This is a genomic window from Streptomyces sp. PTL18, from assembly GCF_059510295.1.
Genome location: NZ_JCAJZO010000020.1, coordinates 1 through 113,882 on the forward strand (window position 1 = coordinate 1; position 113,882 = coordinate 113,882).

The 113,882-nt window shown below is 71.8% G+C and carries 96 protein-coding genes and 3 pseudogenes (1 of these 99 running past the window's edge); 40 read left to right on the forward strand and 59 right to left on the reverse strand.

Features of this window, described 5'->3' with window-relative positions; genetic code table 11:
- The 8 genes and pseudogenes from AC5WS8_RS29065 to AC5WS8_RS29100 all read left to right on the forward strand — a co-directional run.
- A partial coding sequence (locus tag AC5WS8_RS29065) for a hypothetical protein (protein WP_496106470.1) occupies positions 1 to 1,157 on the forward strand: 1,157 nt, incomplete at its 5' end.
- A gap of 370 nt (positions 1,158 to 1,527) precedes the next feature.
- A pseudogene (locus tag AC5WS8_RS29070) lies at positions 1,528 to 1,725 on the forward strand (hypothetical protein); the annotation flags it as partial.
- Between the two features lie 25 nt (positions 1,726 to 1,750).
- A pseudogene (locus tag AC5WS8_RS29075) lies at positions 1,751 to 2,032 on the forward strand (phosphorothioated DNA-binding restriction endonuclease family protein); the annotation flags it as partial.
- Between the two features lie 120 nt (positions 2,033 to 2,152).
- Positions 2,153 to 3,808 carry a TIGR02677 family protein gene (locus AC5WS8_RS29080; RefSeq protein WP_496106471.1) on the forward strand — a complete coding sequence of 552 codons (1,656 nt, stop codon included), beginning with the start codon at positions 2,153 to 2,155 and terminating at the stop codon, positions 3,806 to 3,808.
- On the forward strand, positions 3,805 to 5,130 hold the full coding sequence (locus tag AC5WS8_RS29085) for a TIGR02678 family protein (protein WP_496106472.1): 1,326 nt from the start codon (positions 3,805 to 3,807) through the stop codon (positions 5,128 to 5,130). The genes AC5WS8_RS29080 and AC5WS8_RS29085 overlap by 4 nt, the downstream gene beginning before the upstream one ends.
- Positions 5,127 to 9,365: a TIGR02680 family protein gene (locus AC5WS8_RS29090; protein ID WP_496106473.1), complete on the forward strand. Its 4,239-nt coding sequence runs from the start codon at positions 5,127 to 5,129 to the stop codon at positions 9,363 to 9,365. Before AC5WS8_RS29085 ends, AC5WS8_RS29090 begins: the two co-directional genes overlap by 4 nt.
- Positions 9,362 to 10,636 (forward strand): TIGR02679 family protein, encoded by a 1,275-nt coding sequence (locus AC5WS8_RS29095; RefSeq protein ID WP_496106474.1) that lies wholly within the window; start codon positions 9,362 to 9,364, stop codon positions 10,634 to 10,636. The genes AC5WS8_RS29090 and AC5WS8_RS29095 overlap by 4 nt, the downstream gene beginning before the upstream one ends.
- Positions 10,637 to 10,647: 11 nt before the next feature.
- Positions 10,648 to 10,884, forward strand: coding sequence for a hypothetical protein (locus tag AC5WS8_RS29100; protein WP_496106475.1), 237 nt, complete (start codon positions 10,648 to 10,650; stop codon positions 10,882 to 10,884).
- Between the two features lie 284 nt (positions 10,885 to 11,168).
- Here the strand turns inward: AC5WS8_RS29100 and AC5WS8_RS29105 are convergent, their stop codons facing one another.
- The 4 genes from AC5WS8_RS29105 to AC5WS8_RS29120 all read right to left on the reverse strand — a co-directional run bounded on the left by AC5WS8_RS29105 (position 11,169) and on the right by AC5WS8_RS29120 (position 13,760).
- Positions 11,169 to 11,345 (reverse strand): hypothetical protein, encoded by a 177-nt coding sequence (locus AC5WS8_RS29105; RefSeq protein ID WP_496106476.1) that lies wholly within the window; start codon positions 11,343 to 11,345, stop codon positions 11,169 to 11,171.
- A 224-nt stretch (positions 11,346 to 11,569) separates the two neighbouring features.
- On the reverse strand, positions 11,570 to 12,235 hold the full coding sequence (locus AC5WS8_RS29110; RefSeq protein ID WP_496106477.1) for a phosphatase PAP2 family protein: 666 nt from the start codon (positions 12,233 to 12,235) through the stop codon (positions 11,570 to 11,572).
- A 169-nt stretch (positions 12,236 to 12,404) separates the two neighbouring features.
- Positions 12,405 to 13,346 (reverse strand): M56 family metallopeptidase, encoded by a 942-nt coding sequence (locus AC5WS8_RS29115; protein ID WP_496106478.1) that lies wholly within the window; start codon positions 13,344 to 13,346, stop codon positions 12,405 to 12,407.
- 12 nt (positions 13,347 to 13,358) lie between these two features.
- Positions 13,359 to 13,760: a BlaI/MecI/CopY family transcriptional regulator gene (locus AC5WS8_RS29120; protein WP_496106479.1), complete on the reverse strand. Its 402-nt coding sequence runs from the start codon at positions 13,758 to 13,760 to the stop codon at positions 13,359 to 13,361.
- Between the two features lie 310 nt (positions 13,761 to 14,070).
- Between AC5WS8_RS29120 and AC5WS8_RS29125 the strand changes: the two genes are divergently transcribed.
- From AC5WS8_RS29125 to AC5WS8_RS29140, 4 genes are all read left to right on the forward strand, one after another.
- Positions 14,071 to 15,357, forward strand: a complete 1,287-nt coding sequence (locus AC5WS8_RS29125; RefSeq protein ID WP_496106480.1) for an FAD-dependent oxidoreductase — start codon at positions 14,071 to 14,073, stop codon at positions 15,355 to 15,357.
- A gap of 251 nt (positions 15,358 to 15,608) precedes the next feature.
- Positions 15,609 to 15,761, forward strand: coding sequence for a hypothetical protein (locus tag AC5WS8_RS29130; protein WP_496106481.1), 153 nt, complete (start codon positions 15,609 to 15,611; stop codon positions 15,759 to 15,761).
- Positions 15,762 to 15,834: 73 nt separating this feature from the next.
- Positions 15,835 to 17,694: an ABC transporter ATP-binding protein gene (locus tag AC5WS8_RS29135; protein ID WP_496106482.1), complete on the forward strand. Its 1,860-nt coding sequence runs from the start codon at positions 15,835 to 15,837 to the stop codon at positions 17,692 to 17,694.
- Positions 17,691 to 18,662, forward strand: coding sequence for a serine/threonine-protein kinase (locus AC5WS8_RS29140; protein WP_496106483.1), 972 nt, complete (start codon positions 17,691 to 17,693; stop codon positions 18,660 to 18,662). The genes AC5WS8_RS29135 and AC5WS8_RS29140 overlap by 4 nt, the downstream gene beginning before the upstream one ends.
- Positions 18,663 to 18,686: 24 nt before the next feature.
- On the opposite strand, the gene AC5WS8_RS29145 is transcribed toward AC5WS8_RS29140, so the two are convergent.
- The 3 genes from AC5WS8_RS29145 to AC5WS8_RS29155 form a co-directional block, all read right to left on the reverse strand.
- On the reverse strand, positions 18,687 to 19,598 hold the full coding sequence (locus tag AC5WS8_RS29145; protein ID WP_496106484.1) for a zf-HC2 domain-containing protein: 912 nt from the start codon (positions 19,596 to 19,598) through the stop codon (positions 18,687 to 18,689).
- Complete coding sequence (locus tag AC5WS8_RS29150; RefSeq protein ID WP_496106578.1) at positions 19,588 to 20,175, reverse strand: RNA polymerase sigma factor; 588 nt, start codon at positions 20,173 to 20,175, stop codon at positions 19,588 to 19,590. The genes AC5WS8_RS29145 and AC5WS8_RS29150 overlap by 11 nt, the downstream gene beginning before the upstream one ends.
- A gap of 96 nt (positions 20,176 to 20,271) precedes the next feature.
- Entirely contained in the window at positions 20,272 to 21,009 is a 738-nt protein-coding gene (locus AC5WS8_RS29155; RefSeq protein WP_496106485.1) for a helix-turn-helix transcriptional regulator, read from the reverse strand.
- Positions 21,010 to 21,131: 122 nt separating this feature from the next.
- Here AC5WS8_RS29155 and AC5WS8_RS29160 point away from each other — a divergent pair, with 122 nt between their 5' ends.
- Positions 21,132 to 23,285 (forward strand): SpoIIE family protein phosphatase, encoded by a 2,154-nt coding sequence (locus AC5WS8_RS29160; protein WP_496106486.1) that lies wholly within the window; start codon positions 21,132 to 21,134, stop codon positions 23,283 to 23,285.
- Between the two features lie 241 nt (positions 23,286 to 23,526).
- Here the strand turns inward: AC5WS8_RS29160 and AC5WS8_RS29165 are convergent, their stop codons facing one another.
- Entirely contained in the window at positions 23,527 to 24,474 is a 948-nt protein-coding gene (locus AC5WS8_RS29165; RefSeq protein ID WP_496106487.1) for an MIP/aquaporin family protein, read from the reverse strand.
- A 247-nt stretch (positions 24,475 to 24,721) separates the two neighbouring features.
- On the opposite strand from AC5WS8_RS29165, the gene AC5WS8_RS29170 reads away from it, so the two are divergent.
- From AC5WS8_RS29170 to AC5WS8_RS29180, 3 genes are all read left to right on the forward strand, one after another.
- Positions 24,722 to 26,677, forward strand: coding sequence for an NAD-binding protein (locus AC5WS8_RS29170; protein WP_496106579.1), 1,956 nt, complete (start codon positions 24,722 to 24,724; stop codon positions 26,675 to 26,677).
- A 170-nt stretch (positions 26,678 to 26,847) separates the two neighbouring features.
- Positions 26,848 to 28,698, forward strand: a complete 1,851-nt coding sequence (locus tag AC5WS8_RS29175) for a S9 family peptidase (protein WP_496106488.1) — start codon at positions 26,848 to 26,850, stop codon at positions 28,696 to 28,698.
- A 50-nt stretch (positions 28,699 to 28,748) separates the two neighbouring features.
- Entirely contained in the window at positions 28,749 to 29,639 is an 891-nt protein-coding gene (locus tag AC5WS8_RS29180; protein ID WP_496106489.1) for an SURF1 family protein, read from the forward strand.
- An 18-nt stretch (positions 29,640 to 29,657) separates the two neighbouring features.
- Here the strand turns inward: AC5WS8_RS29180 and AC5WS8_RS29185 are convergent, their stop codons facing one another.
- The 7 genes from AC5WS8_RS29185 to AC5WS8_RS29215 form a co-directional block, all read right to left on the reverse strand.
- On the reverse strand, positions 29,658 to 30,944 hold the full coding sequence (locus AC5WS8_RS29185; protein ID WP_496106490.1) for a hypothetical protein: 1,287 nt from the start codon (positions 30,942 to 30,944) through the stop codon (positions 29,658 to 29,660).
- Positions 30,941 to 31,537 (reverse strand): SigE family RNA polymerase sigma factor, encoded by a 597-nt coding sequence (locus AC5WS8_RS29190; RefSeq protein ID WP_496106491.1) that lies wholly within the window; start codon positions 31,535 to 31,537, stop codon positions 30,941 to 30,943. The genes AC5WS8_RS29185 and AC5WS8_RS29190 overlap by 4 nt, the downstream gene beginning before the upstream one ends.
- Positions 31,538 to 31,974: 437 nt before the next feature.
- Positions 31,975 to 33,054, reverse strand: coding sequence for an aspartate-semialdehyde dehydrogenase (locus AC5WS8_RS29195; RefSeq protein ID WP_496106492.1), 1,080 nt, complete (start codon positions 33,052 to 33,054; stop codon positions 31,975 to 31,977).
- Positions 33,051 to 34,328, reverse strand: coding sequence for an aspartate kinase (locus AC5WS8_RS29200; protein WP_496106493.1), 1,278 nt, complete (start codon positions 34,326 to 34,328; stop codon positions 33,051 to 33,053). The genes AC5WS8_RS29195 and AC5WS8_RS29200 overlap by 4 nt, the downstream gene beginning before the upstream one ends.
- 315 nt (positions 34,329 to 34,643) lie before the next feature.
- Positions 34,644 to 35,303, reverse strand: a complete 660-nt coding sequence (locus tag AC5WS8_RS29205) for a DUF5063 domain-containing protein (RefSeq protein ID WP_496106494.1) — start codon at positions 35,301 to 35,303, stop codon at positions 34,644 to 34,646.
- Positions 35,296 to 35,895 carry a recombination mediator RecR gene (gene recR, locus AC5WS8_RS29210; protein ID WP_310763199.1) on the reverse strand — a complete coding sequence of 200 codons (600 nt, stop codon included), beginning with the start codon at positions 35,893 to 35,895 and terminating at the stop codon, positions 35,296 to 35,298. The genes AC5WS8_RS29205 and recR overlap by 8 nt, the downstream gene beginning before the upstream one ends.
- 139 nt (positions 35,896 to 36,034) lie before the next feature.
- Positions 36,035 to 36,373 carry a YbaB/EbfC family nucleoid-associated protein gene (locus tag AC5WS8_RS29215; RefSeq protein WP_496106495.1) on the reverse strand — a complete coding sequence of 113 codons (339 nt, stop codon included), beginning with the start codon at positions 36,371 to 36,373 and terminating at the stop codon, positions 36,035 to 36,037.
- A gap of 368 nt (positions 36,374 to 36,741) precedes the next feature.
- On the opposite strand from AC5WS8_RS29215, the gene AC5WS8_RS29220 reads away from it, so the two are divergent.
- Positions 36,742 to 37,506, forward strand: coding sequence for an SLATT domain-containing protein (locus tag AC5WS8_RS29220; RefSeq protein ID WP_496106496.1), 765 nt, complete (start codon positions 36,742 to 36,744; stop codon positions 37,504 to 37,506).
- Positions 37,507 to 37,630: 124 nt separating this feature from the next.
- On the opposite strand, the gene AC5WS8_RS29225 is transcribed toward AC5WS8_RS29220, so the two are convergent.
- A complete protein-coding gene (locus AC5WS8_RS29225; RefSeq protein WP_496106497.1) occupies positions 37,631 to 39,478 on the reverse strand; it encodes a serine/threonine-protein kinase in 1,848 nt (615 codons plus the stop codon).
- Between the two features lie 199 nt (positions 39,479 to 39,677).
- On the opposite strand from AC5WS8_RS29225, the gene AC5WS8_RS29230 reads away from it, so the two are divergent.
- From AC5WS8_RS29230 to AC5WS8_RS29250, 5 genes are all read left to right on the forward strand, one after another.
- Positions 39,678 to 41,033, forward strand: coding sequence for an aspartate aminotransferase family protein (locus tag AC5WS8_RS29230; RefSeq protein WP_496106498.1), 1,356 nt, complete (start codon positions 39,678 to 39,680; stop codon positions 41,031 to 41,033).
- A gap of 106 nt (positions 41,034 to 41,139) precedes the next feature.
- Positions 41,140 to 41,895, forward strand: coding sequence for a GntR family transcriptional regulator (locus tag AC5WS8_RS29235; RefSeq protein ID WP_496106499.1), 756 nt, complete (start codon positions 41,140 to 41,142; stop codon positions 41,893 to 41,895).
- A 32-nt stretch (positions 41,896 to 41,927) separates the two neighbouring features.
- Positions 41,928 to 44,369 (forward strand): dolichyl-phosphate beta-glucosyltransferase, encoded by a 2,442-nt coding sequence (locus AC5WS8_RS29240; RefSeq protein WP_496106500.1) that lies wholly within the window; start codon positions 41,928 to 41,930, stop codon positions 44,367 to 44,369.
- A 67-nt stretch (positions 44,370 to 44,436) separates the two neighbouring features.
- Entirely contained in the window at positions 44,437 to 45,087 is a 651-nt protein-coding gene (locus AC5WS8_RS29245) for a putative DNA-mimic protein (protein WP_496106501.1), read from the forward strand.
- Between the two features lie 4 nt (positions 45,088 to 45,091).
- Positions 45,092 to 45,325, forward strand: a complete 234-nt coding sequence (locus tag AC5WS8_RS29250; protein WP_496106502.1) for a hypothetical protein — start codon at positions 45,092 to 45,094, stop codon at positions 45,323 to 45,325.
- 10 nt (positions 45,326 to 45,335) lie between these two features.
- On the opposite strand, the gene AC5WS8_RS29255 is transcribed toward AC5WS8_RS29250, so the two are convergent.
- The 3 genes from AC5WS8_RS29255 to AC5WS8_RS29265 all read right to left on the reverse strand — a co-directional run bounded on the left by AC5WS8_RS29255 (position 45,336) and on the right by AC5WS8_RS29265 (position 49,042).
- Positions 45,336 to 45,764 (reverse strand): ester cyclase, encoded by a 429-nt coding sequence (locus AC5WS8_RS29255; protein ID WP_496106503.1) that lies wholly within the window; start codon positions 45,762 to 45,764, stop codon positions 45,336 to 45,338.
- A 29-nt stretch (positions 45,765 to 45,793) separates the two neighbouring features.
- Positions 45,794 to 47,611 carry a bifunctional metallophosphatase/5'-nucleotidase gene (locus AC5WS8_RS29260; RefSeq protein ID WP_496106504.1) on the reverse strand — a complete coding sequence of 606 codons (1,818 nt, stop codon included), beginning with the start codon at positions 47,609 to 47,611 and terminating at the stop codon, positions 45,794 to 45,796.
- A 147-nt stretch (positions 47,612 to 47,758) separates the two neighbouring features.
- On the reverse strand, positions 47,759 to 49,042 hold the full coding sequence (locus AC5WS8_RS29265; protein WP_496106505.1) for an adenylosuccinate synthase: 1,284 nt from the start codon (positions 49,040 to 49,042) through the stop codon (positions 47,759 to 47,761).
- A 195-nt stretch (positions 49,043 to 49,237) separates the two neighbouring features.
- On the opposite strand from AC5WS8_RS29265, the gene AC5WS8_RS29270 reads away from it, so the two are divergent.
- Positions 49,238 to 50,110 carry a diacylglycerol kinase family protein gene (locus AC5WS8_RS29270; protein ID WP_496106506.1) on the forward strand — a complete coding sequence of 291 codons (873 nt, stop codon included), beginning with the start codon at positions 49,238 to 49,240 and terminating at the stop codon, positions 50,108 to 50,110.
- A 24-nt stretch (positions 50,111 to 50,134) separates the two neighbouring features.
- On the opposite strand, the gene AC5WS8_RS29275 is transcribed toward AC5WS8_RS29270, so the two are convergent.
- From AC5WS8_RS29275 to AC5WS8_RS29360, 18 genes are all read right to left on the reverse strand, one after another.
- On the reverse strand, positions 50,135 to 51,358 hold the full coding sequence (locus AC5WS8_RS29275) for a cytochrome P450 (protein ID WP_496106507.1): 1,224 nt from the start codon (positions 51,356 to 51,358) through the stop codon (positions 50,135 to 50,137).
- A gap of 59 nt (positions 51,359 to 51,417) precedes the next feature.
- The gene (locus AC5WS8_RS29280; RefSeq protein WP_496106508.1) at positions 51,418 to 52,083 is read right to left on the reverse strand and encodes a response regulator; all 666 of its coding nucleotides are present in this window, start codon (positions 52,081 to 52,083) and stop codon (positions 51,418 to 51,420) included.
- Complete coding sequence (locus tag AC5WS8_RS29285) at positions 52,080 to 53,435, reverse strand: sensor histidine kinase (RefSeq protein WP_496106509.1); 1,356 nt, start codon at positions 53,433 to 53,435, stop codon at positions 52,080 to 52,082. Before AC5WS8_RS29285 ends, AC5WS8_RS29280 begins: the two co-directional genes overlap by 4 nt.
- Positions 53,436 to 53,554: 119 nt before the next feature.
- Positions 53,555 to 54,229, reverse strand: a complete 675-nt coding sequence (locus tag AC5WS8_RS29290; RefSeq protein WP_496106510.1) for a response regulator — start codon at positions 54,227 to 54,229, stop codon at positions 53,555 to 53,557.
- Positions 54,226 to 55,704: a sensor histidine kinase gene (locus AC5WS8_RS29295; RefSeq protein WP_496106511.1), complete on the reverse strand. Its 1,479-nt coding sequence runs from the start codon at positions 55,702 to 55,704 to the stop codon at positions 54,226 to 54,228. Before AC5WS8_RS29295 ends, AC5WS8_RS29290 begins: the two co-directional genes overlap by 4 nt.
- A 10-nt stretch (positions 55,705 to 55,714) precedes the next feature.
- On the reverse strand, positions 55,715 to 56,929 hold the full coding sequence (locus tag AC5WS8_RS29300) for an acyltransferase family protein (RefSeq protein WP_496106512.1): 1,215 nt from the start codon (positions 56,927 to 56,929) through the stop codon (positions 55,715 to 55,717).
- Positions 56,922 to 57,956 carry an alpha/beta hydrolase gene (locus AC5WS8_RS29305; protein ID WP_496106513.1) on the reverse strand — a complete coding sequence of 345 codons (1,035 nt, stop codon included), beginning with the start codon at positions 57,954 to 57,956 and terminating at the stop codon, positions 56,922 to 56,924. Before AC5WS8_RS29305 ends, AC5WS8_RS29300 begins: the two co-directional genes overlap by 8 nt.
- Before the next feature lie 303 nt (positions 57,957 to 58,259).
- Positions 58,260 to 59,192 carry an alpha/beta hydrolase gene (locus AC5WS8_RS29310; RefSeq protein WP_496106514.1) on the reverse strand — a complete coding sequence of 311 codons (933 nt, stop codon included), beginning with the start codon at positions 59,190 to 59,192 and terminating at the stop codon, positions 58,260 to 58,262.
- Positions 59,193 to 59,396: 204 nt separating this feature from the next.
- Complete coding sequence (gene kynU / locus AC5WS8_RS29315; protein WP_496106515.1) at positions 59,397 to 60,653, reverse strand: kynureninase; 1,257 nt, start codon at positions 60,651 to 60,653, stop codon at positions 59,397 to 59,399.
- Complete coding sequence (locus AC5WS8_RS29320) at positions 60,646 to 61,503, reverse strand: tryptophan 2,3-dioxygenase family protein (protein WP_496106516.1); 858 nt, start codon at positions 61,501 to 61,503, stop codon at positions 60,646 to 60,648. Before AC5WS8_RS29320 ends, kynU begins: the two co-directional genes overlap by 8 nt.
- A gap of 147 nt (positions 61,504 to 61,650) precedes the next feature.
- On the reverse strand, positions 61,651 to 62,064 hold the full coding sequence (locus AC5WS8_RS29325; RefSeq protein WP_496106517.1) for a DUF3151 domain-containing protein: 414 nt from the start codon (positions 62,062 to 62,064) through the stop codon (positions 61,651 to 61,653).
- A gap of 480 nt (positions 62,065 to 62,544) precedes the next feature.
- Entirely contained in the window at positions 62,545 to 64,050 is a 1,506-nt protein-coding gene (locus AC5WS8_RS29330) for an MFS transporter (protein ID WP_496106518.1), read from the reverse strand.
- Positions 64,051 to 64,274: 224 nt separating this feature from the next.
- Positions 64,275 to 65,297, reverse strand: a complete 1,023-nt coding sequence (gene fbaA, locus AC5WS8_RS29335; RefSeq protein WP_496106519.1) for a class II fructose-bisphosphate aldolase — start codon at positions 65,295 to 65,297, stop codon at positions 64,275 to 64,277.
- 140 nt (positions 65,298 to 65,437) lie between these two features.
- On the reverse strand, positions 65,438 to 65,986 hold the full coding sequence (gene pyrE / locus AC5WS8_RS29340) for an orotate phosphoribosyltransferase (RefSeq protein ID WP_496106520.1): 549 nt from the start codon (positions 65,984 to 65,986) through the stop codon (positions 65,438 to 65,440).
- Between the two features lie 10 nt (positions 65,987 to 65,996).
- A complete protein-coding gene (locus AC5WS8_RS29345; protein WP_496106521.1) occupies positions 65,997 to 66,785 on the reverse strand; it encodes an aldose epimerase family protein in 789 nt (262 codons plus the stop codon).
- Between the two features lie 62 nt (positions 66,786 to 66,847).
- Positions 66,848 to 67,765 (reverse strand): SRPBCC family protein, encoded by a 918-nt coding sequence (locus tag AC5WS8_RS29350; protein WP_496106522.1) that lies wholly within the window; start codon positions 67,763 to 67,765, stop codon positions 66,848 to 66,850.
- Positions 67,766 to 67,949: 184 nt separating this feature from the next.
- Positions 67,950 to 69,575 carry a polyamine aminopropyltransferase gene (locus tag AC5WS8_RS29355; RefSeq protein ID WP_496106523.1) on the reverse strand — a complete coding sequence of 542 codons (1,626 nt, stop codon included), beginning with the start codon at positions 69,573 to 69,575 and terminating at the stop codon, positions 67,950 to 67,952.
- 223 nt (positions 69,576 to 69,798) lie between these two features.
- On the reverse strand, positions 69,799 to 70,356 hold the full coding sequence (locus tag AC5WS8_RS29360; RefSeq protein ID WP_496106524.1) for a DUF2617 family protein: 558 nt from the start codon (positions 70,354 to 70,356) through the stop codon (positions 69,799 to 69,801).
- A gap of 1,208 nt (positions 70,357 to 71,564) precedes the next feature.
- Between AC5WS8_RS29360 and AC5WS8_RS29365 the strand changes: the two genes are divergently transcribed.
- A complete protein-coding gene (locus tag AC5WS8_RS29365) occupies positions 71,565 to 72,077 on the forward strand; it encodes a hypothetical protein (protein ID WP_496106525.1) in 513 nt (170 codons plus the stop codon).
- Positions 72,078 to 72,177: 100 nt separating this feature from the next.
- Here the strand turns inward: AC5WS8_RS29365 and AC5WS8_RS29370 are convergent, their stop codons facing one another.
- Entirely contained in the window at positions 72,178 to 72,945 is a 768-nt protein-coding gene (locus AC5WS8_RS29370) for a hypothetical protein (RefSeq protein WP_496106526.1), read from the reverse strand.
- A 233-nt stretch (positions 72,946 to 73,178) separates the two neighbouring features.
- Between AC5WS8_RS29370 and AC5WS8_RS29375 the strand changes: the two genes are divergently transcribed.
- The 3 genes from AC5WS8_RS29375 to AC5WS8_RS29385 all read left to right on the forward strand — a co-directional run bounded on the left by AC5WS8_RS29375 (position 73,179) and on the right by AC5WS8_RS29385 (position 75,048).
- Positions 73,179 to 74,372, forward strand: coding sequence for a pyridoxal phosphate-dependent aminotransferase (locus tag AC5WS8_RS29375; protein ID WP_496106527.1), 1,194 nt, complete (start codon positions 73,179 to 73,181; stop codon positions 74,370 to 74,372).
- Between the two features lie 150 nt (positions 74,373 to 74,522).
- Positions 74,523 to 74,780 (forward strand): type II toxin-antitoxin system Phd/YefM family antitoxin, encoded by a 258-nt coding sequence (locus AC5WS8_RS29380; RefSeq protein WP_403595863.1) that lies wholly within the window; start codon positions 74,523 to 74,525, stop codon positions 74,778 to 74,780.
- A 7-nt stretch (positions 74,781 to 74,787) separates the two neighbouring features.
- Positions 74,788 to 75,048: a Txe/YoeB family addiction module toxin gene (locus tag AC5WS8_RS29385; RefSeq protein ID WP_496106528.1), complete on the forward strand. Its 261-nt coding sequence runs from the start codon at positions 74,788 to 74,790 to the stop codon at positions 75,046 to 75,048.
- A 77-nt stretch (positions 75,049 to 75,125) separates the two neighbouring features.
- Here AC5WS8_RS29385 and AC5WS8_RS29390 read toward each other — a convergent pair whose 3' ends face one another.
- Positions 75,126 to 77,285, reverse strand: a complete 2,160-nt coding sequence (locus tag AC5WS8_RS29390) for an IS1096 element passenger TnpR family protein (RefSeq protein WP_496106529.1) — start codon at positions 77,283 to 77,285, stop codon at positions 75,126 to 75,128.
- A gap of 294 nt (positions 77,286 to 77,579) precedes the next feature.
- Here AC5WS8_RS29390 and AC5WS8_RS29395 point away from each other — a divergent pair, with 294 nt between their 5' ends.
- From AC5WS8_RS29395 to AC5WS8_RS29405, 3 genes and pseudogenes are all read left to right on the forward strand, one after another.
- Positions 77,580 to 80,423 (forward strand): SCO1167/SCO6262 family helicase, encoded by a 2,844-nt coding sequence (locus tag AC5WS8_RS29395; protein WP_496106580.1) that lies wholly within the window; start codon positions 77,580 to 77,582, stop codon positions 80,421 to 80,423.
- Positions 80,420 to 81,733, forward strand: coding sequence for an SWIM zinc finger family protein (locus AC5WS8_RS29400; protein WP_496106530.1), 1,314 nt, complete (start codon positions 80,420 to 80,422; stop codon positions 81,731 to 81,733). The genes AC5WS8_RS29395 and AC5WS8_RS29400 overlap by 4 nt, the downstream gene beginning before the upstream one ends.
- Before the next feature lie 33 nt (positions 81,734 to 81,766).
- A pseudogene (locus AC5WS8_RS29405) lies at positions 81,767 to 81,937 on the forward strand (aminotransferase); the annotation flags it as partial.
- A 190-nt stretch (positions 81,938 to 82,127) separates the two neighbouring features.
- On the opposite strand, the gene AC5WS8_RS29410 reads toward AC5WS8_RS29405, so the two are convergent.
- Both AC5WS8_RS29410 and AC5WS8_RS29415 read right to left on the reverse strand, forming a co-directional pair.
- A complete protein-coding gene (locus tag AC5WS8_RS29410; RefSeq protein WP_496106531.1) occupies positions 82,128 to 82,268 on the reverse strand; it encodes a DUF397 domain-containing protein in 141 nt (46 codons plus the stop codon).
- Positions 82,222 to 83,139, reverse strand: coding sequence for a helix-turn-helix domain-containing protein (locus AC5WS8_RS29415; protein ID WP_496106581.1), 918 nt, complete (start codon positions 83,137 to 83,139; stop codon positions 82,222 to 82,224). The genes AC5WS8_RS29410 and AC5WS8_RS29415 overlap by 47 nt, the downstream gene beginning before the upstream one ends.
- A gap of 177 nt (positions 83,140 to 83,316) precedes the next feature.
- Between AC5WS8_RS29415 and AC5WS8_RS29420 the strand changes: the two genes are divergently transcribed.
- On the forward strand, positions 83,317 to 83,835 hold the full coding sequence (locus tag AC5WS8_RS29420) for an ATP-binding protein (protein WP_496106532.1): 519 nt from the start codon (positions 83,317 to 83,319) through the stop codon (positions 83,833 to 83,835).
- Between the two features lie 86 nt (positions 83,836 to 83,921).
- On the opposite strand, the gene AC5WS8_RS29425 is transcribed toward AC5WS8_RS29420, so the two are convergent.
- On the reverse strand, positions 83,922 to 84,281 hold the full coding sequence (locus AC5WS8_RS29425) for a hypothetical protein (RefSeq protein ID WP_496106533.1): 360 nt from the start codon (positions 84,279 to 84,281) through the stop codon (positions 83,922 to 83,924).
- 175 nt (positions 84,282 to 84,456) lie between these two features.
- Here AC5WS8_RS29425 and AC5WS8_RS29430 point away from each other — a divergent pair, with 175 nt between their 5' ends.
- Positions 84,457 to 85,659 carry a mannosyltransferase family protein gene (locus AC5WS8_RS29430; protein WP_496106534.1) on the forward strand — a complete coding sequence of 401 codons (1,203 nt, stop codon included), beginning with the start codon at positions 84,457 to 84,459 and terminating at the stop codon, positions 85,657 to 85,659.
- Positions 85,660 to 85,673: 14 nt separating this feature from the next.
- On the opposite strand, the gene AC5WS8_RS29435 is transcribed toward AC5WS8_RS29430, so the two are convergent.
- Positions 85,674 to 86,198, reverse strand: coding sequence for a YbjN domain-containing protein (locus AC5WS8_RS29435; RefSeq protein WP_200422242.1), 525 nt, complete (start codon positions 86,196 to 86,198; stop codon positions 85,674 to 85,676).
- Between the two features lie 144 nt (positions 86,199 to 86,342).
- Positions 86,343 to 88,940: an ATP-dependent chaperone ClpB gene (gene clpB / locus AC5WS8_RS29440; protein WP_496106535.1), complete on the reverse strand. Its 2,598-nt coding sequence runs from the start codon at positions 88,938 to 88,940 to the stop codon at positions 86,343 to 86,345.
- 132 nt (positions 88,941 to 89,072) lie between these two features.
- Here clpB and AC5WS8_RS29445 point away from each other — a divergent pair, with 132 nt between their 5' ends.
- Positions 89,073 to 89,486: a pyridoxamine 5'-phosphate oxidase family protein gene (locus tag AC5WS8_RS29445; RefSeq protein WP_496106536.1), complete on the forward strand. Its 414-nt coding sequence runs from the start codon at positions 89,073 to 89,075 to the stop codon at positions 89,484 to 89,486.
- Between the two features lie 205 nt (positions 89,487 to 89,691).
- Here the strand turns inward: AC5WS8_RS29445 and AC5WS8_RS29450 are convergent, their stop codons facing one another.
- Both AC5WS8_RS29450 and AC5WS8_RS29455 read right to left on the reverse strand, forming a co-directional pair.
- Positions 89,692 to 90,027 (reverse strand): Rieske (2Fe-2S) protein, encoded by a 336-nt coding sequence (locus tag AC5WS8_RS29450; protein ID WP_200422238.1) that lies wholly within the window; start codon positions 90,025 to 90,027, stop codon positions 89,692 to 89,694.
- Positions 90,028 to 90,031: 4 nt separating this feature from the next.
- Complete coding sequence (locus AC5WS8_RS29455) at positions 90,032 to 90,232, reverse strand: hypothetical protein (protein WP_496106537.1); 201 nt, start codon at positions 90,230 to 90,232, stop codon at positions 90,032 to 90,034.
- Between the two features lie 170 nt (positions 90,233 to 90,402).
- On the opposite strand from AC5WS8_RS29455, the gene AC5WS8_RS29460 reads away from it, so the two are divergent.
- Positions 90,403 to 91,347 (forward strand): helix-turn-helix transcriptional regulator, encoded by a 945-nt coding sequence (locus AC5WS8_RS29460; RefSeq protein WP_496106538.1) that lies wholly within the window; start codon positions 90,403 to 90,405, stop codon positions 91,345 to 91,347.
- An 83-nt stretch (positions 91,348 to 91,430) separates the two neighbouring features.
- On the opposite strand, the gene AC5WS8_RS29465 is transcribed toward AC5WS8_RS29460, so the two are convergent.
- The 8 genes from AC5WS8_RS29465 to AC5WS8_RS29500 form a co-directional block, all read right to left on the reverse strand.
- Positions 91,431 to 92,468: a helix-turn-helix transcriptional regulator gene (locus tag AC5WS8_RS29465; RefSeq protein WP_496106539.1), complete on the reverse strand. Its 1,038-nt coding sequence runs from the start codon at positions 92,466 to 92,468 to the stop codon at positions 91,431 to 91,433.
- Between the two features lie 365 nt (positions 92,469 to 92,833).
- Entirely contained in the window at positions 92,834 to 93,940 is a 1,107-nt protein-coding gene (locus tag AC5WS8_RS29470; RefSeq protein WP_496106540.1) for a sugar ABC transporter substrate-binding protein, read from the reverse strand.
- Between the two features lie 645 nt (positions 93,941 to 94,585).
- The gene (locus AC5WS8_RS29475) at positions 94,586 to 95,035 is read right to left on the reverse strand and encodes a heat shock protein transcriptional repressor HspR (protein ID WP_471442596.1); all 450 of its coding nucleotides are present in this window, start codon (positions 95,033 to 95,035) and stop codon (positions 94,586 to 94,588) included.
- A gap of 4 nt (positions 95,036 to 95,039) precedes the next feature.
- The gene (dnaJ, locus tag AC5WS8_RS29480; RefSeq protein WP_496106541.1) at positions 95,040 to 96,206 is read right to left on the reverse strand and encodes a molecular chaperone DnaJ; all 1,167 of its coding nucleotides are present in this window, start codon (positions 96,204 to 96,206) and stop codon (positions 95,040 to 95,042) included.
- Between the two features lie 39 nt (positions 96,207 to 96,245).
- Positions 96,246 to 96,905: a nucleotide exchange factor GrpE gene (gene grpE / locus AC5WS8_RS29485; RefSeq protein ID WP_496106542.1), complete on the reverse strand. Its 660-nt coding sequence runs from the start codon at positions 96,903 to 96,905 to the stop codon at positions 96,246 to 96,248.
- Positions 96,902 to 98,749, reverse strand: a complete 1,848-nt coding sequence (dnaK, locus tag AC5WS8_RS29490) for a molecular chaperone DnaK (protein WP_496106543.1) — start codon at positions 98,747 to 98,749, stop codon at positions 96,902 to 96,904. The genes grpE and dnaK overlap by 4 nt, the downstream gene beginning before the upstream one ends.
- A 383-nt stretch (positions 98,750 to 99,132) precedes the next feature.
- Positions 99,133 to 99,720 carry an arsenate reductase/protein-tyrosine-phosphatase family protein gene (locus tag AC5WS8_RS29495; RefSeq protein ID WP_496106544.1) on the reverse strand — a complete coding sequence of 196 codons (588 nt, stop codon included), beginning with the start codon at positions 99,718 to 99,720 and terminating at the stop codon, positions 99,133 to 99,135.
- Positions 99,717 to 101,213, reverse strand: coding sequence for a tyrosine-protein kinase domain-containing protein (locus AC5WS8_RS29500; RefSeq protein WP_496106545.1), 1,497 nt, complete (start codon positions 101,211 to 101,213; stop codon positions 99,717 to 99,719). The genes AC5WS8_RS29495 and AC5WS8_RS29500 overlap by 4 nt, the downstream gene beginning before the upstream one ends.
- Positions 101,214 to 101,550: 337 nt before the next feature.
- Between AC5WS8_RS29500 and AC5WS8_RS29505 the strand changes: the two genes are divergently transcribed.
- The 6 genes from AC5WS8_RS29505 (at position 101,551) to AC5WS8_RS29530 (ending at position 108,962) form a co-directional block, all read left to right on the forward strand.
- On the forward strand, positions 101,551 to 102,174 hold the full coding sequence (locus tag AC5WS8_RS29505) for an LAVTG motif-containing sortase-dependent surface protein (protein ID WP_496106546.1): 624 nt from the start codon (positions 101,551 to 101,553) through the stop codon (positions 102,172 to 102,174).
- A complete protein-coding gene (locus tag AC5WS8_RS29510; protein ID WP_496106547.1) occupies positions 102,171 to 103,298 on the forward strand; it encodes a glutaminyl-peptide cyclotransferase in 1,128 nt (375 codons plus the stop codon). The genes AC5WS8_RS29505 and AC5WS8_RS29510 overlap by 4 nt, the downstream gene beginning before the upstream one ends.
- 166 nt (positions 103,299 to 103,464) lie before the next feature.
- Entirely contained in the window at positions 103,465 to 105,738 is a 2,274-nt protein-coding gene (locus AC5WS8_RS29515) for a (Fe-S)-binding protein (protein ID WP_496106548.1), read from the forward strand.
- A gap of 227 nt (positions 105,739 to 105,965) precedes the next feature.
- Positions 105,966 to 107,126 (forward strand): glycosyltransferase family 4 protein, encoded by a 1,161-nt coding sequence (locus tag AC5WS8_RS29520; RefSeq protein ID WP_496106549.1) that lies wholly within the window; start codon positions 105,966 to 105,968, stop codon positions 107,124 to 107,126.
- Between the two features lie 477 nt (positions 107,127 to 107,603).
- On the forward strand, positions 107,604 to 108,356 hold the full coding sequence (locus AC5WS8_RS29525; protein ID WP_496106550.1) for an FkbM family methyltransferase: 753 nt from the start codon (positions 107,604 to 107,606) through the stop codon (positions 108,354 to 108,356).
- A gap of 51 nt (positions 108,357 to 108,407) precedes the next feature.
- Positions 108,408 to 108,962, forward strand: coding sequence for an acyltransferase (locus AC5WS8_RS29530; RefSeq protein ID WP_496106551.1), 555 nt, complete (start codon positions 108,408 to 108,410; stop codon positions 108,960 to 108,962).
- Here AC5WS8_RS29530 and AC5WS8_RS29535 read toward each other — a convergent pair.
- The 5 genes from AC5WS8_RS29535 to AC5WS8_RS29555 form a co-directional block, all read right to left on the reverse strand.
- Positions 108,940 to 110,082, reverse strand: a complete 1,143-nt coding sequence (locus AC5WS8_RS29535) for a glycosyltransferase (protein WP_496106552.1) — start codon at positions 110,080 to 110,082, stop codon at positions 108,940 to 108,942. The genes AC5WS8_RS29530 and AC5WS8_RS29535 overlap by 23 nt on opposite strands.
- Positions 110,082 to 111,695 carry a GNAT family N-acetyltransferase gene (locus tag AC5WS8_RS29540; RefSeq protein WP_496106553.1) on the reverse strand — a complete coding sequence of 538 codons (1,614 nt, stop codon included), beginning with the start codon at positions 111,693 to 111,695 and terminating at the stop codon, positions 110,082 to 110,084. Before AC5WS8_RS29540 ends, AC5WS8_RS29535 begins: the two co-directional genes overlap by 1 nt.
- 217 nt (positions 111,696 to 111,912) lie before the next feature.
- Positions 111,913 to 112,611 carry a WbqC family protein gene (locus AC5WS8_RS29545; protein ID WP_496106554.1) on the reverse strand — a complete coding sequence of 233 codons (699 nt, stop codon included), beginning with the start codon at positions 112,609 to 112,611 and terminating at the stop codon, positions 111,913 to 111,915.
- Positions 112,608 to 113,258: a PIG-L deacetylase family protein gene (locus AC5WS8_RS29550; protein WP_496106555.1), complete on the reverse strand. Its 651-nt coding sequence runs from the start codon at positions 113,256 to 113,258 to the stop codon at positions 112,608 to 112,610. Before AC5WS8_RS29550 ends, AC5WS8_RS29545 begins: the two co-directional genes overlap by 4 nt.
- Positions 113,259 to 113,732: 474 nt before the next feature.
- A protein-coding gene (locus tag AC5WS8_RS29555) for a hypothetical protein (protein WP_496106556.1) crosses the window boundary here: on the reverse strand, positions 113,733 to 113,882 show its 3' portion. It continues 1,164 nt past the right edge of the window; only the last 150 of its 1,314 coding nucleotides appear in the window; its start codon lies off the right edge, out of view; the stop codon is at positions 113,733 to 113,735.

Consider the following 113,882-nt stretch of genomic DNA (forward strand, 5'->3'; position numbering starts at 1 on the left):
GGTACAGCAAAAGCAACCGGCAGACGATTCTGCGGTACATCAAACGTGCCCGCACTTACAAGGAGCCCGACTTGCGCGCACGCTACGCCGCCGCAGCCCTGACCGCCGCCCTCGTAACGGCAACCGGGGTCACCGCCTGCAGCGCCTTCAACCAGCTGTCGGCCGGCCAGAAGGTGGGCCAGGCATTCGACAAGCTGAATGGCAGCAAGGAGGTCACCATCGACTTCCAGCTCAAGGCGAACGCCGACCAGCTCCTCGCCCTCGACGCCGCCGACCCCAGCAGCGACTCCAAGCTGACCAGAGACCAGGCGGAGCAGATATCCGGCCTGGGCGTCACCGTGTCGATGCGGTCCAAGAAGCCGCTGAAGGATGCCCTCAAGGCCGGCAACACCTCCACCGGCAAGCTGGACCCGAGCCTGGACATGGACCTCGCCGTGCACAACGGCGCCCACACCAGCCTTGCCGAGTACCGCTCTGTTGCGGGCAAGGCGTACATGAAGCTCAACCTCACCGAGCTCGTCAAACTCGGCGGCGACAAGAAGAGCATCGACGAGGTCAAGCAGATGCAGTCCATCACGGACTCCATCCCGAGGTACCTGGAGCCGTTCAAGCGCCTCCTCCAGGGCAACTGGGTCTCCATCGACCCGGCCAAGTTCGCCAAGTTCTCCCAGCAGATGGGCGGCAACGCCAAGCCCAGCCCGATGCCGTCCCTGAACCCCGCCCAGCAGCAGAAGATCAAGGACAGCCTGTCCGAGATCTTCACGAAGGACGCAACCTTCTCAGACAAGGGCACCAACAACGGCATCGACACCGTCGAGATCAAGACGAACGCCCGTAACCTCATCTCGGACATCCAGAAGCAGGTCTTCCCCCTCCTCAAGGACGTTCCTGGCATCGACGGCAAGCTGCCCACCACGGCACCCACCGGTGTGCCGACCACCCCAGCGACCATCACCGTCAAGCTGAACAAGGACGTCGGCACCCTGAACACCATCGCGGTCGACCTGGGCCAGTTCGACACCCACAGCAAGGGGCAGCACCTTCCCATCGCCCTGACGTTCAAGGACAAGGCCGTCAACACGACCGCGCCCGCCGGCGCAATCGAGTTCGACCCGGATTCCCTCAAGGACCTGATGGGATCCTCTCTCGGTAACTGATCCCAGCAGCACGAACGCGAAGGCCCGGGCCGCGCACGCGTCACGGGCCTTCTTCGCTCTCAAAAGCCATCCCGCCGCCCTGCCGGCCGAGTTGCGCCGCGCCGATCTGGTGCGGGAAGACTGTTGGGCGTCAGATCTTGCGCGACTGGTCAGAGGTCGTTTTATCTCGGTGTTTTATCCTGGAATCCGGTGTTTGGTCTGTGGTGTCGGGTCGCGCCAGGAGAGGGCGTTCTCGCCGGTGACAGCTTGGCGTTCAACCTCGCGGGTCACTCGTCCTGCTGACCTGCGGTTCTTCACGGGACAGCGGAGACGGCCGTTCTCCACGCTTCGAGATGTCGAGTCACAAAGCACGAGAGAACGGCCGCTGCCCATGAGTCTGCCCGTCGGTGTGCCCGGAATCGAGGCGTTGGGTCTGTTGTCCCGCTTTCGGGTCGAGTTCTACGAGTGTCTCTACTAGCGGGCGGACGCGCTCTTCGAGCTCACCGACGCAGTGCTGTGCGCGGACGGGCCGGTGAAAACGCTGGTCGAGCTCTCCTTGGCGGTCGAGCACCGGCGCGGACACGTCGCAGACGAGTTGCCGTACAGCGCGGTGGTACAGCGCGGTGGAGTCGGATCTGAAGCAACTGCTGGTGGAGTACGGTCCGCCGCGCGGGACCACGCCCGCCTATCCCTTCCGCCATCTGGTCAGCGACGGGGTGTGGGAAGTACGGACCGAGCACGGTGTCGGTAGCCCAGGCACCGGGGTGCGGGAACTACGGGCCAGCCGGGCCACTGGGCGGCCGGCGCCGGACCTTCAGGTGGCGCTCCGGCGGGAACCGTCGCTGTTGGGCCGCATGGCCAGGGTGCTGCTGGATCTGCACTTCCCAGCGACTATCGCGAGAGGGAGCGGCCGAAGCGGGTTTGTGGAGGGGAGTAGAGCCCTGGCCGGGCCGGAGCCGGGGCATTTCTCGGCCACCCACCGGTGCCGGGCGAACGCGCCGCGTAACCTCGCAGGCATGGAACCACCCGTATCCGGGGCAGCGCGGGACGCCGTACGGCAGGCTCAGGGCGCGCAGGACGCCGACAGCGAGGCGCGGCGCCGGCTGGACGCGTACACCTACCTCAGCGCGCCCGAGCGGCTGGAGCACCTGGCCGTCATGCGGGTCTTCTGCGGGACCCTGCTGGCGGACCTGGCCGTACCGGACGTCCTGGCAAAGCTGCGCCAGGCCGGGGGCCCTGCCGCCGGGCTCGACGCCGACACCCTCACCGTCCGGCTGGAGCAGCTGGTGCGGTGGGGCAACCTGCTGCGCAGCAGCCACACGGTGAAGGCGTCCAGCATCAGCGAGTACCAGCGGTCCCGCGCGCGCTACCAGTTGTCGAAGCTGGGCGAGCGCATCCAGCGGGACGCCGACGGGGTGCTGGCCGAGGCGGACGCCGCCCGGGAGGTGAGCAACGAGCTGCTCGCCCTGGTCGAGCGCGGGCTCAGGGAGCTGGCCGAGCTCGTGACCGCGCCCGGCGGCATCGAACCGCAGGACGGGCTGGAGCGGGTCAGCACGCTGTTCGTGCAGTTCACCGAGTTCGCGGACTCCATCCGGGACTTCTACGCCTACCTCGGCCAGGTGCTGGCCCGGTACGACCTGGACAGCGCCGAATACCAGGGCTTCAAGGAGCTGCTCCTCGACTACGTCGAGGCCATTACGGAGGACGTGGCGTTTCGTGCACCACGGATCTCTACGACGCTGGACACGCTGTGGCCGCACGTTCCCGGTCTGCTCGCCCGGCTGGACGCCCACGCGCAGGGCCTCACCGGGCTGTCACCGCAGGGCGAGGGCCGCCTGGAGACGCGGGTGCTGCGCAGCCGGGGGCGCGAGTTCGCGGACTGGGAGGGCCTGCGCGGCTGGTTCAGCGACGCCGACGGGCAGGGCAGCCAGGTCGATCAGCTGCGGGACGCCACCCTGCGCGCGTTGCAGTCGCTGCTCGCCAACGCCAAGCGGATGCTGCGGTCGGCCACCGGGGAGATGTCCCGGCGCAAGGACCTGCTGCGGCTGGCCCGGTGGTTCGAGGAAGCGGCGCCGCAGGACGCGCATGACATCGCCGTCGCCGCCTTCGGGCTGTACGGCGCCCGCCATCTGGGCATACCCCCGGCCACCGACGAGGTGGTGCCCGCCTACACGAGCTGGTGGACCGGGCCGGTGGTCGAGGTGCCGATGGCCCTGCGGGAAAGGGGCAGCCGCGCCCAGCGGGGCCGGACGTCCGCGGTGGAGGACCACTCCTCGCAGAAGCAGCGGCTGCGGGAGGCCGCCCGTGAGCGGGCCGCGGCCAGGGCAGCGGCGGCGGACGAACTACGCAGCGCCTCGGGCCGGTTCGCCGAGGTGCGGCTCACCTCCGCAGCGCTCGGTCTGCTTCTCGAGCTGCTGGCCACCGCACTCGGGAACGCGCAGCTCCGGCGTCGTGCCGGCACGGACGGGAAGGGCGCGACGGAATTCGACCTCGACCAGGCGCACAGCGAGGACGCCGAGCTGGGGATCCGGCTCACCGTGCGACGCACGGCGGGCGCCCGGTGCGTCTTGCACTCGGTCGACGGCGACCTGCTGCTGGACGACCTTGAGCTGGACGTCGGCCGTATCCCCTCCGACGTGGCCGACAGCGATGCGGAGGTGAGCGTGTCATGACCCTCCCCTCGACACACGACGTCGCCCTGGCCGCCGAGCGCCGCAGCGCCGCCCGGCTGCTGCTCGCCCATCCGCTGGTCACCTCGGACGGCCCGCACGCCGACCTCTTCCCGCTGATCCGCAGGCATGCCGACTGGCTGGGCAAGCGGTTCCAGCAGGTGCTCGGCTACCGCCTGCTGGTCGACAGCTCCTACGCCCGGCTCTTCAAGGCGGGGCTGGGAGCAGGTGCGGGCCACCGGCTGGAGCGCTCCACCGGCACCCCCTTCACCCCGCACACGTACGCCTGCCTCGCGCTGGCCCTGTCCGTGCTGGTGACCGCACCCGAACAACTGCTGCTGTCACAGCTGGTGGCCGACATCAGGGCCGCCGCGGCCGACGCGGAGATCGAGCTGGAGGAGACAGGTAGGGCGGCCGGGAAACGGACCTTGGTAGCGGCTCTGCGCCTGCTGGTCGAGTGGGGCGTCCTCATCGAGACCGAGGGCCGTGTGGCCGCGCTCGCACAGGATGCGGGCGGAGAGGCCCTGATCACAGTGGACCGCGAGCTGGCCCGCGTCGTCGTCGCCGGCCCGCTCGCCCAGGCCCGTGACGGGGCCGACCTGGTCCGGCGGGCAGCGGACCCGGGATTCGGCGGACCCCGCACCTATGTGCGTCGGATGCTCGTCGAGACACCCGTCGTCCACCTGGACGAGCTGACCGACGCCGAACGCGACTGGTTGCGCACCCGGCAGCGCCGCGAAGCGCAGGCGTTCTCCGAACTTCTGGGCCTGGAGATGGAGATCCGCGCCGAGGGGGTGGCGCTGGTGGACCCCGAGGACGAACTGACGGATCTGCACCTGCCCGGCACCGGGACGGTCGCGCAGGCCGCGCTGCTGCTGGTGGAACGGCTCGTGGAGCGGCTTCGGCCGCAGGAGCCCGGACACCCGGCGACCGGAGGGACGCTCGTCATCGGCGTGGCTGTCCCGGACGGCCTGGTGGACGAACTGCTGGCCGGTCTGGTCGCCGAGTACGGACAGCGCAGCAACTGGCAGCGCGGCTACCTGGAGGACATCCCGGCCTTGCGGGAGGCCGTGCTGGACCTGCTGGCCCGCATGCGGCTGATGGCCCGGACCGGCCGGCTGCGTGCCGAAGGAGACGGACTGCCTGAGGGGTACGCCGACGAGGCACCGGAGGGGCGCACCGTGACCGATGTTCGCGGAGCACGTCCCGGCGGTGACGGCTGGGTGCTGCCGGCCGCGGCGGCACGCTACGCCACCCACGTGACCGTGCGCCCGGCCTCCGCAGCCAGAAAGGGCGCTGACGTCCAGGAGGAGTTGCCGCTGTGACCACCGATGCGCGTGGCCTCATTCCCCTGCCGCGTTCCGGCACCGAGACGACCGCCGGCACGCGCTTCCGGCTGCACCGCGCGGGTATCCAGAACGTCTGGCAGTACGACGAGCAGGAGTTCGCCTTCGGCGACGGACGAATGCTGCTGCGTGGCAAGAACGGCGCGGGCAAGTCCAAGGCCCTGGAAATGCTGCTCCCGTATCTGCTGGACGGCGACTCACGGGCACTGGACGCGACGGGCACCGGCCGGACCACACTCGCGTGGCTGATGCTGGACGGGTTCGAGCAGACCAACCGTCTGGGCTACCTGTGGGTGGAGTTCCGGGGCACGACCGACGGCGGCGGCCAATGCCACCTCACACTCGGCGCCGCCATCCGCGCCTCGAAGTCGACGCAGAAGGCGCTGCCGACGTTCTTCGTCACCCCGCTGCGCGTCGGTGAGGACCTGCACCTGGTCGAGGGCGGAAGGCCCCTGCCGGTCGACCGGCTCAAGGAGATCGTCGGCTCCGACAACGTGACCGACCGGGCGGTCGTCCACCGCTCGCGGGTGGCCCGGGAACTGTTCGGCATCACCGATGCAACCCGCTACCGCAACCTCACCCAGCTCCTCCACCGGCTGCGGCGGCCCACGGTCGGGGACCGCATCGAGCACGGAGGACTGGCCTCCCTGCTGAGCGAGACCCTGCCGGGACTCGACGAGGACGTCGTCGAGAAGGTCGCGCGCAACCTCCACGACCTCGACGCCGTACGCGACGAACTCGGCCGCCTGGAGCGCACCGATACGGCGCTGCGCACCTTCCTCACCGGTTACCGCGGCTACCTGTCCGGTGTCCTGCGCACCTCGGCGCAGGCGGTGGGCCGGGAGCTGGAGGTCCTCGCGCAGCGACGCCGGGCGGCCGGAGACGCCGCACAGCGGACCGGCGAGCTGAGGACGCAGGAGGAGGAGTCGGAAGCCCGGCTGGAAACCCTGCGTGAAGAGGAAGAAGCCGCCCGGACCGACCTCGCCGCCCTGCACGCAGGCCACGCCTACCGCAGCCTGCGTGAACTGTCGGAACGCCGCAGCACGGTCGAGGCGCTGCACACCGCCGCCGTGGCCGCCTTCACCGCCCTCAGCAACGCACACGGCGCGGAGGAGGGCGCGGCCGAGCGCCTGGCCGACGGTGTCGACCACCTCGGGAGCCGGCTCGCCGAACTGGGCACCGATCACCGGGAACTGCTGACGCAGGCGGAGAAGGCCGGGCTTCCCCCCGGCCATCTCGGCGAGGCAGTCGCTCTGCCCCGTACGGTCCGCTCGCAGGCCGGCGAGACGGAGCTGACCGCTCCGGACGGGGAGACGCACATCGTGCAGCGCCGGTCGGCCGTCCGCGTGGACACGGCGGCGGTGCAGGAAGGACTGCTGCGCTGGCAGGGGCAGCTGGAGGACGCCGAGACGGTCGTGAAGAACCGGACCCGGATGGTCCAGGAGGTGGCGCGCCTCACCGCGCAGGCCGAGAAGGCCCGAAGCCGGGCGGAGCAGGCCGACACCGAGCGGGAACGGCTGGAGGGCGAGGCGGAAGAGGCCGCCGGCCGTCTCGACGCCGGCCGCGAGAAGGTCGCCGAGGAGAGCGGTGCCTACGCCCGCCGGGTCGCCGAGTGGGACACACGCACGCGGACCGCCGTCGGGTCCGACTGCCCGCCGCTGGACGCCGTCCACGCAGCGGTCGCCTGCGAGAGCTCCGCAGATGCCCCGTTCGCGGACCGCACGCTGCCGCCCGACATCGACAGCCAGGCGTGGCGGGCCGCCCAGGCCGCACTGGAGCCGTACGGCGACGAACTCACCGGGCGCCGGGACAGCCTGGCGCTCGCCGTCGGCCGACTCGGCGAGGAACTCGACCGCCTGGCGAGCGAGAAGCGGGACTGGGAGCGACGTACCGACCCCGAGCCGCCGGTCCCCTACCACCGCGCCGCCGACAGAACACCCGGCACCGGGGCGCCCTTCTACCGGCTGGTGGACTTCACGGATGATCTGAGCCCCGCGCATCGAGCCGGTCTGGAAGCGGCGCTGGAGGCCGGCGGCATCCTGGACGCGTGGGTCGGCGCGGACGGCGCCCTTGTCGATCCCGGCACTCGTGACACTCTGCTGCGCCCGGGGCCCCCACTGCCGGATGGACCGACCCTGGCCTCGGCCCTGCGCCCAGCACCGCAGCCGGGGTGCGGGGTCACGTCTGAGCAGGTGGAACGCCTGCTGGCCGCCATCGCGCTCGCACCGGCCGAGGAAACGACCGCTCATGACGCGGTGCACTACGACGGAAGCTGGCGTCTGGGCATCCTCAGCGGCCGGCACCACAAGAGTGACGCCGAGTACGTGGGAGCCGCCGTACGCGCCGAGACCCGGCGGCGCATCCTGGCCGAGCTGGAGGAGCGGCTCACGCGGACAAAGCAGCGGCTGGCCGACGCCCGTCACGAACTCACCGAGGCCGATGCCCGGCGCCGGACCCTCAGGCTCGCGGAACAGGGCTTCCCCCGGGCACGAGATCTCGCCGACGCCTGGAGCAGAGCCGAGTCGAACGAGAGGACACTGCGTGACCTGACCGCCAAGGCGACCCGCGCGACACGGCAGGCCGAGGAGGCCCGCGCTCTCGCCGTAGCCGCACGCACCGAGGCGGACGCCACCGCCACCGCCCATGACCTGCCCAGCGTCCCCGCCGAGCTGGAACGCGTGCGCACCGCGCTGGCTGCCCTTCTCACCGGCATCGGGCATCTTCGCCGGGCGAGCGGCAGCACGGGCGAGCGGCTCGGCGTCCATCACGCCGATGCCGAACGGTACGAACGCGCCCGGACAGACCGCCTGAACGCGGAGGAGAACTACCGGCTCCGCCTCACCGGGCTGCGCAGCGCGCAACAGGACCTGCGCACCCGCGAGGAGGCCATCGGGGCGACCGAAGAGGAGATCCTCACCCGCGAGCAGGAATCCAGGCGACGCATCGCGCACGCCGTCCAGGCCCTTCCGGCGGCACAGCGGGCCCGCGACGAACTCCACGACCGGCGCGTGCGCGCAGAAGAGGAGGAGAAGCGCCTGCGCGAGGACCTGGCCGCCCAGGAGACGGCGGTCATCGCAACCGGCAGCACCCTTCGCGGCGCACTCGGCCGGCCGGAGGTGGTGCGCGGCGCCGGGCTGGACCGATCCTCACTGCCCGAGGATGTGGCGGACGATCCCGGCTCGGACGTCCGCAGCCGTCTGCGAGCACTGCGGACACTGGCCGACGCCGTGGGACAGGCCCTCGGCCGCCCGAAGGGCGAGGTGTCGGACAGCACCCTGCTCAACCGGCACACCGACCTGCGCGACCAACTGGCAGGCGGCTACGACGCGCAACTGGAGGAACGCGACGGGATCAAGGTGTGCCGCCTGATCGACGACCACGGTTCCCACGACGTCGCGGCCGTGGGCGAGCGGATCGCCGTCCAGGCCGCAGAGGCCCGGGGACGGCTCACCGAGCGCGAACGTGAGGTGTTCCAGCGGTTTCTGACCGGCGAGCTCGGCGACCACCTCTCGGCCCAGGTCATCACCGCGGCGAACCTGGTCGCGGCTCTCAATGACACCCTACGGACCGTGCGCACCTCCCACGGTCTCGGTGTCGAGCTGCTGTGGAAGCTGGACGAGGACGTCGACGCGGACGTGCGGGCGGCTGTCGAGCTGGTGCGCAGTCCTTCGAGCCTGCGCACGCGTGAGCAGACCGAGCAGCTCCGCGAGGTGCTGCAACGCCGAATCGAGGATGCCCGGCGGGCCGACCCCTCAGCCGGTTACGCCGCCCATCTGCGGACGGCGCTGGACTACCGCGACTGGTTCCGCTTCCACACCTTCGTGGTCGAGGACGCCGCTCCGGGACGGCGGCGGAAACTGACCGGCCGCACCGGGCTCAGCCAGGGCGAGCAGCGGGTGCTCTCCTACCTCGTGCTCTTCGCCGCGGCCGCCGCCCACTTCACCAGCCTCGCCGAGTCGGCACCCCACGCCCCGCGGCTGATCCTGCTCGACGACGCCTTCGCCAAGGTCGACGAACCCACCCACGGGCGGCTGGGGCGGATCCTCGTCGATCTCGACCTCGACTTCGTCCTCACCAGCGAACGGCTCATGGGCAACTGGCCAGAAGTGCCGTCCCTGCACATCTACGAGTGCCTCCGCGATCCCCATGTGCGCGGGGTGGCCACCCTGCACTACACCTGGAACGGCCGGCACCGGCGTCTGGTGTCCGTATGAGCAAGCTGCCCACGGCGACAAGGGACTGGCTGGCCGGTCCCGGGCTCACCCGGCTCTGGGAAGCGGTACGCAAGCGCCTGGAAAGCAACGGCGTGCAGGCCACCGGTTCCCTCCGGCTGACCTCAGTGAGCGCCCGGGAACGCAACGACCTGTCGCTTCTGCTGGGCAAACCCGTCACGGGTGCTGCCGTGACTGTGCGCCTCGATGCCCTCGACACGCGGCTGCGCGCCTCGGCGGCCGGACTCGGGCTCAGGGACGTCTTGGAGGAACTCGGGCCTTCGCTCACCGACCGCCGTGCCGTACGCGCGGGTGTCGCGGCACGGCGCGAGCACATCTGGTCGTCGCTCGCCTCGGCGCTGGGCGCCTCTCCGCTCGCCGGCCAGGAGTGGACCGGCCGGTGGTACGACCTGCTGCGCCGTACCGGCGTACCGGCAGGAGTGACATCCGAAACGGCGGTACGCACGCTTCAGCAGGCTGTCCAGGTCCTCTCCGTACTGCTCGGCCCGGGGCGGGGTGGCACCCGAGGCCGGGGAGAACTCGCCGCCATGGCGACCGGGTCCGCGCACGGTCTGGACGACGGCACCTGGCTCGCGCGCCTCGTCCAACGCGGCATCGCTCTCGCCCACGGCACCGAGTTTCCCAGCGACGCAGCCGGCCGGCGCGCACTGTGGCGTCTGGTGTCCGTCACGCCGGACGAGGTCTCCGGCACAGTGCTGACCTACGGGCTGCGGCCCGTCGGCGGGGGCTGGCGGGAGCAGGCCCTGCGGGAGCGGGCCGACCGTCACGCCGAAGCTCACCTCACGCCGCGCGATCTGCACGACCTGCAGGTGCGCCTACCTGCCGGAGCAGTGGTTCACATCTGTGAGAATCCGCGCGTGGTGGAAGCTGCGGCGGACGCGGCCTGCGTCCGGCCCGTGGTATGCACGTCCGGCAGCGCGGCCACGGTGGTCCTCACACTCCTCGACGCCCTCGCCGCCACCGGCTGCCGTTTCGCGTACCACGGCGACTTCGACTGGCCGGGCATCGCTCTGGCCAACCGGATCATCCGCCGTTACGAAGCTCAGCCATGGCGCATGGGCGCCGAGGACTACGAGCACCTGGCCGCTCGCAGCCGGACCGAGGGAATCCCTCAGCTGCCGCTCGACGGCCAGCCCGTCAGCGCGGCCTGGGACCCGGGCCTCGCCCCTGCGATGACCGCTCTTGGGGTCGCGCTCCATGAAGAGGTCACCCTCGATCTGTTGGTGGCCGACCTGTCACGCCAACCTCCATGAAGGGGTCTGTGATGGAAGACCAGGTCTGGCAGTTGCGTCGAGGTCATGAGGTCATCGGCGTCCTCACACTCGAAGCCGTCGATATGTTCTGGACCGACTGCCGGTTCGAGCCCTCAGATGGTTGGCCGTCCCTCAAACCGTTCATTGACGCGTCTCGGGCTGCATGGGAGCGGAAGGACCAGGACGCGGCCATCGAGGCTGACGAGGCGATCTACGCGCTTGGCCTCGAATTGGTGCCCGCTGACTGACACCAGCGGCTGACACCGACAAGCACGAACAGCAGCGGTCGGCGCCGAACCTCAGTGGACGATTGACCGAGCCGCAGGGGCCGTTGGTCGACGTCGACGGACCCCGTGATCGACCTGATAAGGACGAGCACAGACCTCGAAGCCCCGGTCTCGGACGGGCGTCGCCCTCGCTGTCGGCCGATGCCCGTCGCCCCTGACGTCGCCAGCGTGATGTGCGGAGTCGGTGGTCCTGGTCGGCGAAGGCCCCCGTCACGGCTGACGGGGGCCTGGAAGTTCCGCGGTAGTCAGTGCGTCAGGCGGTGTGCCCGACGGGGCCACGGCATCACGTCCCTCAGGCGCCGCCACCACCGCACTACCACCGGCGTGTCCGCCGTGTAGTCGACGCTCGGCACGTGCTGCCAGTCCGACAGCGGGGCGAGCGGTGTTCCTTCGGGGGAGTACTTGCGGGGCACGTCGGGCATGGCTCCTCCTAGGGTCGGTACGGGTGGAGTCCGTCCCCACCCGGACTGTCGTGAACGGCGTCGGCTCCGTCGGCGACCACACCCTCACGGTGCTCCTCCGGCGCATCGGCTCCGCGCACCTTCAGGAGTCCTCGGGCCGGCAGGGTCGGACGTCCTCCACCCCGACGCGTACGGGAAGATGCACAACCGTCCGGGCCGAGCACATGCCCGCCCCCGGCGGGGGACTACCTCACCAGCTCCTGCTGACGGCAGGGGGACGAGACGTGGCGGGAGGTCAGGACGGGTCGGAGCGCGCCCCCGCTGCGCAGGCGCCCGATCAGAGGGCGGGCCAGGCGGGCCACCAGCAGGCTGGTGGCGAGAGCGACGGGCGTGGCGATGACCAGGGAGCCGAGGACGTCGTGCGGGTAGTGGTCACCGACGTAGACCCGGGTGAAGCCCTCCCACAGGGTGAACACGGCGGCCAGGGCGGCAAGCCGGCGGTCCAGCAGGAGCAGAGCGGCCGTCGCTGCGACGGCGACAGTGGTGTGGCCGCTGGGGAAGGCGTAGTCGCCGGGCGCCGGGCAGGCGGAGACGAAGTAGTCGTGGGGCAGCGAGCGGCACGGACGCACCTCACCGACCAGCTTCTTGACGACCTCGGCGACGGCGAAGGCGACCACGACGCTGACGGGGGTGGCGATGGCCAGCGACATGGCGGCATCGTCGCGGCGGCGCGCCCGCCACCAGCCCAGCAGCATGAGGATCGCGAAGACGCCCAGGCCGAGGTTGGTGGCCAGGGCCACCGGCGCATTCAGCCACCTGGTGTCGCGGGCGAAGTCGGTGACGGAGGTGAACAGCGATCCGTCGATGCGGGAGCCGTCGAAGGCGAGCAGCACGGTGCTGCGAGAGGACATCAGGCGTGGTCTTTCAGGCAGGTGAAGAATGCGGAAACAACGGAGGTGCGAAAGATGAACGCACCCTAACATCTACATGCGTGTAAATCCTCGTCCGGTGTCGCTGCCTTGACCCGACCTTGACGAGCGCGGCCGCCGTCTGCCGTCTGCCGCGGGAGGCGGGCCGTCGTCAGACGCCGATCGTCTCCATCAGCAGGTGGAAGTCGTGGGCGGCCTCCGCGCTGGACCAGGCCGCGGCGAGCAGGACCACGGCCGTGGCACCGGCGAGCGCGAAGTGGGGGCCGAGCGGCGGGGCGAGCAGCGCGGCCACCCGGCGCGGCACGGGCCCGGCGGCGGCCAGCGGGCCGCGGCGGCGACCGCCGATGCCGAGGACGGCATCCGCGAGGCGGGAACGGGCCGGGGCGTGGCGGGCGGCGAGGGCGGCCTTGCCGACGGCACGGGCGACACGGGCGCGGTCGCCGGTGGCGGCGGCCGCACTCTCGTCCGCCCAGCGCTCGGTGGTGTAGGCGACTGCAGTGGCGAGCGGGCGCAGCAGCGGGTTGGCGGCGGCGCAGAACTGGGTGAGGGCGACGAACGCGTAGTGGTGACCGGCCAGATGGGCACGCTCGTGAGCGAGGAGGATGTCGTGCTCGTCCTTGTCCAGAGTGCGCAGCATGCCGGTGGAGACCACGACGCGACCGGGCAGTCCGGGCAGCGCGAACGCGTCGGGCGCCGGATCGTCCACGACCACCACCCCGTCCCGTGTGGGCATGCAGGCCGCGTCCAGCGCGGCGGCGGCCAGCGACCGCGCGCGGCGTGTGAGCATGAGGGCCGCGGCGACCGTGGCCGCACCGAACAGCAGCCCGGCCGACAGGGCGACGGACAGCTCGGTGGGGTCCTCGCGCCGCGCGGCCCGCACCGACCAGTGACCGAGGACGGCGAGCTGCGGAATGCGCACCAGCCCGGTGACCGCCAGCAAGGCCAGCGAGACCGTGCTCGCCGCGGCCAGGACCGACGAGGAAGCGGTGAGCAGCCAGGTCGCCAGGCGCGGCTCGCAGCGCTCCGGCAGCTGCCGGGCGCCCAGCGGGGCGAGCAGCGGAAGCAGCAGCGGCAGGTAGACGAGGACGCGCATCCGGGCCCCGCCTCAGCGGCCGGTGTCGGGGTCGGGGCCGAGCATCTGGCGCAGCAGCTCCGCGTCCGCGTCGGAGAGACCATCGGCGAAGCGGGCCAGCACCGCCTCCCGGTCGGGCCGCTCCTCCAGGACCGTACGCATCCGGCGGGCTGCGAACCCGGCATCGTCCGTGGCGGGGGTGTAGGCGTAGGCCCTTCCGCGCCGGGTGCGGGTCAGCATCTGCTTGTCGTACATGCGGGTCAGGATCGTCACCACGCTGCTGTAGGTCAGCTCGCCACCGAGTCGCTGGGCCACCTCGCCCGGGGTCAGCGCCCCATCGGCCCGCTGCAGCACGCCGAGGATCTCGGCCTCCCGGGCACCATTGGCCAACTTCGCGCCCCGGCTCTGAGCGTCGCCGTTCATGAGGTCTGCCATTCCCGTGATCACCGTACGCCGCCGCGCCGGACTTCTACAACCGTGTAAATATCGCTGCCTCCCCGAGTGTGCCACGCCTGCGGGAACCTCTCCGCACACCACCGGCGGAACAGCTGCCCCTCCAGGCGCCTCACGACATACGGTTCGACCAAGTTTCGGACAAGGTGCGCCGATATGGTGCACCGGTTCCGGCCGATGGGTAAGACTGACCGGCGGAGGGGGGACCAGTGTGGCGGCCATCCGCCGGCACATTGTCCCGAAAGTGCCGGGCTGCCTGGAGCAGACGGCGAGGGGACCAGCCGGGGGATGCATGACACAGTCCATTCCGGGGCGACGCCCTGCCCGCAAGCAGGCGTTCACCGGGCGCACACGGCTTCCGGTCGTCGTGGTCGGCGCCGGCCCGTACGGGCTGTCGGTGGCCGCGCACCTGCGGGCCACCGGAGTACCGGTCCGGATCTTCGGGGAGGTGATGGGCAGTTGGCGGCACGCCATGGCCACCGGAATGTTCCTGAAGTCGACGCCTGCCGCCACCGACCTGTCCGCGCCCGAGCCGGGCGGACGGTTGGCCGACTTCCGCCGGGTGCACGGTGAGCCGGAGCTGACCGAGCTGACGCCGATCCCCTGCGACGTGTTCGTGCGCTACGGGCAGTGGTTCCAGAAGCAGTACGTGGGCGAGGTCGATCCGGCCCGGGTCGTGGCGGTCGGCCGGGAGGGGGCCGACGCCGGTTTCGCCGTCCGGCTGGACGACGGGCGGGAACTCGCAGCGGCGGCCGTCGTCGTGGCCACGGGTCTGAACGGACTGGCCCACATTCCCCGGGAGTTGCGGCGTCTCGCCGCAGAAGGGCCGGGTCCCGAAGCCCCGGTGTCGCACACCAGTCACCACACCGACCTCTCGCGCTACGCCGGGCGGCGCGTCGCCGTGATCGGCGGCGGCCAGTCCGCACTGGAGAGCGCCGCGCTGCTGCACGAGGCCGGCGCCGACGTCCTGGTGCTGGTCCGTGAACGGCAGGTGTTGTGGGGAATGCCTCCGGACCTGGCCCGCCCCTGGCCGCGGCGCCTGGCCCAGCCCGCCTCACCCCTGGGAACCGGCTGGATCCTGGCCGCGGTGTGCAAGGCGCCGGGTGGCGTACGGCGACTACCCGCACCGGCACGGCTGCTGCTGTTCCGACGCGCGTTGGGCCCGTCGGGCGGCTGGTGGCTGCGGGACCGCGTCGAGGGCGTCGTCCCGGTACGCACCTCGTGCCGGGTGACACACGCCGAGGCGACGACCGGGGCCACCGTGCGCCTGGAGCTCGCCGGGCCGGGCGGCCGGCCGGAGACACTCACCGTCGACCACGTGCTCGCGGCCACCGGCTACCGACTCGACCTGGACGCCGTACCCTTCCTTTCGGCCGAGCTGCGCCGGGCGCTGGTGTGCGTGCCCGGGTCGAAGGCCCCTCACCTGACCGCGGGCTTCGCATCGTCCGACCCCGGTTTGTACTTCACCGGATCGCTCGCCGCCCCGATGTTCGGACCGATGATGCGTTTCGTCGCCGGAACCGGGTACGCCGCCACCCGCATCGCCCGTGACGCCTCCCGGTGGACCACCAGCCGCTGACCCCCTCCACCGGGACGTGCGCAACCGGTCGGGCCGAGTGCCGTCCGGAGCCGGGCCACCGGCGCGTCGGCATCATGAAGCCGAAGGCGGCGAGTCCGGGCTTGCACAGCGCTGGACGAGGCGGGACGGGGCGGGGCGGGGCGGCCGGGATGCGCCCCAGGAGGATATTCCTATCTTTTTTTCGCAAATCGCCATCCAACTTCCGCTGTCACGCGTATCCGATACGAGGCAACTTTCCGCAGGAGGAACACATGGCGATCTTCAGTGATCTCTTCCCCGCCAAACACCGTGACCGCGGGGACGACACGTCCGAGCGTGACGACACCTCGATGAGGAGGCACGGTCACGGTCGCCGCCACGGACACGACCACGGTAGTGACCACGACCACGGCGACAACCGGTGAAGATCGAGCGGGCCGGTGAACGGAGGACCCGGGACCGGTCCGCTCCGAAGTCGATCCCCCAGGGACGCAAGCCATGGTGCGGCTTCCGCGGCATGTCCCGCGGCGTCTGTCCACGCGACGTCTGCTGTCCGTGAGCGAGGACGACGGTGCCGTTGTCGCCGCCGCGCCGCGGCTGGCCCCGCGCGAGGTGTTCCGGCGGTTCTGGCCGTACACCCGCGGTCGCCGGCGCTGGCTCGTGCCCCTCGTCCTGTTCAGCCTCATCGGACCCCTCGTCGACGCGGCGGAACTGTGGCTGTTCAAGATCGTGGTCGACGAGGTGCTCGTACCGCGGGATCTCACCCCGCTCGCCTGGATAGCGCCCACCTATCTCGGCCTCATCGTCGGCTCCGGTGTTCTCGGGTTCGCCGACGACATGACGTCCACCTACGTCAGCGAGAGTTTCCTGCGGTCCCTGCGCTCCGACGTGTTCCGGCACGTCCAGGGGCTCTCCCTCGGGTTCTTCGAACGGCGGCGGCTCGGCGACGTGCTGTCACGGGTCACGGGGGACGTGGACGCCGTCGAGACGTTCCTGCTCTCGGGGGTGGCGGACGGCCTCTACCACGTCATCCGGCTGGGTGTCTTCCTCGGTCTGCTGCTCTACCTCCGCTGGGACCTGACGCTCCTCGCCCTCGTCATCGTGCCGTTGTTCTGGCGCGCGGCCCGTCACTTCTCCCGCCTGACCAAGGAGGCCTCACGGGAGCGCAGGCGCCGCAGCGGTGCGCTCAGCGCGGTCGCCGAGGAGTCACTGGGCAACGTGGCCCTGGTCCAGGCCTACAACCGGCAGGACTGGGAGGCGCGCCACTTCGACCGGGAGAACCTCGGCAGGTTCCGCGCAGCCATGGCGTCGGCGCGCATCCGTGCCGTCTACCGGCCGCTCGTCGAGGTCATCGAGGTGTCCGGCGCGCTCGCCGTCATCGGCCTCGGCACCTGGAAGCTGGCCCAGGGCCAGCTCACCCTCGGCGGGCTGCTGGTGTTCCTCGCGCTGATCGGCAAGCTGTACGGCCCGATCCGCGACCTGTCCCGCCTCGGCACCAGCTTCTACGCCGCCTCGGCCTCCGCCGAACGCATCGTCGAACTGCTGGACCAGCGCCCCCAGGTCATCGAGTCCGCCGGCGCGCGGCGGATCGGGCGGGCGCACGGCGACATCGAGTTCGACGGCGTGTCCTTCCGCTATCCCGGTACGCCGGCCTGGGCCCTCGCCGACGTGTCGTTCCACGTCGCCCCCGGCGAGACCCTGGCGCTGGTCGGAGCCAGCGGCGCCGGCAAGTCCACGGTCGCCAAGCTCCAGCTGCGTTTCTACGACCCCGAGCGCGGCGCCGTGCGTCTCGACGGGACCGACCTGCGCGACCTCGCCCTGGCCGACGTACGGGAGAGCGTCGCGGTGGTCCTTCAGGAGACGCTCGTCTTCCACGGCACCGTGCGGGAGAACATCGCCTACGGCCGTCCCGGCGCGACGGACGCGGAGATCGTCGCGGCGGCGCGCGCGGCCGACGCCCACGAGTTCGTCCAGCAGCTCCCGGACGGCTACGACACGACGGTCGGCCAGCGCGGCCGGACACTGTCCGGCGGACAACGCCAGCGCCTGGCGATCGCCCGCGCCATGATCAGGGACGCGCCCGTGCTGCTGCTGGACGAGCCGACCACCGGTCTCGACGTCCGGTCCGGCCTGAGGATCATGGAGCCGCTGCGGCGCCTCATGGCCGGGCGGACGACCGTCGTGATCTCCCACAACCTGCTGACCGTCCGGGACGCCGGCCTGATCGTGGTGCTCGACCACGGCCGGGTCGTCGAGTCCGGGACCCATGACGAACTGCTGCTGCGCGGCGGGGCGTACGCGCGGCTGCACCGCATCGCGGCCGTGTCCCCCGCGCCACCGGGCACGGTGCTGTCATGACCGGCCCGCCGCCCTCTCCGCTCGTGCCCGGCACCCGCCCGGTCCCCGGCTACGAGATCCTGGGCCACCTCACCCGCACGGGGTGGCTGGACCTCTACGACGCTTGGAGCGAGGAGCGGGCCTGCCGGTGCGTGATCAAAGTCGTACGCCCGGACCGCCGCGGCGATGTGCGGCTGAGCGAACGGCTCCTGCGGGAGGGGCGCTGGCTGCAGGACTTCACCCATCCGCACCTGGTCCGCGCGTACGAGACCTTCGACGTGCCGGAGCCCGTCGTCGTCCTGGAAACGCTCACCGGGGAGACGCTGTCCCACCTCCTCGACCGGCTGCGGCGCCGGCCGGCCGCCGGCGACGTGGCGCTCCTCGGGGTGCAGTTGTGTTCCGCGATCCACTACCTGCACGGCCGGGGCCTGCTGCACCTGGACCTCAAGCCGTCCAACGTCGTGGTGGAGCGCGGCCATGCGAAGGTCCTCGACCTCAGTGTGGCCCGGCCGCCCGGCGTCGCCCCGCCCGGCGTGGGTACCTTCCGGTACCTCTCACCGGAGCAGGCGCGCGGCGGCCTGCTGACGGCCGCGACCGACGTGTGGGGCGTCGGCATCACGTTGTACGAGGTGGCGAGCGGCGACGTGCCCTTCGGCGGCGGTGAGACGGCGGACGAGCCCTACGACGACCCGGAGGACGGGGACCCAGGAAACGAGGACACGGGGAACGGGGACGCGGGGAACGGGGACACGGGGAACGGGGACACGGGAAACGGCGACACGGGAAACGGCGACACGGGGAACGGGGGCCGCACAGGGGACCCGGACGACTGGTGCCCCCAACTGGAGGCGCCCGCCCCGCCGATCGCCACCCGGCGGCGCCTGCCCCGCCCCCTCGCCGCGGCCATCGACCACTGCCTGCGGACCGACCCCGCCGACCGGCCCACGGTGCCCGAACTGGCAACGGCCCTGCGAGACGCCCGCACGTGAGCCGCCGTACGTGACGGACGTGCCCTACGCCACTCCGGATGCGCCGAACTGAGCCGTGGCCAGCACCGTCCCGTCGGGTTCCGTCAGCCGGGCGCCCGCCAGTACCGAGGGGTCGACGGGGGCGGGGCCGCCCCAGTAGCCGTATCCCCTGTGCAGAGTCAGCTCGCCGACGCGGACCGTGCCGCCGTCGTGCCGCACCAGCAGGCAGGAGACCTTGCCGCTGTACGGCATCCCGGCGTCCGCGAGATCGACGGACATGTAGAGCCAGCCCGGGGACCCCGGGTGGGCGTAGATCTCGCCCGTCGGCTTCCCGAGGGGCCGGGCCGAGACCAGTCCGGCCCACAGCATGCCCGAGGGTGCCCCGACGGGGGTGGAGGGCCCGGCCATGACCTCCTCGATCGCCGTGCCGACCGCCCAGCCCCCGAACCCCAGGGCCAGGGCGAGCGCGGCCACCGCGGAGGCGGCCCGCAGCCGTACCCGCCGGCCGCGCCGGCCCGGGCGCGGAAAACCGGCCCAGCGGGCGGACGAACGCCCTTCGGGCGCCGACGGACCCTGGGCCGGCGCCTCCTGATCCGGCACATCGGGGGCCGGCACATCGGGGGCCGGCACATCGGCGGCCGGCGCATCGAGGGCCGGCGCCTCTGTGGCCGTCGCGGCCCCTTGAGCCGGCGTGGCCTGCGCCTGCGCCGCCTGCACCTGTGCGCTCCTTGTCAGCGCCTGCGCCACCCGGGTCTCGAAGCCGACCGGGGGCTCGCCGCACGGCAGCAGCCCGATCAACCGGTCGCCGACCAGGGTGAGCTGAGCGACGTACTCCCGGCAGTCCGCGCACCCCTCCAGATGGGCGACCGCCCCGGCGCGTGCACGGCCGGGGAGCACGCCGAGGGCCAGCTCGGCGCCGATCTCCCGCAGCTTCTCGCAGGTCACGTCACTCGGCATGGTCGCTCCGCGGGGGAGGGGCGAGGGTGGTGCGCAGCTTGCCCATCGCCGTCCTGATGCGTGTCTTGGCAGTGCCCAGCGGGATGTGCTCCCAGTCGGCGACCTGCTGGGCCGTCATGCCGTAGATGCCCGCCATCACCAGGGCACGGCCCTGCTCGCGCGGGAGCTGCGCCACCGCGGCCCGCAGCCGCGAGGACGCCTCGTCGGCCAGGACGTACTGCTCGGGCGTCCGGCTGACGACGCCCAGGATCGCCTCGAGGTCGTCGGGGGCGACCGGCTCCGGCCGCCTGGACCGGACGGCGTCGATGGCGAGGTTGTGGGCGATGGTGGTCAGCCACGTCGTCACGGAACCTCGGCGGGAGTCGTAGATCTGCGCATGGCGCCACGCCCGTTCGAACGTCTGCTGGGCGATGTCCTCGGCGAGCTGCGGATCCCCGGTGACGGCGACGGCGACTCCGAAGACCCTGTGCTGGAACCTCCGTACGAAGGTGACGGCGAGCTCCGGATCGCCGGTGGCGAGCCCGGACAGCAGAGCCTCGTCCGGGAGACGGCCCACGGGGAACCGGAACCTCTGCATATCGGTATATACGGCCTGCTCGCGCCGGGGGATTGCCCGGCCGCGCCAGAGGTTCATCGCGACTCCGGCTGTGCGTTCGTACGGCAGGCCCCCGGATCACCGCCCGCAGGCGGTACCCGTCTCCGCGGAGCCCTCCGGCGCGTCCTGCGCACGCAGCTCGACGCAGCACGCGTCGGGCCGTGGGGCGAGGACCGCTGCGGTCCTGTCGCTTCCGAGGCCGTGCAGGTAGCCGGCCAGGAAAGCCTGGTTGACGGCGCAGACCAGTTCCGGGGCCTTGGCCGCCAGGGGGTGGAAGGGGCAGTTGCGCAGCCGCAACAGGGCGGGTGCGGCACGCTCCGGCTCGTAGCCGAACTCCTCGAGCGTGTCGGCGGCCAGGCTCAGCCCCCGCTCGGCGCCGAGCCGTCCGGGGCGTATCCGTTCGCGCTCGGCGCCGCCCATGGTCTCCCCGCGCCGGTATGCCACGCGGAGGGCGGCGTCGCGGGCGGATTCGGCGTCGGTCTCGGTCAGGACGGCCTCGGTCAGGACGTCGGCGAGCATGCCGTAGCGACGCTCGGGGATGCTCACCGAGACGGCCTCGGCCACCGGCTCGTAGACCTTGGGCCTGCGGCCGACCTTGCGGATGCCGGCGGGGGACTCGTAGTGGGCCCGGAGCAGACCGGCCGCCACCAGCTTGTCCAGGTGGAACGCCGCCAGCTTGCGGGAGATCCCGGCGCTGTCGGCCACCTCCTCGCGCGTGACCGGGCGCCGCTCCTGCCGGATGAACTCGAACATGCGGCGACGCAAGGGATCGCCGAGCGTGGCGAGAGTGGTCAGCGAGTCGTGGTCCAGTCCCACGACACCATCCTATCGCCCATCAGTTTGGGTGAAATCGGTGATGGGGCCGGTGGGGCCTTCGCCTGGGACCGGGTGGTGACCCTTGCGATGTGGACGATCCCGGATGGGCGTATTGTCCCGATATGAACACGGGTGGGGACGATGAGGCGACGGGCAGGGTGGCGGCGTCGGCCGATTCTCTCGGCGCGTTGGACGATGCCCTCGATGCGGTGCTGGCCGCGACCGTGCGCCGCACCGGAGCCTCCATCGGCGGGATCTACCTGATCGAGGACGCGGAGCCGGTGCTGCGGCTGGTCGCCGTGTGCGGGATGCCGCTGGAGTTCACCGTCCCCTGGCGGCGGATGCCGCTCAGCGCTCCCGTGCCGCTCGCCGACGCGATCCGCGACAACCGGCTGGTGTGGGTCGGGGACCAGAGCGACATGGCCCGCCGCTACCCGCGTGTCGCCGCGGTCCTGCCCTACAGGTTCCCGCTCGCCGCGCACGCCCTGGCCGGGATGCGCCGATGCTGGGGCGGGCTGGTGCTGATGTGGCCCGCCGAACACCCCCACAGGGCCACCTCCCGGGAACGCCGCCACATCACCTCCAGCGCCCGCCGCCTGACCCGTCTCCTGGACGACGCGCCGCGCCCGCCCACGCTCCCCGACCAGCCGCGCATCGTCTCCGTCGTCGCACCCCACCACCCGGCCTACGCCGGCCTCGCCGCCGTCGACTACGCCGAACGCCTTCCCGAGGGCGCCCTGGCCCTCGATCTGGAGGGCAGGATCACCTTCATCACCAGGACCGCCGCCCGCCTGCTCGGCCGTGACGGCGGCCGGCTGCTGGGCACCCGCCCCTGGCAGTCGCTGCCGTGGATGGACGACCCCCTGTTCGAGGACCATTACCGCACCGCCGTGGTCAGCCGCGCCGCCCTGTCCTTCACCGCCCTGCGCCCACCGGACCAGTGGCTGACCTTCGAGCTGTACCCGGACACCAGCGGTATCAGCGTCCGTATCACCCCCGCCAAGGAGCAGTCCACGGCGAGTACACGTCCCCGGCCGGTGACGGTGACCCCGACCGGCCGTCTGTACCAGCTCATCCACCTGGCCGCCGCGCTCACCGAGACGGTGAGCGTCCGCGACCTGTTCGAGATGATCGCGGAACAGATCCTTCCCGCCTTCCGCGCCAAGGGCCTGGTGCTGTCGGCCGTCGACGCGGGCCGCCTGAAGATCCTCGGCTCGCACGGCTACCCGGCGAAGGTCATCGAGCGCCTGGACGGGCTCACACTGGACACCGCGCTCTCCCCCGCCGGGCAGGTCCTCACGACCGGCACCCCCGCCTTCTTCGCCAGCCCCTCCGACATGGCCCGCAGCCACCCGGACGCACCCATCGTGAGCGGCAAGCAGGCCTGGGCCTTCCTCCCCCTGATGGTCTCGGGACGACCGGTGGGCTGTTGCGTGCTCTCCTACGTCCGGCCCCACACCTTCTCCGCCGACGAGCGCGCCGTCCTGACCTCACTGGCCGGGCTCATGGCGCAGGCGCTGGACCGCGCCCGGCTCTACGACGCCCAGCACGGCCTGGTGAACGACCTCCAGCAGGTGCTCCTGCCGCGCGCCCTGCCCGCCGTGGCCGGACTCGACGTGGCGGCCCGCTACCTGCCCGCGACCCGCGGAGTCGAGGTCGGCGGCGACTTCTACGACCTGCTGCGCCTCGACGCCACCACCGCGGCCGCCGTCATCGGCGACGTCGAGGGCCACAGCATGGCCGCGGCCGCCCTCATGGGCCAGGTGCGGACCGCCATCCACGCCCACGCCACCACCGGCGGGTCGCCCGACCAGGTCCTGGCCTGCACCAACCGGCTCCTGACCGATCTGAACTCCGACCTGCTCGTCTCCTGCCTCTACGCGCATCTCGACCTGGCCCGCCGGGAGATCGCCCTGGCCAGCGCCGGCCACGTTCCGCCGCTGTTGTGCCACGGCTCCAAGGAGGTGTGTGTCCTGGAGGTGGAGCCCGGACCGCTGCTCGGCGTCGACGTCGACTTCGACTACCCCGTCACCCGCGTGCCGCTCCCCGACGACGCCCTGCTGGCCTTCTACACCGACGGCCTCGTCGAAGTCCCCGGCGCCGACACCGGCCGGACCACCGCCGCCCTGGGCCGGTATCTGGCCGACGTCCACGACCTTGCGCTGGAGGAGCTGATCGACGGCCTGGTCCACCACATCTGGCCCAGCGGCCGGCACACCGACGACATCGCCGTCCTCCTGCTGCGCGCGACCGGCGGGCATCCGGCCCCCGGCTGAGACGGCGGATCCGGCCACCGGCTCAGGCAGCGGATCCGGCCACCGGCTCAGGCGGCGGATCCGGCCACCGGCTCAGGCAGCGGATCCGGCCACCGGCTCAGGCGGCGGATCCGGCCACCGGCTCAGGCGGCGGATCCGGCCTCCGGCTCAGGCGGCGGCGCGGCGAGGTGCCGCCGCCGGACGCTCCTCGTCCGCCGCGTACTCCCCGCCGCCGTCGCACCACCGCCTCCCCCCACCGCCGTCACTCCTCGTTCGTGGTCTCCGTCGGACGGGTCCGGCCGGGTTCCGGCGGCTCGGCGCGCTGGGCCCGGATGTGCAGGACGTCGCCGACGAACAGGTCGTAGACCAGGACCCCGACCACCCCGCCGACAAGAGGACCGACGATCGGGATCCACCAGTAGTCCCGGAAGGAGCCGGGCAGCGTGCCGGGCAGGGCGAGGCTCTGCCAGCCCGCCACCCAGGTGAACAGGCGGGGGCCGAAGTCACGGGCCGGGTTGATGGCGTACCCGGCGTTCGCGCCGTACGACATGCCGATGGCGGCGACGGCGAGGCCGATCACGAAGGGCCCCAGGTTGGCCTGCACCCCCGTGTTGCGCAGGTCGATCACCGCCACGACGAACATCACCAGGAAGGCGGTACCCACGATCTGGTCCACGAGCGGGCCCCACGTGCCGCCGTGGAAGAACGGCGCGGGGAACGTGCCGAAGATCGAGAAGCTGGCGAGGGTGTGCCCGTTCGTCTTCGGGCCCGTCATGGCGTGGTCGAAGGTGTTGATCGCGTCGTGGTAGACGGCGTACACCAGCGCCGCCCCGACGAACGCGCCCGCCAGTTGCGCGAACCAGTAGGGGACGACCCGGGCCCAGGGGAACCGGCGGCGCACCGCGAACGCCAGTGTGACCGCCGGATTGATGTGGGCGCCGCTGACGCCGCCCGCGACGTAGATGCCGAACGTCACGGCCAGGGCCCAGCCCCAGGTGATCAGGAGCCAGTCGCCGGAGCTGACGAAGAAGGTGGTGGGTCCCGCGGTCCGGCCGGACCCCGGCAGTGCGGCGACGGCCACGGCGACCGAACCGCATCCGAACGCGATGAGGACGAGTGTCCCCAGGAACTCCGCGAGGCACTCGCCCAGCAGGCCCCCTCGGCTCCTGAATCGGGAGGCACTGATCAGGGGTGGAATTTCCACAGCCATGATGGCCCCCTCGGGGACTGGTCAGGCCGGTGACGGCTCGTCCTGCGGACGCGGTCGAGCTCACCACGAGTATGACTCAAGGGCAGTGGCCCCGCTCCTCACCGCCGTCACCGTCACCCGCACGGACCAACCCCCGTTGCCGCCGTCGCACCTGCCGCTGTGGAACCTGCGCCCCCGTAGGGCAGTCTTTGTCCCCGTGGGGGCAGGGGTACCGCAGCAGAACGGGTCCGGGGACGGCGTCCCGCACATGGTGGTGTGCGGGGACGACGGACTCGCGCACCGGCTGGCCGCCGAGTTGCGCGGCGTGTACGGCGAACAGGTGACGCTCGTCGTCCCGCCCGCCGTCCGGGTCGCCCCGCAGCCGGTGGTGGGCCGTGCCCGCGCCTCGACGCTGCTCGACCGGGTCTCCGCCGCCGTCACGCGCGCGGCGGGCAACGGCAACGGCAACGGCAACAACAGTGGCAACGGCAACGGCACGGACGGGCGCACCGCCGGGTCCGGCGGCGGCCGCAGTGCCGAACCCGCCGGTCAGCCACGGGTGGTGGAGGCCGTCGAGGCGTCCGAGGCCGTGCTCGCGGAGGCCGGTGTGGAGCGGGCCGCGGCGCTGGCGCTCGTCTATGACGACGACGAGACCAACATCCGCGCCGCGCTCACCGCACGCCGCCTCAACCCGCGGCTGCGGCTCGTCCTGCGCCTGTACAACCGGCGGCTCGGGCAGCACATAGAGGCCCTCCTCGACCAGGCGGCGACCCTGGCGTCCGGGGGCAGCGGCGACGTCGAGGGGTTCGACGCGTCCACGACCGTGCTGTCCGACGCCGACACCGCCGCGCCCGCCCTGGCCGCGACCGCCGTCGCCGGCACCACCAAGGTCGTCCAGACCGACGGGCTCCTGCTGCGGGCCGTCGAGCGTCCGCCGCCGCGGCCGGGTCAGGTCGCCGACCCGGGGCTGTGCACCCTGGCGTTGCTGTCCGACGGCGACCGCGCCGGGGCGCACGGTTCCGAGGCGGGCGGCGACCAGGGGCCCCAGCTCCTGCCCGACGAAAGGTCGGTGAGGGAGGCCACCGGGCGCGGCACCATCGTCCTGGAGACCGTCTCCTACGCCGGTCCGGCACTGCCCGCCGGGCGCAGTGTCGTACCGCTCGGCTCGCTGTTGTCCCGGCGGCTGCGCTGGTCGGTCGCCGGACTGGTGGGCTGCGTGGTCGGGCTCGCGATCGCGTCGAGCGCGGTCACCGGCGAACCTCCGCTGCGTGCCACCTACGTGACGCTGCTGGACCTGTTCGCGATCGACAACCCGGCCATCGGGGAGCCCGTCGGACGGCAGATCCTGCAGCTGCTGTCCTCACTGGTCGGGTTGCTGCTGCTGCCGGTGCTGCTGGCGGCCGTGCTCGAAGCCCTCGGCACCTTCCGCAGCGGCACCGCGCTGCGCAGACCGCCGCGCGGACTGTCCGGACACGTGGTGCTGCTCGGCGTCGGCAAGATCGGCACCCGGGTCATGACCCGGCTGCGGGAACTGAGGATCCCGGTGGTGTGCGTGGAGGGCGACCCGGAGGCGCGGGGCCTGGCGACGGCCCGGCGGCTGCGGGTGCCGGTGGTGCTCGGGGACGTCACACAGGAAGGCGTACTGGAAGCCGCCAAGATCCACCGGGCGCACGCGCTGCTCGCCCTGACCAGCTCCGACACGACGAACCTCGAGGCCGTCCTGTACGCCCGCTCGGTACGGCCCGACCTGCGGGTCGTCCTGCGCCTGTACGACGACGACTTCGCGACCGCGGTCTACCGCACCCTGCGCGCCGCGTACCCGGACGCACAGACGCGCAGCCGCAGCGTCTCCCACCTGGCCGCGCCCGCGTTCGCCGGGGCCATGCTGGGGCGGCAGATCCTGGGGGCCGTCCCGGTGGAGCGGCGGGTGCTGCTGTTCGCCGCCGTGGACGTGGCCGGGCATCCTCAGCTGGAGGGGAAGACGGTCGCCCAGGCGTTCCGTGCCGGGTCGTGGCGGGTGCTCGCTCTGGACACCGCGGCGCCGGAGGAACGCGGCCAGACGCCGGACCCGGAGACGCGCACGCCCGACCGCGACTCGGGCCTGGTCTGGGACCTGCCGCCCACCTATGTGCTGCGTGCGGAGGACCGAGTGGTCCTGGCGGCGACGCGACGCGGCCTCGCGGACCTGCTGGGGCGCAGGCGCGGGGAGCCGGCCGGGAGCTGATCCGGTCCGGGCCGGGAGCTGATCCGGTCCAGGCCGGGAGCTGATGCGGTCCAGGGCGGGCGCGGCCGGGGCTGAACCCGGCCGCAGGCGTCCACAGGTCCGGAGCCGGGTTGTCCACAGGCTGGGGGCCTGACCCGCGGGACGTCGGTCCGACCGGGCACTATGGGGCCATGACTGAGAGCAACGGCTCCCCCTCGCTCGAGCGCGGCGGGGAGATGCCGGACTGGGAGAAGCGCTTCCGGGCGTCGCGGGTGTCGCTGCCGGACTGGGCGGAGGACGCGCCGCACCGTTCGCTGTTCGTCTCCAACGCGACGGGGACGTACGAGCTGTACGCCTGGGATCGCGAAACGGGCGAGCAACGCCAGGTCACGGACCGGGCGACCGGCACGACCGAGGGCGTGCTCTCGCCGGACGGCGAGTGGATCTGGTGGTTCGACGACACGGACGGGGACGAGTTCGGGATCTGGAGACGCCAGCGCTTCGTGCGCGATGCCTCCGGTCCGGGCGGCGGAACCGATGAGCCGGCGGCTCCCGGGCTCGAGCCGTCGTATCCGGCGGGGCTCGCGATCGGGCGGGACGGGCGGGCGGCGGTCGTGGGCCGCTCCACCGACCAGGACGGTTCCACGATCCATCTGGTGCGGGCGGGCCGGGACCCGGTGGAGATCTACCGGCACCGCGAGTCGGCCGGGGTGGGCGACCTCTCCCACGACGGCTCGCTGATCGCGATCGAACACACGGAGCACGGCGACGCGATGCACTCGGCGCTGCGCGTGCTGCGGCCGGACGGTTCGACGGTCGCGGAGCTGGACGACACCAAGGGCGGCACGGTCGAGCTGGGCCTGGAGGTGCTGGGCTTCGCGCCGGTCGACGGGGACACCCGGCTGCTCATCGGGCACCAGCGGCGCGGCCGGTGGGAGCCGCTGGTGTGGGACGTCGCCACCGGCGAGGAGACGGACCTGCAGCTGGACCTGCCGGGGGACGTGGCCGCGGAGTGGTATCCGGACGGCTCGGCACTGCTGGTCGTGCACGGTTTCGAGGCGCGCAGCGAGCTGTTCCGCTACGACCTCGCCACCCGTGGGCTGGTGCGGGTCCCGACACCGCCGGGGACGGTGTCGGGGGCGACGGCCCGGCCCGACGGGACCGTGGAGTACCTGTGGTCGTCCGCGGCCGAGCCTCCCGTGGTCCGGTCCACCTCGGGCAGGGTGGTGCTGGATCCTCCCGGGATCCGGGCGCCCGGGTCGGTGCCGGTGGAGGACGTGTGGGTGGACGGGCCGGGCGGCCGCATCCACGCGCTGGTGCAGAGGCCGCCGGGGGCGTCCGGGCCGCTGCCGACGGTGTTCGACATCCACGGCGGTCCCACCTGGCACGACGGCGACTCGTTCGCCGCGGGCCCGGCGGCCTGGGTCGACCACGGGTACGCGGTGGTGCGGGTCAACTACCGCGGTTCGACGGGTTATGGGCGCGAGTGGACGGACGCGCTCAAGCACCGGGTCGGACTGATCGAGCTGGAGGACATCGCGGCAGTCCGGGAGTGGGCGGTGTCGTCCGGGCTGACGGACCCCGAGCGGCTGGTGCTGACGGGCGGCTCGTGGGGCGGCTACCTGACGCTGCTCGGGCTCGGCACCCAGCCGGAGCTGTGGACGATCGGGATCGCGGCGGTGCCGGTCGCGGACTACGTCACGGCCTACCACGACGAGATGGAGGCGCTCAAGGCCATGGACCGGACGCTGCTCGGGGGCACCCCCGAGGAGGTGCCGGAGCGGTTCGAGGCGTCGTCGCCGCTGACCTACGTCGACGCGGTGAAGGCGCCGGTGTACATCTCGGCGGGGGTGAACGACCCGCGCTGCCCCATCCGCCAGGTCGAGAACTATGTGCACCGGCTGGCCGCGCGAGGTGCGGTGCACGAGGTGTACCGGTACGACGCGGGGCACGGCTCGCTCGTGGTCGACGAGCGGATCAAGCAGGTCCGGCTGGAGCTGGACTTCGCGGCGCGGCATCTGGGAGGTGATGGCGCAGCCTGACGGCGGGCCCCACGGCGGGGGCCCGGTGGCGGCACCGTACCGTTGATGGCGTGTACCGGTTTCTGCTGACGCCCCGCTGGTGGGGGATCAACGTCTTCGTCCTGCTCGCCATCCCCTTCTGCGTCTTCATGGGGTCGTGGCAGCTGAGCCGGTTCGAGGCCCGGGTGCAGGACCACCGGTTGGCGAGCGAGCAGGCCTCCGCCGCCCGCGGGGAAGCGGCCCGGCCGCTGCGGGAGCTGTTGCCCGTGACCCAGAGCACGTCGGGGAAGCAGGCCACGGCGACCGGGCGGTACGGGAAGCAGCTGCTGGTGCCTGACCGGGAGCTGGACGGCAGGCGCGGGTTCTACGTGCTGACGATGCTGCGGACCGACGGGGGCAAGGCGCTGCCGGTGGTGCGGGGCTGGCTTCCGGGTGACGCCGACCCCGCGAAGGCCCCCGCGCCGCCGGCCGGCGAGATCACCGTCACGGGCGCCCTGCAGTCCTCGGAGAGCCCGGGGTCGGCCGGGGCCGGCGCGGCAGGCGGACTGCCCGCCGGCCAGACCGGGGCGATCAGCACGGCGACCCTGGTGAACCTGGTGCCGTACGACGTGTACGACGCGTGGATCACCCTCACCAAGGCCGACAGCGGGATGAAGGCGGTACCGGCGACGGCGCCCGCGGGGAGCGGACTGGACCTGAAGGCGTTCCAGAACCTGGGCTACACCGGCGAGTGGTTCGTCTTCGCGGGCTTCACGCTCTTCATGTGGTTCCGTCTGCTGCGCCGCGAGGTGGAGTACGCCCGCGACGCACGGCTGGGCCTCGTACCGGAAGGTCCGGACACCGGCACGGCCCCCGAGGTCTCGCCCCCACCGGCGGCCGGCCAGGGCGAGGCCCGCAAGGGCGAGGCCGCCGGGATCGAGGAAGCCACCGGCGAGAGCCCGTCGCCGGCCGCCAAGCCCTGAGCACCGCCGGAACGGGGTTCAGGTGCCCGCCAGCAGCCCCGTGCGGTAGACCGTGCCCGCGCAGGCGTTGGCGATGGTGGCCGAGGAGGCCGCGGAGCCGGTCACCGGGGTGAGGGAGACGGTCACGCTGCCGTCGGCCACACCGTCCTCCGTCATCAGCTGCGGTGCCGTGCCGCTGCTCGCCGGGCTCGAGCCGCCGCCGCTCGTGCTGGTGCTCTCCGTGGGGCTGGGGTCGGGTGAGGCGCCCCCGCCGCCTCCGCCGCCCCCGGTGCCGCTGCCGGTGGTGGGGCAGGTCTGGGCGGGAACCCAGGCGAACTCGACCTCGTACGCCGCTCCCGGCTTGAGCACGAGCGAGGTGACCTCCTGCCCGGGGTCGGGCAGGCCGGTGGCGGGATCGCCCGTGACGTGGTTCACCACGGTGATCTTGGACGGGTCCGCAGCGCCGTGCGCGGCCGTGGTGACGTCGCCTCTGCTCGAGACGGTACAGCTCGCGGCGGAGGCGTTGGTGACGCGGAACGTGCCGTAGACCGTGCCGTTGGAGTCCGGGGCGCCCGCGGTGGCGGTCGCGTGGCCGAGCTGGGCCGCGGTGCACGGGGGAGCGGTCTGCGCGGAGGCCGAAGGGTTCGTCCCGCCGGTGGCCCCGCCGCCCGCCCCCTTCGCCTTGTCCTCCTTGCCCTTCGAGCTCCCGCCTCCGGTCTGGCCGGACGTCCCGGAGGAGCCGCTGGAGCCGCTGGAGCCGCCGTCCGGCGCCTTGCCCTGGCCGGCGCTGTGCTGGGCGTCGGAGGCCTGACCGGCGATGGACGGGTCGGCGTTCGTACCGGTGGCGTTCGAGACGTGCACGAGGGCCGGGACCGCGGTGCCGAGGAACAGGGCGGCGGCCGCCATGCCGACCACGGCCTGCCGCTTGCGGGCCCGCCGGGCGGGTACCGCCCGGCGCAGATGGTCGAGGCTGCCCTCGCGCGGCTCGATGTCGCCCACGGCCTGGTGCAGCATCCGCCGCAGCGCCAGTTCGTCCGAACCGAGTCCTTCGGGCATCCCGTCGCCGTCCCCGGGCAGGTCCGCGCCGCCGGAGCCCGGCCCGGCCCCGCCACCCGCGAGCGCAGCCAGGAGCCGGTCCCGCCCGGTGTCCGCACGGGCCTGGTCGTCGGGGCGGTGGTTCACGGTTCCGTTCCCGGCGTGCTGCTCATGGCCCGTCTCGAGGGACCCCGGCCGGTCCGTCGGCTCGCGCCACTCGTAGGGCTCGTGTCGTTCGTGGGAGTCGCGCCCCCAGGTGGCGTGCCCGGGGCCCTCCTCGTACTCGCTCATGCCGGTGCCCCCATGGCGACACGGAGCGCCGCGATGCCGCGCGAGCCGTACGCCTTCACCGAGCCCAGCGATATGCCCAGCGTCTGCGCCACCTGAGCCTCGGTCATGTCGGCGAAGTAGCGCAGCACCAGGACCTCCCGCTGACGGCGCTGCAGGCCCTTCATCGCCTTGATCAGCGAGTCGCGCTCCAACTGGTCGTACGCGCCCTCCTCCGCGCTCGCCATGTCCGGCATCGGCTTCGTCAGCAGCTTCAGGCCGAGGATGCGGCGGCGCAGCGTGGAACGCGACAGGTTGACGACGGTCTGGCGGAGGTACGCGAGCGTCTTCTCCGGGTCGCGCACGCGCTTGCGCGCGGAGTGCACGCGGATGAACGCCTCCTGGACGACGTCCTCGCAGGACGCGGTGTCGTCGAGGAGGAGCGCCGCGAGACCCAGCAGGGAGCGGTAGTGGGCGCGGTAGGTCTCGGTGAGATGGTCGACCGTGGTGCCGGCGGCCGTCGTCTCCTCAGCGCCCTCGCGCTGGTTCGGTATGCGGGCGGGCCGCGCTGCGGGCATGGGGGCGATCACCGGCATGCCGCCGGGCGCGCCGGACATGCGGGGACGGCGGGGCGGACGGAGAGCCGCGCCCCTCGTCCGTACCGCGGTGAATTCGAGTACCTCTGCCACGCCAGTTGGACACGCCCGCCCCCGCCAGGGTTGTACGCGACAGGCATCACGTTCGCGTCAGGCAGCACGTCCCTGTGCACGTCCCCTCCTGCGCCCCCCAGCGCACCGGACGATGCCTCAAGTGCCCTCATGCGTACCAGCTCTTCCCCTGTGCCCCTTGTGCGCCCAGCCCCCGGAGGACGACCGCAAAGACGCTCCCCGCCCTGCGCATGGTTGCGGGGGCGGGGAGTGAAACCTTCGGACGCCGAGAACCTTCGATTCGAGTGATCCGGACCACGGGATGGTCCGTGCAACCCACACAGATCCTACAAACGTTTCAGCCAGTGGTCAGAGCTTTCCGGCCGTCGGCTGTCCGGCAGGGGGCTTCAAGCGGTGGCACCCAGCTCCTGCGCCACCAGTTCGGCGATCTGAGCGGTGTTCAGTGCGGCGCCCTTGCGCAGGTTGTCGCCGCAGACGAAGAGCTCCAGCGCCGCCGGGTCGTCCAGGGCCCGCCGCACCCGGCCGACCCACGTGGGGTCGGTGCCCACCACGTCCGCGGGCGTGGGGAATTCGCCCGCCTCCGGATTGTCGAACAGGACGACGCCGGGCGCTGTGGCGAGGATCTCGCGTGCCCGGTCCACCGTGACCTCGCCCTCGAAACAGGCGTGGACGGTCAGCGAGTGCGTGGTGACCACCGGCACGCGGACACAGGTGACGGCCACGCGCAGGTGGGGCAGCCCCAGGATCTTGCGGGACTCGTCACGGACCTTCATCTCCTCCGAGGACCACCCGTCCTCGCGCGGCGACCCGGCCCACGGCACGACGTTCAACGCCACCGGCTCCGGGAAGGGCCCGGTGTTGTCGCCCACCGCGCGCCGTACGTCACCGGGCTTGGTCCCCAGCTCCGTACCCGCGACCAGCGACAGCTGCTGGCGCAGCGTGTCGACGCCCGCGCGGCCCGCGCCGCTGACGGCCTGGTACGAGGAGACGACCAGTTCGCGCAGCCCGAACTCGGCGTGCAGGGCGCCGAGGGCCACGATCATCGACAGCGTCGTGCAGTTGGGGTTGGCGATGATGCCGCGCGGACGCACCCGGGCGGCGTGCGGATTGACCTCCGGCACGACCAGCGGCACATCGGGATGCATGCGGAACGCACCCGAGTTGTCCACCACGATCGCGCCCAGCGCGGCGGCGACGGGCGCCCAGTGCGCCGCGACCTCGTCCGGTACGTCGAACATCGCCACGTCGACGCCGACCAGCGCCTCTTCGGAGAGCGCCATGACCTCGACCTCCTCGCCGCGTACGGCCAGCTTGCGGCCGGCCGAGCGCGGCGAGGCGAGCAGACGGATCTCACCCCAGATGTCCGCGTGCTGGGACAGGATCTGGAGCATGACCGAACCGACGGCTCCGGTCGCACCCACGACCGCGAGCGTCGGCTTCGTCCCCCGGCGGGGGAGCCCGGTCATCGCCCGGTGCCTCCGTAGACGACCGCCTCGTCGCTCTCGGAGTCCAGGCCGAACGCGGTGTGCACCGCGCGGACCGCCTCGGGCACGTCGTCCTTGCGCGTGACGACCGAGATACGGATCTCGGAGGTCGAGATCAGCTCGATGTTCACGCCCGCGTCGGACAGCGCGGTGAAGAAGTCGGCCGTGACGCCCGGGTTGGTCTTCATGCCGGCGCCGACGAGGGAGATCTTGCCGATCTGGTCGTCGTAGCGCAGCGAGTCGAACCCGATCGCGGTCTTGGCCTTCTCCAGTGCGTCGATCGCCTTGCGCCCCTCGCTCTTCGGGAGCGTGAAGGAGATGTCCGTGAGCCCCGTCGACGCGGCCGACACGTTCTGCACGACCATGTCGATGTTGATCTCGGCGTCGGCGATGGCGCGGAAGATCGAGGCGGCCTCGCCCGGCTTGTCCGGCACGCCGACGACCGTGATCTTGGCCTCGGAGGTGTCGTGCGCGACACCGGAGATGATGGCCTGCTCCACCTTCTTGTCCCCTTGCTCGATCGGCTCGCTGCTGACCCACGTGCCCTGCAGCCCGCTGAAGGAGGAGCGGACGTGGATCGGGATGTTGTAGCGGCGGGCGTACTCCACACAGCGGTGGAGCAGCACCTTGGACCCGGACGAGGCCAGCTCCAGCATGTCCTCGAAGGAGATCCAGTCGATCTTCCGGGCCTTCTTCACCACGCGCGGGTCGGCGGTGAACACGCCGTCGACGTCGGTGTAGATCTCGCACACCTCGGCGTCGAGGGCGGCCGCGAGGGCCACCGCCGTGGTGTCCGAGCCGCCACGGCCGAGCGTGGTGATGTCCTTCTTGTCCTGGCTGACGCCCTGGAAGCCGGCGACGATCGCGATGTTGCCCTCGTCCAGCGCGGTGCGGATGCGGCCCGGCGTGACGTCGATGATCCGGGCTTTGTTGTGGACCGAGTCGGTGATCACGCCCGCCTGGCTGCCGGTGAACGACTGGGCCTCGTGACCCAGGTTCTTGATCGCCATGGCCAGCAGGGCCATGGAGATCCGCTCTCCGGCGGTCAGCAGCATGTCGAACTCACGCCCGGCAGGCATCGGGGAAACCTGCTCGGCGAGATCGATCAGCTCGTCCGTCGTGTCGCCCATCGCGGAGACCACGACAACCACCTGGTTGCCGTTCTTCTTGGCTTCCACGATCCGCTTGGCGACGCGCTTGATGCCTTCGGCATCGGCTACGGAGGAGCCTCCGTACTTCTGCACGACAAGGCCCACGTGCGCTCCTCGCTCAGTCCGTCTCTTTCCGCGCCTGCGAGACGCAGGTGCGGTCGGCTCAGTCTATCGAGCGACCGAATTTCCCTTCCGGGGTACCGCATGGTGAGATGTCCCGCTCACATGGGGATCATCCCGTTTTTCTTCGGACGGACGACGGCCTGCGACGGTTTTTCACCGCCGCTCTCCGCCGCCGCCCGAGGGCCGCTCAGCACGGCACCTGCCCCAACACCGGGCGGGTACGCGAAACGTGCCGCGAGTCACAGCAGAGGGCCTGCGGATCACGGAGGGTGACGGGTGCATCACCCTCCCGGGTCCTCAGGTGACGGGCCGCAGGCCCAGCGGGTCCGCGATCTCCTTGGCCATGACCCGGCCGGCCTCCTCCGCCAGGACCTCGTCGCCGAGGTCCTGGTCGGTGTCGAGACCGTCCAGTTCCTCCAGGGGCTGGTTCAGGCGGACGTGCGCGACCACGGACTGCAGGGCGCGGAGCGTGGCGGAGGCGGTGGAGCCCCAGTTGGAGAAGTAGGAGAACTGCCACCACCACAGGGCCTCGGTGGTGCGGCCGGCCCGGTAGTGGGCCATGCCGTGGCGCAGATCCGTGATCACGTCCGCCAGGTCGTCGGAGATACGCGCCGGGACCGGGGCCTTGCGCGGCTCGTACGGGTCGAAGACCTCCGAGTAGACGTCGACCGGGTCGAGCATGGTGGCGAGCCGTTCGCGCAGCTCGTCCACGTCCGGCTCCGGGCCCGGGTCCGGCTCGTAGCGCTCGTCGGGGACGATGTCCTCGTGCGCGCCGAGGCGGCCCCCGGCCAGAAGCAGCTGGGAGACCTCCAGCAGGAGGAAGGGCACGGCCGAGTCCGGCTCGTCCCCCTTCGCGACCTCCGTGACGGCGACCAGGAAGCTCTCGATCTGGTCCGCGATCTGGACGGCGAAGTCGTCCGGGTCCTGCGTCGTCGCGTGCAGCGTGGCGTCAGACATCTAGGAGTCGTCTCCCCTCGAAGGCGCGGCCGAGGGTGACCTCGTCCGCGTATTCCAGGTCGCCACCCACCGGGAGGCCGCTGGCCAGGCGGGTGACCTTCAGGCCCATGGGTTTGATCATGCGGGCGAGGTACGTGGCCGTGGCCTCGCCCTCCAGGTTCGGGTCGGTGGCCAGGATCAGCTCGGTGACCGCGCCGTCGGCCAGTCGCGCGAGCAGTTCGCGGATGCGCAGATCGTCCGGGCCCACGCCCTCGATGGGGCTGATCGCGCCGCCGAGCACGTGGTAGCGGCCCCGGAACTCGCGGGTCCGCTCGATCGCGACGACGTCCTTCGGCTCCTCCACCACACAGATGACCGACGGGTCACGGCGGGCGTCGCGGCAGATGCCGCACAGCTCCTCCTGTGCGACGTTGCCACAGGTCGCGCAGAAGCGGACCTTCGCCTTCACCTCGAGCAGCGCCTGGGCGAGGCGGCGCACGTCCGTCGGCTCGGCCTGCAGGATGTGGAAGGCGATCCGCTGCGCGCTCTTCGGACCGACGCCGGGCAGCCGCCCCAGCTCGTCGATGAGGTCCTGGACCACGCCTTCGTACAACGGACTGCCTTTCCTGGAAGAGGTTCGGTACGAACGGTAGCCGGGCTCGGTTTCCTCGTACGTACGGTAGTTGGCGCCTGCCTTTCGCAGAAGGGACGGTCCGACGGACGCCCTTCCCCGGCCGGAGCCACCGGGTGACTCAGAACGGCAGGCCGGGGATGCCGCCGCCGAGCCCCTGGGCCAGCGGGCCGAGCTTCTGCTGCTGAAGGGCCTGCGCGTTCTCGTTGGCCGCCTGGACGGCCGCGACGATCAGGTCGGCGAGGGTCTCGGTGTCCTCCGGGTCCACCGCCTTGGGGTCGATGACCAGGGCGCGCAGCTCGCCGGCGCCGGTGACCGTGGCCTTCACCAGGCCGCCGCCCGCCTGGCCGTCGACCTCGGTCCTCGCCAGCTCCTCCTGCGCCTCGGCGAGGTCCTGCTGCATCTTCTGGGCCTGCTGGAGCAACTGCTGCATGTTGGGCTGGCCACCACCGGGAAACACGATCAGCTCCTGCCTTCGTACGGTTCGGCTTCTTACGTGCGTAGGGGCGTACGGATGTCAGGGCGGGGTCTGCCGCCTCGGCACGAGCCTACGTGGTCACCGGGACGCGCGCTGGCGTAGCCCGTCCGGACCCGTATCCCGCCTACGGCGGCACCCTTTCGAGTGAGTTTGCCGAGCGTCGTATACCTGACCAAGACCCTCTTCCAGGCGGAAAAGCCGCGAAACCCGGTCACCCGCCACCCGCCCGGCGGTAGGAAGGGAGCGGCGCTTCAGCACCACGCGTCACGAGCACACTGCGGAGGGTGCGCGAAGTGAGCATCACGGAATGTGCATCGCGGAACGTCATAGCCGTAGGTAGGGAGTGCCGGGTGAGTCAGCCGGAGATGCAGCCCGAGGGCCCGCTCCAGGACGGGCGGGGCGACGGAGCGGCGGGGCTGCGGCCGGGCGACCCGGGCGATCCCGGTGCCCCCGGTGGCTTCATGGGCCGGCCGTTCCCGCACGGCGACTGGGGGGAGCCCGCCCAGCGGCTCGACGAGCTGTACCGGTGGGTGGAGCGGCGGGCGCTGGAGACGGCCGCCTGGTACCTCGCGAACCGGGTGTGGAAGCGGCGGGTGGCGCGGGCGCTGCGCGCGGGCGCTGCGCTGGGGGCCGTGTGCGGGGCCGCGCTTCCGCTGCTGGACCTGACCGGGGCGGCGCACGGGGTGGCTCCGTGGGCGTACCTGTCGCTGCTGGTGGGGGTGGCGTGCGTGGCCGGGGACCGGTACTTCGGGGTGACGTCCGGCTGGATGCGGGACGTGGCGACGGCACAGGCGGTCGGGCGGCGGCTGCAGGCGCTGCAGTTCGACTGGGCGTCGGAGAGCGTGCGGGAGGTGCTGGGGCCGACGGAGGGGACCGCGGCGGAGGCCGCGGAGCGGTGCCTTTCGGTGCTGCGGCGGTTCTCCGAGGACGTGACGGAGCTGGTGCGGGCGGAGACGGCGGACTGGATGGCGGAGTTCCGCACCGGCTCCGCCCCGCTGGCGATGCAGTCGTCGGGGGCGGCGGCTCCTCGCCCGGAGGGCACCGTGCCGGGGCGGTTCCCGCCGCCGGGCGCACGGCCCAACATGCCGCGCCAGCGGCCGCCGGAGGCCCGGTAGAGCCGGGGCCGGTGCCGACCCCGACCCTGCCCGGCCCCGACCCTGCCCGGCCCCGCCCCGCGCCTGCCCGGTGCCGCCCGGCCCTGCCCCTGCCCCTGCCCCTGCCCCTGCCCCTGCCCTGCGCCTACCCGGCCTTCGTATAGGTCAGGGCCTTGCCGCTGGCCGTGTTCAGGCGTTTGAGGCGGCCGTCCGGGAGCAGCGTCAGTTCCGTCGCGCCGCCCGGGGTGCAGGACGGCGACCGCCGTCCGGCGACCGTGGACGGGCCGATCCTCAGCGGCCCGTTCGCGGTGGGCTTCTCGGCCAGCTCGGCCTGGAAGACGCAGTGGTACGTGTCGCCGTCGGCGGTCAGCGACAGCACCGTGTCCCCCACCCGGCCCTGCTGGACGACCAGGCGCCGGGTGTTGTGCCCGGTGGCGTTGTCGATCGCCGCGGTCCAGGTGCCGAGGTAGGCGTCGGGGACGACGCCGGGGCCGGCCGAAGCCGACGCGGGCGCCGAGGACGACGGGGACACCGAGGACGACCGGGACGGCTGCCCGGGCGTGCCCGGGCCGGGCGTCGTGGGCGCGGAGGCCCGCGCCGGGCCGCCGCCGGTGGTGCGGGTCCCGTCCCCGCGCAGCACCGCGTACACCGAACCGCCCGCACCGAGCGCGACGACCAGGGCGACGAGGATCAGCACGGCGGTGAAACGGCCGCTGCGCCGCGCGGGCGCTGGCGCCGGATCGCCGTACGGGGACGGGCCGTACGGCGGCCTGCCCCAGCCTCCGGGGGCGGGCGGCTGGAGGTGCTGCTGCGGAGGCCCGAAGACACCGAGGGGTGGCGGTACCGCGCCGGAGGCGGGCAGGGGCCCGGGGACCGTGGGGGCCGTCGGAGGTGCGAGGAGCGTGGGCGCCGGGGAGGCCGGGAGGGTGGTCGCCCGCGCAGCCGCCGGAGTCCCCGCTCCCGCCTTCTCCGGAGCGTTTGGGCCCTCCCGGTCCTCCGTGTCCTCCGGTTCCTCGCGGCCTCCCGGCCCCTGCGAGGGGTCCTCCGGATCCTCCGCGTCCAGCAACCGCACCGCGTGGCGTCCCAGCTGTGCGACCAGGGCGCCGGGCAGCCACGGTTCGCGGCTGCGGCCCTCGCTGAGCGTGTCGTCGGCGCCCGTGCGGTCCAGGATCTGCGCCGGGGTCGGCCGCGCGGCCGGGTCCTTGCGCAGGCAGTCCCGTACCAGCTCGGCCAGCCCCTCCGGCAGGCCCTCCAGGTCCGGGTCCTCCTGTGCGATGCGGAACATCAGGGCGTGCGCCCCGCTGTTCGCGCTCCCGAAGGGAAGGGTGCCCGTGGCGGCGTAGGCCAGGACGGACCCCAGGCAGAAGACGTCGCACGCGGGCGTGACGCGGTCGCCCCGCACCTGCTCGGGCGCCATGAACCCGGGCGACCCGACGAGCGCCCCGGTGCGCGTGGAACCGGCGCCCGTGAGGGTCTCCAGCGCACGGGCGATGCCGAAGTCGATGACCCGGGGGCCGTCGATGGTCACGAGGATGTTGGAGGGCTTCAGGTCGCGGTGGATCAGCCCGGCGGCGTGGATGTCCTGCAGGGCGTGGGCGAGCCCGGCGGCCAGCACGCGCACGGAGCGCTCCGGCAGGGCACCGTGGTCGTGCGAGACGACGGTCTGCAGGGTGGGCCCGGCCACGTACCCGGTGGCGACCCACGGGATGTCGGCCTCGGTGTCGGCGTCGAGGACGGGCGCGGTCCAGTACCCGCCGACCCGCCGCGCGGCCCGCACCTCCCGCCGGAAGCGGGCCCTGAACTCCTCCTGCTCGGCCAGCTCCCGCCGCACGAGTTTCACGGCGACCGTGCGGCCCCGGTCGGACCGGGCCAGATACACGCTCCCCATACCGCCGACCCCGAGCCGCGCCAGCAGCCGATACGCCCCCACGCTCCCCCGGAGCCTGTAGCCCGGGGGGATCCCCAGCGGATCCCCGGTCCCCAGCCGTTCCATCGCCGCCTCACCTGCCCCCCTGTGCGTGCGACAGCCAGAGAATAGTGCCGTCCCGAAAGGAGTCGGCAGCGGCGGCGCGCACGGTTCCGTAACGAGCCGCGGCGAGGCGTCCGGAACCCGACAACCTGTCGCGGATTCCCCGCGACCGCAGACATCCCGCCCATGTCCGGCCCGCCTCCCCCGCTCCTAGCCTCGCCGCATGATCCCTCAGACCGACCCCCAGGCCGGCGCCGCCGTCAAGGCCGCGGACCGTGCGCACGTCTTCCACTCGTGGTCAGCGCAGGAGCTCATCGACCCGCTCGCCGTCGCCGGTGCGGACGGGTCGTACTTCTGGGACTACGACGGCAACCGCTACCTCGACTTCACCAGCGGGCTCGTCTTCACCAACATCGGCTACCGGCATCCCAAGGTCGTCGCCGCGATCCAGGAGCAGGCCGCGACCCTGGCCACCTTCGCCCCGGCGTTCGCCGTCGAGGCCCGCTCCGAGGCCGCCCGGCTGATCGCCCAGCGCACCCCCGGCGACCTGGACAAGATCTTCTTCACCAACGGCGGCGCCGACGCGGTGGAGCACGCCGTGCGCATGGCCCGACTCCACACCGGCCGGCCCAAGGTGCTCTCCGCGTACCGCTCCTACCACGGCGGCACCCAGCAGGCCGTGAACATCACCGGGGACCCGCGCCGCTGGGCCTCCGACAGCGGCGCGGCGGGCGTGGTGCACTTCTGGGCGCCGTTCCTGTACCGCTCGCGGTTCTACGCCGAGACCGAGCAGCAGGAGTGCGAGCGGGCACTGGAGCACCTGGAGACGACCATCGCCTTCGAGGGGCCCGGCACGATCGCCGCGATCGTCCTGGAGACCATCCCGGGCACTGCCGGGATCATGGTCCCGCCCCGCGGCTACCTCGCGGGCGTGCGCGACCTGTGCGACAAGCACGGGATCGTCTTCGTCCTGGACGAGGTGATGGCCGGGTTCGGGCGGACCGGCGCGTGGTTCGCGGCCGACCTGTTCGAGGTGGTTCCCGACCTGATGACCTTCGCCAAGGGCGTGAACTCCGGCTATGTGCCGCTCGGCGGTGTCGCCATCTCGCACAGGATCGCCGAGACCTTCGCCCGGCGTCCCTACCCGGGCGGTCTGACCTACTCCGGTCACCCGCTGGCCTGCGCCGCCGCGGTCGCCACGATCGAGGTGATGGCACAGGAGGGCGTCGTCGCGAACGCCGCCGTGATGGGCGCGCAGGTCATCGAGCCGGGGCTGCGGGCGCTGGCCGAGCGGCACCCGTCGGTGGGCGAGGTGCGCGGCGTCGGCATGTTCTGGGCCCTGGAGCTGGTCCGGAACCGCGAGACCCGCGAGCCGCTGGTGCCGTACAACGCGGCGGGTGAGGCGAACGCCCCCATGGCCGCGTTCGCCGCCGCCGCGAAGGCGCACGGCCTGTGGCCCTTCGTCAACATGAACCGCACCCATGTCGTCCCGCCCTGCACGATCACCGAGGCGGAGGCGAAGGAGGGCCTCGCGGCCCTGGACGCCGCCCTGTCCGCGGCCGACGAGTACACGGTCTGAGCGGCCCCGTACCGCAGGTCGGGCACTCCCCGGTCCCCCACCGCGTAAGGTGACGTGTCTCCGGCAGGACACACGCCCGTACGCGGATGGGGGGACCCAGACAACGATGCCCGGCAATGGCGCCGTCACCCGCAGCACCCTGCGGCAGCAGATCGCGGACGCACTCCGCGACGAGGTGCTGGCCGGCCGGTTGCAGCCGGGGCAGGAGTTCACGGTGAAGGAGATCGCCGAGCAGTACGGCGTCTCCGCGACCCCCGTCCGCGAGGCGCTGGTCGACCTGTCGGCGCAGGGTCTCCTGGACGCCGTCCAGCACCGGGGCTTCGAGGTCCGCGCCTACTCCCTGGACGACTACCGCGGCATGATCGAGGCCCGCAGCCTGGTCACCGACGGCATCTTCCACCGCCTCACCGAGGGCGGCGCCCGCGGCGGCGACCGCGGGACCGCCGACCGCGGGACCGCCGACCGCCGCAGAACCGCCGACCGCCGCAGGACCGCCGCAGACGAGCCGCGCCGCACCGCCGCCCTCGCCGCCGTGCGCCGCCGCGGCGAGGAGGCCGCGCGCGCCGCCACCGTCGGCGACCTGAACATCCTCATCGGCTACGACCTGCGCTTCTGGCGTGAGCTGAGCGCCCTGTACGGCAACCCCTACCTCGCCGACTTCCTGCACCGGCTGCGCGTGCAGTCCTGGGTGTGCGCCGTGCAGCACCTGCGCCGGGTCACCGATCTGAGGGGCCGGCTGTGGGCCGGGCACACCGAACTGGTCGACGCCCTCACCCGCCGCGACCCGGCCGCCGCGCAGGCCGTGGTCGCCGCGTACCACGCGCACTCCCTCACCCTGCTGGAGCGACTGGCCGCCGGTTGAGCACGGGGCAGACCGCGGACGTCTTAGAGGACATGCCGGCCATCTCCAACGCCCCGTCCGTCGACCTGTCCGTCGTCGTACCCGCCCACAACGAGGAGGAGCGGCTCGGGCCCACGCTCGACGCGATCACCGCGTATCTGCGCGACAACGAGGGCCGCCTCGGGGCCTGGGAGGTCGTCGTGGTCGACGACGGGTCCACCGACGGGACGCGGGACGTCGTCATCGCCGCCTGCGCCGCCGAGGAGCGCGTGCGGCTCGTCACCGGCGACCGCAACCGGGGCAAGGGCCATGCCCTGCGCCTGGGGGCCCTGGCCACCTGTGGCCGCCGGGTGCTGGTCACCGACGCCGACCTGGCCGCCCCGATCGAGGAGCTGGAGGTCCTCGACAAGGCGCTGGCCGAGGGGTACGCGGCGGCGGTCGGCTCCCGCGCGGTGCCGGGCGCGACCATCGAGCGGCCCCAGAGCCGACCTCGCAGGCTGCTCGGCCGCGCCGCGAACGTGCTGATACGCCGGACCGCCGTGCCGGGCGTACGCGACACGCAGTGCGGTTTCAAACTGTACGAGGGCGACCGCGCCCGTGCGGCGTTCGCCGCCTCCCGGCTCAGCGGCTGGGGCATCGACGTGGAGATACTCCGGCACTTCCGGCGCTCCCGCTGGCCGGTGACCGAGGTACCGGTGCGCTGGGCGCACCAGCCGGGCTCCAAGCTCCGCCCCCTCGACTACGTCCGCACGGCGGGGGAGCTGGCCCTGCTGAAGGCGCGTTCCGTCCGCCCGGCCGACGTCCTCGCGGTCGTCGTGTTCCTGCTGATGGCGGTGGGCCTGTACGCGGGCCGCTGGGCGGACCCGGACCACCGCTACCTGCCGGACTCGATGCAGGACCAGAACCAGTGGGAGTGGTTCTTCGCGGTGACGGCCCACAACGTGGCCCACCTGCGCAACCCCCTCTTCACCCATCTCCAGGGCTTCCCCGACGGCGTGAACCTCATGGCCAACACGGTCATGTTCGGCCTGACCGTCCCCCTCGCGCCGCTCACCCTGCTGCTCGGCCCCGCGGTCACGCTCGCCCTGGTGATGACGCTCGGGCTGGCCGCCACGGCCGCCGCCTGGTACCGGCTGATCGTGCGACGGGTGGTACGGCACCGGGGCGCGGCCTTCACCGGCGCCGCGCTCGCCGCGTTCGCGCCCCCGATGGTCAGCCACGCCGCCGCCCACCCCAACTTCGTCGTCCTGTTCATGATCCCGCTGATGATCGAGCGCGCGCTGCGGCTGTGCGCGGGCGCCGGGGTGGTGCCGGACGGGGTGGTCCTCGGCCTGATGGCGACGTACCAGATCTTCCTGGGCGAGGAGCCGCTGCTGCTCGCCTCCCTCGGCACGGCGCTGTTCGCGGGCGCGTACGCGGTGGTGCGCCGGGACGTGGCGAAGGCGGCGTGGCGCCCGCTGCTGAAGGGGCTCGCGATCGCCGCGGCGGTGTGCCTGCCGCTGGTGGCACTCCCCCTGTACTGGCAGTTCTTCGGCCCGCAGAGCTACCGGAGCGTCTTCCACGGCGGCTTCACGGGCAACAGCCCGCTGTCCCTGCTCGCCTTCGCCAAGGACTCACTGGTCGCGGGCGACGAGGACACCGCGAACGCACTCGCCCTGAACACGACCGAGCAGAACGCCTTCTACGGCTGGCCGCTGGTGGCCCTCGCCCTCGCGATCGTCGTACGGCTGTGGGAGCAGGCCCTGGTCAGGGCGCTGGGCTTCACCGCCCTCGCCGCCGCCTTCCTGTCCCTCGGCCCGCGCTTCCGGTTCCCGCTGTCGCACACCACGGCCCCCGGCCCCTGGGCGCTGTTCGCGCACCTGCCGCTGTTCGAGTCCGTCATCGAGGGCCGGGTCGCCCTGATCTGCGCGCCCGCACTCGGCCTGCTGCTGGCGGTGGCGATCGAGCGGCTGGCGCACACACCGCACGCCGGCAACCAGCTGCTCGGCCTCACGGCGGTCGCTGCCGCGCTCGTCCCGATCGTCCCGGCCCCGCTGCCGGCGGTGGAACGGGCTCCCGTACCGGCCTTCATCGCGGACGGCACGTGGAGGTCGTACGTCCACGGGGACGAGACGCTGGTGCCCGTCCCGCTGCCCGACTCCGGCGACGCGGAGGCGCTGCACTGGCAGACCGCGGCCCACTTCGCGTTCACACTGCCCGGCGGGTACTTCAACGGCCCCTGGGGCAGCGAGCGCATCGGCGTCTACGGCGCCAAGCCCCGCTTCACCGCCGCCATGCTGCGGGACATCAGCTTCACCGGCGTGAAGCCCACCATCGGCGACACCTGGCGGGCGCGGGCCCGCGCCGACTTCGCGTACTGGAAGGCGGGCGTGCTGGTGCTGCCACCGCAGGAGTACCAGGACCCGTTGCGGGACACCGTGAACAAGCTGGTGGGGCGGCCCGGTAAGTGGGTGGGCGGCGTGTGGGTATGGGACCTGCACGGCTTGCACGGCTGAGCGCGACCGGCCGCCCGCACGCCCATTACGCTTCCTGCACCACACCGATAACCCGAGGAGCTTACTGTTGGCCTGTGACCTGTGGCTGGTCCCGCTCGTCGACGTGTTGTGCCACACCCCCGACAACCCTTTCGCCGAGGAACTCGCCCTCTACGACAAGGTGCTGGGCGAAGCCGGACTGCCACCGGTGCCGGTGTACCAGTACATGCCGGGCCTGACCGGAGCGGTGGCCCCGGTCGCGGGATTCGACTACGACGCGCTGCACTTCCTGCGCCGTGCCTATCTGCTCCAGGTGTGCGGCCTCGCCGTGACCCCGGTCGACGAACTGGGCGGCGACTACGAGCAGCTCCTGGAGATGTTCGAGTCGACGGCCCAGCAGTCGCACCTGGTGTGGCACTACGACCACGCCGGCGCCTACGTCCCCGTGGACTTCCCGCAGCCCCTGTCGAACGACGAACTCCTCGCCGGCGGCGGCCCGTTGGGCTCCTCCCAGGCGCTGCTGCGGGAGCTGGAGTTCGTGGCCGCCTCGATCGGTATCGACCCGTCGAACCCCCCGGCCGCCCCGGAGCCCCCGCTCGCTCCCACGGCTCTGGAGGAACCCGCGCTCCCGGCCCCCTACGACCCGAGCCCGTTCGCCCGCGAACGCCATGTGTGGCTGGGGCTGCACGCGGCGGCCACGCGGAGCCTGGCGCAGGGGTCGATGATCGTGTTCAGCTGAGGCGGTGAGGGGCTCTCTGCGGGTGCCCTTCCCCCGGCAGATGGTCACCGCTGACGCGGCACCCCGAGGAGGCGGCAGGCGCCGCGCCCGGGGCGGGGACTGCCCGCACTGCGACGACCGGTGCGGGTGGCGCCGCAGGCTGTCCGGCTCCGGCAGCCTGCCGCACCCGCAGTGCCTCGTGTGCCACCACGTCCGGACCCACGAGACCCGCTTCGGCGCCACCCGCTCGACGCCCTGACGCGTCCGGTTCAGCTCTGCGGCAGGGGCCGGCCGAGCTGGGCGAACAGCCCCAGGCGGTCGCTCACCGCACGTATCTCGGTGATCCGGCCCGCGCTCAGCGTGAAGATCCAGATCGCCTCGCTCTCGAAGGCCCTCCCGGTCGGCTCGGGCATACGCGGGTGGGCCCCGCTGGGCACCCCCCGCTGGGTGACGCGGGCCACCACCCGGTCACCCTCGCTGATCAGCTCCTCCACCCGGGCGGTGAGCGGAGCCAGCGCCTCGGACTGCCGGCGCAGGCCGTCGAAAGCAGCCCCCGGCTCGTCGGCCTCGCCGTGGATGATCTTGTGGTCCACGACATCGGCCGCCATGTACCGCGGCAGGTCCTCGATCCGGCCCTCGCCGACCGCCTCGAAGAACCCCTGGACGACCTTCTTGCCGTCGTCGGCTGCCTCGCTCACAACTCCCCGTGTTCTCAGGGACGCCGCCCTCAGAAGACCGGCGTACCGTCCTGCGTCAGCTTCCAGTTGGTGACGGCGAAGTCGGCCGGGTCGAGGGTCTTCTTCTCCGTCACGTAGTCGATCATCAACTGGCGGATCTCGTTCGTCGAGCTGTAGGCGATCGGCGCCGAGGCGATGTGCGGGTAGCCCGAACCGCCGTTGGCACGGTAGTTGTTGACGGCGACGACGAAGACCTGGTCGTCGGCGATCGCTGCGCCCTTGTAGGAGAGGTTCTTGATGCGCGAGCCCTCGGGCTGCGCGATGTCGATCTCGTAGTCGACCCCGGCGGCGGTGTCGTACATGTAGTCCCAGAAGTTGTTGGCGTTGGTGAGGGTCGCGGTGTCGACCTTCGTACCGGACGGGACCTGGTGGTAGTACTTCGCCGCGTACTCGAGGTAGTCCTTGAGCTGGGCGCCGGTGAGCTTCTTGCCGTAGAGGGTGTTGTCGTAGATGTAGAGCCCGGCGATGTCCCTGATCGTCACGTTCCCTGCGGGGATGTCCGCCGTCCGGCTGAAGGGCGCGGCGACGGAGATCAGCGGGAGCGCCGCGTCGGCGGAGGACAGCCCGGAGGCGACCGTCGCCATCTGAACCTGGTGGATGAAGTCCATGATGGGGACGTCCTTCCAGCAGGACTCCGCCGCCGACAGGTCCGTCGTGCAGGTGCCGACGGGGGTGTTGACGTACTTCACCACGAGTTCGTGGTCGGCCTCCAGGAGCCGCTTGATCTCCGGGTCCTCCTCGACCGTGTTGGGGTTGAGGGTCCGGGCCGTCTTGCCCGTCACCTTCCACCGGCCGCAGTGCAGTTCGAGCTCGAAGTCGAAGACGCTCAGGCGGTAGCCCCAGCAGTAGGGCTCGGAGAGGAGGACTTCCTCGCCGGTCTCCTCGTTCTTGACCGTGTAGGAGGGGACCTCCACGTGGGTGTGGCCGACCAGGATCGCGTCGATGCCCGGCACCTGCTCGGCGACCAGGTTCGACGCGTTCTCCACGTACGGGAGTTCGTCCCCGTAGGAGGACGAGCCGTCGAGGCCCGAGTGGTCCGTCAGGAACACCACGTCGCAGCCCAGCGCGCGCAGACGCGGCACGTACTTCTTCGCCTGCTCGACGAGCCCGGGGAAGACCATCTTCCCGCTGACGTTGTCCTTGTCCCACAGCGCGATACCGGGGTTGGTGAGCCCGAGGATGCCGACCTTGATGTCAGGGGCACCGGGGACCCGGATGCGCTTCACGGTGTACGGGTGGAAGGCGGGCCGGAGCGTCTTGGCGTCCAGCGCGTTGGCGCCGAGCAGCGGGAAGTGACACTGGCTCTCGAACTTCCGCAGCACGTCGATGCCGTAGTTGAACTCGTGGTTGCCGAGCGCGGCGGCGTCGTAGCGCATGTGGTTCATGGCCACGGCCATGGGGTGCTTGGGCCCCTTCTTGCCGTCGGTGCCGGTGATCGGATCGACGCGGGCGAAGTAGTAGGCCAGGGAGGTGCCCTGGATGATGTCGCCGGCGTCGACGAGCAGGACGCGGTCCTCGCCCTTCGCCTCGCGCTGCTGCTTGATGAGCGTGGCGACCCGCGCGACACCGACGGAGTTGCCGGCCTTGTCGCTGTAGGGGGCGTCCTTGTAGTAGTCCCAGTCGAAGACGTGGCTGTGCAGGTCGGTGGTGCCGAGGATGGAGAAGGACCAGGTACGCGGCGTCCTGACGGGCCTGTGGTCGGCAGCTTCGGCCGTACCGGTGCCGGCCGCTCCCGCGACGGCGACCGCCGCCGAGGTGACGGCCGACTTCTGCATGAACTCGCGTCTGTTCATGGGGCTGACGGGCATACGGGACTCCTGGAAGTGGAGAACGGAGAGGGACGGCACTACCCGCGTAGATAGTCCCGGTCGCTTTCTCTGCGCGGAACCAGGAGCAGCCCATGGGCCGGTCAAGGATGTCCATGACCGGCCCAACAGGACGAGGAGGTAAGGGACTTACAGGAAGGAATTGATCTCGATGGTCTCGTCGCGGCCCGGACCCACGCCGATCGCCGAGATCGGGGCGCCCGACATCTCCTCCAGGGCCTTGACGTAGTTCTGCGCGTTCTTCGGGAGGTCCGCGAAGGTCTTGGCCTTCGTGATGTCCTCCTGCCAGCCGGGCAGCATCTCGTAGACCGGCTTCGCGTGGTGGAAGTCCGTCTGGGAGTACGGAAGCTCCTCCACCCGCTTGCCGTCGATCTCGTACGCGACACAGACCGGGATCTGCTCCCAGCCGGTGAGGACGTCGAGCTTGGTGAGGAAGAAGTCGGTCAGGCCGTTGACCCGGGTCGCGTAGCGGGCGATCACCGCGTCGAACCAGCCGCAGCGGCGGTCGCGGCCCGTCGTCACGCCCCGCTCGCCGCCGATGCGGCGCAACGCCTCGCCGTCCTCGTCGAACAGTTCGGTCGGGAAGGGGCCCGAGCCGACACGGGTCGTGTACGCCTTGAGGATGCCGATGACACGGCTGATCTTCGTCGGGCCGACGCCGGCACCGGTGCAGGCACCGCCCGCGGTCGGGTTCGACGAGGTCACGAAGGGATAGGTGCCGTGGTCGATGTCCAGAAGCGTGCCCTGGCCGCCCTCGAACAGGACGACCCTGTTCTCCTCCAGGGCCTGGTTCAGGACCAGGACCGTGTCGGCGACGTACGGCTCGATCTTCTCGGCGTAGCCCAGCAGCTCCTCGACCACCTGGCTGACGGCGATCGCGCGCCGGTTGTACAGCTTGGTGAGGATCTGGTTCTTGACGTCGAGGGCCGCTTCGACCTTCTGGGTCAGGATCGACTCGTCGTACAGGTCCTGGACCCGGATGCCGACCCGGTTGATCTTGTCGGCGTAGGTCGGGCCGATACCGCGGCCGGTCGTGCCGATCTTGCGCTTTCCGAGGAAGCGTTCCGTCACCTTGTCGACGGTGACGTTGTACGGCGTGATGATGTGGGCGTTGCCGCTGATCAGCAGCTTGGACGTGTCGACACCGCGTTCGTTCAGACCGCTCAGCTCGGAGAGCAGGACCGACGGGTCGACGACGACGCCGTTGCCGATGACGGGCGTACAGCCCGGGGACAGGATTCCGGAAGGGAGAAGGTGGAGCGCGTACTTCTGGTCACCCACGACCACCGTGTGGCCGGCGTTGTTGCCGCCCTGGTAGCGCACGACATAGTCCACCGAACCACCGAGCAGGTCGGTGGCCTTTCCCTTGCCTTCGTCACCCCACTGAGCACCGAGCAGCACAAGTGCGGGCACGCGCGTACACCCCTTCCGGGCGGGGCATGTCCAGGGTCGAGGGCGTACGCGGAGGGTTCACCGCCGCGTGCACCGCGACCGTCGTTGGCCGCAAACCGTCGGACCGGATGCCCCGGAATAGACGAAGCCCCTGACGCAATAGCGCAAGGGGCTCTTGCACAGAGATGCTACCCGAGGAAGCGAGGCAGGACCGAGGTGGCGACTTCCGACCAGCTCCTCGTGGTCATCGACCCGGTCGCCCGTCACAGCGACGGTGAGTCGGTACGGATCGCGAAAGACGTGCTCAGCGCGGGTGCGGCCACCAAGGTGTGTCTCCCGGACGGACCGGAGGAATTCGCCCGGGCGCTGGATCGCCGGGGGTCGCGGCGGCCGGTGGTCGTCGGCGACGACCGGGCGCTGCTGCGGGCGGTGACGCACCTGCACCGGTGCCGTGAGCTGGGGATGACGGCCCTGTCGCTGGTGCCGGTGGGCGCCGCGCAGTCGCTGGCGTGGTCGCTGGGGGTGCCGGCGGGGGCGGTCGCGGCGGCGCGGGCCGTCCTGGACGGGGTGGAGCGGCGGCTGGACCTGCTGGTGGACGACAGTGACGGCGTGGTGCTCGGGGACCTGGGGATCCCTCCGGTTCCGGCGCGGGAGGCGTCGGGGGCCGAGCCGGTGCCGGCCTCGTCGGCGGGCTCGGGACGTCCGTGGCTGCGGACGTGCCAGTCGCTGGTACGGACGCTCGCGGCGCGTCCCACGCGGGTGCCGTCGCCGCGGTCGGCGGGACCCGGACCGTCCCGGCTGCGGGTGGAGGTCGACGGGCAGACACTGGTGGACCTGGACCAGCCGGTGGAGGCGGTGTCCGTGTCGCCCGGCGATCCGGGGGTGGCCGAGGTGGAGGTACGGCCGGTCTCGGTGGGCGCGGAGGCGTCGCCGCTGCTGGCGGTGGGGCGCAGGGTGACGGTGTCGGGGGCCGATTTCCGGTACCGCGCGGACGCGGTGGTGTCGGGGCCGGTGCGGACGCGGACGTGGGTGGTCCGGCAGGGAGCGTGGGCGCTCACCCTGCCTGCGGCCCGCCCGCCCGGCGCATGAGGACCGAGCGGGTGATCAGCAAGATCAGCCCACCTCCACGCTCAGTCCCTTCAGGCCCCGGATCACGAAGTTCGGCTTCCGCTCCGGCTCCGCCGCCGGGCGCAGCGTCGGGGCCCTCTCCAGCAACGCCGTCATGGACGCCGCCAGCTCGATACGGGCCAGGGGTGCGCCGATGCAGTAGTGGATGCCGGCGCTGAAGGAGATGTGCGGGTTGTCCCTGCGGGTCAGGTCCAGCTCCTCGGGGGCGGTGAAGACCGCCGGGTCGTGGTTGGCGGAGCCGAACAGCATGGCGATCTCGGAGCCGCGCGGGATCGTCGTACCGTCGATCTCGATGTCGTCCAGCACCCAGCGCTCGAAGAGCTGCAGCGGGGTGTCGTAGCGCATCAGCTCCTCGATCGCGGACGGCACCAGGGAGTGGTCGGCGCGCAGGGCGGCCAGCCGGTCGGGGTGGCGGAACAGCGCCCACCAGCCGTTCACGGTGGCGTTGACGGTGGCCTCATGCCCCGCGTTGAGCAGGAGCACCGCGGTGGAGATCATCTCCTGCTCGGTCAGCCGGTCGTCGTCCTCGTCGTGCGCCGCGATCAGCCCGGAGATCAGGTCGTCCCCCGGCTCCTTGCGCCGCGCGGCGATCAGGTCCCGCAGATACGCCGAGAACTCCACCGACGCCCGCACCGCCTTCGCGGCCGTCTCCTCGGACGGGTTCAGCTCGTACATCCCGCAGATGTCCGCCGACCAGGGGCGCAGCCGGCTGCGGTCCGCCTCGGGGATGCCCAGCATCTCGGCGATCACCGCGACCGGGAGCGGCTCGGCCACATCGGCCAGCAGATCCCCGCCGCCGCGGCGGACGAGACCGGCGACGAGGTCGTGCGCCAGGGCGTGGACGTACGGCTTCAGCCGCTCCACCGTGCGCGGGGTGAACGCCTTCGACACCAGGCGCCGGATCCGGGTGTGGTCCGGCGGCTCCAGATCCAGCATCCCGTGGTCGTTGAGGGTGTGGAACGGCTCGTGCTCCGGCGGGGGCGCCGTGCGGCCGAACTCCTCGTGCGTGAACCGGTGCTGGTACGTCCGGCCCAGCCGCCTGTCCCGCAGCAACGCCGACACGTCCGCGTGGTGCGGCACCAGCCACTGGCCGGTGGGCTCGAAGTAGTGCACCCGGCCCTGCGCACGCAGCTCGGCGTAGGCGGGGTACGGGTCGGCCACGAACGCCGGGTCCCAGGGGTCGAACGCGAGAGCGGAACGAACTGCCATGCCCGGACGCTAACCGAGCAGGCGCCTCCTGACCAGGGGGTCTCACACCGGAGGGCGGCTCACCCCGGTGTCACCAGCCGCGCCTCGTACGCGAAGACCGCCGCCTGGGTGCGGTCGCGCAGGCCCAGCTTCACCAGGATCCGGCTGACGTGCGTCTTGATCGTGGACTCGGCCACCACCAGCCGCTCGGCGATCTCCGCGTTGGACAGGCCCTGGGCGATGAGGACGAGGACCTCTGTTTCGCGTTCGGTGAGTTCGCCGTAGGCCGCCTGGGCCGAGGGTGGCAGGGCCGGACGGTCCGAGAGGCGGGAGAACTCGGTGATCAGGCGCTTGGTGACCGAGGGGGCGAGGAGGGCCTCGCCTGCGGCCACCACCCTGACCGCGTCGGCCAGCTGGCGTGCCGAGGCGTCCTTGAGGAGGAAGCCGGAGGCTCCGGCGCGCAGGGCCTGGTACACGTACTCGTCCAGGTCGAAGGTGGTCAGGACCAGGACCTTGGCCGACACGTCCGCCGCCACGATCTCCCGCGTCGCCTCGATGCCGTTCAGCTCCGGCATGCGGATGTCCATCAGGACGACGTCCGGGGCGAGTTCCCGAACCCGTTCCACCGCCTGCCGGCCGTTGACCGCCTCGCCGACCACCTCGAGGTCCGGCATCGCGTTCAGCAGAACGGAGAAGCCCTCGCGGACCATCATCTGGTCGTCCGCGACGAGTACCCGGATGGTCATGCGTCCCCTTCGGTCGCCGCGACGGCCGGTACCGGCAGGAAAACCGCCACCTCATAGCCGCCGTCGTCCGCCGGTCCGGCCGTCATCTCCCCGTTCAGCATGGTGACGCGCTCCCGCATGCCCGTGATGCCGTGGCCGGCGCCCGGGGAGGGCTTGATCAGGTGGGGAGCCTGCGGGCGCGTGTTGACCACGCGCAGACCCAGCCCGCCGAGGACGTAGGCGATCTCCACGCGGGCGCTCGTCCCCGGCGCGTGCCGCAACGTGTTGCTGAGGGCCTCCTGGACGATCCGGTACGCCGACAGTTCGACGCCCTGCGGGAGCTCCCGCACCGCGCCCGTGACCGTCTTCTCCACGCTCAGTCCCGCCTCGCGCACATTCGCCAGCAGGGCGTCCAGGTCGGCGAGGGTGGGCTGGGGTGCGTCGGGGGCCTCGTAGCCCTCCGCCCGTACGACGCCGAGGACACGGCGCAGCTCGGTCAGGGCCGCCACCGCGTTCTCCCGGATCGTGGCGAAGGCCTTCTCCAGCTCCGGCGGCGGGTTCTCCACCCGGTAGGGCGCGGCCTCCGCCTGGATCGCGACCACCGACATGTGGTGGGCGACCACGTCGTGCAGCTCCCGGGCGATCGTCGTGCGCTCCTCCAGCAGGGTCCGCCGGGAACGCTCGTGCGCGGTCTCGGTCTGCTGGGCGGTGACCTCCTGCTCGGCCTCGCGGCGTATGTGCCGGACGGTGACCGTGAGGAGCGCGAGGGCGGAGACGACCAGCATGGCCGGGGTGTCGCTGGCGTAGTGGCCCCACCCGAACGCGGTCTCGGCGACGAAGGCGTAGGCCGCGGTGGCCACCCACATCCACGCCGCCGTGCGCGGCCGGGTGCGTATCGCCACCACCGTCAGCACCGTCAGATGGGCTATGAAGCTGCTGGGCAGCCACGGCCAGGCGCCCCAGGAGGAGCCCAGGAACGCCGTCCCGGCGGTTCCCGCCAAGGAGGTCCAGAAGGCTCCCACCGGGCGCACCAGTGTCAGCAACACCGGGATCAGGGCGAACAGCCCGATCAGCAGGCTCGACAGTCCGCCGGTGTCGTCCCGTTGGGCGACCACCATCGCCACCAGGCCGACCCCGGCCACCACGGCGTGCGGGGTCCAGGCCGCGTACTCCCGCATGCGCCGCGGCAGCCGCCCGGCCACCGGGCCGTCGACGCTCATACGAGGCAACGGGCGGTAGGCGAAGGCGCCGTGGAACAGGTCCTGCCGCATCCTGCGCAGGGCGTCCGCGGCCATCCGGTACTCGGGGCTGCGCGGCGTGTACGGGGCGTACGCGCCGTCCGGTGGCGTCTGCCTCTGGGTCGTCTCGGTCACGTGGAAAAGGTAGGCCCGGTCAGGGGGCGCGGTCGTCACCAGTGAGAGGGGTCCTCCGGAATCCTCCTCAGGTACTACGGGTCGGGGTCGCTTCGTCCCCGCGGCCGGATCCAGCGGATTCAGTAGCCCGACGGCCGCACCAGCCCCGACTCGTAGGCGAACACGGCCGCCTGGGTGCGGTCGCGCAGGCCCAGCTTCACCAGGATGCGGCCCACATGCGTCTTCACCGTCTGCTCGGCGACCACGAGGCGTTCGGCGATCTCCGCGTTCGACAGGCCCTGGGCGATGAGGGCCAGGACCTCCGTCTCCCGCTCGGTGAGGTCGCCGACGCGCTCCTTCAGCGGGGCCCGGGGGGCGCTGTGCATCCGGGAGAACTCGGCGAGCAGGCGCCGGGTGATGCCCGGTGCGAGCAGCGCGTCGCCCGCCGCCACCACCCGTACCGCCTCGGCGAGCTGGTCGGCGGAGGCGTCCTTGAGGAGGAAGCCGGAGGCTCCGGCGCGCAGGGCGTCGTACACGTACTCGTCGAGGTCGAAGGTGGTCAGGACCAGGACCCTGGGGTGCGGGGCGGCCTCCGTGATGTGCCGGGTCGCCTCGATGCCGCCCAGCTCGGGCATGCGGATGTCCATCAGGACGACGTCGGGGGCGAGTTCGGCGACCTTGGCGATCGCGTCCCTGCCGTCGACGGCCTGGCCGACGACCTCGATGTCGGGCGTGGCGTTGAGCAGCACCGTGAAGCCCTGCCTGACCATCATCTGGTCATCGGCGATCAGTACGCGGATGGTGCTGATCGTCATCGGTTCTCTTCTCCTGTCGGATCGGTGGGACTGCCGTCGGCCGGGGGGTCCTTCGGGCTGGGCAGGAAGCACGCCACCGCGAAGCCGCCGCACAGCGTCTCGGTGGCGAAGAGGGTCCCGCCGAGCATCACGGCGCGCTCCCGCATGCCGAGCAGCCCATGTCCCGCTCCCGGTGACGGCGGAGCAGGGCGCGTGGGACGGGAGTTGGCTATGTGCAACTGCAGACCGCGCGGGAAGTAGGTGAGTTCGACGCGGACGGTGGAGCCGGGGGCGTGCCGCAGCGCGTTGCTGAGGGCCTCCTGGACGATCCGGTACGCGGACAGCTCCACGCCGGGTGGCAGCGGGCGCACCTCGCCGACGATCTCCGTGCGCACCTCCATGCCGGCGGCGCGGGTGTTCTCCACGAGGGCGTCGAGCCGGTCGAGGGTGGGCTGCGGGGAGTCGGGGGCGGCGCCGGTGCCGCTTCCTATGCCGTAGGGGTCGGCGGGGTTCTCCGAGCGCAGGACGCCGAGGACCCGGCGCAGTTCGGTCAGGGCCTCCAGCGCGTTCTTGCGGATGCCGTCCAGGTTCTCCCTCAGTTCGTCGGAGGGGTTCTCCACCAGGTGCGGGGCGACCTGGGCCTGGATGGAGATGACCGACATGTGGTGGGCGACGACGTCGTGCAGTTCGCGGGCGATGCGGCTGCGTTCCTCGAGGAGGGTGCGGCGGGCCCGCTCCTCGGCCGTCACGAAGGTCAGCTGGACGAGCTGCGTACGGGCTTCGCGGCGGCCGCGGAGTGCCGTGCCGACCAGGAGGACGACGCCGAAGACGGCCAGCGCGGGCAGGCCGGTGGCGGAGTAGCGGGCCGCGCCCTCGACGCCCTGGACCAGATAGGTCACCAGGGCGGTCAGTGCCCAGACGCCGCCGACGACGCGGGTGGGCACCCTCAGGGCCAGCAGGAACAGCACAATGGCGCACGAGGTGATGGCGGAGCCCGTCCAGGGCCACGGCGGCGGGTCGACGAAGGACCCCAGGGCGTGGAACGTGGCCATCCGGCTGATCTGGGAGGCCACCAGGTGCGCCGCCAGCGACAGCCACCAGGCGGGCAGCGGACGCCACAGGGCCAGCGCGACGGCTCCGCCCTGCGCCAGGCCGATCGCCACGTCGAGCGTGGGGAGCAGGTCATAGCTGTCGCTCAGCTCGTTGGCCGCCCCGATCGAGAGCACCAGCGCGAGGACGCACACGACGACGTGCGGTGCCCGACGCAGCAGACGGGGCCGCGACAGCGGCGGGAGCGGATCGGAGGCGAACGTCCACAGGTCGTCCCGGAGGATGCGCAGTTGTCGGCGGAGTGCGGTGAGGAGAGAGGAGAGGCCCGAGACGAGGGGGCCGGCAAAGCGGTGCTCCGGCTCAGGCGACCCGGTCCGGGGGGACGGGTCGCGGCCCGGCGTGCCGAACGCGCCGCCGGCCGGGTCCTCGTAGCGTGCCTCCCTCATCCGGCTCACCCTAGGCACCGCCGGCCGTCTTCGCTCCAGTGCGGGGGAACCTGTGGACGAACACCACGCGGGATCGGCGGCCCCGGGGCCCGCGCGGCCCCTGTTCATGAGTGCGGAACGCGGTCCAGCACAGGGCGAGGGCCAGGGCGAACACCGGCAGCCAGACCAGGCGTGCCGCCACCCAGGTCAGGTGGTCGGGGGTGGTGTGCAGGCCCGGCAGGCGGCCCGTGAGGAGGCCCGTCGCGGTGGTCGCCATCAGGGCCGTCTGGTGCCACAGGAAGATCGTCATCGCGGAGAGGTTCACCAGGGCCACCGCCGCCCAGGCCAGGGGGCGGCGCATCGCGCGGCGCAGCCGTTCACGCAGCAGCAGCGCCAGTCCGCACTGGGCCAGGCCGAAGGTGACGGCGGCCAGGGTGGGCGGGTCCAGGTTGGAGACCGGCTCACCCGGGACACCGACCATCGACCCCGGGTACCCCGCCCACACCACCAACCCCGCCGTCACCGCCGTGCCACCGGCGAACAGCGCCCAGCCCGCGCGGCGGCTCTCCAGCTCGCCCCGGGTCCAGGCCGCGCCCAGGGTGTACGGCACGAGCCAGCCCGCCGGCAGGTTCACCCAGCCCAGCCAGGACGGGCCGCCGAATCCGAAACGGACGATGTCCACATGGAGGACGACGGCCAGCGGCCACAGCGGGTTGAGCCGCGTCACCAACGGGGTCGCCGCCGTCAGGGCCCCGAGGACCAGCAGGAACCACAGGGGCGACAGGGCCAGCTTCACCAGGGTGTGGACCGTGCCGGCGTCCGCCCCCGTCGCGAGCAGGCCGCACGCCGCGACCGTCCACAGCGTCACGACCGCCGCGACCGGCTTGAACAGCCGGGTCAGGCGGGCGCGCAGCCACTGCCCGTAGGAGACGCCCCGTCCGCGCGCGGATGCGTAGCCCTTCGTCGCGACGTGGCCGCCCACCAGGAAGAACACCGCGAGCGTCTGGAACACCCAGGAGACCGGGGCCAGCCATGGCATGAAGTGCAGTGGGCTCGCGGTGTGCAGCGTGCCCGAGTCCGCGACCAGGGCGGTCACCAGCCAGTGCCCCAGGACGACTCCGAGGATCGCCAGGGCCCGCAGGGCGTCGACCGCGCGGTCCCGCTCGGCGGGGGTGGCCAGGTCGGCGCGGTGGGCCGCGGCGCGTATCGCGTTCAGGGTCTGCTGCCGCACGGTCGTGTCACGCACGGGTCACCTCCGAGGTCCGGCCGAGAACGATCCGGGTCAGGTTGGCCAGGGAGGCCGAGCCCGGCTTGAAGTAGTCGCTGTGGCCGCCGTCACCCGCGGCGAACACGCGGGCGCCGTAGGCCGGGGAGACCGGGTCCGTGCCGAAACCGACGGTGGTGCCGAACAGGTCCAGACGGTGGTGCGGCACGTCCGCGATCCAGTCGTCGCCGCCGCGGGCCGCCCAGACGCGGGCGTGGGTGTGCAGGGCGGCGGCAGAGTCCGCGCCTGTACCGGGGCTGCCGACCAGGACGATGTCCTGGGCGTCGACGGCGGCGGCCGCGCCGGCGCACACGACGGTCCCGTAGGAGTGGCAGAGCAGGGAGACGCGGGGCGACGGGCCGAGCGCGTCCCGCAGCTGCCGTACGAACCGCTCCAGCGCGGGGGCGGCCTGGGCGGCACGGGTCGGTGTGAGCGCGTCGGTGCTGAACGTCCGGGGCGTGTCGTAGCCGAGCCAGGCGATCACGGCCGTGTCCCGGCCGGTGTCGTGGTGCAGGGCGAGCGCGGTGGCGCGGAAACGGCCGTAGGTGTCCAGCGAGGTGTCGGAACCCGGTACCAGGACCGCTATGTGCCGTGCCGTGGCCAGGTCGCCGAGGACCTCGGTCACCCGGCCCGTGCCCCGGCCGTCGAAGGCCAGCAGATGACGGGCGGGTGAGGACAGTACCCGCTCCACCGCCGCCCGTCTCCGGTCGCCGTGGTCGGCCGCCATGCGGGAAGCCTCGGCGGCGTCCGCGCGGTTCGCCTCGTACGTCCCGGTGAGCGTGGCCGCCGAGAGCGGGACGGGCGTGGCCGGCGGCGGCGCCGGGATGCGGGGCCGCGCGGCGGCCGACAGGGGGACGACGACGGCGACCGCGACGAGGACCGCGAGCAGGGTACGGCGGAGGCGTCCGAGTCGACGGCGGCGACGGCCCCGCCGTCCGTCGCCGCCCCCATGGTCGTCCCGACCGTCCGCGTACGCGGACGCGACCGGGTGCCTCCCCCGCGAGCCCATGACGTCCTCCCCTTCCGCCGCCCGCGCACCGGGCGGTCACGGAAAGGAAGTTACGGAGCGTCACCTGTCGTCGGCATCATGCCGAGGAGCTCACTTGGGAGGTAGCTCTCAGGTACTACGGGTATGACCGGGTACTGCCACGGACGACGCACGAGCCGCGCACGGGGCCGCGCAAGCGGCGGCTCGTGGCGGCTCAAGCGGCGGCTGAAAGCGGCGGCTCGTGGCGGCTCAAGCGGCGGCTGAAAGCGGCGGCTCACGGCGGCTCAGAGACGGCTGAAAGGGGGCCCCAAGGGGGCGCCGCGGCTACCACGCCAGCTGCGCGATCTCCTCGGCCACCACCGCGCACGCGTCCGCCGCCGGATCGATCAGCGGGAAGTGGCCGACGCCCTCCAGGAGCGTGAGGCCGACCACCTCGCCCGCCTTCGCCGCCGCCTCCGCGTACGCCTCGGCGACCGCCTGCGGGACCACGACGTCCGTCCGGCCCTGGACCAGGGTCGTGGCGATACCGGTGGGCAGCAGCAGCGCCGGGTCCGCGTACGGTCTGCGTTCCTCGAACCGGTCCCTTCCGCCGAGGAGCTGGACCGCCGCGCCGCCGCACACCTCCAGCTTGTCGGCGACGCGGAAGTCCGCGATGGGGGCGAGCGCCACGACACCGCGCAGCGGGGCCGGGCGGTCAATACGCCACGGGGAGCCCGGCGGCAGGACGTGGCGGGCCGCGGCCCACAGCGCCAGGTGGCCGCCCGCCGAATGCCCGGTGACCACCGTGCGGCGCGGGTCGGCCTGCGGGAGCACCTCGCGCACCAGGCCGGGAAGCGCGTCGAACGCGGCCGCCACGTCGTCGAACGTGTCCGGCCAGCGGCCTGCCACCGGCCCCGTACCGCCGCCCGCACCGGAACCCTCGCCCGCGGACCCGTCGGCCTGCGACGGGATGAGGGCACCACGGCGGTACTCGACACTCGCCACGGCGAAGCCCCGGCGGGCCAGGAAGTCCGCGAACGGCGAGACGTGCCGCCGGTCGTACGGCGCGCGCCACGCGCCGCCGTGCAGCAGGACGACCAGAGGGGCGAGTTCCGGGGCGTCCGCCGCCCCGGCCGGCTCGGTCTGCCGCGGGGCGTAGAAGTCGATCACCTGGTCGGGGTGGCCGCCGTAGGCGGCGGTGGAGTCGGGGTCCACCGGCGGGTGCGAGAAGGCGGACGCCTCTTCGGCGGCATCGCGGGGGGCGTCGTCGTCCGGCATGCTCCAACCTCTCAGCGGCAGAACGGGATTCGTACGCGGCGGCCGGAGGACACCGGCCGCCGCGGGGACGGTATCAGGCGGGTGACGTGCGTCAGCAGGGGGTTGTCACTCTCGGTGAGGAGCAAACGGATCTGCTGTGCCGTCCCGGTGAGGCGGGGCAGAGGCCCCCTGGGGGCGGAGTCCCGCCCCCAGGGGAGCCACCCGTCAGGCCACCACCTCGGCCAGCACCTCCGCCAGCACCCGGGCCGCCCGCTCCACGTCCCCGAACCCCACGTACAGCGGCGTGAACCCGAACCGCAGCACGTCCGGCGCCCGGAAGTCACCGACCACGCCGGCGGCGATCAGCCGCTTCATCACGTCCCCCGCGACGGGGGTACCTCCCTGCTCGAGCGCAGCCGGGAGCTCGGGGGGACAGCGCAGCGCGATCTGGCTGCCCCGTTCCCGGTGCGCGACCGGGGTCAGGGACTCGACCCTGCCGGGCGGGACGTAGGTCGTCACGCACTCGAGGAAGAAGTCCGTCAGGGCCAGCGACTTGGCGCGGACCGCGTCGATCGGGACGCCGTCCCACACCTCCAGCGCCGCCTCCAGGGCGAGCATCGACAGGATGTCCGGGGTGCCGACGCGCCCGCGCAGGGCGCCGGGCGCCGGCTCGTAGTCGGTCCGCATGCCGAACGGCTCCGCGTGCGAGTTCCAGCCCGGCAGCGGTGAGTCGAAGCGGTCCTGCAGCTCCCGCCGCACATACAGGTACGCCGGTGAGCCGGGCCCCCCGTTCAGATATTTGTAGGTGCAGCCGACCGCCAGGTCGACCCCGTGCTCGTCCAGGCCCACGGGCAGCGCACCCGCGCTGTGGCACAGGTCCCAGACCGAGACCGCGCCCGCCGCGTGCACGGCGGCCGTCAGCCGGGGCAGGTCGTGCAGCCGGCCGGTGCGGTAGTCGACGTGGTTCAGCAGCACGGCCGCCGTACGGTTCGACAACGCCCCGGGCACGTCTGCCGGGGCCACCGGACGCAGCGTGCAGCCCGTCATCCGCGCCGCCGACCCGGCGATGTACCCGTCCGTCGGGAACGTCGTCGCGTCGACCACCACCTCGTCCCGGCCCGTGTCCGTCTCGCGGGCCATCCGCACCGCCGCCACCAGCGCCTTGAAGACGTTCACGCTGGTCGAGTCGCCCACCACGATCTGCCCGGGCGCGGCCCCGACCAGCGGGGCGATCCGGTCGCCGACCCGCTCCGGCGCCGTCCACCAGCCGCTCTCGTCCCAGGACCGGATCCTCAGCCGTCCCCACTGCCTGCGGACGACGTCCCCCATGCGGTCCGGTACGGCGACGGGCAGCGCGCCCAGCGAGTTGCCGTCCAGGTAGACCACCTCGTCGAGCACGAACCGCGCGCGCAGCGGCGCGAGTTCGTCCGCCGCGTCCAGCTCCTTCGCCTTCGCCGTCAGTCCGGCCGTCGGTTCAGACATGGGACCGCGCCGTCCACAGCTCGGGGAACACGTTCTTCTGGGCCCGCTTCTCCAGCCAGGCCACCCCGGCGGAACCGCCCGTGCCGGGCTTGGCGCCCATCGCGCGCCGGGTGGCGAGGAGATGGTCGTTGCGCCAGCGCCACACCAGTTCCGCCACGTCGGTCAACGCCTCGCCCAGCCGGGCGATTTCGTCGTCCGGGTCCCCCGAGTAGACGGCGGCCCAGACCGACTCGACCTCCTCCGACGGCTCGTAACGCCGCGAGACGTCGCGCCGCAGCACCGCGTCCGGGACGGGGTGCCCGCGCCGGGCGAGGAGCCGCAGCACCTCGTCGTACAGGGACGGCTCCTGCAGCGCCTTCTCCAGTTCGGCGTGGACGCGGGGCGCGCCGCGGTGCGGGACCAGCATGGACGTGGACTTGTCGCCGAGCAGGAACTCCATGCGGCGGTACATCGCCGACTGGAAGCCCGAGCCCTCGCCGAGGGCGGAGCGGTAGGAGTTGAACTGCGCGGGCGTCAGCTGCGCCAGGGGCCGCCAGGACGCGTTCAGCGCCTGGAGTTCCCGTGCGGACCTCTTCAGCGCGTCGATCGCCACCGGTACCCGGTCCTCGCGCAGGGCGCGCGCCGCGGTCTCCCACTCGTGGACGATGACGGTGAACCACAGCTCCATCACCTGGGTCGTGACCAGGAAGACCATCTCTCCGGGGTCGTCGGAGAGGGTGTGCTGGAGGTGGGTGAGCACGTCCGCCTTGACGTAGTCCTCGTAAGGGGTCGTGCCCTGGAAGTCGAGATGCGGGGTCTCGGGCTCATGAGCCTCGGCGGTGCGAGGGGGCTGGTGAGCCTGTTGGGACATCGCTGTCTCCTGTGTGTGCTCCGGGTAGCGGTCCGCCCCTGCCGATGCCGGCACGGGGGCCCCGGTCCCCACAGGCATCGTCCGCAATGCCCCGGGACATCGCAAGGCCCGCCTGGTCACAGACGGGCCCGGCACCTCCCGCAGGGGCTAGCCCAGCGTCTGGGCCGCCGTGGGCGAGGAGTCCTTCAGGAACTGGGTGCAGCGCTCGTACTCCTCCTGCTCGCCGATGCCCTGCGCGGCGCGTGCGAGGCCGTGCAGGGCGCGCAGGAAGCCACGGTTGGGCTCGTGCTCCCAGGGGATCGGCCCGTGGCCCTTCCAGCCGCTGCGGCGCAGGGCGTCCAGGCCGCGGTGGTAGCCGGTGCGGGCGTACGCGTACGACTCGACGACCGCTCCGCGCTCGAACGCGTCGTCTGCGAGCTGCGCCCAGGCGAGGGAGGAGGCGGGGTACCGCGCGGCGACCTCGGCGGGCGCCGTGCCACTCGCGAGGAGCTCCCGCGGCTCCGGGTCGTCGGGGAGGTGCGTGGGGGGCGGGCCCCCGAGGAGATTCTCGTGAAGGGTCATGGGATCAGTGTGCGGCATGGGCCTGCGGCATGGGCCCGACGTCGGATCATCGTGCCGGACCGGTGGTCAGGTGCGGATCGGCGCTCACTGCGCGGATCAGTGCTCACTGCGCGGATCAATGCTCATTGGCCCGGAGCAACCGGTAGGGCCTGGAGCAGCAGGCACGACACGGAGCCGTGCTCGTGAACTGGAGCAGTGATCGCAACCCGGCGCAGTGCTCGCAGCCTAGAGCAGTGCTCGCGCCACGGAGCAGCGTTCGCGACACGGAGCAGCGTTCGCGCCACGGAGCACCGGTCGCGACGGGGAGCACCGGTCGCGACGGGGACGAAGCCTCACGTTCCGGATCGGTGCTCACCGCCCGGGTCGGCGCTCACGGCCGGGCCGGTACTCAGCGCCCGGGCCGGTACTCACCTCTCAGGCCGTGGTCACCGCCCGGGCCGGTGCGCACCGCCCAGGCCGTGCTCACCGCCCGGATGAGTATCAAGGCGCCGGATCATTGCCGGAAGGCGTGGAGCCATGGCGTGGCTCGAGCGGCGGGGCGGTCATGGAGCAGTGCGTGCGGCACTCGGGGTGGCGGCACTCCGGGGCCATGCGGCGTACCGTCGCGCAGGCGAGCGCCGCGCCCGCCACCAGGACGCCCGCGCACAGCGGCATCGCCCGGCGGAAGGCCGCCTCGAACGCGTCCGGCACACGGTACGCCTCCGGGCCCATCCCGGTGAGCAGGGGCAGCGCGGCCACGGCGATCAGGCCGGCCGCGCGGGCGGCAGCGTTGTTGATGCCGCTCGCCAGACCGGCCCTGGCGGTGTCCACCGACGCGAGCACCGTGGCGGTCAGCGGGGCGACCAGGGTGACCATGCCCGCGCCCATGACCAGCACGGCGGGCAGCACGTCGACGACGTACGAGGCGCCCTTGCCGACGCGCAGCATCAGCAGCATGCCGGCCGCGCACAGCAGGGGCCCGACGGTGAGCGGCACACGCGGTCCGATGCGCTCCGCGAGGGCGCCGGAGCGGGACGAGAACAGGAGCATCAGGACGGTGGTGGGCAGCAGGGCGAGACCGGCCCGCAGGGGCGAGTAGCCGGAGACGACCTGGAGCTGGAGCGCGGTGAGGAAGAAGAATCCGCCGAAGGCCGCGTAGACGCAGAGGGTCACCAGGTTGACCGCCGTGAACTGGCGGGAGGCGAAGATGCCGAGCGGCATCATCGGGTCGCGGCGGTGCCGTTCGACGTGGACGAACGCGACGCCGGCGGCCAGGCCCGCGACCGCGCTGGCGGCGACGAGGGGCCAGTCGCCGCGCGCCTCGATGAGGGCGTACGTCACCAGGGCGAGGGAGAGGGCGCCGAGAGTGGCGCCGAGGACGTCGAAGCGACGGCTGCGGGTGCCGCCGGCGGAGGACTCGGGGACGTGGCGTACGGCGATGGGGGCGCAGAGGAGGGCCAGGGGCACGTTGAGGAGGAAGACCCAGCGCCAGCCGGGGCCGGCCACCAGCCAGCCGCCGAGGAACGGGCCGACGGCGGCGCCGATGCCGCCGAAGCCGGACCACAGGCCGACCGCTCTGCTGCGGTCCTCGGGGTGGAAGGTGGCCTGGATGAGGGCGAGCGACCCGGGGGTGAGCAGGGCGCCGCCGACACCCTGGAGGGCGCGGGCGGCGATGAGGACGCCGGAGGTGGGGGCGACGCCGCAGAGGAGGGAGGCGGTGGCGAACCACAGCACGCCGAGGACGAAGATCCTGCGGCGGCCGTACCGGTCGCCGAGGGCGCCGCCGAGGAGGATGAGACCGGCGAGCGTGAGGAGGTACGCGTTGACGGTCCACTGGAGGGCGGCGAGGCTCGCGTCGAGGGCGTGGCCGATGCGGGGGAGGGCCACGTTGACGACGGTGGAGTCCAGCAGGGCCATGCTGGAGCCCAGCACTGTGGTCAGGAGGATCCACTTCCCCTGCGGGGAGGCGAGCCTCACGGCGGGGGGCTGCTGCGCGGTGACCGCCATGCTGGGATCATCCCGCGTCGGGTGTGGCTGAGCCAGGGCTGCGGCGCCCGGGAGTTGGCCGGACAGTACGCGGTGTCGCGGGTGCCCGGGAGCCGGGCGGCGCAACCCTGCGCCGACGGCGTGCCTCCCCCGAGCTCCTCGAGCAGAGGGGAGGCACCCACCCGTGCCGCCAAGCGGCACGACTGCCCGCAGCTAGTCGGCTGCCGGCACCCCGCCAACCACTGTTACTTGATCTTCGTGCCGGTCGAGCGGAGGTTCTGGCAGGCCTCCAGCACGCGCTTCGACATCGACGCCTCCGCCAGCTTGCCCCAGGTGCGCGGGTCGTAGGTCTTCTTGGAGCCGACCTCGCCGTCGACCTTCAGGACGCCGTCGTAGTTCTTGAACATGTGGTCGACGACCGGACGCGTGAAGGCGTACTGGGTGTCCGTGTCGATGTTCATCTTGACCACGCCGTTCTCCAGCGCCGTCAGGATCTCCTGCTCCGTGGAACCGGAACCGCCGTGGAAGACGAAGTCGAACGGCGACTCCTTGCCGAACCGCTCGGCCACGCCCTCGTTCAGCTCCTTCAGCAGCTCGGGGCGGAGCACGACGTTGCCCGGCTTGTACACCCCGTGCACGTTGCCGAACGACGCGGCCAGCAGGTAGCGGCCCTTCTCGCCGAGGCCGAGCGCCTCGGCCGTGCGGAGCGCGTCGTCGACCGTCGTGTACAGGCTGTCGTTGATCTCGTGGGAGACGCCGTCCTCCTCGCCGCCCGTCGGGGTGATCTCCACCTCGAGGATGATCTTGGCGGCGGCGGTGCGGGCGAGCAGCTCCTGGGCGATCGACAGGTTGTCGGCCAGGGTCTCGGCGGAGCCGTCCCACATGTGCGACTGGAACAGCGGGTTCTGCCCGGCCTTCACCCGCTCCTCGGAGATCGCGAGCAGCGGACGTACATACCCGTCGAGCTTGTCCTTCGGGCAGTGGTCCGTGTGCAGAGCGATGTTGACCGGGTACTTCTCGGCGACGATGTGGGCGAACTCGGCCAGGGCCACCGCGCCGGTGACCATGTCCTTGCTGTACTGGCCACCCAGGAACTCGGCGCCACCCGTCGAGATCTGGACGATGCCGTCGCTCTCCGCCTCCGCGAAGCCGCGCAGGGCCGCGTGCAGGGTCTGGGAGGAGGTCACGTTGATGGCCGGGTAGGCGAACTTGCCTGCCTTCGCCCGGTCGAGCATCTCGTTGTAGACCTCGGGGGTTGCGATGGGCATCTGTCCGCTCCTTGTTGTGCGGGTTGCGTTCTGCGTGCTTACGGCCCTGACCTAGGGAGTGACGTCATCGTCGGCCCCATCTTCCCAGACGTGACCGGATGCTTCGGACACCCTGTCCAGCCTGTGGATAACCCCGTGTCCTAGTCCAGACCCAGGTCGTCCTTCGAATAGGCGAACAGGTAGGGGACACCGGCCTTTTCGGCGATCGCCTCGGCGGCGCCCGTCGCCCGGTCCACGATCGTCGCGACCGCGACGACCTCGGCTCCGGCCTCCCGCAGCGCCTCGACGGCGGTCAGCACCGAGCCGCCGGTGGTGGAGGTGTCCTCGACAGCCAGCACACGGCGGCCCGCGACCTCCGTACCCTCGATCCGGCGCTGCAGGCCGTGCGCCTTGCCCGCCTTGCGGACGACGAAGGCGTCGAGCGTCTTCCCTCGCGCGGCGGAGGCGTGCAGCATCGCGGTGGCCACCGGGTCGGCGCCCAGAGTCAGGCCGCCGACCGCCTCGTAGTCCAGGTCGGCGGTCAGGTCGAGCATGACCTGACCCACCAGCGGGGCGGCCACGCCGTCGAGGGTGATGCGGCGGAGGTCGATGTAGTAGTCGGCTTCCTTGCCCGACGACAGGGTCACCTTGCCGTGCACCACGGCCTTGTCCTTGATCTGCTGCAGCAGCTCGCCGCGAACGTCGCTCATGGCAGCCAGCTTAGAGGCGGCGCCAGGTCCACGTGGTCGTGGCCTCGAGCGGCTCGATCGGGGTGACCAGGCGCGGAAGGGTGTTGAGGCCGTTCGGGGGGCCGGTCTGCGGTTCCACGCACACCGCCTCGGACTGCTCGTCGTAGACCACGACCCACTCCTCGCGGCTGGTGACCTTCAGCTCCATCTGCCCGGGCCAGGTGAGGGTGACGTCGACGCCGCCGGGCATGCCGAAGCAGTCGTCCCAGGGGCCGGGCTTGGGGTCGATCCGGTTGCCGGTGGGCAGGTGGTCGTCGCCCCGCTCCTCCTGCCAGGCGGCGTCGAAGTCGATACGGACGTCCGCGCCGCCGAGGCTGCGGTGGAACCAGGGGTGCCAGCCGATCTGCGCCGGGAAGGAGTCGTCGTAGGTCTCCACGGACATGGTCAGCGTGAGGGCGTCCTCGGTGAGCGCGGCCAGCTGGGTGACCCGGCCGGCGTAGGGCCAGGGGGTGACCAGGTCGTAGGTGAGGACGGCCTCGGTGGGCTCGGTGCGGGCGACGCGCCAGACGCCGTCGCGGACCGTGCCGTGGATGGCGTGCGGCGCGGCGTTGAGGGGCATCTGCTGGACGGTGCCGCCGTCGCGGAACCTGCCGTCCCGGATGCGGCCGCACCAGGGGGCCATGGGGAAGCAGCCGAACCGTTCCCCCTGCCGCAGCAGTTCCGTCCCGCCGACACGCAGGCTCCTCACACGCCCGCCGTTCCCCGGCGCCAGCACGACCTCCGCGTCTCCCGCGGCCAACGTGATCTCGTCGTTACTCACGAGTCCGACCCTACTGGGCGGATCAAGGTGGCGTGCGGTGGCTCGGGGGCCGCCCCTGGTCCTCAGCGCCGCCGCCGCAGCAGCCGGCCCGCGATGATCGCCGATGCCACCAGCAGGGCCGCCGCCGGGGCCGCCCAGCGCAGCGTGGCGGTGGCTGCCACGGACTCCGGGGGCGGGACGGGGGCGTAACGTCCGCGCGGGGGCGCGTGATCGACCTCCTCGGCGCTGCGGCCGATCATGGTGCGACGGGCGTGCGCCGCCTCGGCGGGCGGTTCCTCGTCGAAGGCGTCGGACGGGAGACCCGATTCGTCCTCGCCGTCGAAGGCGTCGGACGGGACGCCTGACTCGTCCTCGCCGTCGAAGGCGTCGGACGGGACGCCCGGTTCGTCCTCCTCGGCGAGGGGCTCGGGAGACGGCGGCGGGACCTCGGTGTCGTCGGCCGAGGCGGACGCCTCCTCGGGACCCGGCTCCCGTGACGGCGGTCCGGCCGCCTCCGCAGGGCCCACCTCCCCAGGGCGCTCCTCCGCCGCCTCGCCCAGGTCGACCCCCGGATCCTGGCCCAGTTCCGCGCCCAGGTTCTCCACGAACCGTCCCAGCAGCCGCGTCGCCGCCGACGCCGCCGTCCCCACCGGCAGTTCCGCGATCCGCCCGTCGGCCGTGGCCGTTCCCCTGAACGTGACCGTGGTGCCGTCCTCGGCGGGGGTCAGGCGCAGGGACAGGGAGAGTTTCGCCGTGCCCGTGCCGCGGGCCTCGGCGGCCTCGCCCTCCACCGCGAACGAGCCGTCGTCCCGCCCCTCGACCCGCAGGGTGCCGCGGTAGGCGATCGTGTGGCCGCCGGCGCGCACCCTCAGGCGGCCGGCGATGACCCCCGTGTCCTCGTCCTGCTGGAGCCCCGGGATCGCGCGGGCCACCCGGGCCGGGTCGGCCAGCGCCTCGCGCAGCCGCTCGGCGGGAAGCGGAACGAACACCTCATGCTCCATGTCTGAGGAGCCTACCCAGCAGCGCCCGAACCTCACCCGTACATGCGGTATTCGCACGGCAGCGGCCGGGAGGACCAGTCCTCACCCCCGGCGCCTCGGGTGCGCCGCCACCACCTGGGGTGCGCCGCCACCATCTGGGCTGGGTCCCACCATCTGGGGTGGGTCCCAGGTGCTGGGTGCGCCCCTAGTACCTGGGGTGCACCAGCGTCGACGGCAGCAGTCCCGGGACCCGGGTGTGCGCCGCCGCCCGCGCGTCCGCCCGCAGGGCCGCCCGGCTGAGCGTGCGCAGGCACGGCGTGCGCGGGTCCAGGGTCAGCGTGGGCCGGGTGCGGGCGGCGAGCAGGAACCCCCAGTCGTGCGGCGCCCCGGCTGCCCGAGCCGTGGGGCCCGGTGCGCGGCCGTCGACGCGGTACGGGGTGGTGGCGAGGCCGGCCGCCCGTATCGTCGCCTCCACCGTCCAGAACGCGCGCGGCCGGGCGGTCACCGGTCCGGCGTGCACCACGAACCGCCCGCCCGTCGCCAGCACGCGCCGGGTCAGGCCGTAGAACTCCTGCGAGTACAGCTTGGTGCTCGCCGTGGCGCGGGGGTCGGGAAGGTCGGCGATCACCACGTCGTACGTCGACGGTGTCCCCCTCAGCCAGCGGAACGCGTCCTCCGCATGGACGTGGACGCGCGGGTCCGCGAAGGCGTGGCCGTTCAGCGCGGACAGGGCCGCGTCGTGGCGGGCGAGCCGGAACAGGGCCGGGTCCGGGTCGACCACGTCGACCCGCCGCACCCCGGGATGCCGCAGCACCTCGCGCGCCGCGAGTCCGTCGCCGCCGCCGAGGACGAGCACGCGCGCGTGCGGGCCGCCGCTCATCGCGGGGTGCACCAGCGCCTGGTGGTAGAGGAGTTCGTCACGGCCGTCGACACGGAGCCGACCGTCGAGGAACAGGTCGAGGGGACGGCCGGGGGTTCCCCCGGTCAGCACCATCTCCTGGCCGCCGGTGCGCAGCGCGACCCGTACGTGACCGCCGTACACCGCCTGGCGCGCCGCCCGTTCGAAGTCGTCGACGAGAACGGCCGCGGCGGCGAGCACGCCCAGGACCAGAAGGTTGGCGACCAGCAGCACTCGGCGCCCGCGCCGGGACAGGTCGCGCCGGAACAGGCCGAGCACCAGGGCGCCGCCCGCGACCGCGTTGACCGCGCCGGTGACCAGGGCACCCGTCAGCTGTCCGAGCTGCGGCAGCAGCAGGAAGGGAAAGGCGAGGCCGCCGACGAGCGCGCCCACGTAGTCGGCCGCGAACAGGTCCGCGACCGCTCCGCCCGCGTCCTGGCGGCGGATGCGCTGGATCAGCTCCATCAGCAGCGGCACCTCGGCGCCGGTGAGCAGCCCGATCGCCAGCGAGAACGCGACCAGCAGACAGCGCGGGCCGCCGGACCGGACGCCGTGCCAGTCGCCCGTCCAGGCGAAGGCCGCGTACAGGGCCATCGCGCTCAGGCCGCCGACGAGTGCGAGCACCGTCTCCACCGCGCCGAACCCGGCCGCGGCGCGGCAGCGGAGCCGCTTGGCGGCGAGCGAACCGACACCCATCGCGAACACCATCACGGACAGCACGACCGAGGCCTGGGTGACCGAGTCGCCGATCAAATAGGAGGCAAGCGCGACGAGTTCGAGTTCGTACACGAGTCCGCAGGCCGCGCAGACGAACACGCCGACGAGGACCAGGAACCGCCCGGTGCCCGGGCCCACGGGCAGCCGCGCCTTGCCCCGGCCGCCGCCCCAGGAGGCGGCAGCGCCGGGGGGCGCGGGCGCGTGCGGTTCGATCACGTCCGGAACGCTACGTCACGCTTGCGCTGAGCCTTGTCACCCACACGTGTGGCGCCGGGTTGTTCGGCACCGGGGGGTGGTGTGGCCGGCCGGGGGCTGCCGCCCCCGGTTCCCCGCCCCGGCCTGGACGGCCCCGTCGTCGTTCTCCCCCCGAGCGCCTCGAGCAGGGGCCCCCGGACGGGCTGATGGTGCACGGCCATGGCTGATCGCGCGTCGATCGTCCTCACCTGCCCGACAGGACCGGCTCCTCCGTGGCGCCGTCCCGTCGTTTCGCCCGCTGCCTCACCCCGACCCGGGTCCGGGTCGCCACCAATTGGCCGTCCTGCGGGTAGGCGTGCCAGGTGCGCCAGTGGACCTGGCCCTCGTGGTACCGGGCGAGCATCGCGGTGAACGCGTGCGGGCTGCCGGGGAAGACGCCGGCCAGGCCGTTGGGGTGGTCGGAGACCAGGGCCAGCAGTTCCTGGGCGCGGCCGGCGAAGCTGCCCGGGGACAGCACCTCGACACGGGCCGCGAACTCGTACTCCCAGTCGCCGACCCGCTTGGCGACACCGAGGGGCAGCGGGGCGCTGGAGCCCGCGATGCACGCCACCGTCTCCGAGCAGATGCCCCGCTCCTCCTGGAGGAGTACCTGGTGGGACGCACCGAGGAGTCGCAACTGCAGTTGTGCGCCGGCGAGTTCGAGATCGAGGGTGGCGAGTGCGGGCAGCGGCTCGCGGCCCAGGGTCCAGGCCAGATCGGCCGCGCGCGTGTCGGTGTAGGAGGTGTTCAGGGTCGTGAGCATGGATCGGCTCCGCTAGCACGCAAAAGGAGAAGTGGGGATCCGGAGCAGCCCGGTCGTGGCGCCGGGGACAGGGCCGGCTCAGCCAGTCGGGTAATGCGTCCGGTCGGCCCGGTGGGGAGGGACTCCTGCCGGACAGGTGTCCGAAGGGCGTCCGCGGGCTGCGTTGGTGGTGAGAGGGAATCATGAACAGTGGCACCGCCACAGCGTTTTTACCCAAGTTCGTAGGGTTTCCATCCCACCGAGGGCTCCCCAGCGCATCTGTTCAACTCATATGTGCGCCTGGAGCGTTGACCTGAGAACCGTGCGCCCCTCCACGACGCGGCAATGAGCGCACCTCCCGCACACAGCGCCGTCCGCGTGCGCCGTCACGCTCCCTCTGGAGAGGGAGTTTTCGGTCATGCGTTGACGTGTGCGTACAGAGGCCGGGTGACCGCCGGGAGGGAATCCCCGCGGTCACCCGGCGCCGCGCGGCCCGGATGCGTCCGGAGCTCGGCTGCCCCGTGTCAGCTGCCTCCGCCGCATCCGCCCCCGCCGCACGACGACCCGCACGACGACCCGCACGACGAGTGGCCGCCGCAGGAGTGGCCCCCGCCGCACGAGTGGTGACCGCCCGAGTCATGACCGCCGGAGTGGTGACCGCCGGAGTGGTGATGGCCCGAGTGGTGACCGCCCGAGTGGTGATCGCCCGACGGGCCGCCGTCGGCCCCGGCCACCCACCAGCTGCTGTCCCCACTGTCCCGGCCGCCCCGGTAACCGCCGCTCCCCCGACTCGTCCGCGTCCGCACCCCGGAGCGACCCCCCGACCGCACCGCCCCCTGCTTCGCGCGACGCTGCGCCGACGCGAGCAGCGCCACCACAACCACGCCGACGATGACCAGAAAGATGCTGGTGAGCATGGCCCGGTCCCCCTTTCGAATCCCCCGAAGCGGCCCCCCGCGGGCGCCTCTGCCGTGCCGAGTGGTCGGGGGATGCCCGCGGTGGTGGGCGTCCAAAGCAGAGTTGAGGAAGTTCTGAGGGTCCCTCGGGACCCGTAGATCCGCTGGGACTCTTCGAGTGAAAAACCGGAGCAAGGCCACCTGACCGGCGGTTCGCTGGTTGCTGGGGTGATCTGCAAACCATACGTTCGGCTCGCGCACTCACAGCGGCGGCGCCCGTGCACAGAGGTCGCCCAGGCCTGCCCGCAGACCACAAAGCCGAGAGGAACAGTCATGCGCCTGATCCGCTGCGGTCTCGCTGCTGCAACGCTGGCGGCTTCCGCCTCGGCCATCGGCCTGTTCGTCCCCCTCCCGGGCTGGATGCCACGGAGTTCCGATGCCACGCAGGTCCGGGTGGCCGGCGCCTCCGGCGTCCCCCGGGGCGAAGCCGAACCACCCCGGTTGCCCTTCCCGAATCCGGGCAGCTCGCAGAGTGAAGCGGATCCGCCCCCCTTCCCGAACCCGAGCCCGCAGGCACCGGCGCGCCCCTGTTACAGCTACGGAGGCCCGTACTGCGGCTGGGTGGGGACGTACCGGGGCGGCTGCGACAGGGAGTGGGGCCTGAGCTACGGAATCAAGAGCCCTTACTGGATCTGCCCCCACGACCCCCGCCCGAGCCCCCTGGAGACGCCGCGCGCCTCCGGCACCCCCGGTCCGTCCGGCACCCCCACTCCGTCAGGCACGTCGGCCTCCGCCGGAAGCGGCAGTTCCTCCGACCAGTCCGCCGAGACCTCCGAAGACGAGTGACAGCGGCGCTGCACCACCCCCCGGTCGCGGTCCTACCGCAGGCGCTGCCGGGGGAAGAGGGCCTGCTCGGCCCTCGCCCCGATCTCCACCCGGCCGTGTGTCACGCGGCAGGACGACGTCGGCGGAGCCAGGCCGTGGCCAGCGTTCCCAGAATCACCAGCAACCCGCCGGCCGCGATCAGGATGTGCTTCGTGCTCAGAAGGCCTGCGCCACAGACAGCAGCCGCGGTGTCACGGGAGTCAGAAACGTTTTGAGAGTGGTCCCCTTTCCGGGGCAGCGGGGAACCGGACGGCCCACTTCCCTCAGCACCTCTCCCACCATGCGGACGAGCACCGTCCCTGTGGTCGCCGTCCCCGCGGCCACCGTCACGACCCCCGCGGTCTCGGTCGTCCTCGCCGTTGACGCAATGGGCGGCCGGGAAGGCGAAGGCTCGCACATGGCGGTCGAAAGCCTTCACCACGAATACCGGGTGCACCCTGAAGAAGCCGTGAATCGCAAACTCGTACTGATAGTCGGTCTGGGTGGGATAGTTCACGTCCATGTACGTCGACACGAAGAAGTCGTTCCACGGTGCCGTCGGCGACAAGGGCGCGACCGCCGAGCTCCCTTGGAGGACGAGAGCCTCGGGCCCGCGCCGGCCATTGGTCAGAATCACCCTCAGTCGCGTGTCGATGAGCACGACACGGCGCCGGCTGTAACAGCGACGCCAGGGATTGCGGTGCCCGTGGCCGTCCTCCCCTTCGTGTCGCCACAGGGGGCCGGACGCGTGCCGTGCAGAGGTCTGCGCAGCGACGTCGGCCGGCGGAAGAACCACGAGAGCGACAGCCGCACCCACCAGCGGCGCCGCAACCCAGGAACGGAAATGCATTCGATGACCTCCATGGGTGCCAGGCACAGGCGACCGCTGCCGTGCGACACATCGGAATCTCAGATGAAGGTAAGAGGAACCGACTCGTCACATCGCGGACATCCTCCGGAGCCGTCCTCCTCGTCACCCGACCGCAGCAGTCCCATGGGCCGCCTGCGCGTTCCCCGACTCCGCGGGCCCGCGCCTGTTCATCCGTGAAGGCAGGTTGAGGAAGGCCGGAGCCGGGGCGCAGGATGGCGGCCATGACCTCCAGCGCGCGCCCCTTCCTCAACCGCCGCCTCGCCGAGTTCGGGACGACGATCTTCGCCGAGATGTCGGCCCTCGCCGTGAGCACCGGGTCCATCAACCTCGGTCAGGGCTTCCCCGACACCGACGGCCCCGAGGAGGTGCGCGAGGCCGCCGTACGGGCGCTGCGCGACGGGCGCGGCAACCAGTACCCGCCGGGGCCCGGCGTCCCCGAGCTGCGTACCGCGATCGCCGCGCACCAGGAGCGGCGGTACGGGCTCACCCACGACCCCGACACGGAGGTCCTGGTCACCGCGGGCGCGACCGAGGCGATCGCCGCCGCGCTGCTGGCACTGCTGGAGCCGGGCGACGAGGTGGTGGCCCTGGAGCCGTACTACGACTCGTACGCCGCCTGCATCGCGATGGCGGGCGGCCGACGCGTACCGGTCACGTTGCGGCCTTCCGGGGGAGGCTTCCGGCTGGACCTCGACGAGCTGCGCGACGCCGTCACCGACCGGACCCGGTTGCTGCTGATCAACACCCCGCACAATCCGACCGGGACCGTGCTCACCCGCGAGGAGCTGCGGGCGGTCGCCGAGCTGGCCGTCGAGCGTGACCTGCTGGTCGTCACCGACGAGGTGTACGAGCACCTGGTGTTCGACGAGGCCGAGCATGTGCCGCTGGCGACGTTCCCGGGGATGCGCGAACGGACGGTGACCATCGGCTCCGCGGGGAAGACGTTCTCGTTCACGGGGTGGAAGGTCGGCTGGGTCACCGGTACCGCGGAACTCGTCACCGCCGTTCGCTCCGCGAAGCAGTTCCTGACCTATGTCGCCTCCGGACCCTTCCAGCACGCCGTCGCAGAGGCCCTGCGTCTGCCCGACGCCTACTTCACGGCCTTCCGCGACGAGCTGCGGGCCAAGCGGGACCTGCTGAGCGCGGGACTTGCCGACGCCGGCTTCCGGGTCTTCCGACCGACCGGGACGTACTTCATCACGACCGACATCCGCCCGCTCGGTGAGAGCGACGGCGCCGGCTTCTGCCGTTCGCTCCCGCAGCGTGCGGGCGTGGTCGCGATCCCCAACGCTGTCTTCTACGACCACACGGAAGCAGGCGCCCCCTATGTCCGGTTCGCGTTCTGCAAGCGCGTCGAGGTACTGGCGGACGCGGCGGAACGGCTCCGCAAGGCATTCGCGGGTTGACCGCCGCCCTGCGGAACCGGGTCGATGCGTCCCCCTCCGCCTGCCACTCCTCGCCCGGCCGGCACTTTCGCACCGCGGCCGTCATTCCGGTGCTTGCCGCGCCGACAGGGATAGACGTACAATTTTCTGTACGTGAAAGGGGGGTCGATCATGAAGATCATGACGTACTCCGAGTCTCGCGCGCGCTATGCCGAGGTACTCAACTCAGTCACCGACGACCGCGAAGAGGTCGTCATCACCCGGGCCGGACACGAGCCGGTCGTCATCGTCTCCCTTGAGGACTACGAGTCCCTGAAGGAGACGGCGTACCTGCTGCGCAGCCCGGCGAACGCCCGGCGCCTGCTCGCGTCCATCGACGAGCTGGAAAACGGCGGCGGCACCGTACGCGAGCTGGCGACCGACGAATAAGGGCCGAGTGAAGATCACCTTCTCCTCCCGCGCCTGGGAGGACTGTCTCTGGTGGCAGCTTCAGGACCGGAAGATCCTGAAGCGCATCAACACGCTCATCGCGGACATCGCCCGGAACGGCAACGAGGGGATCGGCAAACCGGAACCCCTCAAACACGGGTTCCAGGGCTACTGGTCGCGCCGCATCAACGACGAGCACAGACTGATCTACAAGGCCACCGACGACGGTGTCCTGATCGCACAGTGCCGCTACCACTACGAGAGCTGACCGGACGCGACCGGATCGAGCACAGCCTCTGCCGGCCCCGGCCCCGGCGTCGCGTGGCGATCACGCACGTCGGCACCTCATCGTCGGCGCTGGGGTCCGACTTGGGTCGCGGACCTGCGCAGTCGCTTGGCCAGCGCCTTGTCCCGAGCCCTCAGATGCCGCCCTGCCGCTTCCAGGACGGCCCCGGTGGCGGGGTGGTCGCAACGCCAAAGGTCGTCGGCGGCCTGCTCCAGGAGCGGCAGCACCGAATCCCCCTCCTGTTCCAGGAACATGGCGAGTGCCTCGTCCGCCACACCGAGCGGGCCCCACAGATGGTCCACGAGCCCCCACATCTGGAGTTCCGGACCGTGTCCCTCGGGGATCTCACCACGGCCGGCCAGCGCGATCGCCGCGGTCTCGGCGCAGCCGGGGACCTGGGAGGCCGCGGCTTTGCGCAGAACCGCGAGCGCTCGCGGTTCATCGAGTTCCGCGAGCACCGGCGCGGCGGCAAGGCGGCGGAGGGCCGCATCGGCTTCCAAACCTGCGCAGGCGTCGATGAGCTGGACCGCAGCCGGGCCCTGGCCCCGATGGCTGATCCATCCGGTGATCTCGGAGTGGGCGGCCTCCTGGTCGTAGTCGAGCAGGGCGTCGAGCAAGGTCGGGGCGTCTGCGTCGGCCAGTTCGCCGATGAGAGGAGCGTGGAATCCCTCGGCGAGCAGGTACTCGCGCAGTCCGTGGCGTCCCAGTGGGGTGAGCCTGAGCCGTGTCCCGGCCGACGGTGTGCCGTCGCTGTCCACGACGCTCGCCTCGATACCGAGGATTCCGAGGAGGACGTGATCCCGCTGCCGGCTCGTCCCCGGGCCGGCCTCGACCTCCGCCGCCCGGTACTCGGCGAGGACAAGGGCCACCTGGTCGAGGATCTGCAGGAGGAACAGTTCGACCAGCCGTGCCTCCTGCTTCGGGAGCCCCTCGCGGAGTGCGGCGACGAGCAGTGCGCTGTCCAGCCATTCGCCGTCGGGGACCTCGTACAGCGCCCGCAGCACCACCGCTGGCAGGCCGTGGCCGTTCTCGTCCTCCATGTCCAGCGCGCCCGGCAGCACCGGGGACAGGCCGAGGTTCCCGAGGTCGTTCAGATCGTCGAGTTCGTCTTCGAGCGCATGGCACCAGAGTTCCAGCACTCCCTCGTCGTCCGCGGTAGCGGGCAGGCCGGTACCGGGGTGGGCCACGCCCACGCCGATCTCCACCAGGTCCCCGTACACGGCGAGCCGCCAGGGGTCGTCCAGGCAGGGCAGGTCTCCGGAGCTGCGCAGACGGGCCAGCCGCTTGTCCCGCTCCTCGGGCCGGAGCGCGCTCAGTTCGTCGTCCTGGGTCCAGAGTGCGAGTTCCTGGACGGCCTGGCGGCCCAGCGCGGGCTTGAGCACGTCCCGGGACGTGACGGCTCGTCCGTCCTGGCACCAGTGGGCCAGGCGGAGGGCGGAGGCGATCAGCGGCACCTGCCGGGCGGCTGCGGCGAGTTCCGCACGTGGTGCCAGGGACACGGGTCGCACCGGAACGGACTCCATGTCCAAGTCATCGTCGTCCTCGCCGTCGTGGACCTCGCCGCAGGAGCAGCGCCGCCCGCTGAGGGCGGCTTCGGCCGGGTCCGGTGCCGGGGCGGCCGTGGGCGGCTGCGGGTCCAGTCCGGCCAGTGCCCGGTCCAGGGCGTCGCGGTCGAAGCGGGCGGCGTCGAACCCCTCCTCGCGCAGGGTTTCGACCAGGTCGGTCCACGGCTCGGGGGCCGGTGCGCCGCGGTCCTCCACGGCGTCGAGGACGACCTGCAGCCCCCAGGCTCCCCCGATGTCCTCGGCATAGGGCATGGCGCGGCGGCCCCCGGTGCAGCGGACGCGCCGGTCGGGGGTGGACGCGGGGAGTATCTTCTCCAGCGTGATCCGGTGCCGCCAGTCGTCGCCGAAGTCGTAGGTGTACTCCAGCCGGCCGCCTTCGTAGGGCAGCACCTCGGCCACGGTCACGGACTCCTCGTCTGCGTCGCGGAAAGGATCGCGGTCCACCGGTGCGTCGAAGTCGACGAATTGGCGGCCGGAGCCAGGTTCGGTGAAGGAATGCAGGTGGGAGTTGTCCCAGCCGAAGCATGTCTGGACGATGTCGTGCAGGCAGCCGAGCGAGGTGTCGGCGGGCAGGGTGACCCGGCGCCAGACCGGCGGGCTGATGTCTCGCAGGGCGATCTTCAACTGGTAGGTCGGCATGGGCTCGGCGATCACGGCGAAGGGTTCCCTCAGGACGGATGCGGATTCCGGCACCGGTAACGGGCTGCGATCGCAAAGAGGTCGCGCCGGTCCTCGGCGGGTGCCGGTGACATCTTTCCGCACGGCGCCGAGTGGGCGAAACACTTCTGGCGTTTCCTGTCCGTCCGCGCGGATAGCCTTGACCCGCCGAGGGCTCGTGGGCTGCCCGCGTCCTCCCGAGCAGTTGCAGGAGCCTGGCCAGGAGTGGGTGTGGTGGCGAAGGTTTACCCGTCGGCGGAGCCCGAGTCGGCGACTTGGGACCGGCAACGGATGTTTGCCGGATTGCCGGAGCTCGCCCTGGGCGAGGCGGTGTTCCTTCCCGCGGATCCGCCCCGGACGGGGCGGATGGCGTTCTGGGCGCCTGGGAGTGAGCCACCGGACCTCGGGGTGGAACCCGAGGAACTCACCGTGGTCAGGCCGCACGGTTCGTCCGTGCGCCGGGCGCGGGTGGTCGCCGTGCTGCTGCCGGTGGAGCAGGCGCTGCCGCTGCTGACCCGCTGCCGGGCACTCGGCGCGGACGGCAGCGGGCGGGCGTCGGCGGGTACCGCGTTCTGGGGCACAGCGGCCCTGCTGGGGCTGCGTCTGCTCGCCCGGGGCCGGATACTGCCCGGGGTGTCGCCGAAGGGATTCGACGCCTGGCGGGTCGGCCCCCTGGACACCGAGGACCACGAGCGGCTGACCGCCCTTGCCGCCGCCATGCCTCCTCAGGCCCGCGCGGTCGCGGTTCCCGGGCTCCCCCGCCTCACCCTTCCGGCGGCCGAGCCGCTGCTGCGGGCCTTCCTGGACTCCATGGCCGATTCCCTGGCTCGCCCTCCCGCCGCCCGCCAGGTGACCGGCCAACCGGCGTTCGCGGCGCGCGCCCCGCAGTCCGTGCCCGAGCAGCGAGGCTGGGCGGCGGAGGTCGCCGCCGGCCGCGACGCGGGGCTGGCTGTCTCGCTGCGGCTGGAACTGGACCACGCGGACTCCTTCCGGGCCGTGGTCCAACTGCGCAGCCTGGCCGATCCCACGGTTCTCGCCGACGCCGCGGACCTGTGGTCCGGCAGGGCCACCGCCCCCGAACTGTTCGGCCCACGGGCCCAGGTGGACACGCTGCTGACGCTGCGCCGGGCCGCCCGCGTCTGGCCCCCGGCCGGACGGCTGCTGGACTCCGCCGCCCCGGCCCGCCTGGAGCTGTCCGACGAGGAGGCCCAGGCGCTGCTGGGCGACGCGGCGGAAAGCCTTGCCGCCGCCGGGGTCGCCGTGCACTGGCCCAAGGAGCTGGTACGTGAGCTGACGGCCTCCGGCGTCCTGGAACCCGTACGCCGCAAGGGAACGCGGTCCGCGGCCGAGTCGTTCCTGTCCTCCGGCGGCCTGCTGGACTTCCGCTGGCGGGTCGCCCTCGGAGACCGGGAACTCACCGAGGAAGAGCTGGAACGGCTGGTCCAGGCGCACCGGCCGATCGTTCGGCTGCGCGACCAGTGGGTGGTCGTGGACCCGGAACTGGTCCGGCGGCTGCGACGGACCAGGCAGTCCAGGGCGGCCTCGCTCACCGCGATCGACGCCCTGGGCGCCGCGCTGACCGGCAGTGTCGAGGTGGATGGCGAGCAGGTGGCGGTCACCGCCACCGGCGTACTGGAGGAACTGCGCTCCCGGATCGCCGACCCCGAGGCCCGCGCCGCGCGGGAGCCCCAGGGGCCGCCGAAAGCCCTGGCCGCGACCCTGCGCGACTACCAGCTGCGCGGCCTGAACTGGCTGCACCGGATGACCTCGCTCGGCCTGGGCGGCTGCCTCGCCGACGACATGGGCCTGGGCAAGACCGTGACCCTGATCGCTCTCCACCTGCGCCGCCAGGAGCGGAAGACCACCGCCGGCCCCACCCTGGTGGTCTGCCCCGCCTCGCTGCTCGGCAACTGGGAGCGCGAGATCCGGCGCTTCGCACCGGCCACCCCCGTGCGCCGCTTCCACGGTCCCGGCCGCGACCTGGCCGGCCTCGACGGCGGTGCGGACGGCGGCTTCGTCCTGACCACCTACGGGACCATGCGCCGCGACACCGAACGCCTCACCGAGCAGCCCTGGGGCCTGCTCGTCGCCGACGAGGCCCAGCACGTCAAGAACCCGCACGCGCTCACCGCCCAGGCCCTGCGCCGGATCCCCTCCCGGGGACGGGTCGCACTGACCGGCACCCCGGTCGAGAACAACCTGTCCGAACTGTGGTCACTGCTCGACTGGACCACCCCCGGCCTGCTCGGCACGCTCACCTCCTTCCGTGACCGCTACGCCACGGCTGTCGAGGGCGACCGCGACGAACAGGCCGCCCGGCGACTGGCCGCGCTGGTCCGCCCCTTCCTGCTGCGCCGGCGCAAGTCCGACCCGGGCATCGCGCCCGAACTGCCGCCCAAGACCGAGACCGACCAGCCGGTTTCCCTGACGAAGGAGCAGGTGTCGCTGTACGAGGCGCTGGTGCGCGAGCTCATGGCCGAGATCGAGGACAAGCAGGGCATCGCCCGGCGCGGCCTGGTGATGAAGCTCCTCACCGGCCTGAAGCAGGTCTGCAACCACCCCGCGCAGTTCCTGAAGGAGCCCGTGGGTGCCAGGCTCGGGGGCCGTTCGGGGAAACTGGAACTCCTGGACGAACTCCTGGACACCGTCCTGGCCGAGGACGGGTCGGCGCTGGTCTTCACCCAGTACGTGGCCATGGGCGCGCTGATCGAGCGCCACCTGGCCGACCGCGGCGTGGACACCCTGTTCCTGCACGGAGGCACCACGGTCAAACGCCGCGAGGAGATGGTCGACGCCTTCCAGAGCGGCGAGAAGAGGGTGTTCCTGCTGTCCCTCAAGGCCGCCGGTACCGGTCTGAACCTTACCCGGGCCGGACACGTCATCCACTACGACCGCTGGTGGAACCCGGCCGTGGAGGACCAGGCCACCGACCGCGCCTACCGGATCGGACAGACCCAGCCGGTCCAGGTGCACAAGCTGATCGCCGAGGGCACCGTGGAGGACCGGGTCGCCGAGATGCTCCGACAGAAGCGGGACCTGGCCGACTCGGTGCTCGGCTCGGGCGAGGCGGCCTTCAGCGAGCTGAGCGACGGCGAACTGGCCGAACTGGTCACGCTGCGAAGGACGGGACGATGAGCAGACGCATCCCGGCTCAGAGGGAAGCCGCGCGTACCTTCGACGCACTCCCGCCGGCCAGGGGCAGCCGCGCGCCCTTCGCCGAGTCCTGGTGGGGCCGCGCATGGCTGCGCTCCCTGGAGGAGTCCTCCCTGGACACCGGCCGCCTCTCGCGCGGCCGGACCTACGCGCGCGGCGGCGCGGTCGGGCCGGTCACCGTCGCCCCCGGCTCGGCCGCCGCCCCGGTGCAGGGCAGCCGCCGCGCCCCGTACCGTTCCACGGTCCAGGTCGAGCAGCTGACGGACCAGCAGTGGGACAGGCTGCTCGACATGATCGCCGAGCGGGCCGCCAACATCGCCGCACTGCTGGACGGCGAGATGCCCGCCGGGCTCGCCGACGACGCCGAGGCCGCCGGCGTCCCGCTGCTGCCCGGCCCCCGGGACCTCGACCCCGAGTGCAGCTGCCCCGACTGGGGCTACCCCTGCAAACACGCCGCCGCCCTCTGCTACCAGGTCGCCCGGCTCCTGGACCGCGACCCCTTCGTACTGCTGCTCCTGCGGGGGCGCGGCGAGCGGGATCTGATGGACGAGCTCGGCCGCCGCAACACCGCTCGCGCCTCCGCCGAAGCCGCAGTGTCCGCGGCAACGGAAGGCGCGGATCCGGACGGGTCCCCGGCCCGGACCGGCGATCTGGCAGGGTCCGCCTTCGCCGCACGCGCGGACCTGCCGTCCCTGCCCGCCCCACCCCCGCTGCCCGACCGGGCCGGCCGCGGCCCCGCGCTGGTGGACTCGGCCGTCCCGGAGCCCGGCGTGGACCCCGCCGCGCTCGAACTGCTCGCCGCCGATGCCGCGATGCGTGCCCACCATCTGCTCGCCGGAGCCCTCGGCGCGCGGCATGCCGACACGGTCCCGCCCGTCCCGCTCACCGATTGGCAGGACGCCGTCCGCTTCGCCGCCGCTCACCCCACCCTGGAGGTCTTCGCCCGGATCGCTTCGAACTGCGGCCGCACCCCCCGCGACCTCGCCGCCGCCACCCACGCGTGGCGGCACGGCGGCGCCGCATCCCTGGACGTACTGGAAAGCTCTTGGGCCCCGCCCGCCTCCCGCCTGGAGCGCGACCGCGAGGCGCTGCGCGCGGACTGGGCCGACGGCAGACCACCCCGGCTCCGCTCCTGGCGCAACCGCTGGACCGTCGAGGGCCACGCTGCCCAACTGCGCCTGGGCCGCGACGGACTGTGGTACCCGTACACCAAGGACCAGGGCACCTGGTGGCCGGCCGGACCGCCTGACGCCGATCCCGCCGTCGTCCTGACCGCTCTCCTCGCAACCTGACCCGCGCCGCACACAAACAGGTACGAACAGGGAGTCGGCTGGGTGACGGCCGCGCCGGAGCTGGTCGGCGCGGTCCGCACGGCGAAGCAGTTCCTGACCTACGTCTCCTCGGGCCCCTTCCAGTACGCGGTGGCGGAGGCCCTCGCCCTGCCCGACTCCTACTTCGCGGAGCTGCGGGGGTCCATGCAGGTTCGCCGGGACGTCCCGTCAGTGCTGTGCCGTGGTAAGCGCGCACGGCGACTGACCGCCGATCCCCCGAGAAACCAAAGCACCCGGGCAACCAGGTGGAGCTGTCTTTTCCCCGGTTCTTTCAGGAGGTCGGTGGCCCGCCGGACCCTCGCGGACAAGGACCCGGAGGGCGCGGAAGGCGGTCGGTGGCCGGGACCCCGCTGCCTCAGGAACGGTGGTGCCCGGCCTGCAACCCGCCTATGAAAGCGGCCCAGGCGGCGGCGTGGAAGCACAGCGCCGGGCCGTGCGGGACCTTGCTGTCACGCACGGGGACGACGACTCCTTGGAACCCGTCGGCCACCTCCACGCAGTCGCCCCCCGCCTGATTGCTGTAGCTGCTCTTGCGCCAGGCGACGCCGTTCAGATCGGGACGGGAGATTCGAGCCACGGTAGTTGCCCTCCATCGCAGACCGGATCATGTCGAGTGACATGATCGGGGGCAGGGCTGCCGCCCGCAGCCGATCGTAAATCACCTTGTAGCGACTGACATCGGCTGGCTCCTCGCTGAGTTGGCCGTAGTCCGAACCCTCCGTGTAGGCCACTTCTGATCCGTCCGGCAGGATCAGGATCGTCAGTGAGCCGCCCATTGCCTCGTGTCCGCCTTGGTCGAATGGCAATACCTGCACGGTGACGTGACGTTCTGCCGCCACATCGAGAAGGCGCGCCAATTGTTTACGCATCACGGCATCGCCGCCGATCGGACGCCTCAATACCGATTCGTCCAGGATCACCCACAGTTCGGGCCGGTCGGCCGAGCTCAGCCGCTCCTGCCGCCCCATTCGGACTGTGACGCGCTCTTCCAACTGGTCTTCGTCGCTCAGCAGGGCGTCCAGGCTCAGAACGGCCCGCGCGTAATCCCCCGTCTGCAGCAGACCCGGCACCACATGGGCCGCGTACTGCCTGATGGCCACCGCCCGCTCCGAGTACTCCATGAACTTCCGCGACCAGTCCGGAAACGCCTCCCGATACACATAAGGCCATAACTCCACCAGCAAGTTGTCCGCCCCCAGTACCGCGTCCAGCGCACGCGCCAGTTCCAGCGTCGGCTTCGCCCCGGACGCCCGCTCGATCTGCGTGATCCGCGTGCTCACCACGTGCACCTTGTCGGCGAGCTCGGCCTGGGTCAGGGCGGCAGCCAAACGGAGCCTGCGCACCCGCGCGCCGAACAGGGCCGCCATCGACGTACTGGGGTCGATTTCGTTGGCCACAGCGTCACTTCCGTTCCTTACGGGTCGAAAAGTAAGCCTGCTTCACCTGTCGAGCGTAGGGCGAGGGGACGACTCTTGGGCACGGAACGTGACGACCCGCGCACTCCACGGAACAGCTTGCGCTCGGCAGACAAGGACGGACAAGCGGTGCTGACAGGAACGACCACCCCGGAAGACGAGCCACGCCGGGCCACCGCGCCCCTTGCGGCGGAGACGGTCGCGCTCGCCGAGACGGTACGCGAACTCCCGTTCTTCGCAGGGCAGTTCGTTTCCTCGCCGCGAGGTGCGCAGCTCGCCCGGCGTCTCGCCGTCCGGCGCATGGCGGAGTGGGGCTGTCCGCCGTCCTCGGACACGTCGTGCACGGTCGCTCTCATCGTCGGCGAACTCGCGGCGAACGCCGTGCAGCACGGTCGGGTGCCCGGACGCGACTTCGGGCTTCGGCTCACCCTCCACGCAGCTGCGGGCCTGGTCCGTATCGAGGTCGCGGACGCCGCCTCGGCCAAGCGGCCACCCGCGGTGCCGCCGGCGTCGCACCCCGAAGGCGAGTCCGGCCGAGGACTGTTTCTGGTGGACGTCCTGGCCGAGCGCTGGGGGTCGGCGCCTCGCCACCCGGTCGGCAAGACGGTATGGGCCGAGGTGCCTCTTGAGAGGCCAACCGACCTGTGACCTCTGTGAGTCCGTTCCCGCGCACCGGGCCCGTGAACCGTCGGAGGTTCACCCCTCCCGCTCACCGCGCCCGCCCGGACGTCCCCTCACCGGAACGGACCGGAGAGGGCGGAGACCACAGCGGCCGGCTCGTGGGCGAGGACACCTGCCCGGTGTGCGGATCCGATCCGCCGCTCGACGAGGCACGGGCCGAGCGGGCCGCCGAGCAGGTGGCGGCCCTGCGGCGCGAGGCCGCCGCCGCGCGGGAGGCCCGTGCCGAGCCGCGGGAGGCGATGGACGCCGTCCGCCACCTCGGTCACGCGGGTCCCCACGCGGCTGCCCGCCCCGCTGGTCGTTCCGTGGGCGGAGCGGTCGGCCTGCCGGGCGATCGACGACGCGGCGCGACTCGGCGTACGGAGGTCCCTGAGGATGCGGTCCGCCGCCTGGGGACGCCCACGGTCCGACACCCCGGCCGCCGCCCCCCGGAAGCGGCCTGCCGCCCCGCCCGTGACGGCGCGGCCGCCTCCCGGGTGGCGCCCCTGCTCTCGATCCCTCGACCAGGTGGCGTGTCAGGCGTGGGAATTCGTCGGCACGCGGACGCACAAGGTCGCAAATCCGGCGTGATCGACGCATGGTTCCGGTGTGACCCACGCCAGCACCCTCCCGGCCCCGGCCGCCGAGCGCCCGGGCCACCCCGACCCCGTCCGTCCGGCCGGCGGCGGGCCGCGGGCGGCCGTCCCGGCCCTCACCGCCGTCGGCCTGTTCCTCACCGTTCGGCTGTCCGGCGTGCTCGTGCTCGCCGTCGCCGCCCGGGCGGCGGGCAAGAATCCGCTGCTGCTGCTCGGGCGCTCCTGGGACTCCGTCTGGTACCTGCGGATCGCCGCCCACGGCTACGGGTTCACCCAGCACGGCCGCACCGGCATCCACAGCGACCTGGCGTTCTTCCCGCTGTACCCCACGCTGGTCCACGCCCTCACCAGGATCGCCCCGCTCGGCGGCGGCGCGGCGGGCCTCGTGGTGTCGTGGACGGCGGCCCTGGTCGCCGCCCACGGCATCCACCGCATCGGGCTGCGGCTGTACGGTCCCGCGGTGGCCCTCGTCCTCGTCGTGCTGTGGGGCCTGCTGCCGCACGCCGTCGTGCTGTCGATGGCCTACACGGAGGCCGTCATGACCGCGTTCGCCGCCTGGTCGCTGTACGCGGTGCTGACCCGCCGCTGGGTGTGGGCGGGCGCGCTGGCGGCGCTCGCGGGCCTCACCCGGCCGAACGGTGTCGCGGTGGCGGCGGCGGTTCTCGCGGCAGCCGGTCTGGAGGTGTGGCGGCGGCGCGGGCGCGGAGTTTCCCACAGGCTGTGGACGGGCGTGGCGCTCGCACCGCTCGGCTGGAGCGGCTACGTCGTCTGGGTGGGCCGCCACCGGGGCGACCCGCTCGGCGGCTACTTCACCGTGCAGCGGCTGTGGGGCTCGCGCTTCGACTTCGGGCGGGGCGCCCTCGGCTTCACCGAGCACATGCTGCTGCACGGCACCCGGCTGCTGTTCCCGATGGCGCTGGTGATCGTCGGGGTGAGCACCGTGCTGTTCGCCCTGCTGGTCGTGGACCGGACCCCGCTGCCGCTCGTCGTCCACAGCGGTGTGCTGCTGCTGATCGCGCTCGGCGGCTCCGGGTTCTTCGAGTCCAAGCCGCGTTTCCTGCTCCCGGCGTTCCCGCTGCTGATCGTGGCGGCACGGGCGCTGGTGCGAACAGCGCGAACCCGGCCGTGGCACGCCGCCGTGGTGGCGAGCGCGCTGGCCGGGCTCTCGTTCGTCTATGGGGCCTATCTGGTGGTGCTGGCCCGATCTCCCCTCTAGGACGTGACGGGGGGCTACTCCCCGTCGTCCTCGGGCTTCTCCGCTTCGTCGACCTCTTCCGCGAGGCCGAGCTGCTCCACGAGCCACCGGTCGAACTCGATGGCGGCCCGCACCCAGCTCACGGTCGAGGAGACGAAGTGCTCCAGGCTCACGCCCGTACCGATCAGCATCTGCGCCTCGCCGATGAGGCGGACGGTGCCGTCGTCGTGGGTGTGGCTGTAGACCTTGGGCCACAGCGTGCGCCGGTTCCAGTCGTCGATGGACTCCAGCAGCTGGGGCTTCTCGTCGATCTTGTGGGGCCGGTCGTAGAACGTCCGCACCGAGAAGACCTGCTGATCGCCCTCGCCGCGGAACATGAAGTACGTACGGAACTGCTCCCACGGCGCGACGAGGTCACCCTCTTCGTCAACGAGGTGCTTGAGCTCCATCTGGTCCAGGAGCTGCTTCACGAGGTCCTGATCCGGAACCACGGGGCCCGCCGGCGGCTGCGGCTCGGGCTGGCCCCCGAAGTTCGGAATCGAGGACGGGTCGATGCTCACCGTGTTCTTCCCTTCGTACGGATTCCGCCATCCTCCCTCATGCGGGGAGGGGGGTGGCAACCCCCGACGGTTCGTGTCAGCCGTCGGCTGACACGAACCGGTCACGTGGGCGGGCGCACCGCGCGTATCCGGGAGCCGTTCCGACTACAGCGTCTTGCCCGTCGCCGGGCCCACCAGCAGGCCGTCGCCGAGCCGGTCCACCCGGACCGTGTCGCCGTCCTTGATCTCGCCCGCCAGGATCTCCTTGGCGAGACGGTCGCCGATGGCCGTCTGGACCAGGCGGCGCAGCGGCCGGGCGCCGTAGGCCGGGTCCAGGCCCTCCTCGGCGAGCCAGGCCAGGGCCTCGGGGGTGACCTCCAGGGTCAGGCGCCGCTCGTGCAGCCGCTTGGCCAGGCGGTCGACCTGGAGCTGCGCGATCCGCTCCAGCTCCGGCTTGGTCAGCGCCGAGAAGACGACCAGGTCGTCGAGCCGGTTGAGGAACTCCGGCTTGAAGGAGGTACGGACCACCTCCAGGACCTGTTCCTTCTTCTCCACCTCGCTCCTGAGCGGGTCGACCAGGAACTGGCTGCCCAGGTTGGAGGTCAGCACCAGGATGGCGTTGCGGAAGTCGACCGTGCGTCCCTGACCGTCGGTCAGGCGGCCGTCGTCCAGGACCTGCAGCAGGATGTCGAAGACCTCGGGGTGCGCCTTCTCCACCTCGTCGAGCAGGATGACGCTGTACGGGCGGCGGCGCACCGCCTCCGTCAGCTGGCCGCCCTCCTCGTAGCCGACGTACCCGGGCGGGGCGCCGACCAGCCGGGCGACGCTGTGCTTCTCGCCGTACTCCGACATGTCGATGCGGACCATGGCCCGCTCGTCGTCGAAGAGGAAGTCCGCGAGCGCCTTGGCCAGTTCCGTCTTGCCGACACCCGTCGGGCCCAGGAAGAGGAACGAGCCCGTCGGCCGGTCGGGGTCGGAGATGCCCGCGCGGCTGCGGCGTACGGCGTCGGAGACGGCCCGCACGGCCTCGCCCTGGCCGATGAGCCGCTTGCCGATCTCCTCCTCCATGCGCAGCAGCTTCTGCGTCTCGCCCTCCAGGAGGCGCCCGGCGGGGATGCCGGTCCAGGAGGCGACGACGTCCGCGATGTCGTCGGCGCCGACCTCCTCCTTGACCATGGTGTCCTTCGTGGCCTCCTCCTCGGCCTCGGAGGCGGCCTCCAGCTCCTTCTCCAGGGCCGGGATCTCGCCGTACAGCAGCTTGGACGCGGTGTCGAAGTCGCCGTCGCGCTGGGCGCGCTCGGCCTGGCCGCGCAGGTCGTCGAGCTTCTCCTTCAGCTCACCGACGCGGTTGAGGGACTGCTTCTCCTTCTCCCAGCGGGCGGTCAGGCCCCGCAGCTCCTCCTCCTTGTCGGCGAGGTCGCGGCGCAGCTTCTCCAGACGCTCGCGGGAGGCCGCGTCGGTCTCCTTGTCGAGGGCCAGCTCCTCCATGCGCAGCCGGTCCACGGCGCGCTGCAGCTCGTCGATCTCGACCGGGGAGGAGTCGATCTCCATGCGCAGCCGCGACGCCGCCTCGTCGACCAGGTCGATGGCCTTGTCGGGCAGGAAGCGGGAGGTGATGTAGCGGTCGGACAGGGCGGCGGCGGCCACCAGGGCGCTGTCCGCGATCTGCACCTTGTGGTGGGCCTCGTAACGGCCCTTGAGGCCGCGCAGGATCGCGATGGTGTCCTCGACGGTCGGCTCGCCCACGAACACCTGCTGGAAGCGGCGCTCCAGCGCGGCGTCCTTCTCGATGCGCTCGCGGTACTCGTCGAGCGTGGTCGCACCGATCATGCGCAGCTCGCCGCGGGCCAGCATCGGCTTGAGCATGTTGCCGGCGTCCATGGACGAGTCGCCGCCGGCGCCCGCGCCCACGACGGTGTGCAGCTCGTCGATGAAGGTGATGATCTGGCCGTCGCTGTCCTTGATCTCGGAGAGCACGGCCTTCAGCCGCTCCTCGAACTCACCCCGGTACTTCGCGCCCGCGACCATGGCGCCCAGGTCGAGCGCGACCAGCCGCTTGTTCCTGAGGGACTCGGGCACGTCGCCCTTCACGATCCGCTGGGCGAGCCCCTCCACCACGGCGGTCTTGCCCACGCCGGGCTCACCGATGAGGACCGGGTTGTTCTTGGTACGGCGGGACAGCACCTGTACGACGCGGCGGATCTCCTGGTCCCGGCCGATGACCGGGTCCAGCTTGCCGTCGCGCGCGGCGGCGGTGAAGTCGGTGCCGAACTTCTCGAGGGCCTTGTACTGACCCTCCGGGTCCGGGGTCGTCACCCGGCGTCCTCCCCTGGTCTTCTGGAACGCGTCCAGCAGCTTCTTGGCGTCCGCTCCCTGCCGGGACAGCACGTCCCCGGCGGCGCCGCCCTTCGCGGCGATGCCGATGAGCAGGTGCTCGGTGGACAGGTACTCGTCACCGAGGTCCTTGGCGCGCTTGTCCGCGTCCGCGATCACGGCGAGCAGGTCGCGGTTGGGCTGGGGCGGCGCGACGGTCGATCCGGTCACGCTGGGCAGCCCGGCGAGCAGGTGCTCGGCGCCGGAGCGCACGGAGGCCCGGTCGGCCTCCACGGCGGCGAGCAGATCGATGATGTTCTCGTTGTCCTGCCCCTCGAGCAGCGCGAGGAGCAGGTGGGCGGGGGTGAGGTCCGGGTGTCCCTCCGACACGGCCCGTTGGGTGGCCGCGTTGATCGCGTCCCGGCTCCTGTTGGTCAGCTCGGCGTCCACGTTCGCCTTCTCCTCCTGCGGGTCAGCCGCGCTCAGCTCTTGCCTTCCACTGTGACTACGGCAACGTACACAAAGTTGAGTCTATTCCACTCAAGGCGCCACGCGGGAGAGGAAACGGCTAGCGTCCGTTTCATGGGCACGTACTCCCGAGACCCCGGCGCACCCGACGCCGGGTACCTCGAGTTCTGGCGGGAAAGACACCTGTGCACACTGACGACCCTGCGTCCGGACGGAACTCCGCACGTCGTTCCGGTCGGGGTGACGTACGCCCCCGAGGAGCGGCTGGCCCGGGTGATCACGAACAAGGCGAGCGCGAAGGCGGGGCATGTGGCGGCGGCGGGGGCCGAGGGAGCGCCCGTCGCGGTCTGCCAGGTGGACGGGCGGCGGTGGGCCACGCTGGAGGGGCGCGCCCACGTCTCGGCCGATCCGGAACGGGTCGCGGAGGCGGAACGACGCTACGCCGAGCGCTACGGCAGGGTGCCGTCGCCGAACCCGTCGCGCGTGGTGATCGAGATCGAGCTCTCCCGAGCACTGGGACGCGGCTAGTGCTGTGGCCGGGCCGCGCCGCCGGGCGTGGGGCAGGCGGAGCTGCGCCGGGGTGGGTGCAGCGACTGGTTTCGGCCACCGTCGGATCCGGGCGATGTCCGTAGATGTCCCCGGAAAACTGCAGCGGCGTCACCGTGTTCAGGTCACGGTGACGCCGCTGCGGGGGGAAGCACCTGAGCGATCTCTTACGACGGGGGGAATCGCGTCAGGCACTGCGGGGGGTGGCTGAGATGGTCCTCACCTCCGGACTGTCCGCCTCGGACAGCCGGTGGTCGCGCTGGTCCAGGTTCACAAAGATCATTCCGTACCGGATGGCGCACCGCACGGGCTGCGGTGCCCCCCGGGGCCGCCGCAGCAGCCGGTACGCCCGCACGTCCTCGTCCTCGTCCCTGGTGACGACGACGGGCTCCCCGAACACGGTCACCATCAACGAGTCACCGCTATGGGGGATGGCGGTGGCCAGGTCGATGAAGTGCCAGCCGGAGCGGTAGGCGGTGGCCATTTCGCGGCGGAAGGAGCGGTCGTCGGGTGGAGTCGTCATCGGTTCAGCCCCACGTGCTGTCGTCTTCACCCACCGGAGAAGCCGCGTCGGCACTGCCGCCACTCACAGCACCGCCCTTGACGACTCCCCAGGTGCTGTCCGCCCGAGCATCGCCCTTCTCGCCCGAGAGGCCACTCAACGCGCCCATGGCCAAAACGGCGGAGACGGTGGCAACAAGCACCGAGCGAAGCATTCTCTTGCTCATAGTCGGCTTCGTCCTCACTTGAAGGTCCCCTCTTCCCCCGTCGAACAAGACGATGGCTCATTCGGGCACGTCATGGCCACACAATCGGTGCATCATGTTCCTGCATGTTCAGGACCCTGGGGGGTGGAGATTTCGTGGCAAATCCGACCAAAGCGTCACATCCCCATGCGATGACCGAGCTGTGCGATGAAGGCAGCCGTCTGTACGCGAACGCACTGCGCACCGGACGCATCGCACGCGAGGACGCGGAGCCCGCCCCCTGCCTGATGGAGTTCGCCCTTCTCCACCCCGATCCCGACGACCCGAACTGGCTGCGCCCCGTCCCCCCGTCCGTCGCCCTCGCCCACCGGCTCAATCCGATCGAGCGCGAGATCGCCGAGCGCAGGCGGCTGTCGATCGAACTCGCCGATGCCTTCGAGCCGTTCATGACACTGAGCGCCCAGGTCACGACCCCGACGCACTCCATCACCGTGCTCGAGGGCCTGGAGAGGATCAACGCGGCACTGGACCTCGCCACGGCCGAGTGCCAGTCAGAAATGCTCACCGTACAGCCGAGCAGCCGCCGCCTCGAGCACATTCTCGTGCAGGGCCTGGAACGTGACAGGCCGCTGATCGAGCGTGGCGTGCGCATCCGGACCCTCTACCAGCACACCGCCCGCTACAGCCCCGAGACGCTGGGCTACGTCGCGCAGTTCTCCGACGGCAAGGTGGAGTACCGCACCATCGACGAGCTGGTGGAGCGTCTCATCATCTGCGACGAGACAGTGGCGTTCATCCCCACGCGGGACGACCGCCAGGTCGCCCTGGAACTCCGGCACCCGGGTCTGGTCCGGTACCTGATCAAGGTCTTCGAGTTCATGTGGGCCCGCGCCGTGCCGTTGAGCACCGGAGCCCGGTACGAAACCGCCCCCGACGGCATCACGGAGATCCAGCACTCCATCGCCAAGCTCCTGGTCGAGGGCCACGTCGACGAGGCCATCGCCCGCCGGCTGGGGATGAACGTCCGCACCTGCCGGGCCCACATCGCCAAGCTGGCCCAGGCCCTGGGCAGCGGAAGCCGTGCCCAACTCGGCTACCTCATAGCCGAGTCGGGCATCCTGAAGCAGGAGCACTGAGGGGGAGCGCGGAAGCGGGGGCACCAAAGCCGCGGGAAGGGACGCGGCGAGCCGCACCCGGACCGGCCCGCACCGGAGCGGCCTCACAGCTCGGCCGGCGGTTCCGGAGCACGCGGAGCGGTCACCGGCAGCAACTCCGGCGCGCGCGGCGGACCGTCCAGGCCCGCCTGGGCGATCCGTACCCCGAGCTGCGTACGGCTCGCCGCGCCCAGGGTCTCGGACAGGCGGGCGATGTGCGCGCGGCAGGTGCGGACGCTGATGCCGAGCCGTTCGGCGACCACCGCGTCCTGGTGGCCCTCGGCGAGCAGCGCCGCGATGGAGCGCTCCCGGTGGGTGATGCCGTCGATGCCCGTCTCGGGCAGCGGTGAGGTGAGCGGGATCGCGAGACGCCACAGGCGTTCGAAGACGGTCACCAGGTACTCGATGAGGGCCGGATGGCGCAGTTCCAGCGCGATCGTCCGGTCCGCGTTCGCGGGGACGAAGGCCACGGTGCGGTCGAAGAGGATCAGCCGCTCGGGCACCTCGTCCAGGGTGCGCGCCTCGGCGGCGTCGCCCATCAGCTCCAGATAGGTGTGCAGGCCCTGGCCGTGCCGGGCGACATGCGTGTACAGGTCGCGCATGCGCACGCCCCGGCGGCGCATCTCCAGCGCCCGCGGCAGGCCCTCGGCCAGCTCCTCCTCGCGGCGGATACCGCCCGGCTGCACGGTCAGCACCTCGGTCGTGCACCGTTCCGTCGCCTCGTCCATGGCGGCGCGGATCCGCGTCAGCCCGTCCAGCACCCGGATCGCCACGCCCTCCTGAGGGCCCTGCTCACGGCCGTCCAGCCCGGCGTACCACTCGACGGCGGCCACGGCCGTGCCGACCCGCGCCTGGCTCGCGGAGACCTCCTCGTGCACACCGCGCAGCAGGCGGGTCATGACCTCCTGCGGGGCGGTCGGCACCAGCCAGTCCATGTCGTCGGGGTCGGGGTGCAGCAGCGCCAGCTCCAGCAGGCAGGGCACCTTCGCGGCGTCGGCGCGGGGCACCCGCCCGCGACGCACCGCCCGGGAGTACACGCGGGTCCCGGCCTCGCAGAGCCGGTCAGCACCGTGTGGATGCGCGTCCCTCCCGTGCCCGGCCATCTTCCACCCCTGGCTTACGACTCCTGGCTCCCGCGTCCCGCGCGACGCGGCCCGCCGGCGACTCCCTCACGCACACGGACGCGCGCCGTCCGCGCCGCGCCCCCGCACGCCTTCGCAGCGCAACTATGCGCGGAGCCGCCCGCCACCGCAACACGGCTCGCCCGCCCCGACGGCCGCCCTTGCCCTGTAACCTCCCGGTTTCTCCCCACCTCCGGACCGTCCGCTGCACCAAGCTGACCGGGGTCGCCGATCGCACACGGGCGGACCGAACGGGCTGCGGCCCGCGCCCCTTTCGGGGTGCGGGCCGCAGAGACGGGGCCGGGATCCGGGCGGGCACGCCGGCCGCCGGGCATCCCGGGGCCGGGTCACCGGAGGCCGATGGCGGAGCAGTCCGCCCTGTACTTCCCGGTGCAGATGTCCCTGACGGTGTAGATGCCGTCCTGGATCACCGTGTCCTTGATGTTGTCCTTCGTCAGGGCGACCACCGGCACGAGCATCGACGGGATCTTCTTCTCCGTCGGGCTGTCGACGTGGTCACGGGTCAGCGCGTCGAACTCGATCGAGCGGCCCTGGACCTTGGCCACGGCCATCTCGGCCGCGTTGTTGGCCTCCTCCGGGTACGACTTGTACACGCTCATGTACTGCTCACCGGAGACGATCCGCTGCACCGCGTCCAGCGCCGCGTCCTGCCCGGTCACCGGCGGGATCTTGCTGGCGCCCGCCTCCTTCAGCGCTTCGATGACGGCGCCGGCCATGCCGTCGTTCGCGGAGTAGACCGCGGCGATGTTGCCCAGGCCGACAGCCTGGATCGCCTGCGCCATGTTCGCCTTGGCGTTCTCCGGCTTCCAGTCCTTGGTGTCGTAGGACTTGACGATGTTGACCTTGCCCTGGAGCTCGCTGAGCGCGCCCTCCTTGAACTGCGCCGCGTTCGGGTCGGTGGGCGAGCCGTTCATCATGACGATCTTGCTGCTCGACGCCTTGGCTCCGAGCGCGTCCGTGAGGGCGCGGCCCTGGACCTGGCCGACCAGTTCGTTGTCGAAGGAGATGTACGCGTCGATCGGGCCCTGGGCGAGACGGTCGTAGGCGATGACCGGGATGCCCGCGTCCTTGGCCTTCTGCACGCCGGGCGCGATGGCCTTGGCGTCGACCGCGTCCACCAGCAGCACGTCCACCTTGTCGGCGATCATCTGGTCGAGCTGCTTGCTCTGCGTGGCCGGGTCGGCGTCGGCGTTGGCGTAGACGACCTTGCCCTTGTTGTCGGTGAGGGAGGCGACCTGCTTCTTGATGATGGGGTAGTCGAACTTGTCGTACCGCGGGTTCTCCTTCTCGGGCAAAAGGAGACCGACCGTGATGTCGTTGCCCTTCTTCGGCGTGGCGGAGCTGCTGCTGCCGCCGACTCCGTCGATGACCCCGCACGCGGCGAGCGAGACGGCCGACGCCGAGGCGGCCAGGGCCATGGCGGTACGACGCACAGCGGTCCTACGGGTGGTACGAGCAATCACATCAGGTGCCTTCCGGGCGAGGGAGCAGCGTTGCGACCCAGGTGGCTGAAAGCCAACGCGGGGACGGTACGCAGCGTCAAGAACTACGGGTTAACGAGATGGCAACAGGATCACTGTGCGAGTCAAGTGAAAACCAAGGGAGCGTCGCGTGGCGGCACTCCGCCCCTGCCCGCCTGATGCGAATTCAGTCCGTCACCTGGCGCGATCGGTACCTGACACAAGGTCAACCAGCCGACGGATCTCAGCGCTTCGGTAAATTTCCATGAAACGTGATCTTCGTCACGCATCCACAAGTGGGTGTCGAACGTCCGGCTCCCCGAAGAGTCAGCGAAAAGTAAAGTTCCTGTACAGCCTCTCCCTCGTCCCACGGGTCGTGATCACGGATGCCTTGCCGCGTCCCGATCCGATCAGAGGGCCGAATAAACCCAGCCAGACGACGCACGACCGCCGCGGCGGCCACCGCCGTCGTGCCCGCCAACGAGTCGTCCGGCAGCCCCGCCAGGGCCCGGCCGCCTCTCGGACCTGCCCCCGCCCGCCGCCCCGAAGCTCACCGGCTCCGGCACGGCGAAGGGGCCCGCGCTGCGCCGCGGGCCCCTTCGCCGTCGGGTGTTCCCCTCAGTCCTGCTGCTGCCGCTTCGGGCGCCACACCACCAGCGCGCTGGTCTGCTGCACCTCCTGGTACGGCACCAGGTCGCGGCGGTAGGAGGCGTGGACGGCCGCCTCGCGCTGACGCATCGCCGCCGCCGCGCCGTCGAGCGCGGCCTGAAGTTCCGCGACACGGGACTGGAGCGCGGCGACCTGGTTCTCCAGTTCGATGATGCGCTTGATGCCGGCCAGATTGATGCCCTCGTCCTGCGACAACTGCTGAACCTGGCGGAGCAGTTCGATGTCGCGGGCCGAGTAGCGCCGGCCCCGGCCCGCGGTGCGGTCCGGGGACACGAGCCCCAGGCGGTCGTACTGGCGCAGCGTCTGCGGGTGCAGTCCGGAGAGCTGGGCCGCCACCGAGATGACGTAGACCGGCGTGTCCTCGGTCAGCTCATACGGGTTGCGTCGACGGCCGTCCATCGCATCATGCTCCCTTCGCGGCCTGGAACAGCTCCGCCCGCGGGTCCTCGCCCGCGGTTGCCTCGCGATACGCCTCCAGCGCGTCACGAGCCTTCCCCGACAGGTCCTTCGGGACACTCACCTCCACGGTGACCAGCAGGTCGCCGCGGGTGCCGTCCTTGCGGACCGCGCCCTTTCCACGGGCGCGCATAGTACGCCCGTTCGGGGTGCCGGGGGGCAGCTTCAGCGTCACCGGGGGCCCGCCGAGGGTGGGCACCCGGATGTCGGCACCGAGCGCCGCCTCCGCGAACGTCACCGGCACGGTCACCGTGAGGTTGTCGTCCTTGCGGCCGAAGACGGGGTGCGGATTGACGTGCACGACCACGTACAGGTCGCCGGCCAGGCCGCCCCGCTCGCCGGGTGCGCCCTTGCCGCGCAGCCGGATGCGCTGCCCGTCGGACACGCCCGCCGGGATGCGCACCTGCATCGTCCGGGACGACTTGGCCCGGCCGCTGCCCTTGCAGACCTCGCACGGGTGCTCCGCGATCAGCCCGCGCCCCTTGCAGTCCGGGCACGGGTCGGTCAGCGAGAAGCCGCCGCCCGAGCCGCGCGCCACCTGCCCGGTGCCGACGCAGGTCGGGCACACGCGCGGTGTGCCGTTCTGGTCGCCGGTGCCCGAACAGGCCTTGCACGGTGACTGCGAGGACATGCGCAGCGGCACGGTCGCGCCGTCCACCGCCTCCATGAAGCTCAGTGTGACCTCGGACTCGATGTCCTGGCCGCGCCGGGGCTGGGTACGCGTGCCCGCGCCGCCGCCGCGGTTGAACAGGCCCCCGAAGACGTCACCGAGACCGCCGCCGAAGCCACCCCCGGCGCCGCCCTGGCCGCCGAAGAGGTCGCCCAGGTCGAAGTTGAAGGAGCCGCCCGCCCCGGGACCGGGACGGAACCCGCCGTTGCCGAACAGGGCGCGGGCCTCGTCGTACTCCTTGCGCTTCTTGGGATCGCCGAGGACGTCGTTCGCCTCGGAGATCTCCTTGAAACGTTCCTCCGCCTTGGCGTTCCCCTTGTTGGCGTCCGGGTGGTACTCGCGGGCGAGCTTCCGGTACGCCTTCTTGATCTCGGCCTCGGTGGCGTCCTTGGGGACGCCGAGGACCTTGTAGTAGTCCTTCTCGATGAAGTCCTTGGTGCTCATCCCCGACGTCCCTCCTTCCCTGTGCCTTCGTGGTGTACGTCAGCCCTCGTCCGGGCCACCGTTCTCCTTGTCGTCGCCCGCCTCGGTCGTCTCCTCGGCCTTGACCGTCTGCGCCCCCGGCTGCGGCTCGGCGACGGCCACCCGCGCGGGGCGGATGGTGCGCTCGCCGAAGCGATACCCGGGCTGCAGAATCGCCACGCACGTCGTCTCCGTGACGTCCGGCGCGTAGCTGTGCATCAGGGCCTCGTGGATGGTCGGGTCGAAGGGCTCGCCCTCCTTGCCGAACTGCTGCAGACCCATCTTCGCCGCGACGGTCTCCAGCGACTCGGCGACGGACTTGAAACCGCCCACCAATTCGCCGTGTTCGCGTGCGCGGCCGATGTCGTCGAGCACGGGCAGGAGCTCGGTCAGGAGGTTGGCGACGGCCATCTCCTTGACCGCGATCCGGTCGCGCTCGACGCGGCGGCGGTAGTTCTGGTACTCGGCCTGGAGTCGCTGGAGGTCCATCGTGCGCTCGCCCAGCGCCGTGCGCACCTGGTCCAGCTGCGCCACCAGACCGGCGTTGTTGTCGCTTGCGTCCCCCGCCGGGGCCGCCGCCTCCTCCGAAGAGGGGGAGGCGGCCTGCGGCTCGGCGTCATCAGGGGTGGCGCCGGAGGGGACGTCAGGCTTCTCCTCGAAGCCCGGGGTCTCCTCCGTCACGCGGCACCGTCCTTCCGCTCGTCGTCGACGATCTCGGCGTCCACCACGTCGTCGTCGGCCTTGGCCTCACCGGCACCGGCCGAGGCACCGCCGGCGGCGGCCTGCGCGGCCTGGGCGTCGGCGTACATGGCCTGGCCCAGCTTCTGGGAGACGGCCGCGACCTTCTCGGTGGCGGAGCGGATCTCGGCCGTGTCCTCGCCCTTGAGCTTCTCCTTCAGCTCGGCGACGGCGGACTCGACCTCGGTCCTGATCTCGCCCGGGACCTTGTCCTCGTTGTCCTTGAGGAACTTCTCGGTCTGGTAGACGAGCTGCTCGCCCTGGTTGCGGGCCTCGGCGGCCTCGCGGCGCTTGTGGTCCTCCTCCGCGTAGCGCTCGGCCTCCTCGCGCATGCGGTCGACCTCTTCCTTCGGGAGCGAGGAGCCGCCGGTGACGGTCATCTTCTGCTCCTTGCCGGTGCCGAGGTCCTTCGCCGTGACGTGCATGATGCCGTTGGCGTCGATGTCGAAGGAGACCTCGATCTGCGGGACGCCACGGGGCGCCGGCGGCAGACCGGTCAGCTCGAACATGCCGAGCTTCTTGTTGTACGCCGCGATCTCGCGCTCGCCCTGGTAGACCTGGATCTGCACGGACGGCTGGTTGTCCTCCGCCGTGGTGAAGATCTCCGAACGCTTCGTCGGGATCGTGGTGTTGCGCTCGATCAGCTTGGTCATGATGCCGCCCTTGGTCTCGATACCGAGGGACAGCGGGGTCACGTCGAGGAGCAGGACGTCCTTGACCTCGCCCTTGAGGACACCGGCCTGGAGCGAGGCGCCGATGGCGACGACCTCGTCCGGGTTCACGCCCTTGTTGGCCTCCTTGCCGCCGGTCAGCTCCTTGACGAGCTCGGCGACCGCGGGCATACGGGTGGAGCCACCGACGAGCACGACGTGGTCGATCTCGTTGATGGAGATGCCGGCGTCCTTGATGACGTTGTGGAAGGGCGTCTTGCACCGCTCCAGCAGGTCGGCCGTCAGCTGCTGGAACTGCGCCCGGGTGAGCTTCTCGTCCAGGTGCAGCGGACCCTCGGCGGAGGCGGTGATGTAGGGCAGGTTGATCGAGGTCTCGGTGGAGGAGGACAGCTCGATCTTGGCCTTCTCGGCAGCCTCACGCAGACGCTGCAGGGCCATCTTGTCCTTGGACAGGTCCACGCCGTGACCGGACTGGAACTGCTTGACCAGGTAGTCGACGATGCGCTGGTCCCAGTCGTCGCCACCGAGGTGGTTGTCACCGTTGGTGGCCTTCACCTCGACGACGCCGTCGCCGATCTCCAGGAGGGACACGTCGAAGGTGCCGCCACCGAGGTCGAAGACAAGGATGGTCTGGTCGTCCTTGTCGAGGCCGTAGGCCAGGGCGGCGGCGGTCGGCTCGTTGACGATGCGGAGCACGTTCAGGCCGGCGATCTCGCCGGCCTCCTTGGTGGCCTGCCGCTCGGAGTCGTTGAAGTACGCCGGGACGGTGATGACCGCGTCGGTCACCTTCTCGCCCAGGTACGCCTCGGCGTCCCGCTTCAGCTTCTGCAGGATGAACGCGGAGATCTGCTGCGGGTTGAAGTCCTTCCCGTCCAGGGAGATCTTCCAGTCGGTGCCCATGTGGCGCTTCACCGAGCGGATGGTCCGGTCCACGTTCGTGACCGCCTGGCGCTTGGCGACCTCGCCGACCAGCACCTCGCCGTTCTTGGCGAAGGCGACGACGGACGGCGTGGTCCTGGCACCCTCGGCGTTGGTGATGACGGTGGGCTCGCCGCCCTCCAGAACGCTGACGACGGAGTTAGTCGTGCCCAGGTCGATGCCGACCGCACGTGCCATGGTGAATCCTCCAGCTGACTTGAGTGGAACAGGCTCAAGGATGCACGAGGGTCGACTCGGCGTCAACAGAGCTGAGTCGGTCGGACTCAACTTTCATCCGGCGTCACACGGCAACCGGGGAATCACCGCAGGTGGCGTGGGGTGCGCGGAGCACCGAGAGGCGTGCGACTCCTGCGGGACCGGCCGGCGGAGCCGGCGCCCCGGCCGGCAGCGTTCACCCCGGCGCGACGCCGGGCCCCTCCCGCCGACCCGGCAGCGCGGGTGGCGGCGCCGCCACCGGCCACCGGCCGAAAGGCGGCACACGTCCGCGAACGTCACCCCCGGCGACCAGCGGGGACCAGGGAAAAGAGCGCTTTTCTGCGCTCTTCCCGGCTCACCCTGCTTCATCCCCCTGTGTCATCCCCACCGATCCCCACCGATGATGCACCGCCCTCGCTGACGGCCCACAGCCAGGCCAGTCCGCTCACCGCCCCGTCGATCTCCCGGGCGCACCCGTACAGCTCCTGCCGGGGCCTGCCCCAGGGGTCCCGGATGTCGTCCTCGTCCGGGGGGACCGGGGCCCCGGTCCCCCGGCGGGCGGCCGCGACCGCCACAACGGCGTCGAAACCGCCCACACCCCCGTCCTCCGCGTCCGCGAGCCGCACGAACTCCCTCAGCGTGAAGCAGCGCCGCATGGCCGACGGCGCGAGCCGCACCGCCGCCTCCCGATGCTCCCGCGCGAGCCCCAGGACCAGCGCTGCCCCCTCGACGAGCTGTGCGGTGAGCGGGCGGGAGGCGAAGCCGGAGCCGTCCCCGCCCAGTTCCTCCAGCACCGCTCTGGTCGCGCTCTCCATACGGGAGCGGTGCCACGCCTCGGTGCCGGCACTCTCCGGCCGCAGGGCGGAGCCGGGCGGAAGCCTCGCCGCCAGCAGCCGCTCGGCCAGGACCGATCGGTGCACGTTGCCGGTACAGATGAACAGGACCCGGGTCATCTCTCACCGGGCACACGGGTTCCCGCGGACGCGGGCACGCCCCGCCGGGGAACCGACGCGCGGGGGGCCGGCAGTTCCCCCTGACCACCGTGGTCCGCGGTACCGAAGGCGCTGTAGGTGCCGTAACTGCCGTAGTGACCGCCCATGGGAACCGGAGCCATGCTGAAGACCGTGCCGAGGACCCGGACGCCCACCCGCTCCAGCGACTCCGCGGCGGCGCGTACCTGGTCGCGGCTGGTCTTCGCGGCGCGCACGACGAGCAGCGCACCCTGCGTGAGCGAGGCGAGCCCCACGGTGTCGGCGACCGGCAGCAGCGGCGCGGTGTCGACGATCACCGCCTGGTAGCTGTCCGCCAGCTCGCGCAACGTCTCCTCCATGCGTGCCGAGGCGAGCAGCTCCGTGGGGTTCGGCGGTACGGCACCGCTCGCGAGTACCGCCAGACCGTCGGCGGCCTGTTGCATCACGTCCTCGGTACGGGCCTGTCCGATGAGCACCGTGGTCAGACCGGCGTCCTGCACGAGGCCGAAGGTCTGGGCCACACACGGGCGGCGCAGGTCGGCGTCCACCAGGCAGGTGGACACGCCCGCCTCGGCGAGCGACAGGGCGAGGTTCACCGCGGTGTTGGTCTTGCCCTCACCGGGCACGGAACTCGTCACCGCGATGATCCGCGGCGGGTCGTCGACCTGGGAGAACTGCAGGTTCGTGCGCAGCTTGCGGAAGGCCTCGGCACGCTTGGAGTGCCCCTCGGCGCTGACGAGCGGCCGTTTGGGAGCGTTCTTGTCGTACGGGATGGCGCCGAGAGCGGGCAGGGCGGTGAACTCCCCCAGGGCCTCGCTCGTCTTGAACGTCGTGTCGAGGACCTCGCGCAGGGCGACGAGTCCGGCACCGAGCAGGAGGCCACCGAGCACACCCGCGGCCAGGTTGAGCAGCGGGCGCGGCGAGACGGGAGCGGTGGGGGCGACGGCCTCCTGGGTGATCCCCAGTGAGACGGGTGAGACGGACGCGGTGTCGCCCTTGCGGCTCTTCCTGCTCTGCGTCGGGCCGACCGGGTGCTTGGGCGTCTCCAACTGCTCGACGACCGAACCGAACCGCTGCGCCACGGCGTTGGCGATGTGCGCGGCCCGGTCGGGCACGGTGTCCCGGACGGTGATGTCGATGAGCACGGTGTTGAGCGGGGCGGTCGCCGTGATCCGGGACGCCAGCTCCTCCGGCGTGGTGTGCAGCCGCAACTTCTTCACCACCGGCTCCGTCACCTGGCGGGTCGTCACGATGGCGGCGTACGACTGCACGCGCGCCTGGGAAAAGCTCTGCCCCTGGTTGAGCTGTGCGGTGTCCTCCCCGGAGCGGGTGGCGACGAAGAGCTGGGTCCTCGCCTCGTAGACGGGGGTGCTCAAGCTCGTCGCGGCGAGCGCCGCACCGACCGCGAGAACGAGACAGACCACGACGGTCGGCCAACGTCTGGCAAGAGCCTTCAGGAATCCGTGGAGATCCAAGCTGCACCCCTCATAGAACCGAGGGAACCGCCCTTTTAAGGGCATTACGTCCCCAAATGCATGAAGCAGACCATAGGGACTCGGACAGCCGAAGGGAGGTAGCCACCCCCATGTCGGCCCATTGGAGGGAAAGGCTCACCTACTCGGTGACTCTCATCGCCGCCGCGCCAACAGATGTTGGTATGTCCCATTTATTCCATGTATCTAGGTCCTGGTACGCACAACGTGATGACGGCCGACGCTGCAGGCCTGGTCCGGATCGAAGTCGAGGAGAGTGAAGAAGATGACAGCATCGCCGAGATGGCGAGTTGTTCTGGCATCGGCAGCATCGGCTGCCATGCTCATCGGGGCGCCACTGGTTGGGGCGCAGACCGCCTTCGCCCAGCCGTACCCGCCGCCCCCGCCCCTCACCCTGCCCGCCGGCACCACGCTCACAGCCGGGCAGACCGTGACCTTCAGCACCCCTACAGGGATCTTCCAGAACGGGCAGACCGTCACGGTGCTGCTGGAATCGACGCCGATCGTCCTCGGCCGCTTCACGGCCGCGCCGGACGGATCGGTGTCGGGGAGCGTGACCCTCCCGGCGAACGTCGTCAACGGCTGGCACGTCCTCCGGCTCACCGCGGACAACCCCGACGTCAGCATCGGCGTCACCGTGTTCATCCAGGGCGGGGTCAGCACGCCTCCCCACAAGCCCCCGCACCACCCGGGCAAGCCGGGACACGGTGGACACAAGGGACGCGACGACGGACGCAACGGGTCCCACGGACGCACCGCAGTCACCGACCCGGTGGGCTATCAGCAGCAGAACCAGCACGCGCACCGGAACACACACCACAACGGCAAGAGCCTCGCGGCGACGGGCAGTGAGAAGGCCCTGGCCATGGGCGGCACCGCGGCAGCCCTGGTCGTGGCGGGCGGTGGCACGCTGCTCGCCGTACGCCGTCGCCGCCATTCATGACGGACCAGGAAACCCGTACGGCACCACCACGGCGTCCCGGCACCGGCCGGGGCGCCGTGCGCTTGCCCGGGGAAGGCCGCTCCGGCGGCCGCACATCCGTCCGCCGTCGCACGCTCGGGAATGCCCTGCTGGCCACCACGGCGCTCCCGCTGGCCGGCGCGGTCTGGATCGGACCCGCCGCAACGCTCGCCCGCTCCCAGCCGCCCAGGGGTCCGCTCACCACCGTGTGGGGCACGACGTACGCGATGGACCAGCCGGCCGGCGATGCGCCGACTTCGCCGACGCGCGCCCGGCCCGGGACCGTGCCCGACGGCAGCGGCACGTTCGTCGCGCACGGGGGACGGCGCTCCTCGCCCGCGTCACCAGGCACCCCCGGCGACGCGGCCGGAGGCCGGGCCGTGCACGGAGGGCCGGCGACCGCGCACGGGGTCGAGAGGCTGCGGGTCCGGGTGCTCGAGGTCCTCCCCCACGACCCGAAGGCGTTCACGCAGGGTCTGGAGATGGCCGGCGGCACCCTCTACGAGGGCACCGGGATCTCCGGGCAGTCGTCCGTACGCGCGGGACTGCCGGGGAAACCCCCAACGGTCCGCGCCGCACTGCCCGCGCCCCTGTTCGGCGAGGGCATCACCCTCGTCGGCCGAAGGCTGTGGCAGCTGACCTGGCGGGACCGCGTCGCCGTCGAGCGCGACGCCGCGACACTGAAGGAGCTGCGCCGCGTCCCGTACCCGGACGAGGGCTGGGGCCTGTGCCTCCAGGGCGCGTCCCACCGGCTGGTGACGAGTGACGGCTCGCAGCGGATGACGTTCCGCGACCCCGGCACGCTCGCACCGACCGGACAGGTGGTGGTGGCCATGGAGGGCAGGCCGGTGACGCAGCTGAACGAACTGGAGTGCGTCGGAACGACCGTCTACGCCAATGTCCTGCCGAGCGACCGCATCATGCGCATCGACTCCGCCACCGGCACGGTGACGGCGACCGTCGACGCCTCGGGCCTGCTGCGCCCCGACGAACTCGTCCCCGGCTCCGCCCTGAACGGCATCGCGGCCGTCCCCGGCACGAGGCAGTTCCTCATCACGGGCAAGTTTTGGCCGAAGATGTTCCGTGTGGAGTTCGTCCCCGCCTGACGGCGCACAGCGACGCAGATCACCGCATGCGCCACTACAGTGCGGCGGCATAAGTGGGTAGTCTCAGACGGACTGCATAAGTTACTGCTTAGTAATCACTCCTTCGAGTACACAGGAAGTACATCGGAGGAACGGAAACCGCCTCGCAGGCCCGAGGAGCCCCCAAATGCAACTCGCCGCGATCATCGTGTCGCTGGTGCTGACCGTGGTCGGCGTTGCGCTGCTCGCACGCGCCATCGGTCAGTTCGTCCGGTACTTCAGGCTCGGTCAGCCCGTGCCTGCCGGCAGCCGGACCGACAACCCCTACCAGCGCAGCGTGACCCTGGTCAGGGAGTTCCTCGGCCACACACGCATGAACCGATGGGGCATCGTGGGCGTCGCCCACTGGTTCGTGGCCATCGGCTTCCTCACCCTCCCACCGACCATCATCAACGCCTACGGGCAGCTCTTCCAGGCCGACTGGACCCTTCCCGTCGTCGGCGGGTTCCTGCCGTACGAGATGTACATCGAGTTCATCGGCGCGATGACCACCCTCGGCATCGCCACGCTGATGGTCATCCGTCTGCTGAGCCTGCCCTCGCGGCCCGGTCGGAAGTCCCGCTTCGCGGGCTCCAAGATGGGCCAGGCGTACTTCGTCGAGTACGTCATCCTGGTCATCGGCCTGGCCATCTACGTGCTGCGTGGCCTCGAAGGCGCGTTCCACCACGTCGACCACTACGAGGCCGCGTACTTCGCCTCCTACCCGCTGGTCGTGGCGTTCAAGGGTCTCAGCCTCACCACGCTGCAGAACCTGACCTACCTGGCCGCCATGATCAAGCTGGGCACCACCATGATCTGGATGATCACGGTGAGCCTGAACACCAACATGGGTGTGGCCTGGCACCGCTTCCTCGCCTTCCCGAACATCTGGTTCAAGCGCGAGTCCGATGGCGGCACCGCCCTCGGCGCACTGCAGCCGATGACCTCCGGCGGCAAGCCGATCGACTTCGAGGACCCCGGCGAGGACGACGTCTTCGGCGTCTCGCAGGTCGAGCAGTTCTCCTGGAAGGGCCTGCTGGACTTCTCCACCTGCACCGAGTGCGGCCGCTGCCAGTCGCAGTGCCCCGCGTGGAACACCGGCAAGCCGCTCTCCCCCAAGCTGCTGATCATGTCGCTGCGCGACCACGCCCATGCCAAGGCGCCGTACCTGCTGGCCGGCGGCGGCAAGACCATGGAGGGCGAGGAGAAGGCGAACGAGGAGCAGCTGAAGGACGTTCCCGCGTCCGCCCTCGCCGAGGCCGAGCGCCCGCTGGTCGGCACCGTGGAGGAGAACGGCGTCATCGACCCGGACGTCCTGTGGTCCTGCACCACCTGCGGCGCCTGCGTCGAGCAGTGCCCGGTGGACATCGAGCACGTCGACCACATCGTCGACATGCGCCGCTACCAGGTGATGATCGAGTCCGCGTTCCCGTCCGAGGCGGGCACGATGCTCAAGAACCTGGAGAAGAAGGGCAACCCCTGGGGCCTGGCCAAGAAGCAGCGCCTGGAGTGGACCAAGGAGGTCGACTTCGAGGTGCCGGTCGTCGGCCGGGACGTCGAGGACCTCACCGAGGTCGAGTACCTGTACTGGGTCGGCTGCGCCGGCGCCCTGGAGGACCGCGCCAAGAAGACCACGAAGGCCTTCGCGGAACTGCTCCACATCGCGGGCGTCAAGTTCGCGATCATGGGCGGCGACGAGAAGTGCACCGGTGACTCCGCCCGCCGCCTGGGCAACGAGCCCCTGTTCCAGGAGCTCGGCATGGAGAACGTGGCCGCGCTGAACATGGCGTTCGGCGAGGACGACGAGGACCCGTCGACGAAGAAGCCGAAGTCGGCGAAGAAGATCGTCGCCACCTGCCCGCACTGCCTGAACACGATCGGCAACGAGTACCCGCAGCTCGGCGGCGACTACGAGGTCATCCACCACACCCAGCTGCTCCAGCACCTGGTCGACGAGGGCAAGCTGGTCCCGGTGACCCCGGTCGAGGGCATCATCACCTACCACGACCCCTGCTACCTGGGCCGCCACAACAAGATCTACACGCCCCCACGCGAGATCATCGGCAAGGTCCCAGGCCTCAGGAACGAGGAGATGCACCGCCACAAGGAGCGCGGCTTCTGCTGCGGAGCCGGCGGCGCCCGCATGTGGATGGAGGAGCGGATCGGCAAGCGCATCAACAACGAGCGCGTGGACGAGGCCCTCTCCCTCGACCCGGACATCGTCTCCACCGCCTGCCCGTTCTGCCTCGTCATGCTGACGGACTCGGTCAACGGCAAGAAGAACGACGGCAAGGCGAAGGAGTCGATCCAGGTCGTGGACGTCGCCCAGCTGCTGCTGGACTCCGTCAAGACGCCGGTGGACGAACCCCCGGCGGGCACGTCGGAGGCGGACAGCACCTCCGAGCCGGAGCCCGTGAAGTAGCAGGGCCCGTACCGTCACGAGGGGCCGGGGTCGCAGGAGGCGATCCGGGCCCCTCGTCCGTGTGCCCGCGTCCCCGGAAAGCCCGCCGTCCCGCACCCGGCCGGTTCACCGACCGCACGGCCCGGCCGCTGGTCCTTTCCGGTGAGGACCGGCGCGGCGGGGCGGCGGGTGCGCGCCGGGCCGCGATCCTGCGGTGAGATTCCGTTGCGAGGTGGAGAAACGCGGCGATGCACATCGTGCGGGTGAGTTACCGGGTCCCTCCCTTCCCGGGTGGGCTGGAACGCCATGTCGAGTGTCTGACGCGGCGCCAGGTGGTCGACGGCGACCGGGTGACGATGTCGTTCCGGCACGGCGCGGCAGTGCCGGCAGGCGCCACCCGGCTGCCACTGCGGAGGACCGCCCGGTCGCGGATGCTGGCGCCGGTGTCCGACCGGTCCGCCTTCGCTGTGGAAACCGCTGCCGCGGTCGGGCGCCTCTGCGGCGGTTCCCAGGACCACGGCGCCGACCTCGTACACCTTCACGGCGACCACATCGAGACGGCCTGGCTGGGGCCGGTCTGCCGGCGTTTGGGCCTTCCCCTGTTCCTGACCGTGCACGGGGCGCTGGCCCACCGGCATCAATGGCTTGCCCGACAGGCCTTCCGGTATGTGGAGGCGTTCATCGCCCTGGGGTCGTCGACGGCGGACGATCTCGTGGCGCGCGGTGTGGACCGAAGGCGCATCCTCACGATGTCCAGCGGCTTGGAGCTGTCCGCCATGCCGGGCCCGGCCGATGCCCGATCCCGTGAGCGCGGTCTGATCGTCGGCGTCGGCGCGCTGGACCCGGTGAAGAACCACGAGCTGCTCATCCGTGCGTTCCAGGAACTGGCTCACGGTCGGCCCGGGATGCGCCTGGTGATCGCGGGCGAGGGCCCGGAGCGGGACCGCCTCGCCCGGCTGGCGGCGGCCGGCACGGGTGTCGAACTGGCCGGTCAGCTGGACCGGCGGGAGATCTACCGGTTGGTCCGTCGGGCCGAAGTGTTCGTGCTGGCGTCGCGCAGACTGCCCGGAAAGGGTGAAGGCGTGCCCACGGCCGCCTTGGAGGCGATGGCGCTCGGCACGCCCGTCGTGGTGTCCTCGGAGGCCTCACTCGATCCGGTGATCGCCGTCCGCGAGGCCTACCGGGTCTTCCCCTCGGGGTCGAAGGACGGTCTGGTGCGTGTCCTGGGCGCCGTACTCGACGACGAGTCGGCCCGGAACAGGATGAGTGAACTCGGGCTGCGGGCGGCCGCGGAGCTGGACTGGTCCCGGGTCGCACAGCGCGTCAACGACTGGTATCGACTGCGCCTGGACAGCTGCTCCCCCTTCATCTCCACCGCAAAGGAACCGACCGTGGCCGACGGTCATTGACGACATGGCCGAACCGGTGGGGAAACACCCTCCAACCGGGGGCGCCGGGCGCAGGCCTTCGCCGCGGGCGGCGGGGACAACGTCTCGGTGCTCCGCCGCGAAGGACGCGTCCGTCGGCCGTATCAGTCCGCCGCCGATCGACAAGTCCGCCGCCGATCGACAAGAAGGAATCACCCGTACGACTCCCGAGTCACGGTCTCCCGAACACTGGGGCGCCGATAGCCTCGGGCGGCATGAAAACGGTCGCAATCGCCCGCAACGGATTCCGGCCTCCGTACTTTCCGGTGATGGCGGCACACCCCCTACGGGCGGACGCGCCACCGAGGTCACCGGGAGCGTTCGGCAGCCCCGGACGCGCTCTCGGTCACCAGTCCCCGGTCGCGCTCACGGAGCGCATCGAACAGCACTCGACCCGACTCACCGACCGCGTGCCGGCCGGTGCCCGACACGCTGCGGCATGAGAGGCGGCGACGGACAATGCGTATCTTTCTCGATGTCGGCGGCCACTACGGCGAAACCCTCGAGGTCGCCCTGGACCCCCGATGGGCCTTCGACAAGATCTACTGTTTCGAGCCGGCCGAGTCCTGTCGTCGTATCCTGCGCGGCTTCCGCGACACCCGGGTGCATGTCGTGCCCGCCGGGCTGTCCAACAGGACCGGGAAGGCGACCCTCTACGGCACGGGTCTGCTGGGGGCGAGTGTGTACGCCGACAAGAAGCAGTTCGACTCGCACGTCCGGTCCCAGACCATCGCCCTGGTGAAGGCATCGGACTGGCTCTCGCAGAACACGACGCCGGACGACGAGGTCTACCTGAAACTCAACTGCGAGGGAAGCGAGTGCGACGTCCTCGAGGACCTCCTCGACAGCGGCCTGAGCAAGCGGCTGAAGAGCGTCTATGTGGACTTCGACGTGCGGAAGATCCCCAGTCAGGCACACCGGCAGGAGGCGGTCGAACGGCGGCTGCGCGAGCGGAACCACCACTTCGTCACCCCGGACACCCTGTCCGGCGCCAGTGGCAGTCACGCGGTGAGGCAGTGGCTGACGACCGTGAGCACCCCCCGGAACACCGGGGGCCCGGCAGCGTTCCGCTACCGGCTCGGCCTTCACCGGCCGCCGTACGTCTGGGCGGCCTCGGTCGCCAGAGTGGCCCTGCCGAGGTCCGTCTACGAGCAGGCCGCCCGACGCGTCGGCGCGCAGGCGCGCAGGCGCGCCAGGGCACACGGCGGCTGAGACGACCGAGAGGAAGCAGCAACCCATGGCGTTCCACAAGGGGGTTGTGCGGTGAGGTGGCTGCGCGCGTGCGCCAACGTTCCCCCCCGGCTGCGCGGTGCGCGCATCGGAGCCGGAGCGTACATCTCGCCGAGGGCGCTCCTCCAGGAGCACTCCCGCATCGCCGTCGGACAGCGGACCCTCGTCGGCCGCCACGTGGAACTGGTTCCGCAGGGCGGTTCCATCACCATCGGCAGCGACTGCTCACTGAACAACCACGTCGTCCTCTACGGCGCCGGCGGGATCACGATGGGGGACGGCTGCCGTATCGCGACCGGTGTCGTCATCGTCGCCTTCAACCACGGATACGACGACCTCACCCTCCCGATCCGCCGCCAGCCGATCACCGCGCGAGGCGTTGTCGTCGGGGACGACGTGTGGATCGGGGCGCGATCGATCGTGCTGGACGGGGTGACCGTCGGCTCCGGCAGCGTCATCGGAGCGGGTTCCGTCGTCACGCACGACGTCCCCGAGTTCGCCATGGTGGCCGGCAATCCGGCGCACGTGCTGCGTCGTCGCGGCGCGGCGCGGGCGACCGCGGTCGCTACACCGCGGCCCGGTCCGTGATGTCGTGGTAGAGACGGCCGAGCTGGTCCAGGTTGGTGGAGAAGGCGTGGACCGCGAGAACCTTCCGTCGGACGGCGGCCAGGTCCTCGGGTCCGGGCGGGGAGGCCGTCACACGGCGCAGCCCCTCTGTCAGCCCGCCGACGTCCGGCGGGACCAGCACGATGCCCGGCCAGCCGGACACGGCGGCCGGAATACCACCGACCCGGGTGGCCACGACCGGGACAGCCGCGGACGCCGCTTCCAGCAGGGTTCTCGGCAGCCCTTCGTCCCTCGACGAGATGACGAAGAGGTCGGCACGCGCGTACTCCTCACGCACCTCCTCGACGCCGCGGGCGCCGAGGAACGTGACCCTGCCCGTCAGGCCGAGCCGTTCCGCGAGGGCCGTCAGCCTCGTCCTCTCCGGACCGTCACCGACGATGCGCAGCCGGGCCGCAGGAACCGTCTCGACGAGCCTGGCGAGGGCCGCCAGGAGGATGTCGTATCCCTTGGACGGTACGAGGCGGCCGACCGCGAGGATGGAGGGACCCGGTTCGCTCGGCGGCGGGCCGGTGCGGACGGGGGGATCCTCCCAGACCTGCTGAAGCCGCGGCGGCACGAAAGCGGACGCAATACCTCGCCGCGACAAGGCGTCGGCCATCGACCGGGCCACGACTCTGCGCTCGGTGGCCCGGCGGGCGAACATGAGGACGGCCCGCTCCAGAACCGCCTTCCGCCAGCGGCCGAGAGAGGCGACGGGCAGACCGAGATAATCGCCGTGAACGTCCATGAGCCATGGTCGCCTGACGATCCGTGACACCGCCCAGGCCGCCAGCCACCCCCAGGGCTCGGCGCCGTTGAGGACGACGGTCTCGCCCGCTCGGGCGGCCGCCCGAGCCAGCCCCACCCCGAGACGGACGGACTTGACGACCCAGAGGAGGGACCGCGGCCCCGGGCGGCGCGGATGCCGGACGACCTGCATCGAACCGCGGTCGCACCGCAGGTGCGGGCCCGCCCAGATGCACCACGCGTGACCGAGCCGGTCGGCCAGCGCGTTCCACGACCGGAAGTCGGCGGAGTCCTCGACTCCGGGCTGTCGGTGACCCGAGATGGTCACGACGGTGATGCGCTGTCGTTCCACCATCAGTCCCTTCCGGAGAACGCCGGCCGCCACAGCGACCGCGACAGCCAGGCGGCGGGAGCGACTCCCTGGGCGCTCAGACACCGGAGCGTCGCGGCGAGGGCCGCGGCCACGGGCCGCGTGTCGAACACAGCGGCCCTTTCCACCAGTTCCTTCCGCGTCTGCGCGCAAGCAGGGACCCGGGCCGTCGCGACGGCCAGCGCGGCCATCCGATCGATGTCGCCGTCGGGCGCCACGTACCGGTCTGCCAGCTTTCCCATGACGTCCGAGCAGCCGCCCACGTCGAAGGAGACACACGGAACCCCGAGCGCCATGGCCTCCAGCAACACGCGGGGGAATCCCTCCTGGCGGGAGGGGACGACCAGGCAGTGCCCCTCGGCGATGGTCCGGACGGCGACATCGTTCGGCACCCGCCCGGCCATAAGCAGCTGTTCCCCGTCCAGGCGTGCGGTCAGTGGCCCGTCCCCCAGCACCAGCAGCTCGGCTTCGGGCAGCTCACGGCGGATCCGCGCCAGCAGCTGCGGCAGGCGGTCGGCGCCGCGGAGGGGGTCGAGACCGTGGACGTAGACGAAGCGGTGCGGAGCCTTGAGCCAACGCCTCACGACCGGCTGCCAGTCCGGCTCCGGCACGGAGGCGACCTGGTCCCGCAGCGCTCCGCCGTCCACGTCGTTGCAGGCGAGCAGCATCCGGTCGGGGTCGAGGCGGTAACGGTCGGCGTACTGGTCGAGGAGACGTGGCGGTCCGGTGACGACCGCGTCGACTGCCCGTCGCAGCACCCACCGGTGGACCACCCGGCCGGCGCGCTCACGCAGTCCGAGGCGCGCCCCCGGGACGACGCCCGCGCCACCCGAGGACCACAGCACCACACGCCATCCGCCCCCGAGCCGCCCGGCCAGCCACAGCAGAGCCGCCAGCTTCCAGTGGATGCGGACGAAGACGACATCGACCCGCTCACGCCGTGCCCTGCGCACCAGCCGGAGAAACGCTCGCGCCCAGCCCGGGCTCGGGCGCAGCGGCGGCAGGTCCGCCGGGTCGCCGTACCGCACGGCCGTCGCAGTGCAGGTACGCGACAGGGCGTCGACGAGCCCGGGGACATGTGCCGCGTGCCCGCTCCGCATCCCCGCCGTCGTGAAGAGGTACCAGACGCGCAGCTGCCCGGTGGGGGCGAGCGGTCGGGTGGAGAGCAACAACTTCCCGGCCGGAGTCGTGCCCGTGAGGCGGAACCCCGCCCGCGCGTACAGCAGGAGCGCCGGCCGGTTGCCGGGATCGCAGTTGATCGTGACCACGCCCGACGCCTCGGCGAGCAGGCGCGCAAGCAGCCATGACCCGATCCCGGTGCCCTGATGTTCCGGCGCGACCGCCACACGGTGCACATGCACGCCCTCCGGCCGCCGCGACGCCACAAGGAACCCGACCGGCCTTGCCGAGACCATGGCCACGAGGCTCAGTCGCCCCTTGTCCGGCAGCGGGCGTGCGAAGTTCCCAAGCGCCCACGGCCGGTCGTCGTAGTGGGCACTCTGCTGGTGCACACGTTCTTCCAGTTCCACCAGCCGAGCGAGCGTGTCCTCCGGTAGGTCCGCCAAGCGGCACAGTTCCGGCTCGCGCCGCGTGCTCAAGACCGCTCCCAGGTTGCCGTGCATCTCAAGTCTCCGGGCCAGGTGGTGATTTCGCCTCGCCAGACTGCCACGGCGCAAGGCACGACCCGCCCCGACGAGCCGCCCGGGAAGGCCGGTGCACCCCCACGGCGTATTCACCACCGTTCGGCCCGACGGGCGCGCGGACCACCCGCCGCACACGAGGCCCTGCTCGCCCTGCCGGCCCCGCTCACCGCGGTCATGAAGCACTGAGGCGGAAACCCGAAAGCAGCCGCGGCAGTTCGGCCGGGTCCAGCCGCGACCAGGCGTCGACGGCGGACAGACACGGTACGAACGGCTCGCCGCCCTGGGCGTACAGCGGGTGGTCGAAGTCGAAGAACCTCACGGTGATCCCGTGTTCGGCGAAGGCGTCCAGGTCCAGGTAGTCACGGCCGGAAGGACCCGACAGGTACTCGTCGGCGCCCGTCGCCCGGCAGAGGCTGACGAGCAGTTCGGTGCTGGACCCCGTGGCGTCGAGCTCGGAGGCGCGGACCATCGGCACCTTGACGTCGAACTGCGCCAGCAGCCAGTCAGCGATGTCGAGGTTGAGATCGGCCAGGGACCCACCGGGCGGTGCGGCGTCGACGAGCGACAGCAGGTCTCCGGCACGGTCGGCGCACCTGGTCCCGGTCACCGCCTGTGTCAGGCGTCCACGGTAGCGGCGCCGCCAGGAGGGCACTTCGCAGATCCGCACGTCCCTGATCCGCGTGCCGAACGGTGCGGTCACCGGGACGGTCAGCCAGGTGGGCCGGCCGTCCAGCAGGACCCGGTTACGGTTCTGGAAGTAGTTCTTTCGGTACGGCACGGAGTCGAGGACGACCCACAGGTCCGACGCGGCGACCTTGGCCAGGAGACCGAGCCACGGCAGGTGCTCGGGCTGGTGGACGGTGACCCTCATACAAGGACGCCTTCCAGCCGTGAGACCTCGAAGGCCTCGCCGTACCGGGCGCGCATCTCGTAACCGCGGTAGCGGGAGCGGGCCTCGACCCCTTCGATCCACTGCTCGCCGTACTTGGCGTACTCCGACTTGTGCTGACGCAGGGCCTGCAGTTTCTTCTCGATGGTGTCGTCGATGTTGATGTAGAGCTGGGGGCGGAAACCGACATAGCTGCGCCCCGACGGGGTGATGGGCTCGTACATGACGACGGAGTTGTAGTACCGGCTCGCCGCGATGGTGGCGAGCGCGGTGTTGGCGTGGGACCGGTGGGTGTCGAACGGCCAGTGTGTGAACACCATGGTGGGGCGGAAATCGTCGACCACCTTGTTGATCGACTCCACGACCGTCGAGTGGTTCTCCACGTCCTTGGCGGGGAACGACAGGACATCGACGTCCTTGACCCCGAGCGTCGCGGCGGCTTCCCGGCCCTCCTCCACCGCCACGTCCGCCTCGCGGAAGTGGCTCCCGTCGTAACTGGTGTAGTCCGAGGGACTCATCACCAGGAAACGCACCTGTGCCCCCGTCTCGACCAGGCGAGCGGCGGTACCTCCGGCCGCCAGTTCGATGTCGTCCAGATGAGCCCCCACGAACAGGCTGCGCTCGAACATCGGATTACTGCAGAACATCACGTCTTCCTCTCGGGAAACGATCAGCGGCGACTGCGGTGCCGGTTTCCGGCGACGCCCTGCCCGCCGGGCATGACGTCGGTGACGCGAAGGCCCCCACATGCGTACAGAGCAAGCGCCGGGCCGGTTGCAAGGACCGCCGATGAGGGTGACGACGCCGGTGTCCGCACCGGAGGCGATCGAGCAGCCCGACAGCGAACCCGTGCCCTGGTGACGCGGTTGGTGGCCATGCGGCCGGACGTCACCCCGATCCCTGTCGTCCACCCAGGGCCCCCGAGATCGCGGCGTTCACCTCAGCGTCGCACAGCGGGGCGAGGCGACGGCGCCGACGAGCCCCTCCGGAAGACCGGTGCACCCCAACGGCGTACGGGCAAGCCGCGCCGGACTCCTGGAGGAGCCGCACCAAGCGCCGGCCCCGTGTACCGGGAGCCCACAGGGCGCGCGCTCCGGCTGCCGCTACGCGCCCAGAGCCCCGGCGGCCGGCCTCGCGCGATGCACCGCCGCAGAACTCACCGCCGGAACCGGCTCCCCGGGGCCGCGGACGACTCCGCTCGGAGCGACACCGTCCGCGATGGCGCTCCTCCGCACCTGACCGATACAGGCCAC

What these genes read in the sequence shown, in the direction of transcription:
- AC5WS8_RS29080 (WP_496106471.1), top strand. Translation starts at nt 2,153, where the DNA reads ATGGAACCACCCGTATCCGGGGCAGCGCGGGACGCCGTACGGCAGGCT.
- AC5WS8_RS29085 (WP_496106472.1), top strand. Translation starts at nt 3,805, where the DNA reads ATGACCCTCCCCTCGACACACGACGTCGCCCTGGCCGCCGAGCGCCGC.
- AC5WS8_RS29095 (WP_496106474.1), top strand. Translation starts at nt 9,362, where the DNA reads ATGAGCAAGCTGCCCACGGCGACAAGGGACTGGCTGGCCGGTCCCGGG.
- AC5WS8_RS29100 (WP_496106475.1), top strand. Translation starts at nt 10,648, where the DNA reads ATGGAAGACCAGGTCTGGCAGTTGCGTCGAGGTCATGAGGTCATCGGC.
- AC5WS8_RS29105 (WP_496106476.1), bottom strand. Translation starts at nt 11,345, where the DNA reads ATGCCCGACGTGCCCCGCAAGTACTCCCCCGAAGGAACACCGCTCGCC.
- AC5WS8_RS29110 (WP_496106477.1), bottom strand. Translation starts at nt 12,235, where the DNA reads ATGTCCTCTCGCAGCACCGTGCTGCTCGCCTTCGACGGCTCCCGCATC.
- AC5WS8_RS29115 (WP_496106478.1), bottom strand. Translation starts at nt 13,346, where the DNA reads ATGCGCGTCCTCGTCTACCTGCCGCTGCTGCTTCCGCTGCTCGCCCCG.
- AC5WS8_RS29120 (WP_496106479.1), bottom strand. Translation starts at nt 13,760, where the DNA reads ATGGCAGACCTCATGAACGGCGACGCTCAGAGCCGGGGCGCGAAGTTG.
- AC5WS8_RS29125 (WP_496106480.1), top strand. Translation starts at nt 14,071, where the DNA reads ATGACACAGTCCATTCCGGGGCGACGCCCTGCCCGCAAGCAGGCGTTC.
- AC5WS8_RS29130 (WP_496106481.1), top strand. Translation starts at nt 15,609, where the DNA reads ATGGCGATCTTCAGTGATCTCTTCCCCGCCAAACACCGTGACCGCGGG.
- AC5WS8_RS29135 (WP_496106482.1), top strand. Translation starts at nt 15,835, where the DNA reads ATGGTGCGGCTTCCGCGGCATGTCCCGCGGCGTCTGTCCACGCGACGT.
- AC5WS8_RS29140 (WP_496106483.1), top strand. Translation starts at nt 17,691, where the DNA reads ATGACCGGCCCGCCGCCCTCTCCGCTCGTGCCCGGCACCCGCCCGGTC.
- AC5WS8_RS29145 (WP_496106484.1), bottom strand. Translation starts at nt 19,598, where the DNA reads ATGCCGAGTGACGTGACCTGCGAGAAGCTGCGGGAGATCGGCGCCGAG.
- AC5WS8_RS29150 (WP_496106578.1), bottom strand. Translation starts at nt 20,175, where the DNA reads ATGCAGAGGTTCCGGTTCCCCGTGGGCCGTCTCCCGGACGAGGCTCTG.
- AC5WS8_RS29160 (WP_496106486.1), top strand. Translation starts at nt 21,132, where the DNA reads ATGAACACGGGTGGGGACGATGAGGCGACGGGCAGGGTGGCGGCGTCG.
- AC5WS8_RS29165 (WP_496106487.1), bottom strand. Translation starts at nt 24,474, where the DNA reads ATGGCTGTGGAAATTCCACCCCTGATCAGTGCCTCCCGATTCAGGAGC.
- AC5WS8_RS29170 (WP_496106579.1), top strand. Translation starts at nt 24,722, where the DNA reads ATGGTGGTGTGCGGGGACGACGGACTCGCGCACCGGCTGGCCGCCGAG.
- AC5WS8_RS29175 (WP_496106488.1), top strand. Translation starts at nt 26,848, where the DNA reads ATGACTGAGAGCAACGGCTCCCCCTCGCTCGAGCGCGGCGGGGAGATG.
- AC5WS8_RS29185 (WP_496106490.1), bottom strand. Translation starts at nt 30,944, where the DNA reads ATGAGCGAGTACGAGGAGGGCCCCGGGCACGCCACCTGGGGGCGCGAC.
- AC5WS8_RS29190 (WP_496106491.1), bottom strand. Translation starts at nt 31,537, where the DNA reads ATGTCCGGCGCGCCCGGCGGCATGCCGGTGATCGCCCCCATGCCCGCA.
- AC5WS8_RS29195 (WP_496106492.1), bottom strand. Translation starts at nt 33,054, where the DNA reads ATGACCGGGCTCCCCCGCCGGGGGACGAAGCCGACGCTCGCGGTCGTG.
- AC5WS8_RS29205 (WP_496106494.1), bottom strand. Translation starts at nt 35,303, where the DNA reads ATGTCTGACGCCACGCTGCACGCGACGACGCAGGACCCGGACGACTTC.
- AC5WS8_RS29225 (WP_496106497.1), bottom strand. Translation starts at nt 39,478, where the DNA reads ATGGAACGGCTGGGGACCGGGGATCCGCTGGGGATCCCCCCGGGCTAC.
- AC5WS8_RS29230 (WP_496106498.1), top strand. Translation starts at nt 39,678, where the DNA reads ATGATCCCTCAGACCGACCCCCAGGCCGGCGCCGCCGTCAAGGCCGCG.
- AC5WS8_RS29235 (WP_496106499.1), top strand. Translation starts at nt 41,140, where the DNA reads ATGCCCGGCAATGGCGCCGTCACCCGCAGCACCCTGCGGCAGCAGATC.
- AC5WS8_RS29240 (WP_496106500.1), top strand. Translation starts at nt 41,928, where the DNA reads ATGCCGGCCATCTCCAACGCCCCGTCCGTCGACCTGTCCGTCGTCGTA.
- AC5WS8_RS29260 (WP_496106504.1), bottom strand. Translation starts at nt 47,611, where the DNA reads ATGCCCGTCAGCCCCATGAACAGACGCGAGTTCATGCAGAAGTCGGCC.
- AC5WS8_RS29275 (WP_496106507.1), bottom strand. Translation starts at nt 51,358, where the DNA reads ATGGCAGTTCGTTCCGCTCTCGCGTTCGACCCCTGGGACCCGGCGTTC.
- AC5WS8_RS29280 (WP_496106508.1), bottom strand. Translation starts at nt 52,083, where the DNA reads ATGACCATCCGGGTACTCGTCGCGGACGACCAGATGATGGTCCGCGAG.
- AC5WS8_RS29290 (WP_496106510.1), bottom strand. Translation starts at nt 54,229, where the DNA reads ATGACGATCAGCACCATCCGCGTACTGATCGCCGATGACCAGATGATG.
- AC5WS8_RS29295 (WP_496106511.1), bottom strand. Translation starts at nt 55,704, where the DNA reads ATGAGGGAGGCACGCTACGAGGACCCGGCCGGCGGCGCGTTCGGCACG.
- AC5WS8_RS29305 (WP_496106513.1), bottom strand. Translation starts at nt 57,956, where the DNA reads ATGGGCTCGCGGGGGAGGCACCCGGTCGCGTCCGCGTACGCGGACGGT.
- AC5WS8_RS29310 (WP_496106514.1), bottom strand. Translation starts at nt 59,192, where the DNA reads ATGCCGGACGACGACGCCCCCCGCGATGCCGCCGAAGAGGCGTCCGCC.
- kynU (WP_496106515.1), bottom strand. Translation starts at nt 60,653, where the DNA reads ATGTCTGAACCGACGGCCGGACTGACGGCGAAGGCGAAGGAGCTGGAC.
- AC5WS8_RS29320 (WP_496106516.1), bottom strand. Translation starts at nt 61,503, where the DNA reads ATGTCCCAACAGGCTCACCAGCCCCCTCGCACCGCCGAGGCTCATGAG.
- AC5WS8_RS29325 (WP_496106517.1), bottom strand. Translation starts at nt 62,064, where the DNA reads ATGACCCTTCACGAGAATCTCCTCGGGGGCCCGCCCCCCACGCACCTC.
- AC5WS8_RS29330 (WP_496106518.1), bottom strand. Translation starts at nt 64,050, where the DNA reads ATGGCGGTCACCGCGCAGCAGCCCCCCGCCGTGAGGCTCGCCTCCCCG.
- fbaA (WP_496106519.1), bottom strand. Translation starts at nt 65,297, where the DNA reads ATGCCCATCGCAACCCCCGAGGTCTACAACGAGATGCTCGACCGGGCG.
- pyrE (WP_496106520.1), bottom strand. Translation starts at nt 65,986, where the DNA reads ATGAGCGACGTTCGCGGCGAGCTGCTGCAGCAGATCAAGGACAAGGCC.
- AC5WS8_RS29350 (WP_496106522.1), bottom strand. Translation starts at nt 67,765, where the DNA reads ATGGAGCATGAGGTGTTCGTTCCGCTTCCCGCCGAGCGGCTGCGCGAG.
- AC5WS8_RS29360 (WP_496106524.1), bottom strand. Translation starts at nt 70,356, where the DNA reads ATGCTCACGACCCTGAACACCTCCTACACCGACACGCGCGCGGCCGAT.
- AC5WS8_RS29365 (WP_496106525.1), top strand. Translation starts at nt 71,565, where the DNA reads ATGCGCCTGATCCGCTGCGGTCTCGCTGCTGCAACGCTGGCGGCTTCC.
- AC5WS8_RS29370 (WP_496106526.1), bottom strand. Translation starts at nt 72,945, where the DNA reads ATGCATTTCCGTTCCTGGGTTGCGGCGCCGCTGGTGGGTGCGGCTGTC.
- AC5WS8_RS29375 (WP_496106527.1), top strand. Translation starts at nt 73,179, where the DNA reads ATGGCGGCCATGACCTCCAGCGCGCGCCCCTTCCTCAACCGCCGCCTC.
- AC5WS8_RS29380 (WP_403595863.1), top strand. Translation starts at nt 74,523, where the DNA reads ATGAAGATCATGACGTACTCCGAGTCTCGCGCGCGCTATGCCGAGGTA.
- AC5WS8_RS29395 (WP_496106580.1), top strand. Translation starts at nt 77,580, where the DNA reads ATGTTTGCCGGATTGCCGGAGCTCGCCCTGGGCGAGGCGGTGTTCCTT.
- AC5WS8_RS29400 (WP_496106530.1), top strand. Translation starts at nt 80,420, where the DNA reads ATGAGCAGACGCATCCCGGCTCAGAGGGAAGCCGCGCGTACCTTCGAC.
- AC5WS8_RS29415 (WP_496106581.1), bottom strand. Translation starts at nt 83,139, where the DNA reads ATGGCGGCCCTGTTCGGCGCGCGGGTGCGCAGGCTCCGTTTGGCTGCC.
- AC5WS8_RS29445 (WP_496106536.1), top strand. Translation starts at nt 89,073, where the DNA reads ATGGGCACGTACTCCCGAGACCCCGGCGCACCCGACGCCGGGTACCTC.
- AC5WS8_RS29450 (WP_200422238.1), bottom strand. Translation starts at nt 90,027, where the DNA reads ATGACGACTCCACCCGACGACCGCTCCTTCCGCCGCGAAATGGCCACC.
- AC5WS8_RS29455 (WP_496106537.1), bottom strand. Translation starts at nt 90,232, where the DNA reads ATGAGCAAGAGAATGCTTCGCTCGGTGCTTGTTGCCACCGTCTCCGCC.
- AC5WS8_RS29460 (WP_496106538.1), top strand. Translation starts at nt 90,403, where the DNA reads ATGACCGAGCTGTGCGATGAAGGCAGCCGTCTGTACGCGAACGCACTG.
- AC5WS8_RS29465 (WP_496106539.1), bottom strand. Translation starts at nt 92,468, where the DNA reads ATGGCCGGGCACGGGAGGGACGCGCATCCACACGGTGCTGACCGGCTC.
- AC5WS8_RS29475 (WP_471442596.1), bottom strand. Translation starts at nt 95,035, where the DNA reads ATGGACGGCCGTCGACGCAACCCGTATGAGCTGACCGAGGACACGCCG.
- dnaJ (WP_496106541.1), bottom strand. Translation starts at nt 96,206, where the DNA reads ATGAGCACCAAGGACTTCATCGAGAAGGACTACTACAAGGTCCTCGGC.
- dnaK (WP_496106543.1), bottom strand. Translation starts at nt 98,749, where the DNA reads ATGGCACGTGCGGTCGGCATCGACCTGGGCACGACTAACTCCGTCGTC.
- AC5WS8_RS29495 (WP_496106544.1), bottom strand. Translation starts at nt 99,720, where the DNA reads ATGACCCGGGTCCTGTTCATCTGTACCGGCAACGTGCACCGATCGGTC.
- AC5WS8_RS29505 (WP_496106546.1), top strand. Translation starts at nt 101,551, where the DNA reads ATGCTCATCGGGGCGCCACTGGTTGGGGCGCAGACCGCCTTCGCCCAG.
- AC5WS8_RS29510 (WP_496106547.1), top strand. Translation starts at nt 102,171, where the DNA reads ATGACGGACCAGGAAACCCGTACGGCACCACCACGGCGTCCCGGCACC.
- AC5WS8_RS29515 (WP_496106548.1), top strand. Translation starts at nt 103,465, where the DNA reads ATGCAACTCGCCGCGATCATCGTGTCGCTGGTGCTGACCGTGGTCGGC.
- AC5WS8_RS29520 (WP_496106549.1), top strand. Translation starts at nt 105,966, where the DNA reads ATGCACATCGTGCGGGTGAGTTACCGGGTCCCTCCCTTCCCGGGTGGG.
- AC5WS8_RS29525 (WP_496106550.1), top strand. Translation starts at nt 107,604, where the DNA reads ATGCGTATCTTTCTCGATGTCGGCGGCCACTACGGCGAAACCCTCGAG.
- AC5WS8_RS29535 (WP_496106552.1), bottom strand. Translation starts at nt 110,082, where the DNA reads ATGGTGGAACGACAGCGCATCACCGTCGTGACCATCTCGGGTCACCGA.
- AC5WS8_RS29545 (WP_496106554.1), bottom strand. Translation starts at nt 112,611, where the DNA reads ATGAGGGTCACCGTCCACCAGCCCGAGCACCTGCCGTGGCTCGGTCTC.
- AC5WS8_RS29550 (WP_496106555.1), bottom strand. Translation starts at nt 113,258, where the DNA reads ATGTTCGAGCGCAGCCTGTTCGTGGGGGCTCATCTGGACGACATCGAA.